The sequence below is a fragment of the Hugenholtzia roseola DSM 9546 genome (assembly GCF_000422585.1).
Taxonomy (GTDB): domain Bacteria; phylum Bacteroidota; class Bacteroidia; order Cytophagales; family Bernardetiaceae; genus Hugenholtzia; species Hugenholtzia roseola.
This window is the reverse complement of record NZ_KE383879.1, coordinates 94,660-210,002: the sequence shown is the minus strand read 5'-3', so window position 1 is coordinate 210,002 and position 115,343 is coordinate 94,660. Positions and strand designations below refer to the sequence as shown.

General features: G+C 42.4%; 83 protein-coding genes. 50 read left to right on the top strand and 33 right to left on the bottom strand.

The window, feature by feature from the left end:
• Positions 1 to 121 precede the first annotated feature (121 nt).
• The 5 genes from G500_RS0111280 to G500_RS26575 all read left to right on the top strand — a co-directional run bounded on the left by G500_RS0111280 (position 122) and on the right by G500_RS26575 (position 5,435).
• Positions 122 to 994 carry an inositol monophosphatase family protein gene (locus G500_RS0111280; RefSeq protein ID WP_051203533.1) on the top strand — a complete coding sequence of 291 codons (873 nt, stop codon included), beginning with the start codon at positions 122 to 124 and terminating at the stop codon, positions 992 to 994.
• Between the two features lie 77 nt (positions 995 to 1,071).
• Positions 1,072 to 1,578, top strand: a complete 507-nt coding sequence (locus tag G500_RS0111275) for a DUF2452 domain-containing protein (protein ID WP_027002630.1) — start codon at positions 1,072 to 1,074, stop codon at positions 1,576 to 1,578.
• 160 nt (positions 1,579 to 1,738) lie between these two features.
• Positions 1,739 to 3,850, top strand: a complete 2,112-nt coding sequence (locus tag G500_RS25075) for a response regulator (RefSeq protein ID WP_051203478.1) — start codon at positions 1,739 to 1,741, stop codon at positions 3,848 to 3,850.
• A gap of 416 nt (positions 3,851 to 4,266) precedes the next feature.
• Positions 4,267 to 5,283 (top strand): hypothetical protein, encoded by a 1,017-nt coding sequence (locus G500_RS0111265; RefSeq protein ID WP_027002629.1) that lies wholly within the window; start codon positions 4,267 to 4,269, stop codon positions 5,281 to 5,283.
• A gap of 50 nt (positions 5,284 to 5,333) precedes the next feature.
• Positions 5,334 to 5,435 (top strand): type II 3-dehydroquinate dehydratase, encoded by a 102-nt coding sequence (locus tag G500_RS26575; RefSeq protein WP_154657143.1) that lies wholly within the window; start codon positions 5,334 to 5,336, stop codon positions 5,433 to 5,435.
• Between the two features lie 350 nt (positions 5,436 to 5,785).
• Here the strand turns inward: G500_RS26575 and G500_RS0111260 are convergent, their stop codons facing one another.
• The 8 genes from G500_RS0111260 to G500_RS0111225 form a co-directional block, all read right to left on the bottom strand.
• Positions 5,786 to 6,028 (bottom strand): hypothetical protein, encoded by a 243-nt coding sequence (locus G500_RS0111260; protein ID WP_035757160.1) that lies wholly within the window; start codon positions 6,026 to 6,028, stop codon positions 5,786 to 5,788.
• Positions 6,029 to 6,032: 4 nt separating this feature from the next.
• A complete protein-coding gene (locus tag G500_RS0111255; protein WP_027002627.1) occupies positions 6,033 to 6,935 on the bottom strand; it encodes an RpnC/YadD family protein in 903 nt (300 codons plus the stop codon).
• 31 nt (positions 6,936 to 6,966) lie between these two features.
• A complete protein-coding gene (locus tag G500_RS23285; protein ID WP_035757157.1) occupies positions 6,967 to 7,467 on the bottom strand; it encodes a KdsC family phosphatase in 501 nt (166 codons plus the stop codon).
• 94 nt (positions 7,468 to 7,561) lie between these two features.
• Positions 7,562 to 8,848 (bottom strand): tyrosine--tRNA ligase, encoded by a 1,287-nt coding sequence (gene tyrS / locus G500_RS0111245; protein ID WP_027002626.1) that lies wholly within the window; start codon positions 8,846 to 8,848, stop codon positions 7,562 to 7,564.
• Between the two features lie 109 nt (positions 8,849 to 8,957).
• Positions 8,958 to 10,304 (bottom strand): acetyl-CoA carboxylase biotin carboxylase subunit, encoded by a 1,347-nt coding sequence (accC, locus tag G500_RS0111240; protein ID WP_027002625.1) that lies wholly within the window; start codon positions 10,302 to 10,304, stop codon positions 8,958 to 8,960.
• A gap of 101 nt (positions 10,305 to 10,405) precedes the next feature.
• A complete protein-coding gene (gene accB / locus G500_RS0111235) occupies positions 10,406 to 10,897 on the bottom strand; it encodes an acetyl-CoA carboxylase biotin carboxyl carrier protein (RefSeq protein WP_027002624.1) in 492 nt (163 codons plus the stop codon).
• A gap of 210 nt (positions 10,898 to 11,107) precedes the next feature.
• On the bottom strand, positions 11,108 to 11,674 hold the full coding sequence (gene efp, locus G500_RS0111230; RefSeq protein ID WP_027002623.1) for an elongation factor P: 567 nt from the start codon (positions 11,672 to 11,674) through the stop codon (positions 11,108 to 11,110).
• Between the two features lie 285 nt (positions 11,675 to 11,959).
• Positions 11,960 to 12,952, bottom strand: coding sequence for a beta-ketoacyl-ACP synthase III (locus G500_RS0111225; RefSeq protein WP_027002622.1), 993 nt, complete (start codon positions 12,950 to 12,952; stop codon positions 11,960 to 11,962).
• A gap of 321 nt (positions 12,953 to 13,273) precedes the next feature.
• Between G500_RS0111225 and G500_RS0111210 the strand changes: the two genes are divergently transcribed.
• On the top strand, positions 13,274 to 13,909 hold the full coding sequence (locus tag G500_RS0111210) for a bifunctional nuclease family protein (protein ID WP_027002621.1): 636 nt from the start codon (positions 13,274 to 13,276) through the stop codon (positions 13,907 to 13,909).
• Positions 13,910 to 13,990: 81 nt separating this feature from the next.
• Positions 13,991 to 15,037 (top strand): hypothetical protein, encoded by a 1,047-nt coding sequence (locus G500_RS0111205; RefSeq protein ID WP_027002620.1) that lies wholly within the window; start codon positions 13,991 to 13,993, stop codon positions 15,035 to 15,037.
• Between the two features lie 265 nt (positions 15,038 to 15,302).
• Here G500_RS0111205 and rfaD read toward each other — a convergent pair whose 3' ends face one another.
• Positions 15,303 to 16,280, bottom strand: coding sequence for an ADP-glyceromanno-heptose 6-epimerase (gene rfaD, locus G500_RS0111200; RefSeq protein ID WP_027002619.1), 978 nt, complete (start codon positions 16,278 to 16,280; stop codon positions 15,303 to 15,305).
• Between the two features lie 367 nt (positions 16,281 to 16,647).
• Between rfaD and G500_RS0111190 the strand changes: the two genes are divergently transcribed.
• Together G500_RS0111190 and G500_RS23280 are read left to right on the top strand one after the other, a co-directional pair.
• Complete coding sequence (locus G500_RS0111190; protein ID WP_027002617.1) at positions 16,648 to 17,295, top strand: hypothetical protein; 648 nt, start codon at positions 16,648 to 16,650, stop codon at positions 17,293 to 17,295.
• Positions 17,296 to 17,342: 47 nt separating this feature from the next.
• Positions 17,343 to 17,942, top strand: a complete 600-nt coding sequence (locus tag G500_RS23280; RefSeq protein WP_086047888.1) for a thioredoxin family protein — start codon at positions 17,343 to 17,345, stop codon at positions 17,940 to 17,942.
• Positions 17,943 to 18,114: 172 nt separating this feature from the next.
• Here G500_RS23280 and G500_RS0111180 read toward each other — a convergent pair whose 3' ends face one another.
• Together G500_RS0111180 and G500_RS0111175 are read right to left on the bottom strand one after the other, a co-directional pair.
• A complete protein-coding gene (locus G500_RS0111180; RefSeq protein ID WP_035757152.1) occupies positions 18,115 to 19,038 on the bottom strand; it encodes an alpha/beta fold hydrolase in 924 nt (307 codons plus the stop codon).
• 160 nt (positions 19,039 to 19,198) lie between these two features.
• Positions 19,199 to 19,876 carry a TetR/AcrR family transcriptional regulator gene (locus G500_RS0111175; RefSeq protein WP_027002615.1) on the bottom strand — a complete coding sequence of 226 codons (678 nt, stop codon included), beginning with the start codon at positions 19,874 to 19,876 and terminating at the stop codon, positions 19,199 to 19,201.
• Between the two features lie 529 nt (positions 19,877 to 20,405).
• Here G500_RS0111175 and G500_RS0111165 point away from each other — a divergent pair.
• The gene (locus G500_RS0111165; RefSeq protein ID WP_027002614.1) at positions 20,406 to 21,947 is read left to right on the top strand and encodes a SulP family inorganic anion transporter; all 1,542 of its coding nucleotides are present in this window, start codon (positions 20,406 to 20,408) and stop codon (positions 21,945 to 21,947) included.
• Positions 21,948 to 22,030: 83 nt separating this feature from the next.
• On the opposite strand, the gene G500_RS0111160 is transcribed toward G500_RS0111165, so the two are convergent.
• Positions 22,031 to 23,251, bottom strand: a complete 1,221-nt coding sequence (locus G500_RS0111160; RefSeq protein ID WP_051203529.1) for an acyl-CoA dehydrogenase family protein — start codon at positions 23,249 to 23,251, stop codon at positions 22,031 to 22,033.
• Between the two features lie 707 nt (positions 23,252 to 23,958).
• Between G500_RS0111160 and recR the strand changes: the two genes are divergently transcribed.
• Positions 23,959 to 24,561, top strand: a complete 603-nt coding sequence (gene recR, locus G500_RS0111145; protein WP_027002612.1) for a recombination mediator RecR — start codon at positions 23,959 to 23,961, stop codon at positions 24,559 to 24,561.
• A 321-nt stretch (positions 24,562 to 24,882) separates the two neighbouring features.
• Complete coding sequence (gene guaB / locus G500_RS0111130; protein WP_027002611.1) at positions 24,883 to 26,427, top strand: IMP dehydrogenase; 1,545 nt, start codon at positions 24,883 to 24,885, stop codon at positions 26,425 to 26,427.
• Positions 26,428 to 26,501: 74 nt separating this feature from the next.
• Here the strand turns inward: guaB and G500_RS23275 are convergent, their stop codons facing one another.
• Entirely contained in the window at positions 26,502 to 27,536 is a 1,035-nt protein-coding gene (locus G500_RS23275; protein WP_035757149.1) for a peptidoglycan-binding domain-containing protein, read from the bottom strand.
• A 1,067-nt stretch (positions 27,537 to 28,603) separates the two neighbouring features.
• Here G500_RS23275 and G500_RS25070 point away from each other — a divergent pair.
• Positions 28,604 to 31,078, top strand: coding sequence for a GEVED domain-containing protein (locus G500_RS25070; protein ID WP_051203476.1), 2,475 nt, complete (start codon positions 28,604 to 28,606; stop codon positions 31,076 to 31,078).
• 266 nt (positions 31,079 to 31,344) lie between these two features.
• A complete protein-coding gene (locus G500_RS0111090; protein ID WP_154657129.1) occupies positions 31,345 to 32,859 on the top strand; it encodes a TolC family protein in 1,515 nt (504 codons plus the stop codon).
• A gap of 217 nt (positions 32,860 to 33,076) precedes the next feature.
• Here the strand turns inward: G500_RS0111090 and G500_RS0111085 are convergent, their stop codons facing one another.
• Together G500_RS0111085 and G500_RS0111080 are read right to left on the bottom strand one after the other, a co-directional pair.
• On the bottom strand, positions 33,077 to 35,482 hold the full coding sequence (locus G500_RS0111085) for a M28 family peptidase (protein ID WP_027002609.1): 2,406 nt from the start codon (positions 35,480 to 35,482) through the stop codon (positions 33,077 to 33,079).
• A 35-nt stretch (positions 35,483 to 35,517) separates the two neighbouring features.
• Positions 35,518 to 38,292, bottom strand: coding sequence for a 7TM diverse intracellular signaling domain-containing protein (locus G500_RS0111080; RefSeq protein ID WP_027002608.1), 2,775 nt, complete (start codon positions 38,290 to 38,292; stop codon positions 35,518 to 35,520).
• A gap of 19 nt (positions 38,293 to 38,311) precedes the next feature.
• Here G500_RS0111080 and G500_RS26005 point away from each other — a divergent pair, with 19 nt between their 5' ends.
• The 9 genes from G500_RS26005 to G500_RS23255 all read left to right on the top strand — a co-directional run bounded on the left by G500_RS26005 (position 38,312) and on the right by G500_RS23255 (position 53,542).
• Positions 38,312 to 38,539: a hypothetical protein gene (locus G500_RS26005; RefSeq protein ID WP_027002607.1), complete on the top strand. Its 228-nt coding sequence runs from the start codon at positions 38,312 to 38,314 to the stop codon at positions 38,537 to 38,539.
• Positions 38,540 to 38,935: 396 nt separating this feature from the next.
• Entirely contained in the window at positions 38,936 to 42,457 is a 3,522-nt protein-coding gene (locus tag G500_RS0111070; RefSeq protein ID WP_027002606.1) for a triple tyrosine motif-containing protein, read from the top strand.
• A gap of 459 nt (positions 42,458 to 42,916) precedes the next feature.
• A complete protein-coding gene (locus G500_RS0111055) occupies positions 42,917 to 46,066 on the top strand; it encodes a SusC/RagA family TonB-linked outer membrane protein (RefSeq protein WP_027002604.1) in 3,150 nt (1,049 codons plus the stop codon).
• Positions 46,067 to 46,100: 34 nt separating this feature from the next.
• A complete protein-coding gene (locus G500_RS0111050; RefSeq protein ID WP_027002603.1) occupies positions 46,101 to 47,567 on the top strand; it encodes a SusD/RagB family nutrient-binding outer membrane lipoprotein in 1,467 nt (488 codons plus the stop codon).
• Positions 47,568 to 47,669: 102 nt separating this feature from the next.
• Positions 47,670 to 48,527 (top strand): hypothetical protein, encoded by an 858-nt coding sequence (locus G500_RS0111045; RefSeq protein ID WP_027002602.1) that lies wholly within the window; start codon positions 47,670 to 47,672, stop codon positions 48,525 to 48,527.
• Between the two features lie 54 nt (positions 48,528 to 48,581).
• A complete protein-coding gene (locus G500_RS0111040; protein ID WP_086047886.1) occupies positions 48,582 to 49,418 on the top strand; it encodes a metallophosphoesterase family protein in 837 nt (278 codons plus the stop codon).
• 66 nt (positions 49,419 to 49,484) lie between these two features.
• The gene (locus G500_RS23260; protein WP_035757146.1) at positions 49,485 to 49,970 is read left to right on the top strand and encodes a hypothetical protein; all 486 of its coding nucleotides are present in this window, start codon (positions 49,485 to 49,487) and stop codon (positions 49,968 to 49,970) included.
• 112 nt (positions 49,971 to 50,082) lie between these two features.
• On the top strand, positions 50,083 to 51,216 hold the full coding sequence (gene tgt, locus G500_RS0111030) for a tRNA guanosine(34) transglycosylase Tgt (protein WP_027002600.1): 1,134 nt from the start codon (positions 50,083 to 50,085) through the stop codon (positions 51,214 to 51,216).
• Positions 51,217 to 51,418: 202 nt separating this feature from the next.
• Positions 51,419 to 53,542, top strand: a complete 2,124-nt coding sequence (locus G500_RS23255) for a M13 family metallopeptidase (RefSeq protein WP_051203472.1) — start codon at positions 51,419 to 51,421, stop codon at positions 53,540 to 53,542.
• A 225-nt stretch (positions 53,543 to 53,767) separates the two neighbouring features.
• On the opposite strand, the gene der is transcribed toward G500_RS23255, so the two are convergent.
• Positions 53,768 to 55,078 (bottom strand): ribosome biogenesis GTPase Der, encoded by a 1,311-nt coding sequence (der, locus tag G500_RS0111015; RefSeq protein ID WP_027002599.1) that lies wholly within the window; start codon positions 55,076 to 55,078, stop codon positions 53,768 to 53,770.
• A 525-nt stretch (positions 55,079 to 55,603) separates the two neighbouring features.
• Between der and G500_RS0111005 the strand changes: the two genes are divergently transcribed.
• From G500_RS0111005 to G500_RS0110985, 6 genes are all read left to right on the top strand, one after another.
• Positions 55,604 to 56,386 (top strand): cytochrome c oxidase subunit 3, encoded by a 783-nt coding sequence (locus tag G500_RS0111005; RefSeq protein WP_027002597.1) that lies wholly within the window; start codon positions 55,604 to 55,606, stop codon positions 56,384 to 56,386.
• A 52-nt stretch (positions 56,387 to 56,438) separates the two neighbouring features.
• Positions 56,439 to 56,762, top strand: coding sequence for a cytochrome C oxidase subunit IV family protein (locus G500_RS0111000; RefSeq protein ID WP_027002596.1), 324 nt, complete (start codon positions 56,439 to 56,441; stop codon positions 56,760 to 56,762).
• Positions 56,763 to 56,900: 138 nt separating this feature from the next.
• Entirely contained in the window at positions 56,901 to 57,884 is a 984-nt protein-coding gene (locus G500_RS0110995; protein ID WP_027002595.1) for an isopenicillin N synthase family dioxygenase, read from the top strand.
• Between the two features lie 130 nt (positions 57,885 to 58,014).
• Positions 58,015 to 58,596, top strand: a complete 582-nt coding sequence (locus G500_RS26550) for a chromate transporter (protein WP_342664603.1) — start codon at positions 58,015 to 58,017, stop codon at positions 58,594 to 58,596.
• Positions 58,597 to 58,609: 13 nt separating this feature from the next.
• Complete coding sequence (locus tag G500_RS26545; RefSeq protein ID WP_342664602.1) at positions 58,610 to 59,209, top strand: chromate transporter; 600 nt, start codon at positions 58,610 to 58,612, stop codon at positions 59,207 to 59,209.
• 20 nt (positions 59,210 to 59,229) lie between these two features.
• Positions 59,230 to 59,892, top strand: a complete 663-nt coding sequence (locus G500_RS0110985; RefSeq protein ID WP_027002594.1) for an oxidoreductase — start codon at positions 59,230 to 59,232, stop codon at positions 59,890 to 59,892.
• Positions 59,893 to 59,970: 78 nt separating this feature from the next.
• On the opposite strand, the gene G500_RS0110980 is transcribed toward G500_RS0110985, so the two are convergent.
• Complete coding sequence (locus G500_RS0110980; protein ID WP_027002593.1) at positions 59,971 to 60,357, bottom strand: DUF1573 domain-containing protein; 387 nt, start codon at positions 60,355 to 60,357, stop codon at positions 59,971 to 59,973.
• Positions 60,358 to 60,545: 188 nt separating this feature from the next.
• Between G500_RS0110980 and G500_RS0110970 the strand changes: the two genes are divergently transcribed.
• The 5 genes from G500_RS0110970 to G500_RS0110945 all read left to right on the top strand — a co-directional run bounded on the left by G500_RS0110970 (position 60,546) and on the right by G500_RS0110945 (position 65,032).
• Positions 60,546 to 61,829: a sensor histidine kinase gene (locus G500_RS0110970; protein WP_027002592.1), complete on the top strand. Its 1,284-nt coding sequence runs from the start codon at positions 60,546 to 60,548 to the stop codon at positions 61,827 to 61,829.
• A 3-nt stretch (positions 61,830 to 61,832) separates the two neighbouring features.
• Entirely contained in the window at positions 61,833 to 62,528 is a 696-nt protein-coding gene (locus G500_RS0110965; RefSeq protein ID WP_027002591.1) for a response regulator transcription factor, read from the top strand.
• A 378-nt stretch (positions 62,529 to 62,906) separates the two neighbouring features.
• On the top strand, positions 62,907 to 63,299 hold the full coding sequence (locus G500_RS0110960) for a hypothetical protein (RefSeq protein ID WP_027002590.1): 393 nt from the start codon (positions 62,907 to 62,909) through the stop codon (positions 63,297 to 63,299).
• A 369-nt stretch (positions 63,300 to 63,668) separates the two neighbouring features.
• Positions 63,669 to 64,217, top strand: coding sequence for a hypothetical protein (locus G500_RS0110950; protein ID WP_154657127.1), 549 nt, complete (start codon positions 63,669 to 63,671; stop codon positions 64,215 to 64,217).
• A 287-nt stretch (positions 64,218 to 64,504) separates the two neighbouring features.
• On the top strand, positions 64,505 to 65,032 hold the full coding sequence (locus G500_RS0110945) for a hypothetical protein (protein ID WP_027002588.1): 528 nt from the start codon (positions 64,505 to 64,507) through the stop codon (positions 65,030 to 65,032).
• A 144-nt stretch (positions 65,033 to 65,176) separates the two neighbouring features.
• On the opposite strand, the gene hemH is transcribed toward G500_RS0110945, so the two are convergent.
• Positions 65,177 to 66,232, bottom strand: coding sequence for a ferrochelatase (hemH, locus tag G500_RS0110940; RefSeq protein WP_027002587.1), 1,056 nt, complete (start codon positions 66,230 to 66,232; stop codon positions 65,177 to 65,179).
• A 317-nt stretch (positions 66,233 to 66,549) separates the two neighbouring features.
• Here hemH and G500_RS0110930 point away from each other — a divergent pair, with 317 nt between their 5' ends.
• Positions 66,550 to 67,461: a hypothetical protein gene (locus G500_RS0110930; RefSeq protein ID WP_027002586.1), complete on the top strand. Its 912-nt coding sequence runs from the start codon at positions 66,550 to 66,552 to the stop codon at positions 67,459 to 67,461.
• A 323-nt stretch (positions 67,462 to 67,784) separates the two neighbouring features.
• On the opposite strand, the gene G500_RS0110925 is transcribed toward G500_RS0110930, so the two are convergent.
• The 4 genes from G500_RS0110925 to G500_RS0110910 all read right to left on the bottom strand — a co-directional run bounded on the left by G500_RS0110925 (position 67,785) and on the right by G500_RS0110910 (position 73,659).
• Positions 67,785 to 68,345 (bottom strand): RNA polymerase sigma factor, encoded by a 561-nt coding sequence (locus G500_RS0110925; protein ID WP_027002585.1) that lies wholly within the window; start codon positions 68,343 to 68,345, stop codon positions 67,785 to 67,787.
• 92 nt (positions 68,346 to 68,437) lie between these two features.
• Positions 68,438 to 70,426, bottom strand: coding sequence for a DNA topoisomerase (ATP-hydrolyzing) subunit B (gyrB, locus tag G500_RS0110920; protein WP_086047885.1), 1,989 nt, complete (start codon positions 70,424 to 70,426; stop codon positions 68,438 to 68,440).
• A gap of 283 nt (positions 70,427 to 70,709) precedes the next feature.
• Positions 70,710 to 72,131, bottom strand: coding sequence for a TlpA disulfide reductase family protein (locus G500_RS25065; protein WP_051203470.1), 1,422 nt, complete (start codon positions 72,129 to 72,131; stop codon positions 70,710 to 70,712).
• A gap of 100 nt (positions 72,132 to 72,231) precedes the next feature.
• On the bottom strand, positions 72,232 to 73,659 hold the full coding sequence (locus G500_RS0110910; protein ID WP_027002583.1) for a TlpA family protein disulfide reductase: 1,428 nt from the start codon (positions 73,657 to 73,659) through the stop codon (positions 72,232 to 72,234).
• A gap of 253 nt (positions 73,660 to 73,912) precedes the next feature.
• Here G500_RS0110910 and G500_RS0110900 point away from each other — a divergent pair, with 253 nt between their 5' ends.
• From G500_RS0110900 to G500_RS25060, 6 genes are all read left to right on the top strand, one after another.
• Positions 73,913 to 76,147 carry a hypothetical protein gene (locus G500_RS0110900; RefSeq protein ID WP_027002582.1) on the top strand — a complete coding sequence of 745 codons (2,235 nt, stop codon included), beginning with the start codon at positions 73,913 to 73,915 and terminating at the stop codon, positions 76,145 to 76,147.
• 370 nt (positions 76,148 to 76,517) lie between these two features.
• The gene (locus G500_RS0110890) at positions 76,518 to 77,003 is read left to right on the top strand and encodes a DUF937 domain-containing protein (RefSeq protein ID WP_027002580.1); all 486 of its coding nucleotides are present in this window, start codon (positions 76,518 to 76,520) and stop codon (positions 77,001 to 77,003) included.
• A 171-nt stretch (positions 77,004 to 77,174) separates the two neighbouring features.
• Complete coding sequence (gene crtD, locus G500_RS0110885) at positions 77,175 to 78,665, top strand: 1-hydroxycarotenoid 3,4-desaturase CrtD (RefSeq protein WP_027002579.1); 1,491 nt, start codon at positions 77,175 to 77,177, stop codon at positions 78,663 to 78,665.
• Positions 78,666 to 78,888: 223 nt separating this feature from the next.
• Entirely contained in the window at positions 78,889 to 79,011 is a 123-nt protein-coding gene (locus G500_RS26460) for a hypothetical protein (protein WP_281169324.1), read from the top strand.
• A gap of 139 nt (positions 79,012 to 79,150) precedes the next feature.
• Positions 79,151 to 79,615: a hypothetical protein gene (locus tag G500_RS0110870; RefSeq protein ID WP_154657126.1), complete on the top strand. Its 465-nt coding sequence runs from the start codon at positions 79,151 to 79,153 to the stop codon at positions 79,613 to 79,615.
• Between the two features lie 76 nt (positions 79,616 to 79,691).
• Entirely contained in the window at positions 79,692 to 80,306 is a 615-nt protein-coding gene (locus tag G500_RS25060; RefSeq protein WP_051203467.1) for a 4'-phosphopantetheinyl transferase family protein, read from the top strand.
• Positions 80,307 to 80,440: 134 nt separating this feature from the next.
• On the opposite strand, the gene G500_RS0110860 is transcribed toward G500_RS25060, so the two are convergent.
• From G500_RS0110860 to G500_RS0110840, 4 genes are all read right to left on the bottom strand, one after another.
• Positions 80,441 to 81,394 carry a DUF4412 domain-containing protein gene (locus G500_RS0110860; protein ID WP_027002577.1) on the bottom strand — a complete coding sequence of 318 codons (954 nt, stop codon included), beginning with the start codon at positions 81,392 to 81,394 and terminating at the stop codon, positions 80,441 to 80,443.
• Between the two features lie 460 nt (positions 81,395 to 81,854).
• Positions 81,855 to 87,053, bottom strand: coding sequence for a hypothetical protein (locus G500_RS0110850; protein ID WP_027002575.1), 5,199 nt, complete (start codon positions 87,051 to 87,053; stop codon positions 81,855 to 81,857).
• 318 nt (positions 87,054 to 87,371) lie between these two features.
• Positions 87,372 to 88,133 carry a DUF3592 domain-containing protein gene (locus G500_RS0110845; protein WP_027002574.1) on the bottom strand — a complete coding sequence of 254 codons (762 nt, stop codon included), beginning with the start codon at positions 88,131 to 88,133 and terminating at the stop codon, positions 87,372 to 87,374.
• A gap of 120 nt (positions 88,134 to 88,253) precedes the next feature.
• Entirely contained in the window at positions 88,254 to 89,432 is a 1,179-nt protein-coding gene (locus tag G500_RS0110840; protein ID WP_027002573.1) for an NAD(P)/FAD-dependent oxidoreductase, read from the bottom strand.
• Between the two features lie 194 nt (positions 89,433 to 89,626).
• Here G500_RS0110840 and G500_RS0110835 point away from each other — a divergent pair, with 194 nt between their 5' ends.
• Both G500_RS0110835 and G500_RS0110830 read left to right on the top strand, forming a co-directional pair.
• Positions 89,627 to 90,178, top strand: coding sequence for a hypothetical protein (locus G500_RS0110835; RefSeq protein WP_161626123.1), 552 nt, complete (start codon positions 89,627 to 89,629; stop codon positions 90,176 to 90,178).
• A gap of 68 nt (positions 90,179 to 90,246) precedes the next feature.
• Positions 90,247 to 90,702: a hypothetical protein gene (locus G500_RS0110830; protein WP_027002571.1), complete on the top strand. Its 456-nt coding sequence runs from the start codon at positions 90,247 to 90,249 to the stop codon at positions 90,700 to 90,702.
• 214 nt (positions 90,703 to 90,916) lie between these two features.
• On the opposite strand, the gene hflX is transcribed toward G500_RS0110830, so the two are convergent.
• Both hflX and G500_RS0110820 read right to left on the bottom strand, forming a co-directional pair.
• Positions 90,917 to 92,152 carry a GTPase HflX gene (gene hflX, locus G500_RS0110825; RefSeq protein ID WP_027002570.1) on the bottom strand — a complete coding sequence of 412 codons (1,236 nt, stop codon included), beginning with the start codon at positions 92,150 to 92,152 and terminating at the stop codon, positions 90,917 to 90,919.
• Positions 92,153 to 92,345: 193 nt separating this feature from the next.
• A complete protein-coding gene (locus G500_RS0110820) occupies positions 92,346 to 96,065 on the bottom strand; it encodes an ATP-binding protein (RefSeq protein ID WP_027002569.1) in 3,720 nt (1,239 codons plus the stop codon).
• 390 nt (positions 96,066 to 96,455) lie between these two features.
• On the opposite strand from G500_RS0110820, the gene G500_RS0110810 reads away from it, so the two are divergent.
• Positions 96,456 to 98,621 carry a 7TM diverse intracellular signaling domain-containing protein gene (locus tag G500_RS0110810; RefSeq protein ID WP_027002567.1) on the top strand — a complete coding sequence of 722 codons (2,166 nt, stop codon included), beginning with the start codon at positions 96,456 to 96,458 and terminating at the stop codon, positions 98,619 to 98,621.
• A gap of 106 nt (positions 98,622 to 98,727) precedes the next feature.
• Here the strand turns inward: G500_RS0110810 and nspC are convergent, their stop codons facing one another.
• A complete protein-coding gene (gene nspC, locus G500_RS0110800; protein ID WP_051203524.1) occupies positions 98,728 to 99,954 on the bottom strand; it encodes a carboxynorspermidine decarboxylase in 1,227 nt (408 codons plus the stop codon).
• Between the two features lie 280 nt (positions 99,955 to 100,234).
• On the opposite strand from nspC, the gene G500_RS0110795 reads away from it, so the two are divergent.
• The 3 genes from G500_RS0110795 to G500_RS0110785 all read left to right on the top strand — a co-directional run bounded on the left by G500_RS0110795 (position 100,235) and on the right by G500_RS0110785 (position 103,457).
• Positions 100,235 to 101,128, top strand: coding sequence for a carbon-nitrogen hydrolase (locus tag G500_RS0110795; RefSeq protein WP_027002565.1), 894 nt, complete (start codon positions 100,235 to 100,237; stop codon positions 101,126 to 101,128).
• Positions 101,129 to 101,252: 124 nt separating this feature from the next.
• Complete coding sequence (gene cdaA, locus G500_RS23235; RefSeq protein ID WP_035757139.1) at positions 101,253 to 102,068, top strand: diadenylate cyclase CdaA; 816 nt, start codon at positions 101,253 to 101,255, stop codon at positions 102,066 to 102,068.
• 429 nt (positions 102,069 to 102,497) lie between these two features.
• Positions 102,498 to 103,457 carry an NAD-dependent epimerase/dehydratase family protein gene (locus tag G500_RS0110785; protein ID WP_027002564.1) on the top strand — a complete coding sequence of 320 codons (960 nt, stop codon included), beginning with the start codon at positions 102,498 to 102,500 and terminating at the stop codon, positions 103,455 to 103,457.
• A 76-nt stretch (positions 103,458 to 103,533) separates the two neighbouring features.
• Here the strand turns inward: G500_RS0110785 and G500_RS0110780 are convergent, their stop codons facing one another.
• From G500_RS0110780 to G500_RS23230, 3 genes are all read right to left on the bottom strand, one after another.
• Positions 103,534 to 103,944 (bottom strand): hypothetical protein, encoded by a 411-nt coding sequence (locus G500_RS0110780; RefSeq protein ID WP_154657125.1) that lies wholly within the window; start codon positions 103,942 to 103,944, stop codon positions 103,534 to 103,536.
• 62 nt (positions 103,945 to 104,006) lie between these two features.
• On the bottom strand, positions 104,007 to 105,518 hold the full coding sequence (locus tag G500_RS0110775) for an avidin/streptavidin family protein (RefSeq protein ID WP_086047884.1): 1,512 nt from the start codon (positions 105,516 to 105,518) through the stop codon (positions 104,007 to 104,009).
• A gap of 20 nt (positions 105,519 to 105,538) precedes the next feature.
• Entirely contained in the window at positions 105,539 to 107,899 is a 2,361-nt protein-coding gene (locus tag G500_RS23230; RefSeq protein ID WP_051203465.1) for a TonB-dependent receptor, read from the bottom strand.
• 519 nt (positions 107,900 to 108,418) lie between these two features.
• Between G500_RS23230 and G500_RS0110755 the strand changes: the two genes are divergently transcribed.
• The 3 genes from G500_RS0110755 to G500_RS0110745 all read left to right on the top strand — a co-directional run bounded on the left by G500_RS0110755 (position 108,419) and on the right by G500_RS0110745 (position 113,814).
• Positions 108,419 to 111,919 carry a pyruvate carboxylase gene (locus G500_RS0110755; RefSeq protein ID WP_027002561.1) on the top strand — a complete coding sequence of 1,167 codons (3,501 nt, stop codon included), beginning with the start codon at positions 108,419 to 108,421 and terminating at the stop codon, positions 111,917 to 111,919.
• A gap of 157 nt (positions 111,920 to 112,076) precedes the next feature.
• On the top strand, positions 112,077 to 113,318 hold the full coding sequence (locus G500_RS0110750; RefSeq protein ID WP_027002560.1) for an AAA family ATPase: 1,242 nt from the start codon (positions 112,077 to 112,079) through the stop codon (positions 113,316 to 113,318).
• Entirely contained in the window at positions 113,308 to 113,814 is a 507-nt protein-coding gene (locus G500_RS0110745) for a hypothetical protein (protein ID WP_027002559.1), read from the top strand. The genes G500_RS0110750 and G500_RS0110745 overlap by 11 nt, the downstream gene beginning before the upstream one ends.
• Positions 113,815 to 113,827: 13 nt before the next feature.
• Here the strand turns inward: G500_RS0110745 and G500_RS23225 are convergent.
• The coding region (locus G500_RS23225) for a hypothetical protein (RefSeq protein ID WP_035757136.1) at positions 113,828 to 115,343 on the bottom strand (1,516 nt) is incomplete at its 5' end.

Here is a 115,343-nt window from a genome sequence, read left to right as displayed (position 1 = left end):
TTTGTTCCTTAGTCGGGGGCGCAAGGTATTTGGCTTTTGGGCTTCTCTTGGTCTTCTTTTGGGCTTTCTTTTCGTACCTTTGCCTCTGTTTTTTTATCCAACCCCTTATTTTTCTTTCAAGATGGCAATTCCAACTCCCCCTTCTGCTCATGCCGAGCTAAACCTCCCTACCCTAACTGCCTCTGTTTGCGATTTGGTGCGAAAGGTGGGCGATTTTATCCGCCTCGAAGCCCTTGCTTTTGGCAAGCATTTGGTAGAGGAAAAGAGTTTTAATAGTCTTGTGTCTTATGTAGATAAAGAAGCCGAGCGACTTTTGGTAGAAGGCTTGCAGGTCTTGTTGCCACAGGCGGGTTTGATAGCCGAAGAAGGCACAGGGGAGCGCAAAGAGGAGAGCTATAATTGGATTATTGACCCCCTCGATGGCACTACAAATTTTATCCATGGGATTCCTATTTATAGCATCAGCATTGCCTTAGCGAAGGTTACGGCGGCGCAGTCTGATAATGCGCCACAACTTTTAAAACAAGAACTGCTTTTAGGAGTTGTCTTAGAGATTGGGCGCAATGAATGTTTTTATGCCTATCAAAATGGGGGAGCTTGGCTCGATGGTAGCCCCTTGCGTGTATCCGACGACAAAATCTTAGCAAAAGCCTTAGTAGCGACGGGCTTCCCTTATGAAAATTTTGTCAAGATAGAGGCTTATATGAACCTGCTGGCGCATTTTATGAAAAACTGTCATGGATTGCGACGTTTAGGGTCGGCAGCCGTAGATTTGGCATATGTGGCGGCAGGGCGTTTCGAGGGCTTTTTTGAGTACAATCTCAACCCTTGGGACGTGGCGGCAGGGTCGCTCTTGGTCAAGGAGGCAGGCGGTATTGTTACCGACTTTGAAGGGGGGCAGGACTTCGTCTTCGGGCGTGCAATTTTGGCTGCCAATGCCCACCTCCATGCGCAGATGCAACGGCTCATTGCCGATAGTTTTTTGCCCCTCTAATCGAAACAAAGTTCGAAACAAAGTTCGAAACAAAGTCAGAGCCTTCCAATCATAAAAATCAAAATCATACCTTACAAATGGACAAACCGAAGCCTTCTTTTTCTCTTTCCGACCTACAAAATCCTGATTTTGAAAATCCCATCGATAAAGATAAAATTGCAGAAAATCCTGCCTTTTTGCCCTACGCCCATCAGGTGGGAAGTGCTGTTATCAAGCCTACTAAAAGGGGTGTGATAAAGGCACGCGCCCTTAGTGCTATGGAGGAGCAAACGCAGATGCAGCTCGACCAAATCAAAGCACAAATAGATTTGCTTGCACAGCAGGCACGCGGTTTGCAGGAGCGTGCCTTGATTTCACAACTTATTTATGAGGCTGAAATGAGTTTTGAACCCCTCATTTCGCATACATATAGCCTCTATCAGCGCAAAAATGGCGTGTATGTTCTCTCTATGATTGCCCCCGAACAGTGGAATAAACTTCCTTTTACCTTTATTGCCAAAGTGAAGCTATTGGCAGACCACACATGGCAGGTAGTAGAAAAAGGCGATTTTGAGCAGTTTTGGGCGCAAGCACAAGCGCAATAGCGAGGCAAGGCAATCGAGAAATACAAAAAAGCGAGGTGTTTTTCGCCCAAATGCACTTTTTGATAGATAAAAAACGATAAAAAATTAGAAAAGTGCAAAAAGTGCCTCGATTTTTGCTTATCTTTGTGTGAAAGCACCATATTATTGATGGCATAAACGCATGGAAACTCACGACAAGCCCCTATACAACCTTTTGTACGTAGATGACGAGGAGAGCAATTTGCGCATTTTTCGTAGCTCCTTCAAGCGTCATTACAATATTTTTACGGCAGCCTCTGCCGAAGAAGGGATTAGAATTTTAGCCGAGCAGCCGATTCATCTTATCATCACCGACCAAAAGATGCCAGAGATGACAGGTGTTGAGTTTTTGGAGCGCATCTTGCCCGACTACCCAGAGGCGATTCGTATTATCCTGACAGGATATAGCGATGTAGATGACATCACACGTGCCATCAATCGCTGTGGCATTTATCGCTACTTGGTCAAGCCTTGGAACAAAGAGGAGATGGTACTTACCCTTGATAAAGCCTTAGAAACTTACCAACTGCGCCAAGACAACAAGGAACTCTTGCAGGCTCTCAAACTTGCCAACGAAGATTTGGAAGAAAAGGTACGCCTGCGCACCCAAAATCTTATCGCCGCCAACGACGAACTCAAACGCGCCAAAGAGAAAGCCGAAGAAGCCTCCAAAGCCAAAGAGCAGTTTCTTTCTATGATGAGCCACGAAATTAGAACGCCCCTTAATGCCATTATTGGCGTTACTAATTTGCTTTCACAGATGGAACTGACGGCAGACCAGCGCGAAAACACCGAAATACTTTCTTTTTCTGCTAAAAATTTGCTTAATCTTATCAATGATGTCTTAGACCTCTCTAAAATCGAGGCAGGAAAGATGGAGTTGGAAGAATTAGAATTTGACCTAAAAGCACTACTGACCAATCTGACCGAAAGTTTCAAACATAAGGCAAAGGAAAAAGATTTGCAGATAAAACTTCATATTGATAAAAATATTCCTGCTTTTTTGATAGGCGATTCGGTGCGTTTGAGTCAGATTGTGAACAATCTGATGAGCAACGCGCTCAAATTTACCGAAGAAGGTTATGTTCAACTTACGGTTCGCCTTGCTAAAAACTTCGACGAGTCGGTAGAAATTCTTTTTGCCGTCAGCGATACGGGAATTGGGATAGAAAATGATAGATTGCAAAGTATTTTCGAAAACTTTTCGCAGGCAGGCAAAGACATTTCGCGCAAATATGGCGGCACAGGGTTGGGATTAGCCATCACCAAGCAGTTGGTAGAATTGCAGGGGGGCAGCATTTCGGCGATGAGTACGCCTATGGTCGGCTCTACTTTTAGCTTTCAAATTCCCCTGAAAAAGGTCTTGATGCGAGAGGAAAAAAACACCAACTTACTTAGAAAGGAACAAACGCCAAATCCTATCGAAATGCCTCTTCGTTTGGAAGGCGTACAGGTTTTGGTAGTGGAAGATAACCGTGTCAATCAGACTTTGGCACGCAAGTTCCTAACTAATTGGGGGGCAGAGGTTACTTTGGCTGAAAATGGCAAGCGTGCCTTAGAAAAAATGGCGCAGATGCGCTTCGATATTATTTTAATGGACTTGCAGATGCCCGAAATGGACGGCTATGAAGCCGCTATTCACATCAGGCGCAATGAAAGCCCTTTGGCTCAAATTCCAATTATTGCACTAACGGCTTCTACCCTCACCAAAGAGCGCGAAAGGGCTTTTCAGGTAGGCATGAACGACTATATCACCAAGCCTTTTGACCCTGCCGAACTCTACAAAAAAATCGTACAATATACGATACAAAAAGCCGCCCCAGAGCCGACAGAGCAAGCCGAACAGGAGTTAGATGTGAGTTATTACCAAAATTTGGCAGGAAAAGACCGCGATTTTTACTTAGAACTCTTAGACCTAACAAGCAAAGAAATTGCACTTTTTCGACAGGAACTACAAGAAGCCTTTGATAGCGCACAAGTAGAGATGCTTCGCTTGGCGTATCATAAGATAAAGGCTACCCTGCGCTGCCTGAAATTAGACTGGGAAGAGCCAATTCAAAACCTTAGGCTTCTGCTTCAAACCCAAATAGAAGACCCTAACAATCCCGAAAATGCACAAAAAGCAAAAACGGCTTTCGAGCAGCACAACCGCGATTTGGTGCAGATTCTACAAAGTTTGGAAGCCGAACAGCGTCAAATTATTATCAAGATGGATAATTCTCAAATAGACAACCGCTTTTTGAGAAGGGTATAAACCTTGTTATCAGACACAAAAGAAATAGTATTGAAAAGATGCTATTTCTTCTTTTGTTTCAATTTTTCTACTTCTTTGATGGATAAGATTGAGAAGATAAGAAGTGCTTTGGGTAAAAAAACTTGAAGTCAAATTTTCCTATTAGTCGTCTTCTGCTGCTATTTCTTATTCATTGAGCGAATTTTAGCCTTGCGAGGGGGGATTTGTGTGTGCAGAATAGTCGGCGGAAAAAGCGATTTTTTCGCTTGAAAAGTAGCGTTTTTTTGCTATTTTTGTAGTATCTTACCCTGCAAATCCAAGATTTGCCCTACTGATAGGGCAAGGGGAGCGTTTTTGCTTTATAGGAGAAGGCTTGCAAACTGAAAGCCTTCCGCGGTCTTTCTAAACTCAAAATTTTGAAATTTTTTCACAAAAAAATGAATAAATTACTGTTAAATATAGTTTTTCTTATGATAATAAATAGTATTTATTCACAAGAAGTAAAATATAGACTAATTGTTAAAGATACTTGTAATAATACCTATGATGTACATTATTTTTACTGGATATACAAAGATACAATTGAATTGCAGAACTCTATTCAACCAAGTGTAGATATTATTACTGGTTTTTCAACCTTAAAAGATACAGGTACATATTACTTATCTGAGGGATACTATTATGGTGCTGCTGATAAAAATCCTTTTCATAAAATAAAAATAACTAATTTTGGTTTAATAAATGATACAATAATACTAAATAATCTTCAAGAAGTAACTCTTTTTAGCAATCCTCCATTTACAGAATATCTATGTTGTGGTAAGAGGTGTAACGGATTTGAATCTACCTACTATCAGAACGGGAAATTAAAAATGCAAGGGAAATTTAGTAATGGTCAGCCAATCGGTGATTTGACTAAATACTACTATTCTGGAAAATTAAAGGAGAGGCACACGTTTAAAAAAAAACATCGTATTTATAGATACTATGATTTAGATAATGAGGAAGTTAACACTATTTTAGATGTAAAAATTAACAAATACCCGTTTTGGGTTTTCAAGAAGAAGATGAAGCACGACTCAAGCGGCAACAAGTTATATGAAGTATCAAGGAACAGACGAATTGAATATTTTATAGACGGACGTGTAAAAAGTAAGCTAAAATGGCACAAAAAATTTATTCAATCAGATTCTTTTTGGAATTACTTGTTTTTTTGGAAAAATAATCATGTACATAAAAGTAAAAACAAAAGTGATTATATAATTAAATACAAAGAATTTAATAAAGAAAATGAGTTGATTTTAAAAACAAAATCACATGCTTATTATAAAGATAAGCATTACTGTTTTGAAACATACTTAGATTCATCTTGGATTATTTACTATATAGAATATGATAAAAATAAAGTTGCTAAAAAAATAGAAAATGTAAATATAAACATATTAAAAAAATAACATGAAAATAAAAATACACATAATTAAAAAAATATAAAAGTTATAAAAAAATACATATTATCAATGGAGCAAATCTCAACCTCTTAGGGCGCAGAGAATCACGTCTATACGGCATTCTTGTTGGGCGTAGCGTCCTAATAACCAAAAAATAAACCAAATGTTCGTCTGCTACTAAGCCTCATTAATCCAATTTCTTAGCTTTGCGGGGCTGCTGCCATTAAAACGTCGACAAAATAGCATTTTGCATCTGTTTGTTGCTATTTTTGTAGTATATTAAGTGCTAACGTAAAATTAGTCGATATTTTACGACAAAGGATTTATCTTTCTAAAAGATTGCTATACAGGTACTTATACTAAAAACGGACTAAAAGTCCGTTCTACAGTAATTCTGTCCTACTGCTCACAACGCAAATCTTAGATTTGCTATTGATAGGTCGCAATCGCAGACTACGCCCAGCAGGGGAAGTCATTTTGATAGTCAATTTGAATCGTTCCCATGTTGTTAAAAATTGTCTTTTTCTTGTTTCAATTTTTCTACTTCTTTGATGGATAATCCTGTGAGTTTGGCTACCTTTTCGATAGAAAAGCCCTCTTCCAGGCAAGCCAAAGCTATTTTAATGCTTGTTTTTATCTCCCCTTTTTTTTCTCCTTTCTCTAAACCTTTTTGTAGCCCTTCCTCTAACCCTTTTTCCTCTCCTTTTTTAAAGAGGAAGTCATTTTGGTAGTCAATTTGAATCGTTCCCATGTTGTTAAAAATTGTCTTTTTCTTGTTTCAGTTTTTCTACTTCTTTGATGGATAATCCTGTGAGCTTGGCTACCTTTTCGATAGAGAAGCCCTCTTCCAGACAAGCCAAAGCTATTTTAATGCTTGTTTTTATCTCCCCTTTTTTTTCTCCTTTCTCTAACCCTTCCTCTAACCCTTTTTCCTCTCCTTTTTTAAAGAGGAAGTCATTTTGGTAGTCAATTTGAATCGTTCCCATGTTTGTTTTTTGAATTTGGTGGTTAATGATTTCAACTAAGCCTGCATTAAGGCGTAGGCGTGCCAGCGTGATGAGTTGGCGGACGTACTTATTTAACGCAGTTTTGTGGTGTTTTAGTTGCGCAAGGCGCGTTAAAATTTTATTAATGACCGCTTCTGCTTTCTCTTGTCCAAAGTCAGCCAAAATAGCCATAACGACTTCTTCGGCGTATTGGGAGGCTATCAATTCTTGATAGGAATACTTGTAAAAGGATTTGAGTTCGAAACCCCTATAAATTTCTTGTGGCTCTAAGCGGTTGCGCATTTTGCTTTCGGTGTCGCCTAAAAAATAAACGACTTGTTTAATCGGAATTTTGTATTTTTTATGTAAAATTGCATGATATTCTTGCATACGCAGTACCATGTCGGGTTCGTCTTGGCTCTGAAATTCTAATTGCAGGATAAAATCTTCGCCTGCTCGCGTCCTGATTTTGAGAATGTAATCTGCCTCTCGCTCTAAGGTAGTTTGTAATTTATCCTTTATTTCTTCATAAGAATCTATTACAAAACCTAACTCTCTTTGTGCAAAATTAAGAACGTAAGATTTGATGTTCTCTTTCAAGATTTTATCATAGGCGCGACTTTCCGTTTTTTCATTGTCGGAAGTGGGTGAAAGCGGTTTCTTTTTGGTCATCTTTGAGCCAATATTTCATAAAAGAATAAATTTATGCCAAGTACAAATTGAGGGCGGCTTCTAACAAACCTTGCTTTTTCAAAATAAGTTGGGCGGCTTCTCGAAAAGCTCCCTCGCCGCCTGCGGATTTGAGAACCACTTTGACCTCTTGTAAGACCTGCTCGTTTGCGTCGGCAGGGGCAAAACTTAGCCCTACGCGCCTTAGTAGTGGCAAATCGTTCCAATCATCACCAATATAAGCAATTTGCGTGTCATCGAGTTGGGTAGTTTTTTTAATTTGTTCATAAATTTCTAATTTATTTTTGATGCCATGAAAATGAAAATCAAAATTTAATTCCTCACACCTTTTGCGCACTACTTCCGAATTTCTGCCCGTTATTACCCCTACGCGAATCCCCATTTTTTGTAACGGGCGCACTATCAACCCATCTTTTACATTAAAACGCTTGTATTCTTGAAAATTGTTGTCGTAAATGATGCCACCGTCGGTCAGAACGCCATCTACGTCTGTGAGGATAAGTTGAATATTCATATTAAAATTTGAAAATTTTTTATAGAATTTTTACAAAAATAAATAAAAAGAACCTATAAGGTTTTAAGTCTTATAGGTTCTTTTCGGTAGGAATTTAGGCTATTATTTTCAAAAGGTAATAATTTTTCTTGCCTTTTTGTATCAAAATATACTTGCCTTGTAGCAAGTTTAGGTCGAGGGCTTGATTGGGGTCGGTGATTTTGTTTTGATTCAAACTCACGCCGCCGCCCAGAATCATTTTTCGCGCTTCTCCTTTGGAAGGGAAAATTTGCTTTTCTAATTGGGTAGCCAAAAGTTCCAATACGTTGGGGGCAGCCTCGAAATCCTGCTTACTTACTTCCAAGTTGGGTACATCTTTGAAGACTTCCAAAAGCGTATTTTCATCTAATTTTTCCAAAATTTCGGTAGTTGCCTTGCCAAATAAAATTTCGGAGGCTTCGATGGCTTTTGCTAAGGCATCTTCCCCATGCACCATTTTTGTAACTTGGGCAGCCAATTCTTTTTGCAATAAGCGCAAGTGAGGCGTGGCTTTGTGTTCGGCTTCCAAATTTTCTATCGTTTTTTGGTCTAAAAGTGTAAAGACGCGAATCATACGTGGTGCATCTTCGTCTGCTACATTGAGCCAAAATTGGTAGAATTGATAAGGCGAAGTTTTTTGTGCATCGAGCCAGATATTACCGCCTTCTGATTTGCCAAATTTTGTTCCGTCGGCTTTTGTAACCAAAGGACAGGTGAGGGCAAAAGCCGAGCCGCCGCCAATGCGACGGATAAATTCCGTTCCAGAGGTAATGTTGCCCCATTGGTCGGAGCCGCCCATTTGCAACTTCACGCCTTTATTTTCATACAACCAGTAAAAATCGTAAGCCTGCAAGAGTTGGTAAGAAAATTCAGTAAAAGAAAGTCCTGTTTCAAGCCTTTTCTTAACCGAATCTTTCGCCATCATATAATTGACGGTCAGGTGCTTGCCTGCTTCGCGCAAAAATTGTAGAAAAGAAATATTTTTAAACCAGTCGTAATTATTAACTACTTCGGCGGCATTTTCACCTTCAAAAGAAAGAAATTGGCGCAACTGTTTGGTGATACAGGCTTGGTTGTGTGCAAGTGTGGCTTCGTCTAAAAGGTTGCGCTCGGCAGATTTGCCCGAAGGGTCGCCAATCATACCCGTTGCGCCACCTACTAAGGCGATAGGCTTGTGTCCTGCTCGTTGCAATTGCACCAAAAGCATGAGCGTTGCCAAATTGCCGATATGAAGCGAATCTGCCGTAGGGTCGAAGCCGATATATCCTATTGTAATTTCTTTTTGCAACTGCTCCTCTGTTTCAGGGGTCAGGTCTTGCAACATGCCGCGCCAACGCAGTTCCTCAATGAGATTGTGTTTCATGAAATTTTCTATCTTTATGTTTTCAAAGTTTAGATATGAACCAAAACCCTAAGTGCCTTCCAGACGCTTAGGGTTTAAAATTACGCGCTCCCTGATAGCTTTCACAACCTTATTTAAGGTCTGAAAAGTCGAAGGTTTCGAGGAACTTGGTCGTGAAATTCCCTGCCTTAAATTGTGGGTCGTCCATCAATTTGAGGTGGAACGGAATCGTGGTTTTGATGCCTTCAATGACAAACTCCTCTAAGGCGCGTTTCATTCTGACGATAGTTTCCTCGCGCGTCTGCCCTACGGAAATGAGTTTGGCAATCATAGAATCGTAGTGGGGTGGAATGACATAGCCCGCATAGACGTGCGAATCTACACGGATACCGTGTCCGCCCGGAATGTGTAGATTTGTAATTTTGCCCGGCGAGGGTCTGAAACCATTAGCGGGGTCTTCGGCATTGATTCTACATTCGAGGCTAAACCTTTTGGGATAGTAATTTCGCCCCGACATGGGTAGCCCTGCGGCTAATTTGATTTGCTCTTTTACTAAGTCAAAATCCGTAACTTCTTCGGTTACGGGGTGTTCCACTTGGATACGGGTATTCATTTCCATAAAATAGAAATTATTATACTTATCCACTAAAAACTCCACTGTTCCTGCACCTTCGTAATTGATAGCCTTTGCGACTGAAACAGCGGCTGCGCCCATTTTGTCGCGCAATTCGGGGGTCATGATAGGCGAAGGCGTTTCTTCTACTAATTTTTGGTGGCGGCGTTGGATAGAACAATCTCTTTCAGAAAGGTGGCAGGCTTCTCCCTTTCCGTCGCCGAAGACCTGAATTTCTACGTGTCGTGGTTCTTCCACGAATTTTTCTAAATACAGACCGCCATTTCCGAAGGCTGCGGTCGCTTCTTGGGTAGCGTCGTCCCAAGCTTTTTTAAATTCGGCTTCTTCTTTGATAAGGCGCATGCCTCTGCCGCCGCCGCCTGCTGTGGCTTTAATCATGACGGGGTAGCCAATTTCTTTGGCAAGTTGCATGCCTTCTTCTGCCGACTTTAAAAGTCCTTCCGAACCGGGTACGGTAGGCACGCCTGCCGCTTTTACAGTGGCTTTGGCAGTAGATTTATCGCCCATCTTTTCAATCATTTCGGGCGAAGCACCAATAAATTTGATGCCATGCTCCTGACAGATAGCCGAAAATTGCGCATTTTCCGAAAGAAAGCCATAGCCTGGGTGAATGGCATCGGCGTTGGTGATTTCTGCCGCTGCAATCAGGTGGGGCATATTGAGGTAAGATAGGCGGCTGGCGGGTGCGCCAATACAGACCGCTTCGTCGGCAAAGCGGACGTGTAGGCTCTCTTTGTCGGCGGTGGAATAGACGGCGACGGTCTTGATGCCCATTTCCTTGCAGGTGCGAATGATACGAAGGGCAATTTCGCCGCGATTGGCAATGAGTATTTTTTGAAACATGGGACGGTTCGGTCGTTGGGTCGTGCAATGAATCGGGGTGCGAAAAAGCACCAAAGAAAAAAGAGGGCAAAGGGTCGCTTTGCAAAGGGCGCGAAAGGGGCTTAGGCGGGGTCGACTAAGAACAAGACTTGGTCGTATTCCACAGGCGAGGCATTTTCTACCAACACCTTGACCACTGTTCCGCTTACATCTGACTCAATTTCATTAAAGAGTTTCATTGCCTCGATGATGCAAATGGGCTTTCCTTTTTCAATCTTGCTGCCCACTTTGGCAAAAGGCTCGGCTTCGGGGCTTGAAGCGCGATAAAAAGTACCTATCATCGGCGACTTGACCGCAATGTAGCGGCTTTCGTCTGTGGTGGCGGCTTTTTCGGCAGCAGCAGGGGCAGCCGTTTGGGTAGCAGCCACAGGTGCAGGTGCTACGGGAGCAGCCGCAAGGGGAGCAGCCATCTGCATGGGCGCACTCGTCATCACCACGTCGGCGTTGCGCTTGATGCTAAGTTTGAATTTTTCCGTTTCGATATTGACTTCTGCCAGCCCTGTACCAGCGATAAAGTCTATTAAATCTTGGATTTCTTTGGGTTGTAAATTCATGGCGTTGGGAAGATTAGTGTCAAGACTATGATTTTCAAGACTATGTTTTTGGGGTGCTTTCTTTTTGATAGACATAGCAAAAGAGATTAAAAGTAAGCCATCAAGCGAACCCATCTGAAAGGTATCATTGCTACGTTTCGAACCTTCAAAAAGACCTTGCAGATAGGCTCGCGCCTTTATGTCAATGGTTGCGCTATAAAGGCGTGCTTATTACTTGCGCACACGCTCTACATACGAACGTTTTTCGGTGTCAATTTTGATGACATCGCCTTCGTTGATAAAGAGTGGCACTTGAATTTCTGCTCCCGTTTCTAAGGTCGCTTTTTTGGTAGCATTGGTCGCTGTATCACCTTTTACGCCCGGCTCGCTATACGTAATGGCAAGCTCTACGTGTGAGGGCAATTCACAGGTGAGGACTTCTTCATTTTCGGCATTGACCATCATTTCTACAATTTGCCCCTCTTTCATAAATTCCGAACGCTCTACCATGTGTTCAGGCACATAGACCTGCTCGAAGGTTTCGTTGTGCATAAAATTAAAGCCCTCGCCCTCGCGATAGAGGAACTGATAGGGGCGGCGTTCTACGCGCACAGTCGTAATTTTATGACCTGCCGAAAAGGTATTGTCAATGACGCGCCCTGTCTTGACATTGCGAAGTTTGGTGCGCACAAAAGCAGGTCCTTTGCCCGGTTTTACGTGCAAAAATTCTGTAATGATAAAGAGGTCGTTGTTATGTACGATGCAAAGTCCGTTTCTGATATCTGCCGTCGTTGCCATAAGATATGGAGTATAAAGGGAATAAGGCTTTTGTAAAGAAAGAAAGGATATTTGAGATTTGAAAAAACAAAGTAGTATGGCTAAGTCTTTTAAATCTGACAAATAAAAAGCAGCGACAAGAACCGAAAACAACCAGCGACATTGCCCCTTTTAAAAGGTGAGAAAAGGCGCGTGTGGCTCTCGATTTGCCTTTGCTTGATAGATTGAGGGGCAAAGCTACAAACTTTTTTCGAGATTTTATTTAAAATCAGCGAATTGCACTTTTACGACAAAAAACTGCAAAAATTAGTATGCCCATTTGAGATAAGCTGCACCCCAAGTGAAGCCGCCACCGAAAGCGGCTAAAACTAAGTTGTCGCCTTTTTTAAACTGTGATTCAAAATCCCAGAGGCAGAGGGGAATAGTGCCGTTGGTGGTATTGCCGTAACGTTGGATATTGATAAGTACCTTATTCGGATTAAGCCCCAAACGCTCCGCTGTGGCATCTATGATGCGCAAATTGGCTTGATGAGGTACTAAATAGGCTATTTCGTCTGCACTAAGTCCGTTGCGCTGCACCAGTTCATACGAGGTATCTGCCATGTTTTTTACGGCGTGTTTGAAGACTACCGAGCCATGCTGCGTGACGTAATGTTCTTTATTGGCTACCGTTTGGGTAGAAGCGGGGTAGCGGCTGCCGCCTGCTTTCATGTAGAGAAATTCCGAACCTGCGCCGTCGCTACGCAAGATATGGTCTATAAGTCCGTTGCCTTCGGTGTTGGCTTCTAAAAGGACTGCTCCTGCGCCGTCGCCGAAGATGACGCAAGTTTGGCGGTCGGTATAATCGATGATAGAGGACATTTTATCTGTGCCTACGACGATAATTTTTTTGAAAACGCCTGTTTCTATAAATTTGGAGGCTGTTGTCAGGGCAAAAAGGAAGCCCGAACAAGCAGCCATGATGTCGTAACTCAAACAGTCTGCTGTGCAGCCGATTCCTTGCGCAATCAGATTGGCTGTGGCGGGAAATACCATATCGGGGGTAGCCGTTGCGCAGATAAGCATATCGATTTCTTTGGCATCGGTTTGTGTTTTTTCCAAAAGCCCCTTGGCAGCTTGAATACCCATGTAAGACGCGCCTAAGCCTTCGCCTTTGAGCAGACGGCGTTCTTTGATGCCTGTGCGGGAGGTTATCCACTCGTCTGTGGTGTCGACCATTTTTTCTAATTCGGCATTGCTAAGTACGTACTCAGGGACATAGCCCTGCACACCTGTAATGGCGGCTTGAATTGGTTTCATATATCGTTTGTGGGTCTTGCTTGCGAGATGCGTTGAGAAAATGAGCAGACGCTCGTCTTGAAGGGGCAATTTAGGAAAGACTGCCTCAATTCACAAATTTAGCACAAAAACAAGTCCCCAAAGGGGCTAAGTTTTTTTACATCTAAAAAATATTGTTTAACTTTGTAGCGTACCCCAAAGGCTGTGTCTTTGTGCTTGTTTTGCCTGCTCAAAAGTGTTGGTAGGCGTTCAAAACAAAGCCTTTTTCACAATCAATGCCTCTGTATGGCACTCCTTTTCTATTTTTTCTAATATGTTTCAATCAAATGCTTTTCTAAGACAGTGAATAAGATAAAACTCGAAATTTTTGCCCTCTCGTCCAGCCAATCGCAGCAGGATAGCTTTGCGTTGGTCTTAGGTGAAATTAGCGGAAAAGAGCGTCGCTTACCTATTATTATCGGCAGGTTCGAGGCGCAGGCAATCGCCATGGAGTTGGAAAAGATAGAGCCGAAACGCCCCATGACCCATGACCTTTTCGCTGCCTTGGGGAAAACTTTTCATTTCACTATCGAGGAGATTGTCATTACGGGAATGGAAGAAGGTATCTTTACCGCGCTCATCTTCTTGAAAGATTTTCGCAACGGCGAACAGTACCAGCTCGATGCGCGTCCCTCCGACGCTGTCGCTTTGGCTTTGCGCTTCGATGCCCCCATTTATGCCGAAGATAGCGTCTTAGAAGAAGCGGGCATTGTACCCACCGAAATTAGCCGCGACGACGATGATGATGACGAAGAGGACGGCGAGGAGGAAGAAATGGCATTGATAGGCTCGAAAGAAGAAGCAAAAGAAGAGATTTCTACCAATCAACTTTCCAATTTGAGCAAGGAAATGTTGGAGCAACTTCTACAAAAAGCCCTTGAAGAAGAAGACTACGAAAAGGCGGCTAAAATCAGAGATGAAATGCAGCGCAGGGCTTAGGCTACTCACGCCACTTTCCTGCTTGCGTGCTGAAAAGAGCCAACTATGTGCTATCCAAATCGGCAAACTTTACAAAAAGGCATGGACGAAACCCCTATCCCCCAACCTGCACACAATTTTTCCGCCCCCAGCGAAATTCAGCAGCATTTAAGCCAGATTAAACGCTTAAAAGAAAAAATACAGACCACACAACGCGATTTAGACCAGACCAATCAGTTAGTCAAGACGCAACTTTTACCCATCATAGAGCGTGTGGCAGAACAGAAAGAAGCCCTCCTCGATATCTTGATACAAATGGCGGAAAGCAAAAGGCTACCTACTTCTGAACGCCAGTATCTGCATAATATCATCTGTGCCAAAGCCGAAGAACTCATTTTTAGATACGGTAGAGTCGAGGCTGTGCCGATATACCGCAAGTATCAGAGCCAGATAAAGCCTAAAAATAAAAAAGAAGCGACCCTTTTTGAGAAATTAAACCAAAAATTTGAAGAAACAATAAGCCAACTTTTTGAAGACGACGCGCCAAAACGGGCGCAGCAGGAAGCCTTTTCAGAAAGAAAACAGAGCCGCCGCCCTACCCAAGAAACAGACCCAGAAACAGACAAGGAAACAGACAAGGAGGCAGACCAAGCGGGCTACAAAATAGGCGAAAAAGTAGGCGACCAAGCCCAAGCAGCCCAACAACTGATGCGTAAGATTTATACACAACTTGCCAAATCTTTGCACCCCGACAAAGAACTTGATGCCGAGCGCAAAAAGGAAAAAAACGACCTGATGCACGCCCTTACACAAGCCTATCAAAAGCAAGATTTGTTCGTGCTTTTAGAGATGCAGCAAAAATATGGCGATTGGGCGCAGCAAAACACAACCCCCGACGCAGCAGAACGCGACCCCCAAAAAGAGATGGACTTGCTTCTTCAACTTCTCAAAACGCAGCGCAAAAACCTCGAAGGCGAACTTCTCAACCTTACCCAAGAGGGGGCTTCGGGCGCATTGTATCAAGAATTTGGCACCAACCCCAAAGAGGTAAAACGCAATATCCGTCAGAAAAAGGAGGAATTAGTTGCCGAACTTTTGAAGATGAAAGAAGAAATTATGGCGGCTTCGGAATATCACCAGCTTTTGTAAGAAACTTTGTAGGAAATTTTTGTGGCAATTTTTGCAGTGCAGTAGCATCGAGTTCTAAAAGTCAGTAGCAAATGTAGGGACAAGGCAGTGCCTTGTCCGAAGTATGGTTGAAATAAAACAGCATTTTAAGACCCGAAACAAGGTTGATTCCAAATCTTATTTCGTTCCAAATTTGAAACGGCAACGCGCTTTGTAGCACCAAATTTGACTCTCTGACTGCTTTTGTGGAGTTTTAAAATCCGCCTAAAATCTACCTAAAATTCGCTTAAAATCCTTTATTGGCAAGCAAATATGCCTTTACGTAGTCGCTTACGCCCTCTTCGAGGCTATGAAAGGGGCGATTGTAGCCTTGCGCGATAATTTTTTGCATAGTCGCTTGGGTAAAATATTGATACGTGTCGCGAATATCGATTGGGGTATCGATAAAGTCTATTTTTGGCTCTTTGTCTAAGGCTGCAAAAACAGCCTTGGTGAGGTCTAAAAAGCTCCGCGCCTTGCCGCTGCCCAAATTGTAGATGCCACTTTTGGGTTGCTGCTGCCGCAAAAAGTCAAGTACCGAAATCACATCTTTGATATAGACAAAATCGCGCAACTGCTGCCCGTCTGCAAAATCAGGGTGATGCGAGCGAAAGAGGCTCATGCTGCCCTTTTTTTGTATCTGCTGGAAGGCATGAAAAACTACCGAAGCCATGCGCCCTTTGTGGTATTCATTTGCACCATAGACATTAAAAAATTTCAGTCCTGCCCAAAAAGGAGGCGTTTGGCTTTGAGAAAGCACCCAGAGGTCGAAGAGTTGCTTCGAATTGCCGTAAGGATTAAGGGGCTTCAATTTGGGAATCAGACTTTCGTCGTCTTGATAGCCTTGCTCGCCTGCGCCGTAGGTAGCAGCGGAAGAGGCATAGATAAAGGGAATTTGCTTTTTTACCGCCCAATTCCAAAGATTTTGGCTATACACAACGTTGAGTTTTTCGAAAAGGGCAACATCAAATTCCGTCGTATCGGTACGTGCGCCAATATGCAGAATAGCCGTTAAGGGCGGATTTTCGGCTTCTAACCATTGAAAGAGAACCTCCCTTTCCACTTTTTGCACGTTAGGAAGAGGGAGGAGTGGTGCGTAGTTGCGCTGTTTTTCTTTTTTAGAAAAATCATCGACCAGCACCAAAGGCAGCGAAGGCTCACTTCTTTTGAGGTGAGCTGCCCATGCACTTGCAATAAAACCCGCAGCACCAGTAAGCAGAATCATAAGGGAAGGGAATTTTCAGACCCCAATGCGTCTGAAGGTTAAAAAAAACTAATCAGAAAGGCGAAATTATAGGCAAAAGCATAGCTCTCAATGCCAAAAATGCGTATTTTTGCATTACAAGTTGCAAAGAAACGAAAAAGCCTGCAAAAAAGTATCGCCTCCCAACTTTTGAGGCGGTAAAACTCTGCTTCGAAGACGCAGGGGGGCTGATTTGGATAAAAATAGCGTATGTAGCACTTTTTTTGCCCCTCTGTTTGCCCAACTTGCTTGCTTTCGCTGCCTTGTATCTTGTTATTTGTTATTTTGGCTAAAAATTTGTCTATTTGAAAGCCACTACAACTCACCCTTTTGTCAAAAAAGAAACCCGATGAAAATACGTACTTTTTACTCTTTTTGCTGTTATAGCCTTCTTTTTTTTGCTTTTTTTAGCTTTTCGCAAGTCTTTGCCCAAAAGGTGCAATTTAAGGTTACGGCACGTAGTATCCCCAGCAACTGCTCGGCTGGCGGCACTTCCTACGATATGGGCTATGTTTCTACTGCAAACAATCAAGATTGGGTTGTCGTCGCCTTCTTTGTCCAGCGCAAGGGCGGCTATTGGGAAAAAAAGGAATACACGCGGCAGGGGGCAGGCTATCTCAAATTAGATTTGAGCAGTTGCGACTACACAGGCAATTACTACGCCTTTGCGTGCTTGGCAGAAGACAAAGAGTGTTCCTTTCCCGATGTCTATCAAATCGAAACCAAACACAACGCCCAAGACCAAGCTCCTAAATTTAGAATCGTAAAGGTAGATAAAATCCCCTGCGACGGGGGCGAGGGGGCAAAAGTAGAATCGGGCTATGTCTATGCACCCACAGGTGGGCAAGTGGAAATTACGCTTTTTATGGAGAAAAAAGACGGCACGTGGCGCAAAAAGACATACCTCTACTTCGGTACAGGCAAATTAGATTTAGACATGGAGGGCTGCGACCTAACGGGAAACCACAAGGCTACGATTCGCTATCTGGACAACTAAATCCTTTATCTTTCGGTTATGCTTCTCACTTCTAAATTCTCTTTCTGATGCGAAAAGTCAATTTTATTTCTAAAAAAGCGCACCCTCTGGCGATAATTTGCGCTCTACTCTTTTTTTTCGGCGTAGGAAGCGCAGCTATTTCGCCCACTGAAAAAAAACAAGAGCTACTAAACGAGCCGATTAAATGGTACTCTTTCCAAGAGGCGATGGAAATGCAAAAGAAAGCACCACGCAAAATATTTGTAGATGTTTATACCGATTGGTGCGGCTGGTGCAAAAAAATGGACAAAAATACCTTTCAAAATCCGATTATTGCCAAACAACTCAATCAAGATTACTACGCCGTCAAGTTTAATGCTGAAACAGAGCGCGAACCTATTACGGTAGGCGGACACACTTTCAAGTACGTCGAGCAGAACGGACGAGGTTATCACGAGTTAGCCGTTGCGCTTTTGTCGGGCAAGATGAGCTACCCTACTGTCGCTTTCCTCGACGAAGAGATGCGCCTTATCCAAGCCGTACCCGGGTATCAAGAACCCAAACCCTTCGACCAAATGCTCAACTTTTTTACCCAAGATGCCTACAAAACAACCCCTTGGGAGCAGTTTGTGGAAGGCTATCAATCGCCTTTTGAAGATAAAAAATAGCCGCCTTAACTTCTAAAATCAGGCACAAATGTAGGGACAAGGCATTGCCTTGTCCTAATTTTTTTTAATAAGCGCGTCTTTTTCAGACCCAAAAAACGCCTAAGCCAAATTTTGTTTTGTTTCGAATTTGAAAATATAGATTTTTTCAAAAAAGCGAAGACAAGATAAAATCCTATTTCTGACCCAACCACTGTTGAATTTGGGTAGCCATTTGTTCGTATTGCGCTAAGGCAGGTACGTGTTTGGCATCTTTCAAGATGTGGTAGCCTTTGAAATGGGGGAAAAGTGCTGCCAAGCGTTTGAGCGTTTGGGGGGTAGGGAAAAAAACATCATCTTCTGCCAAGAGCGCATAAACGGGAGCTTCTAATTTTTTGCCCTCCGCTAAGGTCAGTTCGGGCGGACGGCGATAGTCCATCTTGACCCCCAATAGCAGCGTTTTGTGCAGTTCGAGCGATTCTGCCTCGATTTCAGTGTAGAAAGCACCCATAAAACGCTTCAAATCTGACTCTTTTTTGCTAAGGCGAAAGCGCAGCAGTGGCAAGAGAAGTTGGCGAAAATAGGCACTAAAAGAGCTATTTGCCAAGCCCGAAGGCACGACAAAAATTGCCTTTTCTATCCTTTTAGGCGCGAAGGCGATAAGTTTTTGTAACACAAATGCCCCATAAGAAATGGACACAAAGGGCGCACTTTCTATTTTCAAACCCAATAAGATTTCCTCTAACCAGCGTCCATAACTGCCGTCGGCTACCGAAAGTCGCTCCTTTGCCTGACTGTAATTTGCCTGCCCAATCGTGTCAATGCCGATAAGTTGGTACTGACCACTCAATTTTTCTAAGGCTTCTAAGGCAGAGGGCGCACTTGCATTGAGTCCGTGCAAAACGAGCAGGGGCGGCAAATCCTGATTGCCACTTATCAAGACGTGAGTTTTTCCAAAAGAAGTTTCTAAAAACAACGACCGAAGCGGCAGGCGCAACTTTTGCAGCGTCTGATGATAAAGGCGCGTGAGCGTTTTGGCGGCTTCGGGGTTTTGATAGAGCCAAGTTTGATACGGAAACGGCGTAGAGGCAGAAACGAGCGTGTCTTGTAGCATATTCATAAAAAGTGCGCGTAAGAAGGTGAAAAAAAGTACAAAAGAAGATAAAAACAGAACCCAAAAACGGCGAAAGTGAGAACAGACTTTCCGACAACAAATTTAGGTCATTTGACCTAAATTGCAAAATAAAAACGCCCAATTTTTCTTTTTTTTGTTTTTTGGCTCAAAAAGTAGTCGTTTCTTGTCTTTGTGCTTCGAAGGTTTGAACGTTGAAAGCCTCAAAATCGCTTCTTCCTTTTGGGGTCAGATAGGGAAAAAGCACCTGATTGACAGTGTTTAGATAGCTTTCGCGCGTTTTTTCGAGGTGCGGACTTTGCAGGGCTTGGATAGGCAGGGCGATAAAAAAAAATGTCCGCACCATGCCACTTATTTCCATTAGATTTTCCAGATGGGCTGCGCTAAAATTGTTTTCTATGATTCCTTCTTTTTGTAAAATTTGGAAAAAGGGCAGGTAGCTTTCTTTTCTTTTCTGATGGCTTTCGTTCAGATATTGGGCAATGGCAGGATAAGTACGAATGATTTGTGCATATTCTTTAAATAGAAAAATATATTTGATAGAAATATCAAAAGTATAAAGCGGAGCGGCAAGTAAGGCAGGAAGCGAAATGGCGACTCCTTTCTTTTGGATAGCGGCTAAAATTTCTTTCTGTTCGAGGATAAGGTCTTGAAAAAGAGCCAAAATAAGGCTATCCTTTGTGGGGAAGTGGTAGGTCAGATTGCCAAACCTGATGCCCATAAATTTGGCTACTTCGCGAAAGGAAACGCCCTCAAAGCCCTTTTCATTGAACAAAAGACGCGCTTGGTCTTTGATAAACTGTTTTGTATTTCCTTTGTTTTTCATATAATATTTTAATTTTTAACATTAAAATAAAGTTATTTTTTTAGTTTTTTATATTAACTACTCCTAAAACCAATAAACACAGAAGTTCCCAGTACCAATCTGACCTCTTTTTTAAACTTGTCATCAAAAAAACAATAAAGATGCGTAAAATTATCATTTTTCAAAATAAAAAGTGGTATTTGGCAAAAAAAAAGAGGTTGAGTTTCTTTTTGGGGTTTTAGACAGAATGTTATACGGCGATTTTCTTCTTAAATGCGAAGCCTGTTTTTATTGCCTCATAAATTTCACCTAACTTTGTGTCGTTATGAAGCAATCAAAATTACACGACGAGTACGAATTATTCTGCTTTTTGTTATTTGTTTTACAGACTCCACCTTAGTTCCTCCATTTTTAAAGAAGAGCCTTTGAGTCTGTCGTAATTTATTTGTTTTTACTTGATGAGAGTTCGAAACAAGTGTTTTGAGCTTTTATTTTGTTTATTACCAATCTTATGCTATTTTTATAGCATAGTATAAACTTTGTTTTTTTAATGAAAAAGTATTTTAATTTATTTGATTTTAGTCAGAAAGTAGACTACAAAATAGAAATTCTATCAGGACTTACTGTCGCCTTAGCTTTAGTACCTGAAGCGGTTGCGTTTTCCTTGATAGCAGGCTTATCACCACTAACAGGCTTATATGCAGCTTTTACTATTGGCTTGATAACCTCTATTTTAGGCGGTCGTCCAGGTATGATTTCTGGTGCGACAGGCGCGATAGCAGTCGTAATCGTCGCCTTAGCCAAATCGCATGGGGTAGAGTATGTCTTTGCTACTGTGGTTTTAGCGGGTTTGTTACAAATAATAGCAGGGCTTTTGCGTTTGGGCAAGTTCATTCGCTTAGTGCCTCATCCTGTGATGTTTGGTTTTGTGAATGGTTTGGCGGTTGTTATTTTCTTGTCACAATTAGACCAATTTAAAGTGAAAGATGGGGCAGGTGCTTTGCAGTGGATGGAGGGAAGTGCGCTTTACTTGATGTTAGGTTTGGTATTGCTAACTATGCTAATCATTTGGGGTCTGCCCAAACTTACTAAGGCAGTTCCTGCCTCCCTAACTGCCATTTTAGCGGTTTTTGGTATTGTTTCCTTTTTTGGCTTGGATACGGTTACGGTGGGCGATATTGCTTCTATCGAGGGCGGTTTCCCACCTTTTCACTTGCCCGAAGTGCCATTTACGATGGAAACCTTAGTGATTATTTTTCCTTATGCACTTATTGTAGCAGGGGTAGGGTTGATAGAAAGTTTGTTAACGCTTAACCTGATAGATGAAATTACCGAAACGCGCGGTTGGGGCAATAAAGAAGCCGTAGCACAAGGCATTGCCAACTTTGTTACAGGGATCTTTTCAGGCATGGGAGGCTGTGCTATGATTGGTCAAAGTCTTATCAACATTTCAGCAGGGGCGAGAGCGCGTCTTTCGGGCATTGTAGCTTCTGTTATGCTTTTGATTTTTGTGATGTACGGCTCGGCATTGATAGAAAAAGTGCCGATGGCTGCCCTCACAGGATTGATGATTATGGTTGCGATAGGAACTTTTGAATGGGTGAGTGTCAAGGCTTTTAATAAGATGCCTAAACACGACATTTTGGTTATGGTGCTGGTGATGCTCGTTACCATTTTCCTACACAACTTAGCCTTAGCCGTACTTATCGGAGTGATTATCTCTGCTTTGGTATTTGCTTGGGAAAGTGCAAAACGCATTAGAGCAAGAAAAAGAGTTGATGAGCAAGGGGTCAAACATTATGAAATTTACGGACCTTTGTTTTTTGGCTCTACCACTGCTTTTGCTGAAAAGTTTGATGTCTTAAACGACCCTGACGAAGTTATCATTGACTTTAAAGAGAGCCGTATTGCAGATATGAGTGCCATCGAAGCGGTCAATAAAATCACGGAGCGTTATGCCAAAGTAGGAAAAAAAGTGCATTTGCGTCATCTTAGTGGTGATTGCAGGCGTTTATTAAAAAACGCAGATTCGCTCATTGATGTGAATATTGTAGAAGACCCTACTTACAAAGTTTTGGTGGATAGCGAATAAAACCGTTTAACTTATGAAAAAAGCGACTTGAATCATATCAAGTCGCTTTTTTATTGGTGGGAAAAATTCTCGCTTGTCTTTTTTTATGAAAAAGCAGGAATACCCGTAATTTCTTTACCCAAGATGAGCAAGTGGATGTCGTGTGTGCCTTCGTAGGTAACGACTGATTCCAAGTTCATCATGTGGCGCATGATAGAATACTCGCCTGTGATGCCCATGCCGCCCAAAATTTGGCGTGCTTCGCGTGCAATGTTCATCGCAATTTCGATGTTGTTGCGTTTTGCCATCGAAATTTGGGCAGTTGTGGCTTTTCCTTCGTTCATGAGCGTACCCAAGCGCCAGCTAAGAAGTTGGGCTTGTGTAATGGCGGTAAGCATTTCGGCTAATTTCTTTTGGATAAGTTGGAAACTCGCGATAGGTTTGTCAAACTGAATACGCTCCATTGCATAGCGGCGTGCCGTATCATAACAATCCATAGCCGCCCCAATCGCACCCCAAGAGATGCCATAACGGGCTGAATCTAAGCACATCATCGGTGCGCCTAAACCGTCTTTATTAGGCAGTACGTTGGCTTTGGGAACTTTGACGTTATCGAAAACCAATTCGCCTGTGATGCTGGCACGCAAAGACCACTTGTTGTGAATCGTAGGCGTAGAAAAACCTGCCATGCCGCGCTCTACAATTAGCCCTTTGATGCGTCCGCTTTCGTCTTTTGCCCATACAACGGCAAGGTCGGCTTCGGGTGAGTTGGTTATCCACATCTTAGCACCGTTGAGCAAATAGTAGTCGCCCATGTCCTTGATATTGGTGAGCATGCCCGAAGGGTTTGAGCCAAAATTGGGTTCGGTAAGTCCGAAACAGCCCAAAAGTTCGCCTGTGGCAAGTTTGGGCAGGTATTTTTTGCGCTGCTCCTCGTTGCCAAATTTATAGATAGGGTACATTACCAAAGAAGATTGTACCGAAGTCATGGAACGCATGCCCGAATCGCCGCGCTCTACTTCTTGCATCATCAGACCGTAAGAAATGTAGTCTAAGCCGCCGCCGCCGTATTCTTCGGGAATAGAGGGACCAAACGCGCCCAATTCGCCAAATTTAGGCACTAACCACTTGGGAAAAATATTCTTGTCGGCACATTCTTCTATGATAGGCGAAACTTCTTTTTTGATGAACTCGCGCGTAGATTGGCGTACTAATTTTTGCTCTTCGGTCAGAAGGTCGTCTATTTGATAAAAATCGGGCGATTCGAAAGCATCTTGTACGTTGCGAGGACTAATGTGGGTGGGATTCTCTAATACAACTGCCATATAAAGTTGAGATTTGGGAGGTAAGAAAAGTGTTTGCGTGTGTTTTTTTTGCAAAATTACAAAAAAAACACACGCCTAATAGAATTTAGAAGCCTATTTTTCAAGACCTTCTGTAAAATCTAAATGTTTCTGAAAAAAAAACGCTTATCAGCCAAAAAGCCGATAAGCGTAGTATCCTGTTCCAACAATATCGCTGTAGGGGAAGGGTTCGAACCTTCACGAAGCGGTTAGACCTTTGAAAAGACAAAGGCTTTTTTCCGTTTATCTTCACCCCCGAGACCAGAGGGCATGGCTGCCTAAATTTCATCACCCTACATTTTGCATACAAAAGCGATACATTTTTGCATCAAAAGAAAAGCGGCTTGCTTTTCAAAATTTTACGCGCCTTTGTTATCGTTTTGTTGATGCAAAGTAAGTGCGAAAAAATGGACTTTGCAAATTTGGCAAAGAAATATCTTGATTTTTAGATAGAATTTAAAAAAAGCGAATTTCGCTGTCGTTATTTTTAATAAAGCCTTTCTTTTTTGAAAATATCGCAATTTGGAAAATGCTGCTTTTTGTTGTCTTTGGAAAAAATGGAAACCTTTTTCAGTCAAAAAAATTTATGTATATTTGCCAAAGTGTGGCTTTTGCCGCCCTGTGTTGGCAGCCCGTTCCTTTTAGCCGTTTTTTCCTATGCCCTTTCCTACTTCTGAAACTTTTTCTCTATGAACTACCCTTCGAAATTGATAGAAACCGCAGTGAACGAAATTTCGCGCCTTCCCAGCATAGGCAGAAAGAGTGCCTTGCGTTTGGCTCTGCACTTACTCAAACAAGACCCTATGGAGGTCAGACGCTTGACACAGGCGATAGAAGATTTGGTAGAAAAGACGCAATATTGTACCCAATGCCATGCCATTTCGGATACGCCAATTTGTCAGGTTTGCAGCAGTCCCAAACGCGATAGAAGCGTAATTTGTGTGGTGGAAAGCATTTCCGACTTAATGGCGATAGAAAATACTGCCCAATACAATGGACTTTATCACATCTTAGGAGGCGTAATTTCCCCCATCGAAGGGGTAGATGCTGCCGATTTAAACATTCAAAGTTTGGTAGAACGCGCTGCACAGCCCGAAACACAGGAAATTATTTTGGCTCTGAACGCCTCTATGGAAGGCGAAACGACGGCTTTTTATCTGACCAAATTGCTCAAAGAAAAGCAGGTGCGCATTAGCACCATTGCACGTGGCGTACCCATTGGGGGCGAATTGGAATATACAGACGAGATTACTTTGGCGCGAAGCATTGCCAAACGGATACGGTATGAATAGCCTCGAAAATGAGTTTTCAAAGGCTAAAATTTCTAAATACTACCAAAAAAATAGCATCTCTTGTGTTTTTTTGTGATAAAGTTAGATTTTTCTATTTTTGAAAAACAGACTTTTTGTATAAAATATCGCTGGTCTTTATTTTTTCGGTATAAAAATTTTTTTTCACCCTTGCTGCCCTTTATTTCTTTGCTTGTGGGCTTCGGAAGCGGTAGAAAGTTGTTATTTTCCTAAAAACGGCGAAAAATAAGGCGGAGGCGGCTTTGGTATTGAAAAAATGCCTAATTTTGTTTGGCAAATAGTAGCACCTAATTATTTGCCGATATGTCCTCATTTATCTCTGCGCCTAATGTAGCCCTCGAAGGCACACAAGAGCCTTTCGCTTCCACTGCCCATCAGCAAGCCGCTTATCAGGAGAAATTTCTTTTTCAGGCACTTACCTACGACGACGTACTGCTCGTTCCTGCCTACTCCGAAGTGTTGCCACGCGATACCCAAACCCAGACCCCGCTCACGCGCAAAATCACCCTCAATGTGCCTATTGTTTCTGCCGCTATGGATACCGTTACGGAGGCAGAGATGGCGATTGCGATAGCGCAAGAAGGGGGCATTGGCTTTATCCACAAAAATATGTCGATTGAAAGGCAAGCCGAACAGGTGCGCAAAGTGAAGCGTTCTGAAAGCGGTATGATTCTCGACCCCATTACCCTTCAACCCCATCAGACCCTAAAAGAAGCCAATGCGCTGATGCAGGAATTTAAAATTGGCGGTATTCCTGTCGTAGATGCCGAAGGTATCTTAGTTGGGATTCTGACCAATCGCGACTTGCGCTTTCAGAAAGATATGAGTGTTGCGGTTTCCGAAATTATGACGCGCCAAGACCTGATTACTGCGCCCGAAGGCGTGGATTTGGCACTTGCCGAAGATATTTTACAAAAATATAAAATAGAAAAACTACCTATCGTCAATGCACACTATAAATTAGTGGGGCTGATAACCTACAAGGACATTTTGAAGCGGCGCGACCGCCCTAATGCCTGCAAGGATAGCTTCGGACGCTTGCGTGTAGGAGCTGCCATAGGCGTTACTGCCGATACAATGCAGCGCGTAGAAGCCTTAGTAAAGGCAGGAGTAGATGTCGTAACGCTCGATACAGCGCATGGACATTCGAAGGGCGTGATTGAGATGCTCAAAAAGATAAAAGGCAAATTTCCAGAATTGCAGGTGGTGGTAGGAAATATTGCCACAGGCGAAGCCGCCAAAGCCTTAGCAGAGGCAGGTGCTGATGCCGTAAAAGTAGGCGTAGGACCGGGCAGCATTTGTACCACGCGCGTAGTGGCAGGTATTGGCATGCCCCAACTTTCAGCCGTCTTCGAGGCAGCGCAAGCACTCAAAGGCACAGGCGTACCCGTTATCGCTGATGGGGGGATTCGCTTTTCGGGCGATTTGGTCAAGGCTATCGCCGCAGGTGCGTCTTCTATTATGATAGGTTCGCTTTTGGCAGGAACGGACGAAGCACCGGGCGAAATGATAATTTATGAAGGGCGCAAGTTTAAATATTATCGCGGCATGGGTTCGTTGGAAGCGATGGAAGATGGCTCGAAAGACCGTTATTTTCAAGATACCGAAGACGACATCAAAAAACTCGTACCCGAAGGCATTACAGGGCGCGTTCCCTACAAGGGCAAATCTTACGAAGTCTTGTACCAATTAGTAGGCGGCTTGCGTGCAGGCATGGGTTATTGCGGTGCTGCCGATATTGCAGCCCTACAAAAGGCAAAGTTTGTCGTCATTACAGCCGCTGGCGTGCGCGAAAGCCACCCCCATGATGTAGTCATTACGCGCGAAGCACCGAATTATAGTAGGTAGTCAATTTTTTTTTAGTTTAGATTTAAAACCCCATAAAAGCCAAACTTTTATGGGGTTTTTCGTTAGCTTTAAAATTATTTCAACAAATTCCCATATTCAGCGATAAAGGCTTTGAGTGCCGTTTTGAGGGCATTTTTGAGCGAAAAGTCTGCCTCTTCGGTGTGGGTATGATTCTTTACGCCATGTTGGGCATCTGCCTGCGTTTTGAGCATATTCGAGGGGGCAAGGCTCACCTGCGTCGCGCCTTTGGTTAGGCTCACACTAAGGATTTCGCTGCTCGAAATGTTCCACTTGTAGCTTTCGCGCACGCCACGCGGGAGTGAAATTTGGGCTTTGTCGGCGACAAGGGTTGCTTTGGCGCGTGTGTTCATCACCAAATTAGATTGATTATTGAAGACGCGATAAATTTTAATATCAAAAGTATCGTCATTGAGGCGTGTTGCGGTGTAGCCGTAATAAATGCCCTTGCGCATAACGCCACCTTTGAAATAGTTGGGGCTATCGGTGATATAATATAAGTATAAATCCTCGCCTTCGGGTTTGAGCCAAGCCTGCCCATAGACCAACTCTTTCAGCTGGTTGATTTGTGCCACCGTCGGCGCATTGCCATACACTTCCAAAATAGCTCGCTTGCGAAAAGCTCCCAACGCTGCGGCACTTGCCCCTGCCTTTACTAAGGCTTGATACTGCCCCTGCGCTTCGGAAAGAGAGGTGATTTTCTTTTCTGCCACTGCCGTTTCTACTTTTTTCTCCTCGCTGGCATCTAAGGGCTTTTCCTCCGTTACCAAGCCTGCATCAAATTCGTCGTCGTCGTCTTCGGGTTCGGGTATCAAATCGGGTTCGGAATGAGTCGTTTGTAAAGGCGCAACGCTTTCGCCACGCCTTTTGGCACGCCGCATCTTTCGGCGCAGGCGTTTCATCGTGATTTTGGTCTGTCTATCCACAATGCCGTCAGGCTCGATTTCTTTGTTGGTCTGAAAATCGCGCACTGCCTCTAAAAGGGCTTGGCTAAAAACACCATCTGTGGGCAAATCGTATCCTAATTCGTTGAGGATTTTTTGCAATTTCACTACGGCGCGTCCTTTGTCGCCTAACTGTAATGCTCCCATGTAAGCTATCGGATTAAAAGGTGAATAAAAAAGAAGCGAATTTCAAAAATAAGAAAGCACAGGTATTGCCTTAGTGGGGGGAGGCAACGATAAAAGTCTTAAATGCACCCCACCCCAAACCCCGCCCCCATAGGGCGGGGCTTTGATTCGGAATCATTTTTTTTGCATTTATGCAAAAAAAATGATTTGGTTTTCGAACCATCTCCTATAGGCAGTGATGTTAAATTCTAAAAATTAGATTCAAATGTAGGGACAAGGCACTGCCTTGTCCGCAGCAAGATTGAAATAAAAAAGGGCTTTCAGACCTAAAAAAAGGTTCTGCCCAAATTTTATTTTGTGTCAAATTTGACAAAACAAGGTTTTTTACAGAACTTAACATTAATACCCCATAGGGCGGGGCTTTGATTCGGAATCATTTTTTTGCATTTATGCAAAAAAAATGATTTGGTTTTCGAACCCTCCCCTATGGGGGGAGGGCAGGGTGGGGGTTCAGGAGGCTTGTGCGAAGCACAAAACCCCGTTTGTCGACCTTCTGACCGTTGCAACAACGCCCCAAAAGACGAAAAGATAGTATAAAAAAAGCAATTTTCACAATATTTACAACTTTTTATTTTTTGACTACCCACGCCCTCGCGCTTTTGTTTGGTTTCAGATTGTAAGATTTTTGGCGAAATATATTTTTCTTATTCCTATAATGCAACCTTGTTGCAAAAAGTAGCTTCTTTGCTTTTTCTTACCTTAGAAAAAATAAGATTTGGCTTTTTTGGTGGGTATTTTTGAAAAAAAACGAAAAACCCTTAAAAAAGCTATAATCTTCGGTTTGAAGCGTTTTGAAAAAAGGCTATCCGAATATTGCCACTGCTAAAAAGGCAGTTGGCAGAATTTTATTCTGAAAAAAAAGCCTTTCCTATCCTAAAAAAGTGGCTTTTTGAAGGCTGATACGCATAAAAGATTTTTAAGTTTCAAAAAAGCGTTTTATGTTTGCACTCGTTCTTACAGATGTAAGAAAAAGCCCTTTTGAGAATTTAAGTATATCCAAACCCCTGTATCCAAACCAAACATCGACAATGAATATCCGTACAATTACCGTTTCTCTGTTCTTTTTAGCCCTACTTTTGGTAGGAAATTTGGCAAATGCTCAACAAAACCGCAACTGCCACTCGATGGAACACTTAGAAGCCCTGAAAGCAAGCCACCCCGAAAGCGAAACGCGCATGCGCCAAATAGAGAGCTTCACGCAAGAATATATCCGAAATCAGAGAAATAGCAGAGAACAAAATAACGTCTATACCATTCCCGTAGTTGTGCATGTGATTTATCGCACTTCTACCGAAAATATCAGCGAGGCACAAATCAATTCTCAAATTGCGGTTTTGAATCAGGACTTCCGCAAGACCAACGCCGACGCAAACAACGCACCTTCTGAATTTGCACCTTTGGCAGCCGACACCGAAATACAGTTTGTATTAGCCACTACCGACCCAAGCGGCAATCCTACCACAGGTATCACGCGCACTTCCACTACCGTAAGTTCTTTTAGCACCAACGATGCCATGAAATACACCGCACAAGGCGGACGCAACGCTTGGGATACCCAACGCTACCTCAATATTTGGGTCTGCAACTTAGGCGGCGGCATTTTAGGCTATGCGCAGTTTCCGGGAAGCGGCTCGGCAGCAACCGACGGCGTAGTAGTAGGACACAACTATTTTGGCACCACAGGCACAGCGCAAGCACCTTTCAATAGAGGTCGTACTACCACACACGAAGTAGGACATTGGCTCAATTTGCGCCACATCTGGGGCGATGGCAACTGTAATGCAGACGACTTTGTAACAGACACGCCTACGGCAGGCGCACCCAACTATGGCTGCCCTTCTTATCCTTCAAAATCTTGCAATAGCAATGGCGGTTTCACAAGCGATATGTTTATGAACTATATGGACTATGTAGATGACGCTTGTATGTATATGTTCACCACAGGTCAGAAAAATCGTATGCGTGCAGTATTGGCTTCGGGCGGATTCCGCGCTACTTTGGTAGCTGGAAGCGGCGGCGGTACTACGCCTCCTGCCGACCCACAATATTGTGCCTCAAAAGGCAATAGTGTAGCCGACGAGTGGATTCAGAGCGTCAATATTGGTGGAAACACACAGACCACAGGCAGCAACGGCGGTTATTCAGACCGTACCGCTACGGTTATCAATCTAAGCAAAGGCGTTTCTACCAGCGTATCGCTCACGCCCGGTTTTGCAGGAACGGCTTACAATGAATATTGGAGAATTTGGATTGATTTAAACAATGATAAAGATTTTGATGATGCAGGCGAACTTGTCTTTGATGCAGGTGCAGTGAGCAATACGACGGTAAATGGTGCTTTCACCGTTCCTACTTCGGCAATTACGGGCAATACACGTATGCGCGTTTCGATGAAATACAACGGTGCGCCTACGGCTTGCGAAACTTTTTCTTACGGCGAGGTAGAAGATTATACTGTCAATTTGGGCGGCGCAACTGCCTCTTGTAATGCACCTACGGGCGTAAACGTTTCAGCCGTAACTGCTTCTTCTTTCACCGTTTCATGGAATGCCGTTTCAGGCGCAACGGCTTACAGTGTGGAAGTTCGTCCTGTGGGCGGCACTTGGACAGCCCTAAGCGCAAGCTCTACTTCTCTTAATTTGACAGGTGCAAGTGCTTCTACCACTTACGAAGTGCGCGTCCGTACCGTATGCGGAAGTACCAACAGCAACTACTCTTCAACCGTTACGGTTACGACTGCTGCGCCCCCTGCCGTTTCTTACTGCGCTTCAAGAGGCAATAGTGTAGCCGACGAGTGGATTCAGCGCGTACAGTTTGGCTCTATCAATAACAATTCGGGTGCAAATGGTGGTTATGGCAATTTTACAAACCTTTCCACTACCCTAAATCGCGGCACAAGCTACACCCTGACCATCACCCCTGCTTGGAGCGGCACAGTGTATAGAGAAGGCTATGCCGTTTGGATTGACTGGAATCAAGATGGCGACTTTGCAGATGCAGGCGAGCAAGTAGTTACGGTAGCACGCACCAACGCCACGCCTATCAGCCGCACCATTAGCGTACCCACTACTGCCCTTGCTGGCGCAACCCGTATGCGTATCTCTATGAAATACAACGCCACACCTACGGCTTGTGAAACGTTCTCTTATGGCGAAGTAGAAGACTACACCGTTGTCATTGCCACAGCAAGCAGCAATGTAAATCCTGCCGACGACCATGTAGCTTCACAGCAGCGCGAAACACAAGGCGGCGATTTGAAAGAAGGCGACATTGCGTTCTCTTTGTATCCTAATCCTGCCCAAACAGTTTTGAACGTCCGCTTAGGTTTTGTAGGCGAAGGGGCAAAAGTGAGCATCATCAGCGTAACAGGTGCAGAAGTGTATCAGACAACGCTTCAAAATCAAGAAAATGAACTGACCATCAGCCACTTAAAAAGCGGTATGTATATCCTTTCCGTAACCGACGGCAGAGAGGTATTCACCCAAAAGTTCATCAAAGAGTAAAAAGGCAAATTGTAGTAGTTTTTCTATAATGGAAGGTAGAAAAAGTGCGATTCTTTTAGAATCGCGCTTTTTTTTATGTCTGATTCGCAAGTTTTGAAAGAATTGCACGCCACCTGCTACTTATTAGTGCGATACCCAAGGCGGCAGAAAAAAGGTGATACGGTCTAAAACCTTTCGGTTTTGCTTTGCCACAAGTTTTTTGCCCTATTTTGGCAAAACAAGCTGCCCTTTCTTTCTTCTTTCTTTTTTATTTGATACTTCCCTTTATGCAAAAAAAATCTGCTTCTCTCTCTCCTGCCCCTGCGTCTATGGGCGTGCTGCTGGGTAAGACGCTTCTCCTTTTGGTCTTGGTAGGATTTTCTAATCTGCTCTCTGCCCAAAACGAAACTACCCTACCCAAAACTTGGACGCTACAAGCCTGCCTCGACTATGCCTTAGAAAATAATTTGCAGGTACAACAAAACAACCTCACCATTGAAAGCAATCGTTCTACCCTCAAACAAGCCCAACTCGATAGATTGCCCTCGCTTAATGCCAATATTTCGCATTTCTACAACTTCGGACGCTCGCTAAACCCTTTTACCAACCAATTCATCAACCAACAAATTCAGACCAATAACCTTTCCCTTTCGGGTGATGTAACCATTTTTAGCGGCTTTTCCATCAATAATACCATCAAACAAAACAAACTCAATGTAGAAAGCAGCGAATTTTCTTTGGAAGAAGCCAAAAACAACCTCAAACTCAATCTCATCAATGCCTACTTGCAGGTAGTTTTGAATCAGCAAATTTTAGAAAATGCCCAAAAACAGAGCGAATCTACAAAGGCACAAATAGAGCAAACCCGCCGCTTGGTAACCGCTGGAACGCTCCCCGAAGTCAATCTATACCAATTAGAAGCCCAATTCGCTACCGACAAAGTGCAGATTGTGCAGGCGCAAAATAGCATCAACCTCGCCAAACTAACCCTCAAACAACTGATGCAACTCCCTGCCCAAACGCAAATGGAACTTGTCGTTCCGCAAATGGTAGCTCCTTCGGAATCGTTGGAAGAACGGCAATTAGAAGCGATTTTTAGCGCGGCAGAAAACAGTCAGCCACAGGTAAAGGCGGCGCGTTTGGGTACGCAAAGTTCGCTCTTGGGTATTGAAATTTCTAAGGCACGCCTACTGCCTACTCTAAGTTTCGGCTTTCAAGCCAATACCAACTATTCGAGTGCCAACAAGACGCTGCCCGACTTAACCAAAGAGCCTATTTTTAGCGGCATAGACACCTTGGGCTACATTCCCGATGCCAGCGGATTGCCGCAAGACTATGTAGTGCGCCCCCGTTTTAGCCTGCAAGAAAAGGAATTTGGCTTCTTTTCCCAGATACGCGAAGCCTTCCGACAAGGCTTTGGTTTTAGCCTACAAATTCCAATTTTCAACCGTTTCCAAACGCGAAATGCTATCCAACAAGCCACCATTCGCGCCAAGCAAAGTGAAGTCAATGAAAAAATTGTCATCAACCAGTTGCGCCAGACCATCGAGCAAGCCTATTTAGACGCGCGTGCGTCAGAGGCAAGCTATCGCGCCAATCTCGAACGTGTGAAAGCCTTGCAAGAAGCCTTCCGCGCCAGCGAAAAACGCTATGAATTGGGGGCTGCCAATCTTACCGATTATACGCTTGCTAAAAATAATTTGGCGGCGGCTGAAAATGATTTGCTTCGCGCCCAATATGATTTCATTTTCAAGGTCAAGGTCTTAGATTTTTATCAGGGCAAGCCTTTGGAGATAGAATAACGGATAACTTTTGCGACTTATTTGTAAAATAGGCTGCTCTCTTTTGTGTTGTGTAATAGAAAAGACACAGAAATAGGACACAGAAATAAAAAAATCAGCCTACTAAAACGGCATTTAAAGGGCGTTTTACACATCAAATGTCCCTTTAAGTGCCGTTTTTTACCTATGAAAAGCCCATTACAAGGCTATGATGATAGCAAAGTTTTTGCCGCGCCTGTTATTTTTCTTTGGGTTTCATAAGGGTATATTGATTTTTGAGCCAAACGGCATCAGAAAAAAAGCTAATTCCGCGCATGAAGTTTTTACCACGCTTGGCAGGGGCAAGGCTATCGAGTTCGGCAAAATCGCGTTTGGCTTCAATTAGGGAAAAAATTAAGGTATCTTTTTGCGATTGTGCGTAAAAGACTGCACCCGAATCGGGCAGGGCAAAGAGGTTCAGATGCGCATATCCTTTCAGGGGTTTAGAAGTGGCTTGTTTTTCTTTAAGGCTGTCTTTTTCACTGTGTAGAGGCTGCTGCGGATAAACCCAAAGGCTATCAGTTGTGCTTAGGCGTATAAAATGCCCCTTTCGCTGCGAAACGATTTTTAGTTTCCAAAGGTCGCCTTTGCGTTCTATCAACTCAATTTCGGGGGCAGGCAGGGTAAAACAAGTGTCCAAAGGGTTGAGTGTAAAGCGATTGGCGTACTTTTTTTCGTAAAAGTAAAGCGTTGTATCCTTTTGTTGGGTGCTGTTAAAATAAGGGGTTAGGTATTCATCTAAGATTTTAGTTTCCGTACCCCAAAAACTGCGGTTTTCTACCAAATCGCTCACAAAAAAGAGGCTATTGGGGCGCGGTTGATGCGGCTGAAAGCCCACTTGCAAACTGCACCACATTAAAAGCAAAATACCCGACATCATACCCAACAAACCCAAAACCCATCGCCACGTATGCGAGAAAATTTCGTATAAGGGCAGCAATAAGCCCGAAATAAGCAGGATAAGCATAACCGAAACTGTCCGCCCTTGCAAGGCTACCCCTTCGGCAAGCGTCAGGCTTGGAAGGGCTTGTGGAAACATCTGAATTGGAAACCACCAAATATAGACCACCAAAGAAGCACCAGCACCCAATATTAGCACATCAAGCAGGTGATATTTGGCTTTTTTTCCGCGCAAAAGCAGATAGAGCCAACTTAGAAAGCCAATCCCTAAGGGAATGGAAACCAGATAGCTACTTTGTACGAGGAGTTTTTCATTCGAGGAAAGCACAAAATAAGCCCCCAAAATCCACCAAAATAGCGTGCCTGTAAAGACTTCTAATAAATTTATCCTTTTTTCAGAAGTATCGCCGCGCAAAAGGGCATAGAGAATGAGTATCAGACCAAAAGCCAAGAGAACAAAGGCAGTAAAGTAGAGCGTATCAAAATAGGTTAGTTCGTAGGGAAAAACCGAAAAATTGGGTTCATGCACCTTCACTATCCAACGCCAAAGTCCATGAAAAAGCACCCCAAAAAGCAAAATTAGCAGCGGATACAAGACAAGACTTAGCAAAATTGCCCACCAACGAAGACTGCGAAGCGAGGTAGCAGCCACTACTACAAAGGCAATCGCTACACCTATCCAAATTTGGAAAAAGAGTGGCGAGGGGGCAAAGTGGAAAATTCCGCCCAGCGGGTCGCTAAAAAAAATAAGGCTGCGCCCCCCTTTTGCCTCTGCCAAATCGAGGTTGCCGAAGTGCCGAATGAGAGCCAAAAGATAGTCGCCATGTTGTTGCAAAGAGCCTAAGTTTAGGTTTTGAGGCGCATCTAAGGGAGTGTGGTATTTTTCTACATTGCCAATAAAGGCAAAATTTAGCAAAGGCAGGCTATCCCGTAAAAAGATAGTGCCATCGGTATCGTTTGGCATTTGTTCATAAATACCGACAGCAACCGAAGAGGTCAGGGCGCGAAAACGGTGTTCTTTTGTGGCGGCAGCAAATTGGCGGATAAGCCATTCGTTGTTCGGACTTGTTTGAAACATCATAGACGCACCCGAAGTGCCGCGTGCTTCAAAATTGATGACCAAGCCCACTTCTTTTGCCCAAGGGTGTTGTTCTAAAAAGGCAGTTGCGCCAAAAAGCCCTGTTTCTTCGCCATCGGAAAAGAGAAAAATAAGGTCGTTTTCCAAAGGGTTCGTTAGGTCGGTTTGTTTCAAAATTTGCAAGACTTCCAAGATAGCACCACAGGCGGCACCGTCGTCTGCCGCACCGTTTGCGCCTTCGGCAGAGTCGTAATGGGCTACTACCAAAATGGCTTTTCGCCCTATTTTCGAGCTTGCCCTGCCTTTGATGCGCACCAGAATATTTTTGACAAAACCTATTCTTAAATCTTTGCGCAAGGAATCAAAGACGATAGCAGACTGCACAGTGGGTTCGTAGCCTATTTTTTTCACCGTAGCCGTTAGGAAAAGCCGCACACTATCGAGGGCAGCCGAACCCGCAGGGTGAGGCGTGGCAGCTATTTTCTTGACAAAATCCATAGCTCTTATCGCTGAAAATTCGGTAATGCTATCTTCCGATTTTAGACCCGAAGGCGAAACCGAGCGTATAGACCAATAAAAAGCGAAAGCCATCATCAAGATGGCGACAAAACCTGCTAATCCGCGCATATAAAAAATGTTTAAGGCTGTTTAAATAGGGTTGGTTACAATTTGATACCGATAAGGGTAATGTCGTCGCGCTGTTCGGCATCTAATTGATGTTGGGCTAATTTTTCTAATAAAAATTCCTCTTGGTCTTCGATATCTTGTGGGGCTATCTGTTCGAGCCAACTTAAAAATTGAGTAGTACCGATTTTTTGATGTTTGGGTGAGGCTTGGTCTACATAGCCGTCGGTAGTCAGATAGACACAATCGCCTTTTTCTAATTTCAGGGTGCTATATTCAAAAGCCACATCTTGCTTGCGAACTACGCCGCCTACGCTTTTGCGTGTGCCTTTGATTTGCGCCAAATTGCCTTTCGAAAAATAGTAAAGCGGACGCTTTGCTCCTGCAAAAGTGAGGATAACTTCTTGATTATCAGGATTTTCTTCTATCACACAAAGACAGATGTCCATGCCGTCGTTATTCGAGTTGCTCTCCTGTTTGAGGGCGCGTCTTACGCCGCGATTGAGGCTTTCTAAGATGGCGGCAGGGTCTTGGTAGCGCATAACAGACTGATTCAGTTGCATCGAGCCAATCATGGACATAAAGGCACCAGGTACGCCATGCCCTGTGCAGTCGGCAACGGCAATGTATTTTCTATTTTCCACCTGCTCTGCCCAATAGAAATCGCCCGAAACGTAGTCTTTTGGCTTGTAGATAACAAAATATTGGTTGAAAAGGCGCGTCAGGCGGCGCGTGCTGGGCAGAATCATGGCTTGAATATCACGCGCATAACGAAGGCTATCGGTGATTTGCAGGTTTTTGCGCGAAATTTCCTCTTTGGCACTTTGTATCGTTTCGTAGGCTTCATTATTTGTCAGGGCAATGATGATATAAGAAGCCATTGTTTGTAAGATGCGATAATCTTGGCGTGTATAGGCATCTTTGCGCGTACTCTGAATGGTGAGAACGCCTAATAAGTGGTTGTCTTTTTCGAGTGGATAATAGATGATAGAATTGCGGTCTTGCAGGAGTTTGCCTTGCGTCTTATTCTGCATAAAATAAGCATATTCTACCTCAAAATCGTTGATAAAAATCACCTGCCTATTGCGGGCGCACCAAGTAGAAAGTTGTTCTGAATCGAGTGGAATTTCGCGATAGGGCTGCCGTATCCCATCTTTTAGGAAGTGCAAAAATTCGAGCGCATCTTTTTGCGCGTCGTAAGTGGCAATACCAAAGACGGAAGCGTCCATCATCTCTTTGATGTGGCTATAAACGGTATCGATGATGATACCCAAATCGAGCGAAGCGATAATGTCTTTGCCAATTTCGGAAAGGTGGGCAATGTCTTGATAGGCTTTCTGGATTGCGTCTTGTTGTTCTTTTAGCTCAAAATTGACGATTTCGAGCTGCTCACTTTGTTTCAAGACCTCATCTTGTTGGGCGCGAAGTTCTTGGTTGATGTCTGAAATTTCGCGTGTGCGAGCGGCTACTTCCAATTCCAAACGTTCATTTTGTTCGCGAATGAGTTTTTGGTTTTCTGCATTTTTCGAATCCACTTCCTTGCGCAGGGTATTGATTCTATCTATCAAACCTACCGAAACGATAAGCCCTAAGAGCAAATCGCCCACCTGTGAGGCATGGGCAGTGAAATAAGTGCGCTCCACCCATTCTAATTGGGCGGCTATGAAAATCAAAATTCCTGCAAAATAGACCACATTTGCCACCAAAAGAAAACGCGCAGGGCTATATTGAAGGCGAAACACAAAGTAGAGATTGGCTACCAAAGCGATAACAATCGTAACCAAAAGCGTTACCATCACCAAAAACAAATGGTGAATCCCAAAAAGACTCAATACAAACCAAAAGAGCGAAATCAGACCCAAAACTATAAAAACGTAGTCCCAAGTGCGCTGATTTTCACGCATGTTTAAAAAGCGGCGGAAAAAGAGCGTATAAAAAAACCAAAGCATCGAGAGCGAAGGCACTACCAAACGCCAATTGAGGCTTGGGTTGCGGCGGAAGAAAAATTCCACCAAATACTCCTCTATTACCAAATTGAAAAAAAGAGCCGAAAGCAGCAGTCCAGTGTAATAAAGGTAGCGGCGGTCTTTGAAAAGAAACGTAACTGAAAAATTGTAAAGTGCCAGAAGCAACATTGCACCCAAATAAAAGCCCTGATAGTAGCGTCGTTCTTTGGAAAGTTCGAGCGCGAGTGGCAGGTGCTGCACGCTCAATTGGGTGAGATTTTTTAAAATGCTCTTGTTTTGTTTCGAAAAGCTGGTTTTGTTTTCTATGCGTACAAAAAAGGTCTTGCTTTCATAGGGCGCAAACATCAGAGCAAACCCTGCCGAGCGGTCTATGGTCAGATTGCGGCTCAAATAAGGGTGCGTAATGCCGTCTTCTTGTTTGGTGTAGCGCACGCCAACGGGCGAATAGAGTTGGGCATGGTCGGCATCTTTGATGAGAAGCAGGAAGTTTTCTGCCGTCGCAAAGTTGTTTTTGAGTGTAAAGCGCAGCCAATAGACCTGTGTGGGGGCTTGATAGAGTTGGTCTTGTTGGCTTTCGGTTAGAATTTGAAAATGCGACAAGCCTTCTAAGGTCTGAAAGTCCTCTATCGTGAATTTATTTTCTAAATCGGCACAGCCCTTCAAGTAAGGTTGAAGGCTATAAACTTCCGTTGTATCGCTTAAAAGTAGCACATCGCCTGCCTTTGTCGGTGCAAAGGGCAAAAAGAAAGAAGCAAAAAATAGAAGAAAGGCTGCCTTTTTCTGCCATCTCACTTGCATCAATGATTGTGTCAATATTTCTAACAAACGCACAAAAGAACCTTTCATCTTACCCTTTTTCGAAAAAATGCTCGAAAGGATAAGACTAAAAGCAGTAAAGCCAAAAGATGCCATCAAAAAGCGCGTCGTTCGTGATATGTGTGCAAGCGTTGGCAAAGGCAGTCGTTTAAAGGTAGAGAAAGACTACGGAGGCAAAGATAGGCTTTTCTTATCCAAAATCCAAATCTTTGTGGAGGCAGTCGGGTTTAAATTTGAGGTAAGATTTGGCAGAGAAATAAAAAAAGAGAAAAAATGACAAAGCGCATGAGCAACAGAGCCTGAACAACAGAAACGGCAGAGGCACACTGTTCCCCAGCGGTGTTAAATCCTCAAAATTAAGTGCAAATGTAGGGACAAGGCAATGCCTTGTCCGCATTGAGATTGAAACAAAAAATAGTTTTCAGACCCAAAAATAGGGTTGAGTCTAAATTTCATTTCTAATTTGAAAGAACAAGTCTTCTTACAGAACCTAACGTTACTATGCTGCTCCCCTCAAACATAGCACCAAAAACGAAGCAAGCCGCGAAAGGGTTTTACAAAAGGCGTTTGTCTTTTTCCTAACAAAACAAAAAATAAATCGCCGCTTGTGGGTAGAATATACGGCAAAGTTCTCTAAAATGCCTATCTTGCAGGCGTTTCGGTTTTTGCTCCTATGAATATTTCCAAGACCCCTACTTTTTTTAAAATTTGGTTTAATTTTTTTCTGACTTGCTTTTCTTTTCTTGTGTTGAATAGCGTTTCAGCACAAGGGCGTTTCTTTGTGCGCAATTTTTCCCCCAAAGAGTACAAGGCTTATGCCCAAAATTGGGAAGTTACACAAGACGAGCGCGGAATTATTTATGTAGCCAATTTTGACGGCGTTTTAGAATACGACGGCGTTCGTTGGAATTTGATACCTGTCGGCGAAGAACTTTCTGTCAATGCCCTACAAGGCGATAAAAATGGACGCATTTACGTAGGTGCGTCAGGCGATTTTGGCTTTCTTGCCCCCAATGCGCAGGGAAAGATGCAGTATCATTCCCTTTCGCCTTTACTTTCCGAAAAAGACCTTGACTTTCAAGAAGTTTTTGAGGTTAGGGTAGTAGAAGACGGCGTAATTTTCAACGCTTATAGCCACCTTTTTTTCTATCAACCCGAAAAACAAGCGATTCAGGTCTGGAAAGAAGAAGATTTTTATTTCTATGAACCCATTGCGATTGATTCCCAAATCTATGTCGTGCATTTGCAAAAAGGTTTGGGCAAAATAAGTCAAGCGAAAGGCTTTGAACTGCTCCCCAAAGGCGATTTTTGTGCTTCCCAAGCGGCTATCGCGCTTTTGCCTATTCAAAAACAAAACAACAAACAAATCACGCAAATTTTAGTCGTTACGGCAAAAGGCGGCTTCTGGACATATAATTTAAAAAGCCATCAAGTAGAGCCTTTTCCGATAAGTGTGGCACTGCAAAAGTGGTTAGAAAGCTATGATTTGAGCGATTTTAAGCCTATTTCTGTGCCACAAATCGCGCCCAAAGAGCCAGAAATTCATTACTTGCTTACCAGCCACAATGGAGGCGCAATTTTGATAGATGCACAAGGCAATATCCTGCGCCGCATCGATGAAAACAGCGGTTTGCAGACCAATATGGCGTTCAAACTTGCCCCCGATAATTTTGGTGGCATTTGGTTTGGCATGAATCAGGGAATTAGTCGTGCCGAACTGCTTTCGCCTTTCGAACAGTGGTCGGAACAAGACGGCTTGAAGGATATGGTGCTTTCTGTGGTGCGTTATGGCGGCAAAATTTATGCAGGCACATTTGCAGGTCTTTTTGTCTTGGAGGGCAACCGCTTTGAGCCATTGGGCGATATAAAGCGTGCCTGTTGGGATTTGCGCGTTTTGAAAGAGGGCAACACAGAATCGCTTTTGATAGCGTCTTCGGGCGGACTTTTCCTATTAGAATCCATTGACAATCAAGCGATTGAGGCTAAAAAACAGACTTCTTTCCGCTTAGAATTGATACGTGAAAAATCTTCTTATGCCTTATGGCTTTCGCCCAAAAAAGATTACTTCTATGTCTCGGGTAGGAAAGGCGTTTTGCGGTATGATAAAATAAAAGAAGCAAAGGCGGAAACTTCGGCGGCTCAAAGGTGGAAACTTACGCGCCTTGCTGATGATTTGGAAGCCGACGTGCGCTCTTTATACGAAATGCCCAACGGCGAAATTTGGGTTGCTTCTGCCTACAATGGCTTTCTGAAAATTACTTTTGCCGCGCCAAATCCTGCTTCGGATACTATCCAAACGCAATTTCGAGTGCAATATTACGACACAAAAAAAGGCTTGCCTTCTAATAATTGGGTCAATGTCTATCCTTTTTTAGACAAAAAAACAAACCAAGTGCGCCCGATTTTCACCACAGGCAAAGGTATCTATCAATACAATGCAGAAAAAGACCGCTTTGAACCCGATTTTGCCTTCGATTTGCCTGCCCAAGATGTCTTTCGTTTGGTACAAACCCCAAAAGGCGAACTTTTTTTGGGCGGACTGACCACTAAAAAGGGACTTATCAGAAAGGGGACATCGCAGGGGCAAAAGTGGGAATGGCAAGACAAAATCTTTCGCCGTCTGCCCGAAATGGGCTTGGAGGCTATCTATGCTGATGGCGACAGCCTGCTTTGGCTTGGCGGTTCGGAAGGGCTTTTCAAGTACGATTTGAGGCGCAAGGGCTTTGAATGGCAGCCCTTCGAGGCGCAGATTCGAAAAATTGTACTTTCCGAAAAAGATTCTACTATTTTTTATGGCGCATTTTTCCAAAAAGGACAAAACGACACAACTTTTCGTTTTATCAAGGCGCAGCCGCAAGATTTTGTGCCTATTTTAGAATATGCACACAATTCGCTTCTTTTTTATTGTGCTTCAAGCTATTTGGAAGAGCCACAGACTACACTTTATAGCTACTTTTTAGAAGGTTTTGATGAGCATTGGTCGGCTTGGACACCGCTTAGTCAGAAAGAATACACCAATTTGCCCGAAGGCAGTTATCTTTTTCAGGTAAGAGCCAGAAATTTGTATCAGACCGAAAGTCAAGTGGCTACTTTTGCCTTCGAAGTCTTGCCGCCTTGGTATCGTACCTTCTGGGCGTATGCTGCCTATTTCTTGTTTGGGGTCGGATTTTTTTATACCATCTTGAAAATCAATGGATTGAGGCTTAAAAAGCAAAACCAATATTTGGAGCAAAAAGTCCAAATCCGAACACAAGAAATCCAGAAAAAAAATGAGCAAATCCAACAAAAAAATACAGAATTAGAGCAGCAGCAAGAGGAAATTCGCGTGCAGGCTGAAAATTTAATCGAGCTAAACGAAGAATTGCGACAGCAGCATAAATTCTTGCAAGATTCCCTCGCCGATATTGCCGATAAAAACAAGGACATTACCGCCAGCATCAACTACGCACGAAGGATTCAGCAGGCACTTTTGCCCTCTATCGAGGTCTTCAAACAGCATCTGCCACAGTCTTTCGTCTTTTTCCAACCCAAAGACATTGTGTCGGGCGATTTTTATTGGTTGCAGGAGCGGCACAATCAACTCATTTTGGTAGTAGCCGACTGCACAGGACATGGCGTACCCGGTGCTTTTATGAGTTTGATAGGTATGAATCTTTTGCATGAAATTGCGATTTTATACCAGCAGCCACACCTTATATTAGATGAGCTACACGAGCGGCTGACCTTGCTTTTGAACAAGAAAAACAACGCCGAAAGTCGTGATGGTATGGATATGGGTGTTTGTGTGTGGGATAGAGATTTGCAGCGGCTTTCTTTTGCAGGCGCAAAATTTTCTTTGGTAATGGTGGCAGAGGGCGAACTAAGCGAAATAAAGGGCGATATTATGCCTATCGGACACCTTTTGCATCGTGAAAATTATCATTATACGTGCAAAGTCATAGATTTAGCCGCTCAAAATCAGCAAGATACGGCTTTTTATCTCTTTTCTGACGGCTTTCAAGACCAATTTGGGGGCGAGGAAAACAAAAAGTTTATGAAGAAAAGATTTAAAGAGTTGCTTTTGAAAATGAACCAAAATGGTATCGCGATTGAGGAACAGCAGCAGGCATTGAGCCAAATTTTTAATAATTGGCGTGGCGAGCAGCCGCAAATAGACGATGTCTTGGTCGTAGGTTTCAAACCTTTTAGAAAATAGAGCCGCCTTTGTAAAAGAAAAAACGAAGCCTTTATGAAGGCTTTTTTGGGCATCAAACAGCGTTTTTAGTAAAAATTTTGCCCTTTTAGGGGGTGATAGAGAACTTTTTTCGCCTTTCTTCACAATTTTTTAACATTGGCGTTTGTTTTTTTAGAAAAAATGCTTATTTTTGCCTTTACCCTTCCAACATTCTCTTGCACTCGCTAAAAATAGAATAAACGCCGCCACTTTTGCATTACGGCACAAAGTTCTGAAAAGTGCAAAAAAACAATAAGAAATTTTGTGATTGATAAGACCCTCATAACAAGGCAATTATGGGCAATTCTCGCCTTTTGCCTTAGAGAAATCACGAAATCTTCACTTGTTTTTTTTGATTTATTCATTTTTGGACTAACTTAGCGCAGAGAAAACGAAAATAAGTTTCGGAGCTTTTTATCACTAACCAATTCTAAACTAACTATGCAGAAAAAATTACTGCTCACTTGGACGTTCATGATGCTGCTATGCAGCGTCGCATGGGCGCAAGGTCGCAAGGTTTCAGGTCGCGTTTTAGATGCGACTGGCGGCGGCTTGCCCGGGGTTAATATCTTGGTCAAAGGAACTCAAACGGGTACGACTACCGACATCGAAGGGAAGTACGCCATAGAAGTACCTGCTGAAAACAATACCCTTGTTTATAGCTTTGCAGGCTATGCCACACAAGAAATCGCCATCGATAACCGTACAGTTATTGATATTACTTTGGTGGAAAGCGAAGTGCTTTTGAATGAAACCGTTGTTACGGGTGTAGCCATCGAGCGCGAGCGCAAAGAGTTGGGCTACTCTATTTCTACGGTGAAAGGTGCAGAGATTACTAAAGCGCGTGAAGTAAACTTAGTAAATGCCTTAGCTGCAAAAGTGCCGGGCGTACAAATTACTTCGCAGTCGGGTTCAATCGGTGCTTCTTCGCGTATCATCATTCGCGGTGCAGCCTCTTTGAACGGCGACAATCAGCCGCTTTTCGTTATCGACGGGGTGCCAATCTTCAACTCTAATATCGGTTCTGACCCTGGTGGCAACCGTATTTCGGGTTCAATCGATACAGGTAACCGTGCGCAGGACATCAGCCCTGACGACATTGCAGAGATTAGCGTTTTGAAAGGTGCAGCTGCTTCGGCTCTTTACGGTATGCGTGCCAAAAACGGCGTTATTATGATTACAACCAAGCGCGGTAAGTCTGGCAAGACCAAAGGCAATGTAGAGTTCAACTCTTCTGTTCGTTTCGACTCGCCTTTGCGCCTGCCTGATTTCCAAAACGAATTTGGTCCTGGTCAGTTTGGTAAATTCTTCTGGCCTACAGTCAATAACCCACAGCCACTTCTAAACGGTTGGGGACCTCGCGTTTCTGAAGTACAGGGACAAAACTTCCCTAACTGGCAGAATGTAGAAGGACCGATGCGCATATACGAAAACAACGTAAGAGATTTCTATCGCCCTGCACAACTTTACATCAACAGCCTTTCTTTTGGTGGTGGTGATGAAAAAGGCGACTTCCGCTTGGGTGTTAATCAGTTGAACCAAATCGGTATGGTGCCTAATTCAAAATTAGACCGTACTTCTATCTCTTTCAATGGCGGACGCAAGGTTACGGATAAAATTTCGGCGCGTGTAGGTGTGAATTACATTCGCTCTACCGACATAGGACGTGCTACACAAGGTGGTAACAACCCCAACGTATTGGGCGACATCGTGAATGGCTTGGCACGTACCATCGACATCAACGACGTGAAAAACTACCTCAATCCTGACGGCAGCCAGCGTGGTCTTAGCAATTTCACTAACAACCCTTATTGGACTGCTAACGAAAACGTAACGAATATCTCGGTAGACCGCCTTATCGCTAACGGACAAATCAACTACAAGCCTGTGGATTGGATTGAAGTTACGGGTCGTGTAGGTACGGATAACTATACTGAATACCGCCGTACCGTTAACCGTAAGGGAACTATTGGTAGAGAAAATGGTCTTTTCTTCACCGACCTTATCGAGGCACGTCAGTTTAACACAGACTTCTTGGTTTCGGCTACACGCGACTTGACCGAAGATTTGAACTTGCGCGTTATCGTAGGACACAACTTAAACCTACAAATGCAACGCCGCAACTCTAACTCGGCAGCAGAGCTTACCGTAGATGGTCTTTACAACACAGGTAACGCAGCGGTAAATAACCCTACTAACGATTACGCTGAAACCCGTCTTTTGGGTATCTATGGTGACGTTACTTTGGGCTATAAAAAATACCTTTTCTTGAACTTGACAGGTCGTAACGACTGGTCTTCAGCTCTTCCTAAGGCAAACCGCTCATTCTTCTATCCTTCTGCTAACCTTAGCTTCGTCTTTACAGATGCTTTCGAGATTGCAAACGACATTCTTAGCTATGGTAAATTGCGTGCGAACGTAGCGCAGGTAGGTAGTAGCGAAGGACCTTACTTGACTAACTTCCGCTTCTTCCCTATCACAAGCGTATTTGGTCAGTTTGGTACAAGCAATCGGTTTCCTTTCTTAGGTCAGACAGGTTTTGCAGCTACCGCTACATTCCCTAACACAAACCTAAGACCACAGAACCAAAATTCTTTTGAGATTGGTACAGAGTTGAAGTTTTTAAATGGTAGATTGGGCTTAGACCTCACTTACTATAGCATCAATACCAGCGACCAAATCATCAACATCTTGATTCCTGCTTCTACAGGTTTCCGCCGTCGTACTTTGAACGCTGCCACTGTTTCAAACAAAGGTATCGAGTTTGTATTGAATGGTTCGCCTATCCAAACTGATGATTTCAGTTGGGACGTGGTCTTGAACTTTGCGCGTAACGTCAATAAAGTTGAATCTTTGTATGAAGGCGCACCTGAAGATTTCGCTTTGGGCATCGAATCTGCTTTCAACGGCTTAGAAGTACGTGCCGTTGCAGGTGAAACTATCGGTTTGTATGGTTCAGGTTGGCTTCGCGACGAAACTACAGGTCAGATTGTAATCAACCCGCTCACAGGCTTGCGTCGCGTAGGCGGTTCTGGTCAGCGTTTGGGTAACCTTTATCCTGACTTCCTTTTGGGCTTCCAAAACAATTTCTCTTACAAGAACTTCTCTTTAAGCGTTCTTTTGGACTGGAGAAAAGGTGGCGTGGTGTATTCTAATACTGTTGAAACCTTGCGCAGCAACGGTTTAGTAGTAGAAACAGCTGAAAACCGCGACGGTACTTTCATTGATAACGGTGTTATCGTTAATGCGGACGGCACAACACGTCCTAATGACGTACCTGTGGAAACAATGGAGCAATTCTGGAACAACTACACCAACGTGCAAGAATCTTCAGTTTTTGATGCTTCTTACATCAAGTTGCGTGAAATTCGTATCTCTTATAGCGTTCCTGCTAAACTCTTAGAAAAGACTCCTTTTGGTGCTGCATCGGTGGGTATTGAGGGTAGAAACCTCTTTATCTTGCATAGCAATACGCCACACATCGACCCTGAAACTAACCTCTTCGGTTCTGCTTCTAATGGCGTGGGTATTGAATGGGGTGGCATTCCTTCTGTAAGAAGCTTGGGTGCAAACCTTCGCCTTACTTTCTAAACCTTACCGTTTCAACCTAAAAGCATAGAACATTATGAAGAAAAAATGGATATACGCTGCTCTCTTGGGAGCAGCCCTTACTTTCGGAACTTCTTCTTGCGACAAGTTCCTCGACATCAACACTGACCCTAACGCTGCCACTACGGTAGACCCTTCGTTCCTTATCACGCCTATTCAGGTGCGCATGAGTTCGAATCGTACCATAGAAACAGGACCCGTTTTCCAGTTTTACGCGCAGCAGTGGGCTTCAGGCGGTTCGGCAGGGGTTTTCTTTGACCCTGAAAGATACAATATCGGTGTTTTCGGTCCCCGAAACACTTGGAATACCTACTATAACTCTTGCTTAAATAACGTTGCCTTGATGGAGTTACAAGCAAGAGAAGCAGGCAATCCAAACGTAGAAGCGCAGGCAAAAATCATGAAAGCGATTCTTTTTTATGACATTACTTGTATCTTCGGTGAAGCTCCTTATTCAGAGGCTCTAAATGTAGAAATTCAAGGTCCTAAGTTTGACTCGCAAGAGGAAGTATTACGTGGTGTTGTCACGCTTTGTGAAGAAGCGGTAGCTTTGGCAGACCCTTCTAACCCAATACCCGGTGCCTTCAGTGGCGACCTTTTCTACGGACCTTCAGGCTGGAGTCCTTCTTCTGCACCTGCCCAGCAGATGGAGCGTTGGATTAAAGCAGCTAATTCTTTGAAATTTAAAGCCTTAATGCTTTTGCACAATGGCGGCGCGAATGTGTCGGCGGAAATTGCAGCCGTTTTCAATCAGCCTATGATTGAAACTTTGGGTGAAGATTTGGCAGTGCCTTATGCAGAGGAAGTAAACAATGCAAACCCTGTGTGGAAACTCTTGAATTTGTATTCTGGTGGTGAAAACGTTTGGTTTGAGGCGTGCGACCCTCTTATGGATTTGATGAAAGAATCTAACGACCCTCGTTTGGCTACTTATTTTGACCAAGATGGAAATGGAGCATTTACCTCTCGTCAGTCGGGTACAAACACAGGTTCTGTGTCGCCGCTTTCTTTGAACATCTTGCGTCGTGCTTTTCCTGATAGAATCATTACCGCTTCTGAAATTGCTTTGCTTAGAGCAGAGGCAATGGTTTTAGGATTGGCTCCCGGCGGTCAGGCAGGTGCGCAAGAAGAGATGCGTCGTGGTATTAGCTTGAGCTTGGATTTCTTTGATGGCAAACCCGGACAGATTGGCGCGGCTGCAAAGCAGACTTACATCAATCAGTTCAATATTGCTAATCAAAGCCAAGCAGGTGCATTGCGTACCTTGCACGTACAACAGTACATCGACTTAGCAAGTTTGCGCGGTTTGGAGGCTTGGACACAGTGGAGAAGAACCAAAGTGCCAGACCTTACTGTGCCAGCGGGCGCACTTTTGGGCGACATCATCCGTCGTTTCCCTTATGCAGACGAAGAAATTAGCTCTAACCCCAACAATATCGGACAGCCTGCACTGGACTTGCCGATGTGGTTTGAAGGCAACTAATTTTCCAATGCTATCAGGTAAGTCGACCCTAAAAGGCGGCTTATCTGATACCTACTGCATTTTGTCCCATTCTTCTATCAATTCACGCAAAATACTTTGAAGATGATTTACAAAATTAAAAATATAACCTTAGCATTTTTGGCTTCGTGTGCCTTGTTCCTTACAGGCTGCGACCAAACTTTCGAAGACGACAAATACGACATCGGAGCAACGGCACAACCTGCTTTTGTGCGCCTGACCAATCCCAATTCAAGCAACAACATCTACACTCGCAACGAGGGTGATAAACTTGTCTTGGAGGCTTATGCAAACTACGGTGTAGCAGAAGACATTATCGTTACCTACACTTTTAGTGGCAGCGCAGTTTATGGCACCGACTTTATCATAGAAGGTGCGTCTGCTTCAGGTGGCTCTTTCACTATTCCCTACAACGGAGGCGTTACGGTACGCGGAAGTGCAGAGTTTGAAATAGACCTGCTAAGAGATAACACAACCGACGGTGATAAAGAACTTGTAGTGCGCCTCGCTTCTGCTACTACTGCAAGCGGCAAGCAACTTGGTGTAGGACAAGGCTCTGCCTTTGTGGAAAGCAAAATCACCATCAAAGACACTGACTGCCCAAGCAACATGGCTGGCAACTTCGTGATGACTAACGATTTTTGCGAACCTGCACCTATTAATGCGACCATTACGCGCGTAGCAGGTACAAATAATCAGTACATCATCAGCGATATGAGTGGAAACTTTGTCAATGGCTGTACTTCTAATGAAGGTCTTTTCATTGAATTTACCTTGACAGAGGCTTGTGGCACTATTCAGCCTACAAAACAAACTGTATTTGGAGTAGAATTTGAGGTATTGAGTGGTACTTGGAATGAAAACACAGGTGTTCTAACGCTTCGTTGGACAGATGCACTCTTCGGTTTGCCCCCTCGCGTTTCTACTTTCACAAGAAGATAACAGACTCTCGTTTCTTTTTTCAGACAAAACTAAGTCCGCAAGGGCTTAGTTTTTTTGTTTTCAATAGAAAGGGTAGTTTTGGGTTCAAATTGGCTCGAATATGAATTTTTGGTGAATAGGGCTTTTAGAAAGAAAATATTTCAGACCTTTGCAGCCTTAAAAGTTTTTCCTTTGGCTCTCTTTCTGAAAATTATGTATCTTTCCAAAACGCTTACAGAAGGGCGTAGGTTCGCCATTACTGATATTCATGGCTGTGCCAATAGTTTTGAGGCACTTTTAGAAAAAATAGGGCTAAACCGTCAGGATACGCTTTTTCTTTTGGGCGACTACATCAGCAAAGGGCGCGATAGCAAAGCCGTTTTAGACCTCATTTTAAAACTACAACAAGAAGGCTATGATTTGCGTCTGCTGCGCGGCAATCATGAAGAAATGCTTTTGCACGTGGCAGGGCAGGCGAAAAAGTATCTCAAATGGTTTGTCAGGGTGCATAAATGCCGCAATTTATTGAACAAAGAGGAGGAATTGCCTAAAAAATATTGGCGGCTTTTGGAGTCGTTGCCTTACTACATAGAAACGGAAGATTTCTTTTTGGTGCATGCGGGGCTGAATTTTGAGTCTGAAAATCCGCTGCTCGATAAGCAAGCCATGATTTGGACGCGCAAAAGAATGTGCGATAAGCAAGATTTTCTAAAAGGAAAAACCTTAGTACATGGACACAAGCCCACGCCGTTGCGTCAAATTAAAGAAAGCATTGAGGCTGCACAAAAGATAATTTGCTTGGACAATGGCTGTGTGCAGGGTGGCAAACAAAGCGAAAAGGGAAAGTTTGGAAAACTACTTTGTCTTAATTTGGACACGCGCCAGCTTATCACACAGAAAAACATAGGATAGCCCAACTTTGAGGGAACTTTTTTAACTTTGCAATCCTTTTTCTTTACACCATCAAAAAAATCCGATATGGGCAAAAAAGAACGCAAAAGCAAGCACAAAAAGACGCGAAAAGCACGAAAAGAAGCGAAAAAGAACGCTATTTCTGCCGACCAAGATGCTGTCGCCCAAAAAAAATCAGACCAAAAGAAGGCAGAGCAAGAGAGGCGAGAAAAGATGGCAAAAGTGGCTAAAAAAATGGACAAGTTCATCGAAAAGGCGTTTGAAGATGTCCTCCTTCGCGTAGATACACGTTTTTCCAACGTCGCCTTAGAAGTAGCCGAGCAAGATTATTTGCGCGATAAGATTGTCTTTGTCTATTTCTGCACCTCTATCATCAATCGCGAAAAGCTACTTAGCCACTTAGCAGCAGTCTATCCCGAACATCGCGAACTCATGCACCGCGACATGTTGCGCATGGCACAACGCCTCAAAAAAGAGATTACAGACATAGAAGATATTATCTTTGAGGATATGAAGGGGAAAAGCTACGACAACGACGACCTGCCTTTTTAGGATAAGAACCCCGTAAAGAAAAAGGTTTCAAAAAAGACGCAAACCCTAAGAGGCTTCAAAAGAGGCACTAACATTCTTAGGGTTTCAATTCAACACCTAACCCGCCTTAGAGATGCAATTCGAGCTTCTTTCCACCGACCCCAAGAGCAAAGCCCGCGCAGGCACTATCACAACCGCACATGGGAGCATTGAAACGCCTATTTTTATGCCCGTAGGCACAGCCGCCACAGTCAAGGGCGTGCATCAGCGCGAATTGAAGGACGATATCCAAGCCCAGATTATTTTGGGCAATACGTATCACCTTTATTTACGACCCACTACTGAAATTTTAGAAAAGGCAGGAGGGCTGCACCGTTTCAATGGTTGGGATAGACCTATTCTCACCGATAGCGGCGGCTATCAGGTCTATTCTTTGGGTCAGATTCGCAAAATAACCGAAGAGGGGGTAGTGTTCAACTCTCACATCGATGGCTCGAAGCACCACTTTACCCCCGAAGGCGTGATGGACATTCAGCGCAGTATTGGGGCTGATATTATCATGGCTTTTGACGAATGTACGCCTTATCCTTGTGAGTATGGCTATGCCAAGAAGTCGATGGAAATGACTCACCGTTGGCTCAAACGTTGCATCAAGCGTTTTGATGAAACGCCGCCCAAGTATGGCTACGACCAAACACTTTTTCCTATCGTGCAGGGTAGTGTGTATCAAGATTTGCGCCGCGCTTCGGCAGAATTTATCGCCGAGCAGGGTAGGGAAGGAAATGCTATCGGCGGACTTTCGGTAGGCGAACCTGCCGAGATGATGTATGAACATACACAAGCCGTTTGCGACATTTTGCCACAAGATAAGCCGCGCTATTTGATGGGCGTAGGCACGCCTGCTAATATTTTGGAGGGTATCGCCTTAGGTGTGGATATGTTTGATTGCGTCATGCCCACGCGCAATGCGCGAAACGGCATGCTTTTTACCACCGAAGGCATCATCAACATTCGCAATAAGAAGTGGGAAGACGATTTTTCGCCCCTTGATGCAGGCTTGCCCAATAGCTACGCCAGCAGCTTTTATACCAAAGCCTACCTGCGCCACCTGCACCGTTGTAATGAACTTTTGGGAGCGCAAATTGCCTCTGTGCATAACCTTACTTTTTATCTGCACTTGGTAAAAGAAGCGCGAAAGCACATCTTGGCAGGCGATTTTTATGATTGGAAAGAAAAGCAGGTTAAAATTTTGATGCAAAGACTTTAAAGATTCAAACCTCAAAAAGGTAGGGACAAGGCACTGCCTTGTCCGATGTTGTTTTGAAATAAAATGGCATTTTTATAAAGCTCAATCTGATTCAAGCCCTAAGCCTTTCGAGAGGCTTAGGGTTTTTGATTTTTTTGTAAGAAAAAACGCCCTTTGCAAACTAATCTTACGGATATATTTCTCACTCAAATCCTATTCCTCTATGTTTGATAGTTTTCCCAAATACAATTTCGCTGCCCCCTACACTGCGGCACGAAAGTACCTTACGCTTTCGGCTTTTGCTTGTTTAGGGCTTTCGCTTTTCGCCTGCGACAATAAAAGCAGCCAAACGACAGAAAAGACCGATACCACACAGGTAGCCGAAACACAAAATCAAGCTCCTGCCGATTACAAAGCCATCGACTTGGCAAACTTTGATACTTCAATACGTCCGCAAGACGATTTTTTTCAATTTGTCAATGGCAGTTGGCTTTCCAAAACAGAAATTCCCGATTCGGAAGCCCGTTGGGGTAGTTTCAACGAATTGCGCGATAAAAATAAGAGCCTTCTCAAAAACGTAGTGGAAGAAGCCCTAACCGCCAACGCCGCAGCAGGTTCGCCCCAGCAACTTGTCGCTGATTTCTATAAAAGCGGCATGGATACGACTACCATCAACCAAAAGGGCATCGAGCCTTTGCAGGCGCAAATGGCGGCTATCGAGGCGGCTACCAGCGTAGAAGAGCTTTTGGTAGTGGCGGCAGAGCAGAAAAAAATGGGGGTTTCGTCTTTCTTTTCGCTTTGGGTAGATGCCGACGAAAAAAATAGCACGCAGAACATTCTTTCTCTTTATCAGGGTGGCATGTCGCTTCCTACCAAAAACTACTACCTCCAAAAAGCCTTTGATGCGCAACTTGCTGCCTTTGAAAAATATGTCGCTACAATGCTCGAAAAGGCAGGTACGCCCAATGCAGCGGCAGTGGCTAAAAATATCATAGCCTTAGAAAAGAAGTTGGCACAGGTAGCGAAAGAGCCGAAAGAATTGCGCGACCCCGAAGCAAATTACAACAAAATGGCATTTGCAGATTTTGCCAAAAAATATCCCAACTTGAAGGCAGAGCGTTATTTCAATGCTTTGGGTGCAAATGGGCTTACTGATATTGTCGTGGGGCAGCCTGCCTTTTTTGTAGGTCTGGATAATTTGCTCAAAACGGCGAAGTTGGACGATTTAAAGCACTATCAGAAGTGGCGTTTGCTCAATACCGCCGCGCCTTTCCTAAGTAGCAATTTTGCCGACGAGCATTTCAACTTTTTCCAAAAAACTTTAAGCGGCAAGAAATCACAACAAGAGCGTTGGAAGACCGTCATCGAAACCGTAGATGGCAAGGTAGGACACGCCGTAGGACAACTTTATGTGGCGAAGGCTTTTAGCCCGAAGGCAAAAGAAAAAGCCGCCGCCATGATTGAAAACATACGCACTGCCTTTGGCGAAAGCATCGATGGTCTGGCTTGGATGAGCGAGGCTACCAAAGTAAAAGCCAAAGAAAAGCTCAATGCCATTGTCTATAAAATTGGCTACCCCGACAAGTGGAAAAGCTATGAAGGTTTGGTTATCAAAGCCGATGATTATTTGGGCAATATCCAACGCGCCTATGCTTTGGAATTTGGCGAGGATATGCAGAAAATCGGAAAGCCCGTAGATAGAGGCGAATGGCACATGACCCCTGCAACCGTCAATGCCTATTACAATCCCGTACAAAACGAAATTGTGTTCCCTGCCGCTATTTTGCAGCCGCCCTTTTTTAGCGAATTTGCCGATGATGCTGTCAATTACGGAGGCATTGGTGCAGTTATCGGACACGAACTCTCACATGGCTTTGACGACCAAGGCAGTCAATACGGCGCAGACGGCAACATGGAAAACTGGTGGACAGAGCAAGACAGGCAGTCTTTTGAGGCACTCACCAAAAAATTAGTGCAGCAATACGACGAATACACCGTCTTAGATGGCTTGCACGTAAAAGGCGAACTTACTTTGGGTGAAAATATTGCCGACTTAGGGGGCGTTACGATGGCGTATGCAGGGCTGAAACGCGCCTTAGCCGCTGGTAGCAGCCAAGAAAAAATTGACGGCTACACACCCGAACAGCGATTTTTTATCAGTTGGGCGCAAATCTGGCGTACCAAACACCGCGACGCAGAATTGCAGCGTCTGATAGAAATAGACCCCCATTCGCCCGGACAATTCCGCGCCAATGGTCCGCTTTCCAATTTTGAACCGTTCTTTGAAGCCTTCGAAGTAAAACAAGGCGATAAAATGCGCCGCGACGACCTTATCAAAATTTGGTAGGGCGGCTCGATAAAATGTTAAATAACCGTTTTTTGTAAGGACAAGGTATTGATTGCCTTGTCCTTATTTTTTTGTAGGGACAACGCACCGCGTTGTCCGAACTATGCACGAATGAACCCACACAGTTTTTCAATTTTTCCCTGCGGACAAGGCAGGCATTGTCCCTACATTTGCATCAGATTTTTTGTATGCTCAAAAATAGCAAAACGGTTGTTTTGGATTGATTTATTTTTCTTTAAAAACCAAACTCATTGGCACGCCTTCGAGTCCGAAATGTTCGCGAATTTTGTTTTCTACAAAACGGCGATAGGATTCTTTGATGTGTTTGGAATGATTTGAAAAAAGTGCAAAAATGGGATAATTGCCATTTAGTTGTGTAATGTATTTGATATTGATGTGGTGTCCGCGATGGGAGGGCGGCGGATTGCGTTCTATTTCGGGTAGAATCTTGGCATTGAGGGCAGAGGTAGCAAAGCGGGTCTTGCGTTTTTCTGCAATTTCTACGGCGCGTTCCATTACTTGAAAGACGCGCTGCTTTTCTATAACGGACGTAAAAACGACGGGGATATAGTCGGCGGGAGCGAGGCGTTCTTTCAAAATTTCGGTGTAGCGGTGGGCGGTATTGCTATCTTTTTCGAGCATGTCCCATTTATTGACCATCAGGATAAGCCCTTTTTTGCGCGAAATTGCCAATCGTATCAAACTCATATCCTGCGCTTCCAAGCCTTGTGTGGCATCAATCATCATAATACAGACATCGGCATCTTCTAAGGCTTTGATAGAGCGCATGACAGAATAAAATTCTATGTTTTCCTTGACCCTTGCCTTGCGTCTGATACCTGCCGTATCGGTGATGATAAAGTTTTTTCCAAAAAAGTTGTATTCGGTATCGATAGAGTCGCGTGTTGTGCCTGCGATGTCGGAAACGATAGCGCGCTCTCTGCCCAAAAGCACATTGAGGAAAGACGATTTGCCTACATTGGGTCGTCCTAAGATGGTAATGCGTGGCAATCCTTCGTGTGGATTCTCGATGCCATTGTCTTCAAAATAAGTAATGACCTTATCGAGCAGTTCGCCCGTACCAGAGCCACTTTGCGAGGAGATGGCGAAGATTTCGGCGGCAAAGCCTAAGTTGTAAAACTCATGGGCAGCCTGCAATAAGTGGTGATTATCTGCCTTATTTGCGACAAGCAAGACGGGTTTGGCAGAGCGGCGCAAAACATTGGCAAACTCTTCGTCTAAGGGGGTGATGCCTGCCTGACAATCTACCATAAAAAGGACGACAGAAGCCTCTTCGAGGGCGATTTCCACCTGTTCGCGAATGGCTTTTTCGAAGACATCTTCCGAGCCTACTACATAGCCGCCCGTATCGATGACCGAGAAAAAATGGTTCTGCCATTCGCCTTGTCCGTAGTGCCTATCGCGTGTTACGCCGCTTTCGTCGTGCATAATAGCCTGACGCGACTCCACTAAACGATTAAAAAGGGTAGATTTGCCCACATTGGGTCTGCCCACGATTGCTACAATATTTGCCATGAAATTTTCTGAATGTTTCTGAATGTTGCGCGAAGAATCCGCTATTTTCAACCTTCAAAACCCTAAGAACGCCTCTTGTTCTTAGGGTTTTGGGGCAAGCCTGCCGATTGAAAGCACAAAGGTAGCGTTTTTTTTCAAAAGTGAAGCAAAAAAGCCGCAAACAGAGAGCCGTTCGGCGCGTAAGGCGGTAGCCTTTGTAGGGAAACGGTATTGCCTTTTCCGAAGTTGGATTAAAACACAAAGAGAACGCCTTTCAGACTGCCCTTTTCTTTTTGGGTGCGATTGGGGTGCTATGATTGCGTAGTAAGTTGGCGGTGTTGTATTTTTTCTTTAAATTGTGTTTCAAATAGGGTACTTTGCAGCCAAAAGGAGAGCCGCACACGCTATTTTTTTGTTCTTGTTGTATTTTTTTCGAAAAAAAAGCGGCAAAGACAAGGAAATTTGCGCAAAACTCTATAATTTTACGTGCAATAACAGATAAACAAACCCTCACTCAACCTCCATTCAGTTGTAAATCAATACGATATGGCAAATCAAACCCTTGCGCCTGAACAAGAATCAGGACTACAACAGAAAAATCCTTGGGGAGGTGGTATCGAACCACTGAAAGCGAGCTACGGAAAACTGATGATGTGGTTTTTCCTGCTCTCTGATGCCTTTACCTTCTCTGCCTTTCTGATTGCCTATGGGGTAGCGCGTTTCGCCTTCCCTGCTTTCGAGGGCAGCCCCCAAGATTTTGTGTTTTCACAAAGCTACTGGCCTATCCCCGAAAAAGTTTTCAACGCTGTGCCTTTGATGCACGACCTCGACGCGCCGCTGGTCTTTGTAGGTATCATGACCTTTATTCTTATCCTTAGCAGCGTAACGATGGTCTTGGCGGTAGAAGCAGGACACAGCAACGCATTAACACCCGAAGAGAAACAAGCCGAAGTAGAAAAATGGATGCTTTGGACGGTATTAGGAGGCGTAGCCTTCCTTAGCTGTCAGGCTTGGGAATGGGCGCACTTTATTGCAGGTACAGAGCAATTTATGAAGCAACCCATCGAAGTTGGAACTTATTTCGGCGCAAGCCTCACACAAAATCAGTACGGTCCGCCGCTATTTGCTGATTTCTTCTTCTTCATTACAGGTTTTCACGGCTTCCACGTATTTAGCGGAGTGGTGATGAATGTTATCATCTTCTACAATACCGTTATGGGCGTGTATAGAAGACGCGGACACTATGAGATGGTTGAAAAAGTAGGTTTGTATTGGCACTTTGTAGATTTGGTTTGGGTCTTTGTCTTTACTTTCTTCTACTTAGTCTAAGTCGCCGTTTCCCTTCTTTATTCCTACCTTCTTTCTCTAACGAACTATCTTTATGGCACATCACGATTCTACTCTTTCTCCGCGCGAACAGCGTGCAAAAAATATCAAGAGAATCTGGACGGTAGCGGGCATCTTAGCCTTAGTAACGGCGATAGAGTTTGTCTTTGCCTTTACGATGGAAGCTGGCTCACTCCGCAATTTCATCTTTATCTTCCTTACTTTGGTGAAAGCGGCTTATATTGTAGCCGAATTTATGCACTTGCGCCATGAAACCAAAGTCTTGATATTTGCTATCTTGCTTCCTTCTATCTTTATCTTTTGGCTCATCGGCTCGATGCTTTGGGAGGGTTCAGACCTTTTCCAAATGCGTTTCTAAGCCTTTTTGCCTTTTCGGATAAGTCGGATATGAAAAAAGCCGATTTTCTGGCAGATACAAAAAGCCCTATTTGGTTGGAAAACCGATAGGGCTTTTTTTGAGAACCCTTTTTTTCACACCTTCTCCCATTCTACCGATATGAACACGATTTTATACGACCAAATCCCCTCGCTGGATTTAGCCGACTTCCGCGCAGGCGGCGAGCGCAAGGCGCAATTTGTCAAAGCCTTAGGCAATGCCTTCGAAAACATAGGTTTTGTCGCCATCAAAGGACACGGACTCGACGACACCAACCAAGCGAATTTGTACCAAGCCATTCAAAAGTTTTTCGCCTTAGATGAGCCTACCAAAAAAAAATATGAAAAGATAGAATTGGCAGGGCAGAGAGGCTACGTGAGCAAAGGGCGCGAAACTGCCAAAGGGCATGCCGTACCCGATTTAAAGGAATTTTACCACATCGGGCAAGAATTTACACCCCAAGAGGCAGCGGAAAACCCCGTCTTGCAGGAATACACCCCTAATATTTTCCCCGACGAAGTGCCTGAATTTGAGAAAATGACCGTTTATGCCTTTCGTACCTTAGAAAATGCAGGCTTAGAACTCCTACGTGCAGTAGCTCTGCATTTGGGATTAGATGAAACCTATTTCGACGACAAAGCAAAATACGGAAATAGCATCTTGCGTCCGCTGCATTATTTTCCCATCGAAAATCCCGACGCGCTACCTGCCGACTCGGTGCGGGCGGCAGCACATGGCGACATCAACCTCATCACCCTGCTCATGGGTGCAAGTGCAGACGGCTTAGAAGTCTTGCGCCTCGACGGAAAATGGATTCCCATTACGGCTCTGCCCGAACAAGTGGTCGTCAATGTAGGCGATATGCTTTCACGCCATACCAACAACCGTCTCAAATCTACCATTCATAGGGTCGTCAATCCGCCACGCGAACTGATGCACACCTCGCGCTACTCGATTCCGTTTTTTATGCACCCACGTTCAAGCATGGACTTGTCTTGTCTTTCTAATTGTATAGATGAACAAAATCCAAAACTTTACGAAGACACCACAGCGGGGGAATTTCTGACTGAACGCCTCATAGAATTAGGCTTGCTCAAAAAATAGGCTCAAAATAATAGATTTGATTTATTTTCGGCTATCTTTCCTCCCTGCTTTCTCAAATCGCATCGAGCTGCACTTGCTTAGGCAGAGTCGGTTTGGTGCGGTTTGATAAGTGTATAAATTTGCGGTCGATATGAAAAAAATTCGCCATTATATCTTTCTCAAAGACATCTTACTGCTCACCCTGACCGCCTTCGGAGGACCGCAAGCGCATATTGCCCTTTTTTTAGATATTTTGGTGAAAAAACGCGCCTATTTGAGCGAGGAAGAGCTAATGGAACTCTATGCCTTGTGCCAAATCCTGCCCGGTCCTACCTCCACACAAACCCTAACGGCTATCGGCTACAAAAGAGGCGGCACTTCTTTGGCTTTGCTTACCCTTTTGGTGTGGCTGCTCCCCTCCACGCTTGCCCTTACTTTTATCGCTATTTTTTTTTCAAGTTTGAAGGAATTTAATATTTCTTTGCACTTTACCCGCTTTATACAACCTATTGCAGTGGGTTTTATGGTGTATGCTGCCCTAAAAATTGCCCTTCGCGTCATCAAAACCAAAACGGCACTTGTGCTGATGACCCTTTCCGCACTGCTTTCCTATTGGGTAGGAAGCCCTTGGCTTTTTCCGCTGATTTTGGTCGCTTCGGGCGGCATCTCGGCTTTCAAATTTAAAAAACAAGAAAAAGAGGAAAAGGAAAAAATACAAAATTCAGTGGCGTAGCCTTTTTCTATACTTGGGAATTTTCGCTTTTGCTGCTATTTTTGGAAATGCGACAAATTCAGTAGCAATCCTTCTTTTCGAAAATTTTTATAGAAATGGCAGCCTTATTTTTGGGGGGGGGCAGGTTTTGATACCCGTTTTATTTACCGAATTTGTAGAATTTAAAAAATACCTAACCGCAGAGGAGTTTTTATCGGGCTATGCGGTGGCGCAGGCTCTGCCCGGTCCTTCTTTTGCCTTTGTTGCTTTTATCGGCTCGGTGAGCATGATGAAACGAAGCACCCTGCTCAATCCTTTCCTTAGCGGCTCGATAGGCGGCTTGGTTTCCTCTTTTGGCGTATTTTTACCGGGTGCGCTCCTGATTTTTTTTGTGATAAAATTTTGGGAACAGCTCAAAAGATACCGCCCTGTGCGTGCTTCCTTAGAGGGCATCAATGCGGCAAGCAGCGGTATGGTAGTGGCTGGCTCGATTTTGCTTTTTCAATCGCTGCCCTTTTCGTATCTCAATAGTGCGATTGTGGTGCTTACTTTTCTTATCTTACAATTCACAAAAATTCCCGCGCCTTTTCTAATTTTGTTGGGATTGGGATTGGGTATTGTTTTAGAATTTTAAATACAAAAACATCAAATACTATGCGAACTTCTCAAAAAACAGCACTTATCGCAGGTGCGACAGGTCTGGTAGGAGAGATGCTATTGCAGCAACTGCTTGCAGACGAAAGATATGCGAAAATCAAACTTTTGTTGCGCCGTCCGCTTGCACAGACGCATGACAAATTGGAGCAGCGTGTCATAGACTTCGATGCCCTTCAAACCACCGACCTAAAAAGTTTTCTCGCCGATACCGACGAATTTTATTGCGCCTTAGGCACTACACGCAAAAAGGCAGGCAGCAAGGAGGCTTTTAGAAAGGTAGATTACGACTATGTCGTCAATTTGGCACGCAAGGCGGCACAGGCAGGCATACCGAAAGTGGCTTTGGTTTCGGCAATGGGAGCAGACAAAAAGTCATTTTTTTTCTACAATCAGGTAAAAGGTGAAGTAGAATATGAAATTTCGCACCTTGATTTTGAGCTTGTTTATATCGCGCGTCCTTCTTTGCTTTTGGGAGCGCGTCAGGAAGAGCGCACAGGCGAGGATTTGGCAAAAGTTTTTGATAGCCTTTTAAATCCGATTATTCCCCAAAAGTATAAAGGCATAGAAGCCAAAAAAGTTGCCGCCTCTATGGTTTCGGTGTTGAATAGTTCGAAAGAGGGGCTTATCATCATAGAATCCGACGATTTACAAACTTATTAGAGTAGCAATAATTTTTTGTTTTTATTTGGTAAAAGTATTCCTATCTTTTTAAAAAATAGGAATACTTTTATTAAAACCTTACTTCTGTGCCACTACTTCGCCCTGAAAAGATAAGGTAACGCTGGGCTGCTCAGGGCTATTGGTGCGAATGGTAATGGTTTTATGAAACTGCCCTATGCTGGCGGCATTGAAGGTAGCTTTGATAAGTCCTTTTTCGCCTGCCTTCAAAGGCGTTTTGGGGTACTCTATCTGCGTACAGCCGCAAGAGCCTTTGGCATCTTGTATCAATAGGGCGGCTTGTCCCTGATTTTCAAAATGGTAGTTGAGGGTAATGGGCTGATGCTGCGCAATTTTACCAAGTGCCAGATTGGTACTTTCCCATCTGATTTCAGGGCTTGGCATAAGGGCTGCGCAAGTGCCAGCGACTAAGAAAAACACGAGGAATAAGAATTTTACTTTGCTCATAATAAAGAAGATTAGAGATTGAAAAAAATAATTGTGCCTGCGATTGAAGCACTCCAACAAAGGTAGGGCATAGTGAGCAAGCCCTTTCACATGCCTTTTCAAATACTTGTTAAGGGCTTGTTAAACCGCCCTAAGAAAGCAGAAAAGGGCGCGAAAACCTTTATTTTTGCCTATCATACTTCAATTTTATGAGCAATACTACCCTTCGCAATTTGGTTGTGGGCGCAGCCTTAGCACTATTGAGCCTTACTTTGGTGCAGTTTTATTGGCTTAGTCGGGCTTTCGACATCAAAAGCACACAAATAGAACAACGCTTGCAGGTCATACTTTGGCACACTGCCCAAGAGTTGGCACGAAGTCAATCTTGTATGTTGGCTTCCGAAAATCCTATCTATAAGGTGTCTAATAACTACTATTTAGTCAGTTTTAATTGTGAAATCAATCCTGATATATTAGAATACGCGCTTGGCAAGGCTTTTCAGCAGGAGGGCTTGCCACTCGATTTCGAGTATGGCATTTATGATTGTGATACCGACCAGATGCAGTATGGCAAGTACGTCCGACAAGGCTCACAGACAGAGTTGCCTCAAAATAAGCCCTTTGACGCATATTTGGAAGGGCATAGCTATTATTTTGGGGTGCGCTTTCCTACCTTAGAAACCGAACTGATTGCCGAAATGGAAGTTTGGTATTATTCCGTTTTTTTGTTTTTTATCGTCATCTCTTTTTTTGCGTACTCTTTCTATCTTTTGCTTAGGCAAAGGCGTTTTTCTTTGGCGCAAAAGCAATTTCTCGATAACATGCTGCACGAATTTAAAACTCCCGTTTCTATTTTACACCTAACTGCGCAGGTGCTATCCAAAGAGGTTACAACGGCACGCGCCAATACTTACGTCCGAATTGTGGGCGAACAAAGTGCAAAGCTCGAACATCACATGAACTACCTACTCGAACATTTGATGCTGGAAAATAAGATAGAAAAGGCACTTCAAAAAGAAGTGCTTGATGTCGGTCTTTTTCTAAAAGAATTAGTGGCACGTTATCAGGTCTTGTTACGACTGATGCCCATGCAGGGCGAAGCAACGCTCGATTTACACCTTTGTCCGCAGGTCTGTTTGGTAGAGGCAGACCGCCTGCATTTGGAAAATGCCTTGACTAATTTATTAGACAATGCCTACAAATATCAGCAGCAAGAGCAAGGCTGGGTAGCAGTGAGGCTCGAAGCAGGGGCGAAATTTGTGCAGCTTTCGGTGCAAGACAGAGGGCAGGGCATACCGCAAAAGGCACTTGCCTATATCTTTCAGCCCTTTTTTCGCGTACAAAAGGCAGACTGCCATGAAAGAAAGGGGTTTGGATTGGGGCTAAGTTATGTAAAGCAGGTAGTTAGGGCGCATCGCTGGCAAATAAAAGTGCAAAGTAGCTTAGAAAATGGCACTACTTTTTTTATCAAAATTCCACTTTATACGAAATAAACCATGCAAAAAAGGATACTATTGGTAGAAGATGATACCACTTTGGGTTTTATTGTGGAGGAGCATTTGGTCTTGGCAGGGTATCAGGTCTGTTGGTGTCAGACGGGTGATATGGCTTTGAGCCACTTCGAGGCAGAGAATTTCGACCTTTGTATTTTTGATGTGATGTTGCCCAAAATAGATGGTTTCGAGCTTCTAACTACCATTCGCAAGCAAAATACGCATGTCCCGATTCTCTTTCTAACGGCAAAAGCATTGAGCCAAGATAAAATCAAGGGTTTGAAGTTGGGGGCAGACGATTACATTACCAAGCCTTTTAGTTTGGAGGAGCTAATTTTGAAGGTAGAGATTTTTTTGAAACGGACGCGCCTACCTGATACCCCTCTTCAAATGACTGCCCAATATTTTATCCTGCATAGTTACCGCTTCGAAGTCGACAATCTTTTACTTATCCACCTTCCTACACAGCAGCGGCGTTCTCTAACGCTAAGGGAGGGAAATTTGTTAGCCTTATTTTGTAAAAATGCCAATCAACTTTTAAAAAGGGAAGCGATTTTGGTAGCAATCTGGGGCGAAGACGACTATTTTGCAGGCAGGAGTTTAGATGTTTTTATTTCGCGCCTAAGAAAATATTTGAGCCAAGAAAGCCTGATTCGCCTCGAAAACGTGCCAAGGGTAGGGTTTAGGTTAGTGGTCTAATTTTTTTGTAAAATGTTGATTTTCAGTTGTTTATACGAAAAAGCTATTTCCCTGTAGCGCGAAGCTCTAGCTTCGCAAGTCTAGCACAATCTCACGACAGTATTTCGGACAAGGCAGTGCCTTATCCCTATATGCGAACCTAATTTTTAGAATTTAACATCATTGCTGTTAGGTTTAGCCTGCGACTAAGCCTTATCCCTTCCCCAAATCTTAGCTTTTCGGGGCTGCTGCTATTAAAACATCTACAAAATAGCATTTTGTATTTGTTTTTTGCTATTTTTGCAGTATCTTACAACGCGAATCACAGATTTGCCGCATTGATAGGTGTAGTCGGAAACTACGCCCAATGGGGGGTATCACCTTAATTTTTACAATAAAATGAAAATAATAACTAAAATTGTTTATTTTACTATTTTAATTTATTTATTATATACACTTCTTTATAATGAAGTTATAATAAATACATACATAACATTACATGTACATAAAAACAATGAAATAATAAAGTTTCCACTTGTAGTACTAAACCCTATAAAAAAAAATAAAATAAAAAATGATATAACAAAATATTTTTCAAAAAATAAAAAAACACGATATGAACATGCGTCTTTGTATAAAAAAATTGCAAATAATAACTATGATATAGAATCTATTTTTTACAAAAATAAAACAAAATATATTCTAATTACATATTACAGTATATATGAAGAAAAAATATATGCTGCTATACTATCAGATAATGATATAGAATATTTTATCTTAGAAAGATAAATTATTAAAGTATTGAAACCAAACGTCGAAATCAGCTACCAATACGATGGCATAGGGCATCGGGTACTGAAAAAAGTTGTTAAAAATGAGGAAATTGAGAGGCAAATCGCTCCTTGTTAGGTTTAGCCTGCGACTACGCCTTATCCCTTCCGCAAATCTTAGCTTTTCGGGGCTGCTACTATTAAAACATAGACAAAATAGCATTTTGTATTTGTTTTTTGCTATTTTTGCAGTATCTTACAACGCAAATCGAAGATTTGCCGCAACTGATAGGTCGTAGTCAGAAACTACGCCCAACGGGGGTGCAATTAAAGCAAATACAAGAAGTAATGCAAATATTAAAAACAACATAAATTATATCATAAGAAAATGAAAATAAATTGTATAATAGTTTGTGTTTTATTGTTTTTTTTGGTAAATTCTTGCGTAAGTGTAAAGCTAACGAGAGAAGATGTTTTAAAAAATACAAATATTTCTACAAAAATGTATTTTTTATACAAAGGCGTAAAATATAACAATTTATATGATTTAAAATTAAAACATAGTAACGATAAAAATAAAGAAGATGCTACTTTAATTTGTTATTATAAGGCTACAAATACATATAATGAGTCAATTCACCCTGCCATAATATTAGCATCACTGTTTATAGATAGTGGCACAAGACAAAATATGGCGGAACTAATTACAAAAAGTGGTGAGTACGATTTCAAAAATAACACAGAAATCATATCTTATATGCTTCCTTCTTTTTTTATAGATTGGGTGCCTAATAATGAAAAATATAATATATATATAAAAATTGATTTTATAATAAGAAGTAATAATAAAAAAATAGATAAAAAATACAAAAATATGGATAGAATTATAAGAATAATAGAATGGACTCCGCCTCCTGTCAAAACAACGGATACCTAATACGACGGCTTTGAGCATCGGGTCTTCAAAAAAGTTGTTAAAAATGAGGAAATTTAGGGGTAAATCGCTCCTTGTTAGGTTTAGTCTGCGACTAAGCCTTATCCCTTCCGCAAATCTTAGCTTTTCGGGGCTGCTGCTATTAAAACATCTACAAAATAGCATTTTGTATTTGTTTTTTGCTATTTTTGCAGTATCTTACAGCGCAAATCAAAGATTTGCCGCACTGATAGGTCGTAGTCGGAGACTACGCCCAACGGGAGTCATTAACCCTTAATCACTCATCATCAATGAATTTCACAGAACGCCGTACTTATGTATTAAAAATTGATGCTACAAAAGCAGATATAGAAGATATTAAAGAATTTTTAATAGAAATAAAAAGTAGCTCAGGCAAGAATAGAGAAAAAATAAGAAAAGAGCATATTGAGTATCAAGCTCAATACCTGAAAAAAGATATTTGTATATTTAATTTAAGTAACTTTTTAAATAACAAAATAAATATACAAAAAAGTAACGTGCATAAAAACATTATATTTAATGATATTTCAGATGAAATGCTTAACTTAGTATCAGATAAGGTATCGCACTTATGGACAGAAAAGATAAACGATTTTTTCTTAAAAAGGTATAAAATTTATGACAAAATTTATGATGTAACATTTTTTTATTACGATATTTTTTATAAGAAAAATAACACTTTAATATATGATGATGAAAAATATCATTTTTTTACAGAAAATAAATTTGATGTTGAATATGCTCCTCTTATTCACCAGAAAATGATAGACAATGGTGTTGAAATTAGAGAGGCGTAACCCCCTGTTGTCCGTAGTGTTTCTCCTCGTTGTCCGTAGTGTTCCCATAACCCAAAAAATAGCCCAAAAGTTAGGCGTAGTTTCCAAATACGACCTATCAGTAGGGAATAACGGGGGGTTAGTGGTTGTTAGATTTTAGAAAAATTAGGCTTCCAAAATCATATCGCGCACCGCCTCTACCCAAAGGGCTTCGGTATTGAGGCTCTCTACAAGTTGCCAATGTTCGCCGCCTGCTTCCTCGAAATTTTCTTTGTAGGTTTCGCCTACTTCGAGCGTTGTTTCCAAACAGTCGGCTACAAAGGCGGGCGAAAATGCCAAGACGCGCTTGATGCCGCGTTTTGCCAAATCTATCACGACATCTTCGGTGTAGGGTTGTATCCAAGGGTCTTTGCCCAAGCGCGATTGGAAGCAAACGCTGTATTGGTGCGATTCCAGACCCAAACCCTGCGCTAAGGCACGCGAGGTTTCGAAGCATTGGGCGCGATAACAAAGGCGATTTTCGGCACAAAGACTATCGCAACAATTTCCCAGACGGCAGTAACTGCTTGCCTTGCGAAGTTGCCTTTCGGGAAGCCCATGATAGCTAAAAACAAAATGCTCATACTGCTCTTGTGCTAAAAGTTTTTGCGCATTTTGTACAAAAGTCTGAATCATTTTGGGGTGAGTGGGATAGCTATCTACAAGCGTCATTTGGGGGATAAGCTGCCATTTAGACACAATTTCCATCACGCGCTGATGCACAGAACCCGTTGTAGCGGAGGCATATTGTGGGAAAAGTGGAAAAACGATAATGCGTTCTACCTGCGCTTTTTGTAAAAAATCTAAGCCTTCTTGTATGCTTGGGCGTTGATAGCGCATAGCCAAACGCACCAAATATTCTTTGGGAAGCAGAGCTTGTAACTTTTCGGCTAATTCTACCCCATAAAACATCAGGGGCGAACCCTTTTCTGTCCATAACTTGCGATACTCTTTTGCCGACTTGGGGGCGCGAAAGGGTGCAATGATACCATTGACTAAAAGAAAACGTGCCACAGGGTTGATATCGATAACACGTCCATCTAAGAGAAATTCGCGCAAATATTTGCGCACATCAGCCACAGAAGGAGAGTTAGGTGTGCCTAAATTGACCAAAAGCACGCCTACTTTCGCACTCGAAACAGAAACGGGCGAAGAAGAAGCGGAAACAGACGAAGTGTGCATACAAAAGATAGAATTGCCAGAATGAGAAGCCCACAAAGGTAGGCGTTTCTACTCAAAATTACTCGAAAAAGAAAACTCTTGCATAGAACCCTAAAACGCGCCCTTTGTTTTAAAATACCGATTTTATGCCTCAAAATCAGCATTTTATCTTTTTAAAGTGCAATTTTGAAAAGATAAAATACCATCTTTTCTTATTTGGCTCAAATATTGCAGCACACAAAAAAGACCTGACTTTTTCTAATGCCGCGCCTTTTGAGAGGGCAAAATTAGGAGTCAGTCTTTGTTTTTCTAAAAACTAACTAAAAAATCTAAGCACTATGCTGAAAAAAATTCATGCTTTCCAATTATTCGCGCTTTTGATGCTCGCTACTTTCGGACTTTCAAGTTGCGGCGACACAACAGAAGACATCGTTCCTGCTCCTATTATCATTCTAAACCCTGAAAGTGTAACGGTAGATGTAGGACAAACTGCCTCTGCCAATTATAGCGTAACGACACAAGGCACGCTTAATCAAATTCAAATCCAAAAAGAAGGCGTAACCCTTCAAACCATCTCCTCTTTTACCTCGACGGGCAGCCATGAAGGTCGTCTTGATTACCTCACTACCAACGATGATGCGGGCAAAACAATCGTCTTTACCCTTATCGCAACCGACACAGAGGGTACTTCGGGTCGTGCCGACTTTACCGTTGTGGTCAATGAAGCCCCTACGCCTACTTTGGTGCGCACTTACACCTTAGGAGCGCAAGGCAGCGCACAGGGTAGCTTTGCCAGCGCAGGTTCAGACCAAGTTTTCTCTATTGCACAAGCCAAACAAAATGCAGCCAACATCGATTTTGCCTACCTTTTCGGTACAATTCAAGGCGCAGTAGTAGGCTCGCCACGCGACAATTCGGTAGATTTTATCTATGGTACAAATAGCAACTTTACCGAAAATGGCGTACACACTTGGTCGCAAAGAAACGACACGCGCTTCAAACTTACTGCCCTGACTACCAACGATTTCAACGGCATTACCAACGGCAGACAGCTCGAAACTTCTTACAACGCGGGTACGCAGCCCGATAATGACGGCGCAAGCGAAGGCAGCAGCTCACGCACAGCCTTAGAAGTCAATAAAGTTTATGCCTTCCGCACACAGGCAGGCAAATTTGGTCTTATTTTGGTCAATCGTATCCAAGAAGGTGCAAACGGACAAGCCGCCCTCACTATCAAAGTGCAGGAATAAGCCCAATTTTAGAAGTCGTTTTGTTGTAGCGACGTTGTTACAACGGTCAGAAGGTCAAAAAAGGGGATTTTGTGCCTAACGCAAACCTGCTGAACCCCCACCCTGCCCTCCCCCCATAGGGGAGGGTTCGAAAACCAAATCATTTTTTTATGCTCGCATAAAAAAATGATGCCAAATCAAAGCCCCGCCCTATGGGGGCGGGGTTTGGGGTGGGGTGCATTTAAGGATTTTATCGTTGTAACGACAACGTTCTAAAAGACATCTTACCCCCAAAACCTCTCCCTTTGTGGAGAGGTTTTTTGTTGTATTGTATTTTTTTGTTTTTACAATTCATCATAATCTTTTTCTTTTACCTTTCTAACCTGTTCCAAACACTTATATTTTTGGTTTTGGGCATTGTGGCGTGTGCTATAATTAAATTCCTTTTGCACCTCTTCTATGCTTTTGTTGTGAAAAAAAATGGCATTGAGCAAGTTTTGACAGTGGTTTGACACTTTTTGCATGTAAGATTGTACTCTTTCCCAATAGCCCCTTTCATCATCTATCCAATTCTGCACCAAACTGTTTTCTTGCTCGGATAAAGAAAGTGAATTGCTTTCTATAAATCGCAGTCTATTTTTTTGCTCTCTTAGCCTTTTGAGCCATAAATTTTTGGCAATCGCCATCAAGTAGGTTTTCAGAGAAGCGGAAAGTACAAAGTCATCTTGTTTGAGCTTCTTCAAAACTACCAAAATGGTATCCTGAAATAAGTCTTGTGCGTCTTCATAGCTACCACTATTTTTTTGGACATAGCGTACTACCATCTGAAAATACTGCTCGTAAATCTTTTCATAAGAAAGATTGTTTTCAGAAAGCAAGCAAGATAAGTTTTTAGTAGATTCCATCTAGCGAGGAGTATTTTTCAAAACGAACAGCTTTGGAGAAAACTGTTCGTTTTGAGAAGTAAGAAAAGCGAGTAAAAAAGTATCGTATTTGTTTAAATATCTACTTTGGCATAACGCGCATTTCGCTCGATAAATTCGCGTCGGGGAGCTACTTCGTCGCCCATGAGCATAGAAAAAAGCGCGTCGGCAGCGGCGGCAGACTCAATATCAACCCTTTTGAGGCTTCTACTTTCGGGGTTCATGGTCGTTTCCCAAAGTTGTTCGGGGTTCATCTCACCCAGACCCTTGTAGCGTTGGATATGCAAACTTCCACTTTCGCCTCCCAAGTCTTGTACGGTTTTTTCGCGTTGGCTTTCATTCCAACAGTAAATCTGCTGCTTGCCTTTTTTGATAAGATAAAGCGGCGGCTGTGCGATATAGATATAGCCTTTTTCTATCAAATCGCGCATATAGCGGAAAAAGAGCGTCAGAATAAGGGTTCTGATGTGGCTACCATCTACGTCGGCATCTGTCATGATGATAATTTTATGATAGCGCAATTTTTCCAAATTGAGGATTTTCTGTCCGTTTTCGTCTTCGCCAAAGCGTATGCCTAAGGCGGTGATGATGTTTTTGATTTCTTCGTTGTCGTAGATGCGGTGTTCCTGTGCCTTTTCTACATTGAGGATTTTACCGCGCAAAGGCAGAATGGCTTGGGTTTTTCTGTCGCGCCCTTGTTTGGCAGAGCCACCTGCCGAATCCCCTTCCACTAAGTAAAGTTCGCAAAAGGCGGCATCTTTTTCCGAGCAGTCGGCTAATTTACCGGGCAGCCCAACGCCGCCCAACGCCGTTTTGCGCTGCACCATCTCACGTGCCTTGCGTGCGGCATGACGCGCTTGCGCTGCCAAGACTACTTTTTGAATGAGTTGCTTTGCCTCGCGCGGATTTTCTTCTAAATAAACCGAAAGGGTTTCGAAAACGCAGGTTTCCACCGCGCCCGCCACGTCCGAATTATTGAGTTTGGTCTTGGTCTGCCCTTCAAATTGCGGTTCGGCTACTTTCACAGAAATTACTGCCGTCATGCCCTCGCGAAAGTCGTTGCCCGAAAGTTCGAGCTTTTTATCGACCAAATTATTTTTATCGGCATAGCCTTTTAAAGCGCGTGTCAGGGCGCGATAGAAGCCTGTAATGTGCGTTCCGCCCTCAATGGTGTTGATGTTATTGACATACGAAACTACATTTTCGGCATAAGAGGTATTGTAAAGAATGGCTACCTGTACGGGAACTTCATTTTTTTCGCCTTCCACATAAATCGGGTTGGGTATCAAAAGCGTTTTGCCTCTATCTAAATAGCTCACAAATTCGCGCAAGCCCCCTTCGGAAAAAAATACATCAGAGGCAGGATTGCCGTCTGCGTCTATATCGCGCAAATCTTGTAGCGTAATTTTGATACCTGCATTCAGATAAGAGAGTTCGCGCAAGCGATTAGCTATCGTTTCGTATTTGAAGGTAGTAACGGGGAAGATTTCGCCATCAGGGATAAAAGTAAGTTTTGTACCTGTACTATCTGTCGTCCCAATTTCACGAACCGAATAGAGAGGTGCGCCACAGCTATAGGCTTGTTCGTACAATTTGCCGCCACGTCTTACCTCCACGTGCAGGTGCTTCGAAAGAGCATTCACACAAGAAACCCCTACCCCATGCAAACCGCCTGAAACTTTGTAGTTGCTCTTGTCAAACTTGCCCCCTGCGTGCAAAACGGTCAAGACCACTTCTAAGGCAGAGCGTCCCTCCTTGGGGTGCATATCGACGGGAATCCCGCGCCCATTGTCATTCACCGTCAGCGAGCCATCTGTATTGACGCTCACATTGATTTCGGTACAATGTCCCGCTAAGGCTTCGTCTATGGAGTTATCCACTACTTCCCAAATGAGGTGGTGCAAGCCCTTGATTCCTGTATCGCCGATATACATAGCGGGGCGTTTGCGCACAGCTTCCAAGCCTTCCAAGACCTGAATGTTACTGGCAGAATAGTCGCCACTATTTGCGGCAGCCGTTTTCTCTATTTCTTGTGCCTGTTCTGTTGAATTTTCTATGCTCATTTCTATGCGTTTTTCGTCTTTTTACAATAGACAAAGATACGAAAAAAAACTCGAAAATTCCACACTCCGACAAGTTTTTTATTAGCTTTTCGCACCTTTCGGCGCAACGTAGGAAATGCCGCTACTGCTCTAAATTTTCAAACTAAATTCTCTTTCAAACCTGCACGCTTTGCAGGAAGGCGCGTAATTTTTTAGGGCGGTTTTGATGAGTCCAAATTCTAAAAATCAGGCGCAAGTATAGGGACAAGGCACTGCCTTGTCCGTAGTGAGATTGAAAAAGTTTTTATTCCAACGCCTTTTCTATCAATTCGGCAGCATTTTCACTGGGGCTGACGTTTTTGGTAATGATGTTGCCTTCTTTGTCGAGCAGATAATAGGTCGGTACGCCTTGAATTTGATAGCGCGTCCTTAAATCTTCTACTTCATTTTCAGGTATAAAAAAGTGAAGTCCTTTTAAACCATGCTTTTCAATCGCTTGCAACCACGTTTCTTTTTCGCTCCAAATGCAAATATAAACAAACTCGACAGGCTCGTTTGCAAACTTTTCTTTCAATTTCCTACTTTCGGGAAATTCCGACACACAAGGACCGCACCAAGTAGCCCAAAAATCTACCAAGACCAATTTCCCCTTCAAACTTTCTAAGGTTACCATTTTTCCGTCTTTATCTAAAAAAGAAAAATCGGGGAAAGGCTTGCCTGCGGCTAAAAGACGGCTGGCAGCCACTTTTTCTGTTAAGCGTTTTTTTTCTTCGTCTGAAACATCAAGATTGGGAATGTAGCTAAAAAGGTCATTTCTGACCTGATTCCCATAGTCGTCATTCCATTCGTAGCTCATTGCCTCGCGACATAAATATTCTAATAAAACTAAATTTCTAATTTTTTTATTTTCTATTTTTTTAAACGTTTCAAAATAGCACTGCGCTAAGTCTGCCATTTGTTTTTTGTCATTGGTGTCTAAATAGTTTGCTTTGCAATGCTTATAGGGATATACGTATGTGATATAATGCAAATATAAATCACTTAATATTATATTTTCATTGTTTGGAATTTCAAAATTTGGAATATTTGCATAGTAGGAAGCAGGCAGCGGTGTAGGGTTTTCCATTTTTTGAAGATAAACGCGAATTTGTGGATAACGATACAAACACTCTAAATAAGTAGCCTGCATAGAAGCGCGTACAAAGTCATTGACATTGTGATAGGTGCGTTCCGATTGCGTTTCTTTTTCAAAGACATCAAGCAGAGAATCGTAATAGTTTTTTAAGTTTTTTGTGAAATCATCTGCATTTTGTAGTGCCAGCTCCGACCAGACTTTCGAATTTATCGAATCGGTAAAATTAAAACATTCGGTATGATTTTTTAGTTTTCCTTTTTGTAAAATTATCTGATTTTTTTCTATTAAAAATTCCATATCATCGTCGGCGGCGCAGAAAAAGGGCTGCCACATTTCTTCTGCTTTCAGATACCAAAATTGCTCTACTTTTTCGTTGGGAACTCGTGCCTGCCAAAGGGTTTTATCCGCCGAAAGGGGCTTAAAGCTAATGCTATCCATTCCACTAACACTTGTCAGGTGGGTAGTGTGGGCAGCTACATGCAAGTTTGGCATCTCGTCAGGATTGCTAACTTTTACGGTAATGGTAGCCGTTTGCGCCTTTACAAAGAAAGTGCTAATAAGCAGGGCGAAAAGAAAGGTTGTTTTTTTCATTGCGATTTTTTGAGTTTAATAAAAAACGAAAAAGATTGATAAAAATTTTCTACTTGAATAAAAGCCAACAGTTTTTTCTACCGTTGGCTTTTTTCTTTTTTTATTCCAACGCCTTTTCTATCAATTCGGCGGCATTTTGGCTGGGTCTGATGGTTTTATTTTTTAAAATGATTCCGTTTTTGTCGAGCAGAAAATAGTGTGGAATCCCTGAAATTTGATAGTTTTTTCTCAATAGCAGGCTTTCTTCGGGGCTGACAAAAACCTGTACTCCGCCTAATTGATGTGCCGTAAGCATCTTTTCCCAATCGGCTTGGTTGCTATCTATGCAAATATTTAAAAATACAACCTCTTGATTTTCAAACGTTTGCATCAATTTTTTGCTATGTGGAAATTCTGCCACACAAGGGGCGCACCAAGTAGCCCAAAAATCTACCAAGACCACCTTTCCCTTCAAACTTTCTAAGGTTACCCTTTTTTCGTCTTTATCTAAAAAAGAAAAATCGGGGAAGGGTTTGCCTGCCGAAAGGCTTTGGTAGTTTGCAAATTTTACCTTAAAAAAAGTGGCTTCTTTTTCGGTGATGCCTAATTTTTTTAGCTCCTCGAGCGTAAGTTGTGCAAGGGCGACAAATCGCTCATCTTGCCACTCCCACATTCTAAGGCTCGACGCAAGAAAATTTTGCAAACAGAGTTTGCGCAACTTTTCAGATGTAATTTGATTTAGATTTTGATAATTACACAAAAAATAGTTGTATTTTTTATCACTATCAAGAACCGTAATGGGCTTATTTTTCAAAGTATGCTGCTTGCAATCGCGAGTATAAGAGCTTCTAAGTTCAGAAATAATAACTGAATAAGGATAAAAATCATACTTAGAAGGCTTTACCAATGGAAAGGTATCCAAATAAGCGTCGGGCATTTCGCGCACCATCTCTACTTTTCCTGTGCTGCGATTGTGAAAAAAAGGATACGCCCCTAAACTCTGATTTGTTTCTACTTGGAAATAAATTTGCATAAAATCGTCAAAAAGAGAGTCGGGTTTGGGAAAGGTTGTGTGGTAGTTTTCTAACCTTTTTGCTTGTAGTTGATACAAATTTTTTACAAAATCTTTGGGTTCTTTTGGATATAAGTCGGAAAGTGTGGCTTGCAAAATGTCGTTTTGTTTGTGAAAGTATTGATTTTGCGCCTGCCATTTACCACTTTCAAAACTTACTACGCCATCTTCCCCTACACGAATTGAAATTTTTTCGTCGGCTTGGACAAAGAAATAAAACATCACTTTTTCCCCGTTCAAATACCAAGTTTGTGGCATTTTTTCGCCCTCGAAAGTGGCTTCCCAAAGGTTGTTCCCTCTTTTTTCAAAGAAAACAGTATCGCTAAGTTCGGGAATGGCGGGGTGATAATGTAGCGCGTGCGGAGCGCGTGAAAGTTGCCACTTTTCCGTTTCAGGCAGCGAAAACGAAACGGTAGTTTTTTGTGCCTTCGCTACCGAAATCAGACTTAAAAGGCAAATGAACCATAATTTTTTCATAAGGCATTTTTTAGTATGAAGAAAAACAAAGATAGATTTTTAAACGATTTGAAATAGTTAATAAGTGTTAAAATTGTGGCTTGCGCTTAAAAAATACGAATAAGGAGAAGCCCTTAGAAGGTTTTATTTTTTTTAGTGAAAGTTTGCGTTGTTTTGTATTATTTTTAGTAACTTGCTCTTTCTTAAAAAAGGCTAAAATTGCCTGCTCGCTTGTTCTTTTTTTCCTTCCAAAAGTCTATAAATGCTTTGCATTATGAAAAAAAAGTTTAATACAATCGCTACTTTGAAAACAAAAAAAAGAGGCATTCTTGCTTTCTTTACCTTGTTTTTTTTCCTGACCGCAGCTAAGGCGCAAGATATTAACCTCAATGGCATCACCAAAGTCAAAGAAAAAGAGTACCATTGGACGCTGCAAAATAGCCCTGTGCAGGCAGATAGGCTGGCTCTCAACGTGCGTGTGATGCAAATGTCGGAAGATGGCACGTATGAAGGCTTGGCTTTGTTACACAATGGTTCGCTTATTTTTAAAGATTTAAGAGAAAAAGAAAATCTTTTGGAAATTAAAATTTTACATGCGACCAAAGGCGAAGGCTATCATTGGAAAATAGACCCTCAAAATTGGCTTTTAGCAAAAATAAAATATGAAGAAAAAAAGATTATCTATGAAAAAGGTGGCGATTTGATGAAAAAACATGAAGCCAAGCCACTTTCCGAAGTGCCTTTTGAGGAGGATTACCTATCAGCAGAAAAAGCCCTTAGTACCTGTGTAGAAACTTATTTGCTGCACTATGCCGCTATTTTCGACCCTACCCAAGCCAAGCAAGCCCCCCTTACTTACTGGAAAAATGCCTTAGAGGAGCTAAATAACATTGCCGACGAAGAATTGCAGTTGGAAATAGGAATCGCGTGTCCCGAAAAAATTACAGAGTCGGAGGTTTTTTTAAATGGGCTGCCTGTGGATAGAGCCTATTTTGAGTTTTTCCAAGACCAAACTCACCTCAATCAATTTATGTTAAAAGGGAAAGTTTATTGCGTTTTAGGAGAAAATAGAGTAGAAATTGTATTAAAAGATGCAGACGGTGAAGTTTTACGCGAAAGCCGTCTTTTTTTGTATCAGCCCCAAACGCAGGCTACACCTGCCCAGATGCGTTGGGTAGAGCCTTTTGTGGCACAAATCAAATGGAGCAAGACTTTTTTCAACATACAAACCTGTTTGAAAAGCGACACCGAAATTCAAAAAGTAGATGTTTTTATCAATGATATTTTTGCTAAAAGCAGCACAAATATCATAAAACAAAGTTCGCAAAATTGCCCTTTTCTTTTCAAAGATGCCCTACAACTGGTAGAAGGTGAAAATAAAATCGTCTTGAAAGTCTATAATCAGGCAGGCGAAGCCCTTTCTGAACCGCGTGTCATTACAGTAGAATTTCCAAAAAGTGATAGTTTAGTTTCAATTTCAGTAGAAAAACCTACTTTTAATTGGCTTACACCCACCGAAAAACGAAGTACGCTATCCGCTGCCACTTCGGAGGCGAATTGCGAAATTTGCATTGCTTCGCAAGCCAACTTAGAAAATGTGGAAGTTTGGGTCAATAATCGTGCTTTGTCTAAATCAGACTACCAATTGAGCGAGTATAATCCTGCACAATGTCCGTATCTTCTCAAAATAAAATTTGTACCGCAAAGTGTTGAAAATCAAGTAGAAGTACGTGCAAAAAATAGCGCAGGTGAGAGCAGAAGTGAGCCGCGTATCCTGCTTGCTTCTATGCCGCTTGAAAATGCAGCCGAAAATGCACCTTTTTTATTGAGTTGGAAAGAAAACTATGCAAATCCTTTGCTACTTGATGCGCAAATTTTTCGTTTGGAAACTTGTTTGAAGGCTACACAAGAGCCTGCAAGTTTTGAGGTCTTGCGAAATGGGGTTTTACAAACAGCCAAAACGGGCTTGGAAAAGCAAAATGAGGCGGATTGTCCCTACCGTTTGTTTGCAGATGTGCATTTAGAAGCAGGCGAAAATCGCATTGTTTTGTTGGCTAAAAATGCGCAGGGCAAAGAATCGCAATTAGAAATTTTGATACAAACGCCACAAAAAGAAATCCCACAAAATGCTGATTTTCAAGAAAATAACCCTACAAATTCAGACCCAAAAATAGAAACCGATAGCCCTATTCAGCAGGTTTTAAAAACAGAAACTTCGCCTTCTCAAACTTCTACTTTCGAGTGGCTCGATTTTGTAGAAAGTCAGAAAGAAATTTCAGAAAATAGTTATCTGATAAGGGTAAAAATTCATACATCAGACCCTATCCTCTCTCTTTTGTTGATGCGCGACGGCAAATTAGTGGGCAATCTCAATTATACGGCACAAGAAGATGGCTCTTTCTTAGCAGAACAACAACAAATCTTAGAATCAGGCGAACATAGTTATAGTTTGATTTTAATTACAAAAGAAGGGCAGCGGCAATCCGAAGAAAAAATAATCCTGCATTGAGAAAAAAGAAAGCAAATTTTTAGAATTGCTTTCGAGCATCTTTGCCGTTCGCGCCCCTACTTTCCTATGCAGTGAGGTTAAATTCCAAAAGTTAGATTCAAACGTAGGGACAAGACAATGCCTTGTCCGTAGTGAGATTGAAATAAAAAAAGGTTTCCATACCCAAAAACAGGGTTTCAAAACCAAATTTTATTTTGCCTCTCATTTGATAGGACAAGGCTTTTCGCAGCACTTAACATTACTACTTTTCTATGCCTTTGGTTTGGTAAAATCTCTTAAAATGATTACCTTTGAGAGTGGGATTTCTTTGTAAAGCGCGTTTGTTTTCTAAAAATCTTGCTTATTTTACATACTTTCTAATATTTTTACCATGATAGACCAAATCATTAGTTTAGCACAAAAAGAATTGGGCGCAACGCTACAATCGCAGGCGGGACTCAACGCAACGCAGGCTGAAAAGTCGATTGAAGTAGCGCAAGATTCACTCACCGAAACGGTGAAAGAGGAAGCCATCAATGGCAATTTGGGCGACCTTTTGAGCCTTTTCAATGGCAATGCGCCTCTGAATATGCAAAATCCAACAATCCAACGGCTGACCAAAAATTTTTCTCATACCGTAGCCGAAAAAGTAGGCGTAGAGCCGCAGACAGCGGAGAAAGTGGCGCATATTGTCGTGCCTTTCCTGATGCAAAAGTTTGCTTCTAAGGAAACAGGGACGGCTGAAAATGAAAAATCCTTGCTCGATATGATGGGTATGGATAGCGGCAGCCTGCTCTCGAATGTGGGCAATATCTTGGGTTCGTTTTTAGGTGGCGATAAAAAAGATGGCGGCGGTTTGTCGGGCTTTTTCAAATAGCCTATCTTTTTTTAGATTTATTTTTGCAACCAAAGCGCGTTTTTTTCTTTTCTGATAACCCTCTGCTCTGTTTTCGAGTTTTGGGAAAATGCGGTGATAGCTCTCACCCTGCCTGCAAGCGAATTGGGTAGGGTGTTTTGTTTTTAATAAAACTATAATTTTGTTTTTTTTATGAACCAAGAGAAAAAAAAAGCCCTTGTCATAGGGGCTGGTATCGGTGGAATTGCGGTTTCGGTGCGTTTGGCACTCAAAGGTTTCGAGGTGGAAGTCTTTGAAGCAAATGCCTATGCAGGGGGCAAATTGTCCGAATTTTGGCTTGAAGGGTATCGCTATGATGCGGGTCCTTCGCTTTTTACGTTGCCCGAAAATGTGGAAGAAATTTTCCTTTTGGCAGGGCGCAAGCCGTCGGATTATTTTCGCTACCAAGCCTTAGACCCCGTTACGAAATATTTTTGGGACGATGGCACTCGCCTCTATGCACACGCACAAAAAGAGAAATTTGCAGACGAAGTAGCACAAAAATTAGGCGAAAAAAAAGATACAATTTTAAAGTTTTTAGCGGAAAGCAAAATAAAAAATGATTTGGTAGGCGAACTTTTTTTAAAGCGTTCTTTGCATAAAAGTAGCACTTTTTTAAATAGAAAGGCACTCAAAGCCATTCTCAAAATTCACAAATTAGATGCTTTTCGCACCATGCACCAAGCTAATTTTGCTACCTTTGAAAAGCCTAAAACCGTACAGATTTTTAATCGTTATGCTACCTATAATGGCTCTTCGCCCTATTTAGCACCTGCTACGCTCAATATCATTCCCGACCTCGAATTTGGAAAAGGAGCATATTTGCCCGAAGGCGGACTTTTTAGCATTACCAAAAGCCTGTTGCAGTTGGGTGAGGAATTGGGGGTAAAATACCATTTCGGTTCGCCCGTAACTCAAATTTTATTAGAAAATAATGCTAAAAATAAAAATCGTATCAAAGGCATAAAAGTTGGAGAGAAAACGATAGCGGCAGAGGTAGTGGTATCGAATATGGATATTGTGCAAACGTATCGAAAACTGCTACCCCATTTCCCTGCGCCCGAAGCACTTTTGGAGCAACCAAAATCCAGCTCGGCTCTTATTTTTTATTGGAATATGAATAAAAAATTTCCCGAATTAGATGTTCACAACATATTTTTCTCAAATGATTATGAAAAAGAATTTAGAGAAATTTTTAAAAATAAAACTATCATAGACGACCCAACAGTTTATATTTTTATCTCTTCTAAAAAAATCCCGACAGACGCACCTGCCGAAGGTGAAAATTGGTTTGTGATGATAAATGTACCTCATAACGACGGCAGTCAAGATTGGGACACACTCATTGCAAAAGCAAGGGAAAATATCTTACAAAAATTAGAAAAAAATATGATAGAGGCTGTTCGTCCGCACCTGATTGCCGAGCGAATTTTAGACCCGCGCAGCATAGAAGCGCGTACTTCTTCTTTTGGCGGTGCTTTGTATGGCAATAGCAGCAACAACCGCTATGCCGCTTTTTTAAGGCATGCCAACTTTTCACAAACGGTTCAAAATCTCTACTTTTGTGGAGGAAGCGTACACCCTGGCGGCGGTATTCCCCTTGTCCTTTCTTCGGCTAAGATTGTAGCCGATTTGGTGAATTAGGCTGCTTAGGGTTTTGTTGAAGAAAAGTAGGGAATAAGGGGCGAAAAGGCTACCTTATTCTTTTTTTTGTTGAATTTTCTTACATCATACCTATCACAAGGCAAATGGCAGAAAAATATAGACCGTAAAAATATAAAAAATAGTAAAATATAAAGTTTTTTTTCTGACCTTACAAAATTGAAAAAAGCATGATTTTGTGTAGCTTTTGGAAAAAAATAACCTTTTGAGCCTAAAAAAAGAAGGTACGCTTTCACAAAGCGAGGATAAAAACCCTTATTACGATATAAAAGGCTTTTACTATAAAAAAATAGATAAAAATAAAATAAAAAATAAAGTAAAAAGCTAATCTAAAATGTTTTTTTTCGCTAAAAATGACTTTTTAAACACTATTCTAACCTCAAAGGGCGAAACTGAAAGTAACACTATCTTTGCTTTTTGCGTCTGTGTCTTAAAATTCTTTAAACTTTCTTATTTCCTTAATTCCGATGAAATCTTTAATGAGCGTACCCATTTTTGACAGACGCAATTTGCATATTGCGCTTTTAGGCGATTCTATTGTCCAGGCTACTTGGCAGGGCGTTGTAGATGTTGCGACCAATCAACTTGCGTATAAGTTTTTGGCAGAATATGCGCGTAAAAACAATAAATTCTGTTGGCTTTTAAATCAAAAAAAGATGATGATACACCCTGATGCCTGCACTTGGGCGACTCAAACTTTTTTGCCCCAACAGAAAGAACTCTTAGAAAAAGGTATTTGTGCCGTTGTGATTGCTGATAGCTTTTTTGTAGAACAGAATATTCGTCAGTCTATTCAGTCGCTTTTTCCACAGGGCAGTTTGCAGTGCGCCATTTTTAAGGAAGAAGCAGTCGCGCTCAAATGGGTGAAAGAGCAAATTGTACAAAAAGACAATGCAAATTTTGATTTAGGTTTAGACCTTGATAATTTTTAGGGCTAAAATCTTACTTTGTCAAACAATATATTGCACAAGTTGTTAAGATGCTATTACCGTCTTAAAAAGCCGTACCATGCCCATTTTTTTACACAAAAAGTTTCCACATTACGATTTAGTCTTGTGGAAAATAGACGAAAACGAGGCGCAACTTCATAGCCTTGCCCAAGAAGAGGAAGCTTTTGCTACCTACAAAAATCCGACGATACGCTTAGAAAAAATGGCGGCAGCCTTGCTTCTAAGCCACTTTTTCCCTTCTCACAAGGTAGAAAAAGCGCATACAGGAAAGCCTTTTTTAAAGCCGCATACGGCGCACATTTCTATTTCGCATAGCTACCCTTGGGTGGCGTTGGCGTTTTCGCGCACCCATGCCTTGGGTTTAGATGTGGAAGCGGTAGGTTTGAAAGTGGAAACAGTTGCGCCGCGTGTCTTACATGAGTCGGAATTGGCGTTTTGCAGAGGAAACCGAAGGATTGCGACGCGCTTTTGGTCAGCAAAAGAAGCCCTCTACAAGTGTTTAGATGCAAAGGGCGCGACATGGCGCAAGGACATTCGCGTGCTACTAAACGAGCGGGGGCAGTCTTTGGCGAGTTTTATTCCTACAAATGAGTATCTGAACATAGATTTTCTCACAGAATTAGAACCACATTTCGTCTTGGCGATTGCTACCAAAAAGGAAGCGTTGGGATAGTTTTTTAAAATACCCAAATTTGTGCTTATCAAAGGCAGTGATGTTAAATTCTAAGAATCAGATGCAGGTGTAGGAATAAGGCATTGCCTTTGACTTTTAGAATTTAACATCACTGGGGCGGCTCTATCGGCTATCTATTTGCCGCCTACTATCTGATAGTTAGACATTTGGAAAGATTTGGCATCTTCAAGTTTGACTTCTTTTACCAAGATAAAACTCTTGTCGCCTGTCTTTTTGTCGGTATTCTCCATTTCTAAAACAAAACCCTCCTCTATCTGCGTCATCGGATTTTGTTCCTGCTTTTTGTTTGCCATCACGAAAGCACGCATGGCTTTGAATTGCTCGATTTTTATATCTTGTGTAATCCAGGCATTTGAAACAAAATCGTCTGATTCGATGATGTATTTAGCGCAAGGATAGCCTAAGATGCTTTTCTTTTCATTGGTCTTGGTTACTTTGACGGGCTTTTCGTTAGCGGCTTGCTCTTGGGTTTGCATCTCTTTGGGAAAGGCAGAAACGACAGCCATATTTGCGCCTTCGTTTTCCATCAAAATCACCATTGCCTGATTTTGAAAATCGAGGACAGACTGACTCTGCGGCTTTGAAGTTTCCGTTTTGCCCAATACCTCCATTCCGATAATTTCCTGATTTTGAGAGCTTTGGCGATAGCGCACCCACATAGGGTCTTGCTTTTTCCCTTTCGCCTTTTGGCTTGTCATTTCTATCAAAAAGCTGCTATTAAATTGGTACGCTTCCGCAACTTGTGCCGCGCCGCCGCCGCCCAACATGCCGCCTAATAGCCCTGTAACGGCATCAGCCTCTTGTTCTGAACCGTCTGCATTTTGTTTGTCTTTTTTGCCTGTTTTCAAAGATTCTTCGGTCTTGTCCAGACTCTTATCTACGGCTTTATCGATTTTATTATCGACTCTATTTTTTACCTTGTTTTTGGTGCGCTCCAAAGCCCTATCCAAAATTCCCTGCGCCTTTGTTTCTGAAAAAGGCATCAGAACCAAGAAAAAAGCCACGCCCAAGAGTGAGAACAAAGAAGATTTTGTGAGTGTGTAAGGTTGTGTTTGAAAAGTTTTCATGAAAATAAACAGGTTTGAAAGTGTTAGAAAAAATAAAAAAGAAAGATAGAAAAGACAGTAACTTTTGGCAAACCCAAAAAACGGTCTTCTTCTATTCTGCTTTGTTTCTACTTTCGAAACGAGTAAGAGATACTAAAATTGTTTCGGAAGCACGTTGTTATTCAAAAAAAATAACGCAAAGGGCAAAAATAGTCAATATAAAAAACTAAAATATCGTTAAACTCTAAAAAAGCGTCGTGTTTTCAAATTTGAAACGAAATAAAATTTGGCTTCACCTTCTTTTTGGTTTCGTCGGAAGCAAGTTTGCATGGCGAAGTTGGAGCTTTGTGCTATAAGTCTTTGTTTCAATCTCATTTCGGATAAGGCAATGCCTTTTCCCTACTTTTGCACAAAAAAGTCCCTCCTTTTTGGGGAGGGACTTTGGGGGATAATTTACTTTTTTGAAACTACAACCTGATTTTTAGTCAAGTGCAATGGCAGGTGTGGTATCGTAGGTGCTTCTAAAACGGCTCTGGAAGGCATCTACTTCGGCGCGAGTGGCTTTCTCAAACTTATCCTTCGACTTAGGATTTTCCAATTCGGCATTGAAGGCTTCATTTGAGGAGAGCATCTTCAAATCTCTGCCTTTCATGGCGATATAATACCAAGTGTCGGCATCGAGTTCGAGATAAAGGGTAAAGTCGCCTGCTTCGGCTTGTCGCGGAATTTCTACCATGCCTTCGCATTTGGCATCAATTTCCTTTTTCAGAATCGCTCCCAAAGGCAAATCGCCAACACTATAAAAGGTATTTCTATCTACCGACCAGTTCATCGTTACGGCAGGGAAGATAAGGGTCTTATCTGAAAGAGCGTCAGAAACGCCATAATCGCCTACCGAAAAACGGCGCAAGAAGCTTTCACCCGCCTTATCGCCTCCTATTTCGGCAACCTTATTGACCGTAGTGGGGTTCTTTTTCACGACACGCTCGATTTTGTTTTTGGTGCGATTTTCAGAAACATAAGTAGCCAAATGGTCGCGCATGAGGTTGAACGCCTCGCCTTTTGAATCGATAAAGAAAGCCAACATCAAATCAAAAGTATAGAGATTTTCGGCATAGTTGGCACGCGCTCTGCCTGCGGTAGCCAAATTGACCTTCGCCGAATTTTCATACAGGGTAAAAGTCCCTTCGGCGCGAACCTCGTTTTTGGTCTTGCTAAAATCAAAAACATTGCCTTTGGCAGGTTCAGACGCAGGCTTGCCATCTTTATTGGTAGAAATGACAGCAAATTCTAAGACCTTACTCTTTTTGATAGCCCCTTCTGCTAAAAAGATGGGAATATCTCTGCCGATGGCTTTGTCCTCTTCCATGATAGGCGCGTAGAGTCCTTTTTCTTTGCTCAAATACAGCCCCACAAAAGAAGGCTGCCCATTGACGCTCTGATTGACGACAAAGAGGTCTGTACCCGAACCTGTCCCTTTTTTGCCTTTGGCATCTGCACCTGCGGCAGTGGAAACGAGCGGAAACCAACCACTTTGTGGGCTATTGCCCGAAACCAAACGCGCCTGTCCGTTAAATTCGAGCTGACGAAGCCACGCCTTCATCGTAACTTGGTCTTTAAACTGCTTGCCATCAGCATAGCGGAAAAATTCTTCCTCTTTGATGGTCGCGGTGGAAATTGTGCCTTCTGTGCCTACCAATTTTTTGCCCAAATCGGTCTTGCGCAAGCTATCGGGTAGGTCTAATTCGGTGATGACCTGCTTTCCGAAATTGTCGATGTTGATGTCAAATTCTTCGCCTGCGTCGTTGGTATATTTGTAGGTAGCCTCGCCCTTGTATTCGTTTTTCGATACAATATTGATGCTGCCCTCTACCAAACGGTGATAGCGGCTTAGGTAATTAACGGTAAGTTCGGCATTTTTAAGCGGCTCGATTCTGCCGCCTTTCTTGACTACAACCTGACTGCCATAGGGCGCAATTTCGGTATCGACAACCAAGATATAAGGCACACCCTCGATATTGAGCTGCTGCTCGCGCATGTCGTAAATGGCGTTGGTGGCGGCATATTTCAGCCCTAATTGTGCAGGGTCGGTAGATTCGAAAATCTGCTCGCCGCTGACATCTTTGTCGTCTTGTCGGAAAACTACATTTTGGGCATCGATGCTCCAAACGGCTTTTGCCAAAGAGGTCGTGTATTGTAAGAAGGGAAAGGTAAAGACCTTTTCGCCTACGTTTTCGGCTTCGATGGTGGCAGTGCGCGGATTTTCGATGATGTTGTAATCAAATTTGACGTTGTTGGCAGCAATGGCGGCAGGCTTTACGCCATTTTCAGATTTGATTTGAAAAAGCGCGTGATTGCCATGAAAGCGCGTCGTTTCGAAGGCAAATTCCTGCGAATTTATCAGGGCTTCGTCGGTTTCGAAAGCACCGTATCCTTTCAGACCGCTGGGCGTGACGGCTAACGTTCCTGTGTGAGTGGCTACTTTTACGTCGCCTTCGTCGCGTTTATACATCTCGAAGGGTTTTTCTAAGCTGGTGAGCAGCATGCTATCTTGGGCGTGTAGCCATTGGATATGAAAATCCTCCATAAAGGTACTCGGAAAACCTACTCCGCCTACTTCTTTGGCATGGATACGCCCCTTGTTGTAGGCGGCTTTTGCTTTAAAAGTTCCCAAAGAAACCATCGAGTCGGGGAAAAAGATAAAGTCGTTGGACTCTATATCAGCGGCTAAATAGGTCATTCTTGCAGGACTATTAGGGTATAAGGCTTTTTCCTTGTCCATGAGTTTCTTCTTCTTCGGATTGGCTTCGGCTACGCTATCGGTCATGTCGTAATATTTTTCCGCGCCTGCCCTAACGCCGTCGTTGGTGAGAAAGACCAAGCCCTTTTCAAGCCTACCTTTTCCGCCATACAAGCCCAAACCGCTGGGGTGTTGTGGGTCATTTACGCTATGCACAAAGCCCAAAGATTTATCTTCCATTACGCGAATGGAATCTTTAAACTGTTCTACAAAAATATTACTATTGAAAGTACCTGCAAATTTGAGGTCTTCGGGCTGCCTACCTACTAAACTATCGAGCCTGAAATTATCTACATCAAATTTGACCCTTGCCGTATCGTAATAAGAACCCATCAAGATTTCTTTGCCCTGAAACTTCACCTGTCCGCCCGAAGTGGATTCGAAGATAGGGTAGTTTCGGAAAGAAAGTTTTTCAACGCCCTCTTGCTTGTCGTAATAGGTGCGCTCACCCGAACGGTTCGAGGGGTTGTTGATAAAAAATGTGCCTGATACGTCTTTGAAATTATTGGGCAGGGTATCGCCTTCTACATAAAACTGCATCGAGTCGATTTTGGGCATGACGATTTTAAAATCTTCGTAATTAAATTCGAAGTCTTTGCCGTTGAAGACAAAGTTTTTTGCTCCTACCTGTCCGCTAAAACCCATGCTTCTATTTTCTTTAATCTTGACAATGCCATCAGAGGGCAGAGCGGCTACATTGAAAAAGGCGGTGTCTTGTTCCAAGCTGGTTCGAATTTGGGCAAAACGGACGGCTTTCACCCCTCGCACGTGCATTTCATTGTCTTTGAAGTAGTAGGTAATGTTGTCCAAAGCATTGGACTGCCCTGCGAAGATGATTTTATCGTAATCCACTTTCATAGGATTATTGGGCGGCAAATTGGCACGTGCATAAAGTTGCCCTTTGCGCGTGAGGCGCGTCCAGTCGGTGGCTTCGTCGTACTCTACAAAACCTTTTCCTGCCAAAAAGCGCATGGCTTGTTTTACGTGCAGAGGGTTTTGTTTGAAATCGCGAGCCATGTCTGCACTAAAAAAAGAAGGCGAAAATGGTTTTTTATTGGAAATATAACCCCAAATCATCACCAAAGGATTGAAGGAATACATGCCTTGCAAGTCGGTTAGGATAGGCTTGTAGAAGTGGTCGTTGGAGGTTATCACGACAGGGGTTTCTGTTCTGCCCTGCAAAATGGCAATGTTCATCGTATCTGCACCCAAATCCCAAGTAATCAAATCTGCCAAGACCGAAACGCGGTGGTAGGAATCTTCTATGGGCGCATCTTTGAAGACCTTGTTATCTTTTCGTGCCAAAAGATAGGCTTCTTTGCTTTTGCCGTTGCCTTCGGGCGAAAAGCGCAACATCATGCCAGGGTGCATGAGCGAATCTTTGTCGGAAGTGTAAATGATAAGCCTTGCCTGCGGATTATTGACACTATTGGTGTTGAAGATAAAAGGCTTGATAGAAGTAGCTTTAAATTTGGGCTTGCCGCCTTTTTCTACTACAATAGAAGATTCTGCGCCTTCGGTCATGCTTTGGCTTGTGATGCGATTGCCTTTGAGTCCGAAGCCGCCGATATAGGTTAGGTCTTTTGCCAAACCTTTGACTTTTATGTCATTTCTATACGAAATGAAAATAGGATAAGGCGGATTTTCGGTCTTGTTTTGTTTCAATGCCTTATATGCGAAATTGCCCAAGACGGCAGAATCGAGGCGGTTAGGGTGTATCAAACTGACGCTTTTTGCCGAAATTTGGGCTTTCGTTACGGGCAACACATATTTGGAAAACTCACAATAAACGCCTGCTTCCACACCTGCGGCTTTCCATTCGAAACGCCCTTTTTCGCCCACAAATTCGCCTGTGGAAAGCAAAACAAAGCCGTCTGTGTTTTGTATCGTAAATTCGTCTTCTCTATTTTTTACATTCAAATTGACATTTTTGAAGCGGATATAAGGTCCTGCCAAAAGGCGTGTTTCAGGCTCTTCGGGTGCAGCCTGCGACAACTTTGGACGCTCTATGGGAGCGGCTGCCACTACGGGCTTTTTTTCTTCTTTTTTCTTGTCTGATTCGCTGCCCCAGCCCCAATCGCCGTCGCTGCCCCAATCGTCGGAGGGTGTCCCCCATTCGTCGGCAGTTCCCCAAACGTCGGGGTCGGGTGTGGCACTATCGCTGCCTGTATCGCTACCACTGCTGCCCCAATCGCTACCCCAATCGTCCCAACCGCCTGCGTCGGTTTCTTCGGTTTTGGGGTCTTTTTTATCTTCGGTAGCCTTTTCGCCTATTTCTATAATTTCTTCGATGGGGTCGACGATAGGTGCTTCCACTACGGCAGGTGCGCCTTCGCGCCCGTATCCAAACTCAAAATCGCGATTGCCTAAGATGGCAAAAGCGGTGTGGTCTTGGTATTTATAGAGGAGGTGGTCAGTGATAAAGGTGCGCGTGATGCGGAAAAAATTAGCAACGCCATTTTTGCCTACTTCGCGAACAGTGGTATCGGCTACTTGCAAAAATCTTAGCCTATCTTGGGCTTTAAATTTGCCTGTTTTTTGTCCGAAGTGCAGGCAGGCATAGAAGTCCTCGAAGATGGGGTTAGGCTGATAGCCTTTTTCGTACATATTTTTAGAAATGTTATGCAAGAGTTTCTGCTCTTCGGGGCTTAGTGTCCCCCAAAGGTTTGAAATCGAGCTAACGACTTCTACCGTTGTGGGGTCGGTCTTTCGCTCAATGACGCGCTGGACATCTTGAACAAAATTGTCGGGGTTTGAAAAGGGCTTTTGCGCTTGCAAGGGCAGCCAAAGCAAATAACAAAACCCCAAAAAGAGGAGTTGTATCGGCTTCTGCCCTATTCGCGGAGGTAGCAAAAGTGAGGAAAAAACGAAATGTTGCATAAGAGAAAAAGTTTGAGGTAAGAAATCAAGACGAGAAGCAGGCAGGATAGGATATGATAGTATAGGATATGATGTAATAGGATAGTTGCGCCTTTGCCCTTTTGTAGCCTATCACGTTTTTTACAATTTTTCCCAAGAGGCGAGGCGCAGTCAGGTTAAGTTCTATGAAAAGCCTTGTTTTATTACATTTTTTTCAAATTTGGCACGAAATAAAATTTGGACTTAAACCCTAAGGGTCTTCAAGACCCTTAGGGTTTGGGGCATAGGACAAGGCATTGCCCTATCCCTACATTCGAACCTAATTTTTAGCAATTAACATCACTGGGGCGAGGCGGCATACATTTTTTTCAACTCTGCCACTTCTATATAATAGCTTTCAGGCTCTTTGGGGTCTATCAGTACGGTCATTTTGTTGTGAGTAGGTAGGAAAGGCGTAGGGTCGAAGGGTAGCGGTTCGCTTCGAAAAGCATAGGCTAAATCTTCGCTTGGGCTGCTCCATTCACAATAGAGGACATAAGCAGGCGTGCCATTGAGCCGCACCTGCAAATCGCGGGCGACGGATTTGATGTCGGCTTGTAGCGTTTGCCCATATTTGAGGAGGCGATGCCACCTGCGGTACTTTCGCCACGCCAAGAAAGCGAGCCAACTTCCTACCAAAAGCAAACAGGTTGCGGAAATACTATAAAAAATAGAACCAAACCATTCGTTTTTGATGATATGCAAATCGTCAGGATTGATAATATCGTAATAGACTTCAAAGACATTGCCTACCTCAAAATCTTGTAGCGTTCCCACTTCATGCTTTGCCGAAATAAGCACCTTTTGACTATCAAGGGTATAAAAGCCCAAGATGGGATAGTAGTTGCCGCTTTCATGCCACTTTACCTCTATGACACGCGCAAACGTGCGCTCATATTTTTGTGCCTTGTTCTTTTTTTCCTCATACGCCTGATACGCCAAGTAGAATAGGCTCAAACTGCCCAAAAGCAACACAAGGGCTAAAAGCATTTCGAGTCGCGCTCGCAACTCTTCCCACAAACGCGACAAAAAATTGAACAAAAAATCAAGAATAGCCTTCATACCAAGATGCAATAAATTGAGAATGTGGAGAGGAGATAAAAGCACAAAAAAAGACCATTTGTAGCCCTTACGATTTTAGAAAGTTCTTTGGGCTTGCCATAAATCATCATTCGCGCCTTTTTAGGTATCTTCTGATAGACGGCTGACCAAATCCAAAGCCACTTTGCTGCTCAAAGCTACTCCCATGCCCGAAAGCCGCACGCCTGCCGCTACGTTGGGGTGAAGCGAAACCAAAAGCGGCGATTTTTCCCTTCCAAAAGCCATAATACCCGACCAGAAGTAATCTATTTCAGGTTGGAATTGGGGCAAAATAAGGGTTTTGAGTTTGTTTTCCAAATCTTGCGCGATAAGCGGATTGATGCCCAGTTGTGTTGTCTTTTCGGCTTCGAAGTCCAGATTGCGTCCGCCGCCAAAGATAACGCGATTTTCGAGGTTGCGAAAATAGTAGAAGCCTGCCTCTAAATGGAAAGTCCCTTTGAAGGGCAAAGAGGAAATTGGCTTTGTTATCAGCACTAAGCCCCGTCCTGCCTGAATGTCTGCCGTAGGGAGGGCTTCTTTGGCAAAGGCATTGGTGCAGATGGCGATTTTTTTTGCCTGTATTGAAAAGCGCGTGTGCGGTTTGGGTTCGGAAAGGCTTGTCGGTTGTAGGTGAAGTTCTACGTTGCTGCCGATGGCTTGCCAATCTATCGCCTGCACCCCTGTCCAGACCAGTGCGCCTCTTTTGGCTACATACTGCCAAAGGTTGCGGATAGCCATTCCGCTATTGATTTGCCCTTCAAAAGGGGTATAGACCATGGCGCGTACTTTTTGGGCATTAAATTTAAAACTCGCGATTGTGCCATCTTTGCGCCTAAATACCCTGCCTTCAAAGTTGGTATGATATTTTTCGAAGATGGGTTTTAAAAAATCATTGACCTTATCTAATTCCGCCAAAGCAGGCATTTGGGCTTCGGTGAGCAATTCATAGCCTCCGTATTGTTTCAAATCTAAGGCGGAATCGCCAAGCCGCTGGCGCAGTAATTGTAAGCCTTCATAACGACTTTGCACCAAATTGAAGACCGTTTCGGCGTTCATCATTTGAAGGTCGGCTAAAATTTCGGTCAGGCTGCCAAAACAGGCAAAGCCCGCATTTTTGGTAGAAGCTCCCGTAGGTAAAAAATTGCGCTCAACGACGGCTACACGCGCCTTGGGGTAGCGTTCAAGCCAAGCGGCTGCCGTAGAAAGCCCCACAAAACCTGCGCCCACTACTACCAAATCGTAAGTAGTAAAGGCTTCTTTTTCCCATACACTATATGCCATCTTTGCCTTTTGAGTAGTTTGTTAAGAAAGAACGCTAAGATAGGGCTTTTTTGTAAAAAAACAAAACTAAAAAGGGGAAAACGCCTTATCATAAAGACGATTGCCAAACAAAAAAGAAAACCCACTTTGGCTAAATTTGACTAACTTTGCCCGACGCTTATTCCATTTTTTCAGACCCTCTTTCCATCTTTATTATGTTTAAAACACTTGCCTTTTTTCTGTTGTTCCTTTTGTTTTTCTTAGGAAATATTGCCTCTCTTTCTGCCCAAGAAGATTCTACCGAACAAAAACTTTTTCGCACCAAAGACGACTATTACGCACATCAGGCAGAGGTGCAACTTGCTATGCAAAATTGGCTACAACTTTCGCCCTTTGATGTCTTGCAAAAAGAAACGCGCCAAATGACGGCAGCCTACGCCTTCGCTTGGATTTCGGGTGCGCCACACGTAAAGATTGTCTTGGGAAGTTCGCCCGAAATGGACGTTTTGAAAGAAAAAAGCTACCCTTTTCAGCCCGACCTACTCCTCGCCTTTGTCTTTGGGCAGACCCTTCACCTACTCGAATTTCCCGAACAGAACACCCACCAAGCCGAAAGCATAGAAGCAGGCATCAAGGGCATGCTCACTTTTTATGACACCATTTTAGCAGAAAAATCTAACAAAAAGTACCGCCACAAGGTATTAGATAGGTACAAAAAGATGGCACACAAAAAGACCCTTTTAGCCTATATCAATAGCAAAATTTAGGCTTTTGCTTAAAAAAATTAGCTTTTTTTATTACTAAAATTATATTTCCCCTACTTTTTTCTTTTCAAATGCAAGACACTACCAAAACGATACTTTTTGAAAATCAAGCCCAAACCGTTTTGATTGAACGCTACCAAACGGCAGATTTTGCTTATCTGATGCTTCATTTGATAGGGCGCATCAGCGTAGCCGACCACCGCGAAGGCTTCGAAAACTTTTTGGAATTTGGCAAGCAAGACCTAAGCATCAAGGGGGCTATTCTCAATTATTTGAAACTTGAATATGATGCGCCCGAATCGCGTGCTTGGTTGGTTTCGCGCTATGCGCCGCGCTACCGTACTGAAATGCAGGGGCGTTATACATACGTTGCCGTAGTAGAGCCTCAAAATATGTTTCAAAACATTGCCGCCAAAGTCATTGTTCAGACTATCAAGATGATGAAAATGAGCCTTAGCATGGAATTTTTTGAAGAAGTGGAGAATGCCCAAAAATGGCTTGACGCAAATTTGGCGGCTAAAAGTTAGTAATGTTAAGTTTTGTGAAAAGTCTTGTTTTATTATAGTTTTTTCAAATTTGACATGAAATGAAATTTGGACTTAAACCCTAAGGGTCTTCAAGACCCTTAGGGTTTGGGACATAGGACAAGGCAATGCCTTGTCCCTACATTTGCATCTGATTTTTAGCATTTAACATCATTAGACTAAAAGGGAGGGCAAAGTTCGCACCTCAAAGGGTTTCTTACTCCCAATCGGCGGTTTCCTCTTTGGGCATATCGCCCCAGCCAGTGGGACGTTTGTAGTTCGGATAGATTTGAAAATGGCGTTTGGCAATGAGTTCCAAAAGTTTGGTGCGCAGTTCGTCTATGTTTTCGTTTTGCGCTGCCGAAATAAAGACCGTATTTTGTTCGTCTTTCGCCAAATAACTTTCTTTGAGTTCGTCCAAAGAAGGGGGATAGATGATGTAGTTTTGTCCGATTTGCAAATCTGCCTTGTGTTGGTCTATCTTATTGAAAACCAACAAAGTAGGCTTATTGGCAGCCTTAATTTCTAATAAAGTCTGATTCACTACCCGAATATGCTCTTCGAAGGCAGGGTGCGAAATATCTACGACATGCACCAGCACGTCGGCATCTACTACTTCCTGCAAAGTAGATTTGAAACTTTCTATCAGGGTAGTGGGCAATTTTCGGATAAAACCTACCGTATCGGTGAGCAGAAAGGGAATCCCCTCCCATTTTACCTTTCGGACAGTGGCATCTACTGTGGCAAAGAGTTTGTTTTCGGCAAAGACATCGGCTTTTGTGAGCAATCGCATTAAAGTCGACTTTCCGACGTTGGTATAGCCTACTAAGGCTACGCGGACGATTTTATCGCGCTCCTTGCGGCGTGTTTGGTCTTGCTGCTCTATTTTTTTGAGCTTTTCTTTGAGAAGCGAGATTCTATCGCGCACCAAACGGCGGTCGGTTTCGATTTCCTTTTCCCCTGCTCCGCGCTGCCCAATACCCCCTCTTTGTCGGGAAAGGTGTGTCCACATGCGGGTCAGGCGTGGTAGTAGGTATTGATAGCGTGCCAGTTCTACCTGTGTCTTGGCTTGTGCAGTTTGGGCGCGATACTTAAAAATTTCTAAGATAAGGGTGCTTCTATCAAAAATCGCGATGCCTTCTTTTTCACATTCGAGGTCGCGCTCTAAGTTTCGGACATGACGGGGCGAGAGTTCGTCGTCAAAGATGATGGTATCTACTTGGTGGGCTTTTGCATAGGCTTTGATTTCGGCTAATTTTCCACTGCCTACAAAGGTGTTGGTGTCGGGATTTTCTAATTTTTGGTAAAAACTTTTTTTGGTTTCGATGCCTAAGGTTTCAGCTAAAAAGGCGAGTTCGCTTAGGTATTCTTCCGCCTTATGCAAGGGCTGATTCTGATTGACAAGCGTAACAAGTACGGCGGTTTCCGATTTTATCGTATTGTGTTCTATCATAAAAGCATAAAAAGAGAGTAAAAGGTTTGGCAAAGGTAGCGAAAATCTATCAGGCGGCTCTAAGGTAGTAGGGCGGTGCGTCTGTTTTGTGCTTTTCTCTGTGCCAAATTAGAAAACAAACCCCAAAAAAGAGAGAAAAGTTGCAGAGGGGCGAAATTAGGATAAAGGCACTCTAACCTTCCCAAATCTGCCCCTAAACATTTTCCCAAGGCAATTCTATAAAAAAGGTCGTCCCCTCGCCTAATTGGGTTTCAAACCAAATGCGCCCTCCTGCATGCTCGATGCCTCTTTTTGCCACTGCCAAACCGATACCCGAACCCGAACTTTTGGTAGAAAAATTAGGAATAAAAATCTTTTTAGCAACTTCTTCGGATATGCCGCTGCCATTATCAGTAATGCTAATGCAGACTTTTTGCGCCTGCTCAAATGCCTCCAAGCGGATATTCAGATGCGCGTCTTCTTCGGCAGGAACGGCTTGCACACCATTGAGAATGAGGTTTGTGAAGATGCGCCCCATCAGTTGTTTATCGCCCCTAACCCAAAATTCGCCCTGTGGTAGGATAGCGTCAAAGGTCAGTCGTTGGTCATTTTTAAATAAAATTAGAATATCCAAAAGCAAAGCCGCAATATCAAAATTCTCATTTTTGGGGATTGGCATTTTGGCAAAAGCGGCAAAAGAATTGGCAATATCGGTGAGCGTATCTACCTGATTAACAAGTAGTTTGATAGAGCGAACCGCTTGTTCGTTTTCTTTGGCAAAGACGCGCTCCAAATGTTGTAGTGTGAGTTTCATCGGCGTAAGCGGATTTTTAATCTCATGAGCTACCTGCTTTGCCATCTCTCGCCACGCCGATTCCTTTTCAGAAATTGCCAATGCGTTTTTACTTTCTTCTAATTTTACCAACATAGTATTGTACTCTTTTACCAAAAGTCCAATTTCATCTTCTGATTGATAAACTAAGGGTTTGTTTTCATCACTCAAAGAAGTTTGCTGGATTTTTTCTGTCAAAAGTTTCAAAGGCTTTGTAAGCAAGCGCGAAACCAAAGAAGACACCGCAATAAGCAAGACCAAGACCCCCGTAAAAGTGTTCATTATCAGCGAAAAAACATGGGTTATCTGCTTTTCTGCCTGCTTCTGCGACTCAAAAAAGGGAAGCCCCACCACTCCCATCAGTTGGCGCGTGCTGGGTGAAAAGATGCGAATATAAACGGTATTATATTCTAATTTTCCAATCGACTCGCTCAAAATAAGATGCGGCTGCTGCCCTTCTACCAAAGCCGACATCGTCTGCGGATTGAGGCGGCGTGCCAAAATACCGTTATCAAAAATTGCCGTCTGGCTTGTCGCAAGCAATGCGCCCTCTTTGTTGAAAAGGTTGATTTCTGTTTGGGTATGACGGGCTATATCGAAAAGAGATTCTGAAATTCTATCATTAGAAAATTCGTCTTTTTCCTGTTTCTGTAAAATGTCGGTTAGATTTTGGGCTACAAGCTCGGCTTTTTTGAAGTAAGTGGCAATAATTTCATTTTTATTTTCCCTATTTAAAATGCTCAAAATCAAGATACTAAGAAAGAGCGTTGGTAGGAAAAAAGCCAAATTGAGGTAAATTTGAATTTTGGCAGTCAGATTAAAAGCAAACTTATTTTTTTTGATGATAAAATAGTAAAAAAACAGAAAAATAACAAGAACAAATAAATTAGTTAGAAAAATAAAAGAAACATTGCTAATAAAATGCGCAAAGGAGTAGGTAGGCGAAGAAATCACCACCCTTTTGAGACTCTTGTCTTGGTTTTGCGAAAAAGCCGAAAAATGGCGCAAGTGGTCTAAGACAATTTCTTCGTAATCGCTTTCATTTTCAAACTTATTTAGTAAAGCGTTAGAATAGTTGAAATTACCAAAAGAATAGATAAGTTCATTATCTATAAAGATTCCATAGCTAAACTGATTCAAAGTAAAAAAGGGCATAAATTGCTTATCGAGCAGCAGATAAGGATACAAACTATTGGCAATTACTTTTCGCGGTTTTAGCTCCACAATAATTTTTCCTACTAAAATATTGCCCCTAAAAACTTCAATAAAAGCAATATAATGATGTTCATTCATTTTATTGTCGCGAATGAGATAGAGGAAATCATGTTCGGTCATATAAGCAGGAATGGCGTATTTTTCTATCCAATCTTGATAAGGAGCTATTTCGCTATTGTAAGGTTCGCCACTGCCATTGAAGATAAAAATACCTACATCATATTTATCAAAATACGTCCCTAAGTGCATTTTTCTAATTTTTTTGGTAATGACTTCCTTAGAAGAAAAAGCCGAAAGTAGGCGATTGATGATGATATTGTCTTGCTTGATTTGCCCGATAGCTTGGTTGAGCAAATATTCACCTAATAAATCAGATTCTAATAAAAGCTGACGTGAAATTTTCTGTTTTTGATTAAATTCCCTTACTTTTTCAAACTTCAAAACTACCACAGCTTGTATCAAAGCGATTATCAAAGCTCCTATAAAAATTTGCACAAAAATTTTATAGTTTATGAAATAGTCTTCTTTGATGATGTCGACTAAAATATTAAAAACAAAGTACAAAAAATGAATTGAAAAGACCCAAAAAAGAGCCGTCCTTACTTCCTTTTCAGCCTCCATTATCCAGAAACAAAAAGAGATGGCAAGCAGATAGCTAACAGTTAAATAAACTATTTTGTATATTTTTGGTAAATTTATTTTTTTCACAAATCGCAAAAGAAGATAATTTAAAATAAAATAACTTCCCCCAGAAAGCAACGCCACCAAAAGCGAAACCAACTGCAAAACATCGAGATTGAATTGCCTATTGATGTCTAAACCCAAGTTTTCGGAATCGCGATATAAACTACTTAGTGTATCAAAATGAAAATAAATATTGAGCAATGACACAACTAAAAGTAGCGAATAGAAAAGGGCGCACTGTGTAGAAGTAGGCGTAAGGTGTGAAAATTGGGAGGTAATATTTCTTGAATAATAGAAGAGAAAAAAGAGCAGTGCAAAGCTAAAAAGTAGGTTGAGAAGCAAATCCCCCAAAGAAGGCGCAAGCCAACTTGAAGCATAAATCTGCGGATTGAAAAGGTCGGAAGCGAGCCACTCTTTGGGCAAGTTGGAAAAAAGTAGGACAAGCCTGAAAATGGTAAGCGCGACTAAAAGCAAGCCAAAAGCCTGTAAGGGCTGCTGCTTTTGAAGCAAATATAAAAGAATTTGATGAAGCTGTAAGAAAAAGAATAAAATAGAAAGTGAAATAAAAAAAACGACAACATAGTTTGAATCGTCGTTGAAGTTGTAATTTGGCGGAATTTGAAGCGAAAAAAGCGGCTCGCCTTCGCTACCCACAATAGAAAATAGGCTATAATTTTGCAGCGTAACGCCTACTTCCTGATTGGGAAAGATGTCAGAATTATTGTTTTTTTGCAGAAACTCATTGTTTATCTTATAGTTGGATTGAATAGGTAATAACATAACGATATTTCGCATCTCACCTCTATAATCTAATAGCTCACTTTTGACAAGCACAATACCGCGCACCGTTTCGAGCATGTATTCGCTGGGCGGAGGCTTGATTTGGTCGTATGTAAGATTATAGCTATTTTCTGACCAAAATAGAAGCTCTTGGTCTTTAAAAATAAAGGTAGGATAGCGACATAGCGGCAATAAGGTTTCAAAATTAGGCGCGATTTGACGCTGCTGCCATTCGAGCCATTTTTGTTGTATTTGTGCTATATTTTGTTCTAAAAGTGAAATTTGTAGGATAGTCTTTTGCTGTACCTGCAAGCGATAAGTTTCGTAATCATTAAAACTAACGATAAAATAGCGAAAAGCAAGCGCAATCGTTAGGAAAATAAGCGAAAAAATAAGAAAATAATATTTTTTAAAAATATTCATGGATAGAGAAGAATAAGATTTTATTTTAGACTACTGTGTTTTATTTTCGTCTTGCGCCTCTGTACAGTCGCAAAAATAGTGCAAAGAACGTTTTGGACTTGTTTTTGACTTACTTTTTTGAGAGGGAAGCCGCTTTGGGTTGTTGGAAAAAGGGAGGCGAAGGGTTATGCGCCCGACAGAATACCCCTGATGTCTTATCCTTTTTGTTTTTTTTAGATTTGTCCCCAAAACGAGGGGCAAAATTCTGAAAAATTCCGTAATTTTGTCCCTATTCATACTTCACTATGCCTTCACAGCACTATTAGCAACAGAAAAAATCGGTCTTGGTCATCAAAAGCGAAACAAAAGTAAAAAAAACATTTCTATTTTATATAGTATTGCATACTTTATATGTCTGATTGGATTTATTGGCTACAAAAATCCCTTTATTTTGGGCTGCTGCTTTTTATAGGACTTTGTGTAACGCCACTTTCGGCGCAGCAAAACACCTTTCCTCCCCCTATCAAGGCTTGGGAAGTGGAAAGTACGGCTGCCATTGGCTTGCAAACGCTCATTTATGAAGACCCTACCGCTCAAAAAACAGTGGAAGAGGTCTTGCAAAATCCTGATTTTTTCAAGCAAAATGAAGTAGAAAATCCTAATTTTGGCTATACAGATAGCAATATTTGGTTTAAATTTTCGGTACAAAACGAAAATATTGCCCCCATAGAGCGTTGGTTAGAAGTTAGTTACGCCCTTTTAGATAGCATTACTTTATATGAAATTGTAGAAAACAAAGTAGTTTCCGAATTAGCATTGGGCGATGGCATTAAATTTTCCCTTCGCCCCATCGACCACCCCAACGTCGTTTATCCGCTTCAACTGCCTGCCAAAAGCCAAAAATACTACCTGATGCGCGTCCGCTCACAGGGTACATTGGCAATTCCGCTACAACTTTGGGCAATAGAACCATTTTTTTCTACCTATGGCAAGTTTCAGATAGGTTTTGGTATTTACTACGGCACTATGTTGGTGATGCTATTGTATAATCTCTTTATCTTTTTTTCTCTAAAAGATAGGACGTATTTACTTTATGTTGCCAATATTACAGTGATAGCCTTGTTTCAGCTCTCCTTTAATGGTATCGGTTTCCAATACCTTTGGAGTGAAACTCCTGCTTGGCAGGATTTGAGTATCGCAATTTTTGTGGCTTGTATGTCTATTTTTTCGTTGAGTTTTTCTGTTAATTTTTTAAATACACGCCTTTACGCACCTACTCTGCACAAAATTATCTTGGCACTTATCGCGATTGCTTTTGTAGAATTAGCCCTTACTTTCTTTGTACCGTACAAATATTCTGTTCGGTTTGTAACCATTTTTGGATTTTTAGGCTCTCTTATTCTAATTATTACAGGGTTTCGCACTTATCTAAAAGGCTACAAAGCCTCGCGCTTTTTCCTTTTGGCATGGATAGTCTATTTGATAGGCGTTTTACTAACTGCCTTGCGTGCCTTTGGCATCTTGCCTACAAATTTTGTAACCCTCTACTCGGTGCAAATAGGCTCTGCCTTAGAAGTAGTATTGCTATCTTTGGGTTTAGCCGATAGAATCAACATGCTGCGCAAGGAATTGGCAGACAAAGCCATCGAAGAAGAACGCCTTAAACGCGAGCATGAGGAATTACAACGCCGCCAAATTGTAGCACAAAAACAAGAATTAGAGCGTTTGGTAGCCGAAAGAACGGCAGATTTGGCACAAAAAACACAAGAATTAGAAGTTCAAAATCAGAATATTACCGACAGTATTCAGTACGCCAAACGGATTCAACAAGCCATTTTGCCCACTTCCGAACAACTTAGTCGCGCCTTAGGAGATGGTTTTATCTATTTCCGCCCACGCGATTTGGTCAGTGGCGATTTCTACTGGTTTTCGCAAAAAGAAGATAAAATGTTTTTGGCGGTCGCCGATTGCACTGGACATGGCGTGCCGGGTGCTTTGATGTCTATGATAGGAAATACACTTTTGAATCAAATTGTGAATGAAAAAGGTGTTTCAAAACCTGCTAAAATTCTGGAATTGCTACACAAAGAAGTGCAGTATTTATTAAAACAAGATAATCACGACAACAATCCCTTTCAAGCACGTGATGGCATGGACATTGCCCTTTGTGCCTACACACCCGAAACGCACTGCCTTGAATTTGCAGGAGCAAACCGCCCCATTTGGCTCGTGCAGCAGGGGACATGGCAGGAAGTAAGAGGCGACAAACGCTCAATAGGAGGGTGGCAAAAGGAAAAACACAGAACTTTCACCAATCATATCATTGATTTGAAAGAAGGCGAAACTACTTTTTACCTTTCCTCAGATGGTTATTACGACCAATTTGGGGGAGCGCAAAACCGAAAATTTATGCGTGCCAAATTTCGCAGCCTATTAATGGATTTGCAGGGGCAAGATTTTAAGGCGCAAAAGCAAAAATTAGAAGAAGTGATGCAGGCTTGGAAAGGCAATAATCCGCAGATAGATGATATTTTAGTTGTAGGCTTTAAAATTCAAAGCCTTGCTTCCACAAAATAATACTTTTAAGAGTTTTTGTGATAGCCTCTTATCCAAAAAAGAAGATGCCCAATTTAAACCAAAAAACACGCAAGCAGTCGTGTTTTTTGGTTTTTTTCTACAATCGCTAAGAAAGTTTATATTTAAACATTTCGTACCCAATATGGCGCACCAATTTGAGTTGGTTTTCTTCCGTCCAAAGCGCGATAGAAGGATGACGCACACCATTAAAAGTGGTCGTCTTGACCATAGTGTAGTGAATCATATCGTCGAAAACAATTTTATCGCCATATTTTAAAGGACTTTCAAAAGCAAAGTCGTTCATGCCGATATAGTCGCCTGAAAGACAGGTAGAGCCGCCAAAACGATAGACGTATTTCGAATTAGGGGTAGGCTCACTTGCGTTCCAAACTTTGGGCTTATAGGGCATTTCCAAACAGTCGGGCAAATGGGCGGTAAAGGAAATATCCAAGATGGCGACCTTGATGCCTTCGCTATCGAGAATGTCTTGTACCGAAGCTACCAAATAGCCTGTCTGCCAGCCGACGGCTTCGCCGGGTTCTAAGATTACCTGCACCTTGTAGGTCTTTTGGATACGGTTGAGCAGTTCGATAAGCAGTTCTATATCATAGCCTTCGCGTGTGATATGGTGTCCGCCGCCCATGTTGAGCCATTTTACCTGATGCAAAAGGTGTCCGAATTTTTTTTCTACCTCCTCTAAGGTTCGGGCTAAGGTTTCCGACCCCTGTTCGCAAAGGGTATGAAAATGCAGTCCCTCGATGCCTTCGGGCAGGGTTTCGAGCTTATCGGCGGTGATGCCAAATCGCGTACCAGGCAGGCAGGGATTATACAAATCTACTTCTACTTCTGAATATTGCGGATTGATGCGCAAACCTGCTGAAACGTGCTTGCCGTGCTTTTTTTCGTACTTTTCTAAATGCGGTTTGAAGCGTTCCCATTGCGAAAGGGAATTGAAAGTAAGATGGTTGCAATATTGCATCATTTCCTCTATTTCATCTTCGTAATAGGCAGGGGCATAGGCATGGATGTCGCCTTTGTGGAGGTTGCCTTGTGCGTCTTGGTGCGCAAATTCTTCATACGCCAAACGCGCTTCGTAGAGCGAGCTGGCAGTACAGCCTTTCAGATATTGGCTCACAAGCGGAAAGGTGCTAAACATAGAAAAGCCCTTTAAGGCGCAAATGATATGCGCCCCTGTCGCTTTCTGTACGCGGTCTAAAATTTCTAAATTCCGACGCAAAAGACGCTCTTCTAACACAAAACAAGGCGAGGGAACAAGTGAAATATCTATCGGCTGTGGATTTGGGGCAGTTGGGGTAGGCACTGATACGGGCATGGGAACAGAATCGGGTAGGTAAGAATTTGGAAAAAAACTACTGCCTTTCGAGGAATTGAAAAGAGAAGGAAAAACCCTTTGAAGGACGTTTTTCAAAGGTTGTGCGCTATTTTCAACGACTTCTAAAAGCGAGTAGCCTAAGATTTCGACTTTAAAAATAGGCAAAAAATCTTACATCTGACCTAAAAAACGCCCCACTTGTGTATCTTTGTGTGGTTGAGTGCCTTTTGCCAAAAAATCAATCTTCCTTTTTTTCTCATTTCTTTCTTCTTTTTCCGATATGAAAAAATCTCCCTTGCTCAAAGTAGGTTTGGTACAACAAAGTTGTACGCAGGATAAAAATGCGAACATAGAAAAAAGTATCGCTGCCATTCGCGACTGTGCGGCACAGGGTGCTGTGTTGGTAGTTTTACAGGAATTGCACAATAATATTTACTTTTGTCAGTCTGAAAATGTAGATTATTTTGACTTAGCCGAACCTATCGAGGGTGAAACCACGCAGCGCATTGCCGCCGTTGCCAAAGAATGTGGCGTGGTAGTGGTGAGTTCTATTTTCGAAAAACGCGCCGCAGGTTTGTATCACAATACGGCTGTGGTCTTGGAAAAAGACGGCTCTTATGCAGGTGTGTATCGCAAGATGCACATTCCCGACGACCCCGCCTATTACGAAAAGTTCTATTTCACGCCCGGCGATTTGGGCTTTCGTCCCATCGAAACCTCGATAGGGAAGTTGGGCGTTTTGGTCTGTTGGGACCAGTGGTATCCCGAAGGAGCGCGTCTGATGGCAATGGCAGGGGCAGATTTGCTTATCTATCCTACCGCCATCGGTTGGGACATGCGCGATAGTGAAGCCGAGCGCAAGCGGCAGCAGCAGGCTTGGGTCATTTCGCAGCGCGGACATGCGGTAGCGAACGGACTGCCTGTCATTGCAGTAAATCGCGTAGGCTTTGAAAAAGACCTTTCGGGCGTAACAGAGGGCATTACCTTTTGGGGGCATAGCTTTGTAGCAGGAGCGCAGGGCGAATTTTTAGGCTTGGCAGCAGAGGAAAAGGAGCAAAATCTAATCGTAGAAATTGATATGAAGCGAAGCGAAGATGTGCGCCGCATCTGGCCTTTTTTCCGCGATAGGCGCATCGAGGCGTATGGCGACATAACGAAGCGTTTTTTGGTCTAATTTAGCGTATCTGGGCAGTTTGTCGGTGTTTCTTTTCAAACTGCCCTTTTCTAAGTTGGAATGTTTTGCAAAGTCGGCTACAAATGTATATCTTTGTTTCCCAAATTCTTAGCCCATTCTTGCGTTGCAACTGCTCTTTTCTATCGGTTTTCTTGAAATTCATTGGGTAGATATCATCGATATTTTGCTCGTGAGTGCGCTTTTGTATAATTTCTATAATTTGGTCAAAAATACGCTTGCTTTGCGCGTATTTATCGGCTTTCTTTCTATTTATTTTTTGTACTTAGTCATTCAAGCTACCGAAATGGAGCTAATGACTGCCATTTTGGGGCAATTTATGGGCGTAGGCGTGATTGCAGCCGTTATTTTATTCCAACAAGAATTGCGACGCTTTTTGATGATGATAGGCAAAACCACAAGCCTCAATCAGGATTTTTTTCAGTTTCTGTTCAAAAAAAATAAAAACCCGCAAAATTGGAACATCGAGCCTATCTTGAAGGCACTCAAAACCCTAAGCGGTCTGAACATGGGAGCTTTGATGGTGCTTTCTGCCAACGAAGACCTTAAAAACTACATCAATACAGGCGATATTTTAGATGCCGAACTTTCCGAGCGGCTCTTGGTTTCGGTGTTTTTCAAAAATAGCCCCCTTCACGACGGAGCGGCTATCCTGACAGAGGGCAAAATCAAGGCGGCACGTTGTATCTTACCCGTTTCGGAAAATGAAAAAATCCCTGCTAATTTAGGATTGCGACATAGGGCGGCGATTGGCATTTCCGAAGTAACCAACGCGCTGGTTTTGGTCGTATCCGAAGAAGCGGGGCAGATGTCGGCGGTGCATCGTGGTCAAATCAAGCACAATTTAGCCCTACCCCAACTTCGGGAGGAGCTAAATGAATACTTTGCCCATGCCGACGACGAGGTGGAAACTGTGAAATAGGTTCTTATTTAAAAACTTGCAAACTTGAAAAATTGAGGCTACAAAATGCCCTTTTGGGGCAGTGGTGTGAAATTCTAAAAATCAGATACAAAAATGTAGGGACAAGGCAATGACTTGTCCGAAGTGAGATTGAAATAAAATAGGGTTTTCAGACCCAAAAATGGGTTCAGTCCAAATTTTATTTTGTTTCTAATTTGACAAAACAAGGCTTTTCGCAGAACTTAACATTACTGCCCCAAAGGGAGGGTTTCAAAACCAAATTTTATTTCGTTTCTAATTAGACAAAATTTTGACAAAACAAGGCTTTTTACAGAACTTAACCTGACAGTCTTTTTAGATGGTCTTTTTGGGGATATTAAAAAAATCCGAACCAATCAGACCCAAAAAATCAGACCCAAAAAACATCAAATCAAAACCAATCAAACACACATGAAAGAAGAAAAAATTTTAGTTATCGGTGCAAACGGGCAGTTAGGCACAGAACTCACCAAAGCCCTGCAAACGGCTTACAAGCCTTCACAGGTGATTGCCACCGATATTCGCCCCCAAAGCAATCCTGATGCCGATACTTGTTTCGAAGTCTTAGATGTTTTAGACAAAGAAGCCCTCACACAAACAGTTCGCAAGCATAAGATTACACAAATCTATCATCTGGCAGCGATTCTTTCTGCAAAAGGCGAAGAAAATCCGATTCTCACTTGGGACATCAATATGAAAAGCCTACTGCACGTCTTGGAATTGGCAAGAGAAAGGCAGCTCGATAAGGTCTATTACCCAAGCTCGATAGCCGTTTATGGTACAAAAACGCCTATTCCCGCGCCTCAATGGACGGTTCTAAACCCCTCTACGGTCTATGGCATCAGCAAATTGGCGGGTGAAAAATGGTGCGACTACTACTTTCAGAAATATGGCTTAGATGTGCGCTCACTACGCTATCCAGGGCTAATTAGCCATAGCGCACCCCCAGGGGGCGGCACTACCGACTACGCCGTTGATATTTTCCACAAGGCTGTCCGCCAAGAGCCTTTTGCCTGTTTTCTTTCAGAAAATACGCGCCTGCCGATGATGTACATGCCTGATGCCATTCGCGCCACTTTGGAACTCATGCATGCACCTGCGGAAAAAATCACGATTCATAGCAGCTATAATTTAGGGGCAATAGATTTTACGCCTGCCGAAATTGCACAAGCGGTCAAGGCACTTATTCCCGAATTTGAGATGCACTATCAAGTCAATCCGCTCAAACAAGCCATCGCCGATTCTTGGGCAGATGCCATAGACGACCAAGTGGCGCGTCAGGATTGGGGTTGGAAGCCAGAATACGACCTCAAAAGCATGGTAGCCGATATGATTGCCAACTTAAAAGCCAAAATAGCCCTGCAAGCCTAACAAGCATAAGTAGGGCGAAAACCTAACATTTTCATTTTTTTTCGAAATGTTAGGTTTTTTGTGTGCTAAAAGTGCTTTAGGTTGTCTTTAAAAGCCAAGCTTCGGCTTCTTCCAAACTTGTAAAAGCATTGGTTTGTAGATAAGCCTCCTTGTCTATTTCTTTGCGTATGGAGGTGAGGGTGAAGTTAGCAAAAATGCTCTCGCCTACTATGTAGGCTATTTTTTTGAGTTTGGTTTTATGATAGAGTTTAGGCATTACTACCTCTGTTGTGTATTTTTGGGCAGCAGGAGTAGTGCCTTTAAAACCACGAATATCTACAATAATATATTCACTGCCAGACTCTTGAACCGCTTTCAGTTCCATATCGATGGCGAGTTTGTATTGCTCTTCATTTGCCCAAGCCTTCCAAATGGCGTAGGTAAAATGTTTATCATTATCATGATAAATATGGATGAATTTATCATCCATGTAGGTTGTATGATTCATGATTTTTTTATTTTAGTAAAAGCACCAATATAAATTTGTTATTACATTGGTGCTGTTTTTTGTTAAGATAAAAGACGCGCTAATCCAATAGAGGGATTTTGAAAATCGAAGATTGAGTATACAGTATCCAAAAATACGGAGCCTACTAATAGCATGCCTTCGGGCATACCATCTAAAACTTGAATACCAAGTTCCCAATATTGAGGACTCAATTGTAGGAAATAATCTTGTGGCTGCAAATAATAGGTCTGGCTCCCTATTTGTAAACCGATAGTGGGGTACTGACTTAATGCACTTTCAGAGGTTACGTATGTAGGCAACTCTCCATTATAGGTAACAGCGTTTATCAATATTTGTATTAGGTCTTGTGGTCCTTTAAAGTAAGAAGAGCCTGTGTCTAATACAAAATCCGTAATACCTGCTTGTACAGGGAAGCCATTAACTAAAAAATTTGTTAGTTGAATATCCCATAAATACTCCAAGCCCACCGTTTGTACTTGCTTAAGGGAAAGCCACTGTAAAGTGTTGATATTAAACTTGTCAATATCTATTCCGCCAAACAGACATTCACCTAATTGCTCTGCTTTGTTTGTATAAAAACTGGCGCATAGATAGCTAATTTTGGCATCTTTATACAATTGAATCATAAGGGCTTCTGTTCGTCCATCACTTTTCCAATAAGGTGATGGAATTGCTATACCTCCGTCACAGGCTAATTGTTGAAATTGATAACCATTATAAAAAGTTGTTACTTCAAAGTTCATTTGCTCGTTTGTGGTAACAATATTTCTGCCCAAATAGGTGTCAATTTGCTCTAGCGTGAATATGTCTTCCCCTATGATTACGGTCATTGTGCCCCAAGGTCCGAAACTCTTTTGAGTAGGGTTTGGGTCTATGACTTTAAATGTAGAGGAGGCTTGAGGATTGTATCGGTTATGTGCTAAACAAGCGGCTGTGGTGCAAGCTGTCGAGGTTATCCAAGTATTGTCTGTTCCTGTATCCAACATAAATTTGAGGTCTTGGGCAGGAGTCCCCAAGCCAATTTGTGCATACCAAGGCGTTGCCCCATTGTCCGATAGACTTCCCATTTGCAGTCCAAATGCAATTTTTTGCATCTGCGCGAGGTCTTTTACATCAGCATATTTTTTATTACGAGACCAACTTGCTTCCAATGAAACTTCGTCAGAAATTTTACGAAAAGTAGATGGGGCGACAATAGTGGAACTCCAATTATCGGCAGGGTTTGTGTTCTCTTGCAACAGATAAGTTGTAGCGATAGCCAAAGAACCATCTGCTTGTACCTGTACTTGCCCTGCAAATGCAGAAACCCAATTTGCTCCTGATTCTGTAGGACCGACGGTATTTCGCCAAGAAACAGAAAAAGCTACTGTTTGACTATTTACATTTGGGTCTGGTGCAATGTCAGTGATGCCTATAACATAATAGACACCTGTAGCCCCCGTATGCGAACTATAAGTCCCTATAATGTAACCACTATCAGGGTTTTGATAGGTGATGGTCATTAAAGACCCAAATTCATTTTGCCATGTTCCAACAAGACTTGTGTATTGCATGAGAATAAAGTGGTTAAAGGTTAAAAATTGACTTTTAAAGATAGCCCAATAGATAGAGGTTGTGCCTGCCAGCGAATGTCGGCTCCGCCACCTGAAAATTCCTTAGCAAAAAACTCGGTGTTGTAAGCGGTATTGAGCAGATTATTTCCAAAAAATGAAAGCGTCCATTTGGGTTGTATCCAATTCAAACGCGCATTTAATAAAAGTATCGGCTCTTGAAAATCACTATTGTCCAAGTGCCAATAAAGCTTGCCACGTCTCTCTAAGTCCAAACGAGGCACAAGGAGGCTTTTTTCGCCTATTTTTTGCTGATATTGTAAGGCGAGATTGAAAGTAGTACGGGCTGTAAGTGGTGAAAAGTTGCCCTCCCAACTTGAATTTTCTGTGTACTTTGTGATTTTTGCATCAGTCAGACCAAAGGCAGTGCCTACTTCAAAATTTGGCAGAAGTTTCCACCTTAGCTCGCTTTCAAAACCTTGTGCAATGGTTTGGTCTATGTTGATGATGCCTTGCGAAACGGTGTTGATATCTACAATAAAGGCTTGTTGGTTTCTGAAATCTATCCTAAAAAAGCTACTGTTCCAGATAAGACGGTTTTTAGCCCATGAAGTCTTAATGCCCGCTTCAAAATTATGAGTGAGTTCTTTTTCAAAAAGGGCAGGGAAAGCTGCTATACCTGGGGCGTTAAAGCCCCCACTCCTAAATCCTTGTGCGTAGGCAGCAAAGAGTGTTACTTGCTCTTTCGGACGATAAGCCAAAGAAAATTTGGGTTGAAATTGCGAAAAATTAGCTTCTCTTGTGTTCTGATTTAAAATATCTGTTTGTTGGCGCAGGTCGTAGTCGTAGCGTAGCGCAATTGAAAATTCGAGGTTTTTTACCAAATCATAGTTGATTTGCCCGAAACCTGCTAAAGTGGTGTTTTGGTTGGCTTCGTTTCTTTGTAAAAAAGGTGCAAATCCTACACTCGGCTCAAAGCCAAAAAGAGGTGCTAAATCGCTTGCCAAATCAACCGTGCCAGTTGTAATCAAATCGCGTTTATTGTACATCAAAAATGCACCTATTATCCAACGCAACTTTTGATTGCTTTCCGAAGTAAGACGCAATTCTTCAATAATGCCTCTATTGGTAAGCTCTTGCTCCTGCCTTAAAAGCGAAGCTGCTGTAAAGTCTAAATCGCCTCTAAAAATTTCTTCAACGCCACTATAAGCTGAAATCCATTCTAAATTCATTTCTTTTAAATCGTAATTTACTTTCAAATAGGCATCTAACAAGTTTCTGTCTCCTCTGCCTAAAAAGTCTGACTGGGGACTCACCTCAAAATTGCGCGATTGTCCATCTTGTACAAGCGGTGCGTAATAAATCGCGCCCGCCTCCGTTCGGTTATAGGAAAGGCTAAGGTCAAGGCTCAATTTCTCAGTAGGTGCGGCTAAAATTTGACCACGCAAGCCAAATTGTTGCATAAAATCTACCTTTTCTTGTAGGGTTTCATTCTCGATGAGTCCGTTACGATTTTGGAAAAAGCCACTAACGCGATACAATAGTTTGTCTTTTACAACTTTTCCACTACTTCCTGCTTGTAGTTTTAAGTTGTTACCATTTCCATAACTGGTCTTGACAAAATGTTCATATTCATTCGTCGGTTTTTTAGTCAGGATGTTAATCGCGCCTCCTATTGCATTGCGTCCATAAAGTGCGCCTTGTGGTCCTTTTGTAACTTCAATTAGCTCAATATCATATAACTCCTGATTGATGGAATTGGGAGAAGGTAGCGTTACGCCATCTACCACAAAAGCCACAGGTGCATCACCGTTGCGCACTTGACTAATGCCACGAATAGTAAGGGCTACATTGCCTACATTTTGGCTATTGATGAAGGTCGCGTTGGGAGTAAGAGCAATAAAGTCTGTTGTGTTTTCTATGCCACTTTGCTCTATCTGCTGGGAAGAAAATGCCGTAACAGACTCAGGTATCTTTTGCAAGTCCTCTTGGCGGCGGCGGGAATAAACATTGACTTTTTCAAACCCAACTACTACTTCTTTCAAAACTTCATTGTCTTCTTGAAGCAAAATCTCAAAATTAGTAGTATTGAGATTAAAATTTTTTTCTACGCTTTTATAGCCCAAAAAACTGAACACAAGTTCCCCTTCCTCTTTTTCCGTCTGGAGGCTAAAATTACCCTGTGCGTCGGTGGTTGTGCCGTTGTTTTCGCCTTTGAGTAGTACTGTTGCGCCTATAATTGGGTTGTTTTGTTCATCATAGATGCGTCCTTTCAAAACAAGTGTTTGAGCAGATAGCAGAGAAAACTGACTTAATAAAACTAACAGAAAAAGACCTAAAAGTAAGTCTTTTAAATACAAAGTAGGTAAAATTTTTCGTTTCATAAAAGGGGCAAGTTTAGATTTTACAAATAAAAAAGAAATGATACAATATGCAAAAGAAAACCATTAGACTTTTTGCGTAAAAAGACCCGTGGGTTTTTTGTATTACTATGCTATTTTGAAAAAGGCGTATGTTATTTTTTTAGGGGCGCACGTGCAAGAAAAATACGTGTCGAATGAAAAAAGACCGAAGTCGGCTTAAATATATTTGTTAGAAATGGAAAATCCAAATCTTTTTTCTTTTTTTTTGGAAAGGGAAAGGTTCTTATTAAAAAAAGTTAAGTCCAGCTTGCCAAAAGAACAATTTTGTTCCATACGGCTCATATTTAGATTGGCTTGGTTTTGATAATTGAAGTTACTCAAGCCAAGTGTAAAATGTCGAGTGCGTGAAAAAATAGAGGAAGTCGGAAAAGTATCCTGTAGAAACAAAGCCAAAAAAAATTAGGATTTTTGCAAAAAAAGTGCGTTTTTAGAGTTCGCAAACCCGCTTTACTTTTATCATACCCTTACGCAACTTTCTCTATGCAACCCATCGAAGTCAAGAAAATAGAAAAACTTTTAGTAGCCAATCGCGGTGAAATTGCGATTCGCATCTTACGCGCTGCCTCCGAACTCAATATCCGCACCGTTGCCGTTTATACCTACGAAGACCGATATTCGCTGCATCGCTACAAGGCAGATGAAGCCTATATGATTGGGCTGGAAGACGAACCGCTCAAACCCTATCTCGACATCGAGGGCATTATCGCGACGGCTAAAGCCTGTGGCGCAGAGGCGATTCACCCAGGTTATGGTTTTCTTTCCGAAAATGTAGATTTTGCCAGCCGTTGTAGGGAGGAGGGGATTATTTTTGTAGGTCCTTCGCCCGAAGTGATGGCACAATTAGGCGACAAGGTAGCCGCCAAAATCATTGCGCGAAAAGCCTTAGTGCCTGTCATAGAAGATAGCCAAGTGCCTTTAAATCAGGTAGAAAATGCCTTGCAAGAAGCCCAACGAATTGGCTACCCCGTTATCATCAAGGCGGCAGGTGGCGGCGGCGGCAGGGGCATGCGTGTGTGTAGGAACGAAGAGGAACTCACCAAGTTTTTTACCGAAGCCAAAGGCGAAGCCAAAAAAGCCTTCAACAACGACCATATTTTTTTAGAAAAGTATATCGATAGCCCACGCCACATCGAGGTACAAATTATGGCGGATAATTACGGCAGAATGGTGCATCTTTACGAGCGCGACTGTTCAGTACAAAGGCGATTCCAGAAAGTGGTAGAGGTTGCGCCCAGCATGAACCTTTCACAGCCTACCAAATATGCCCTTTATGACTACGCCCTTTCTATTGCAAAAGAAGTACGCTACAATAACGTCGGGACGGTAGAATTTTTGGTAGATAAAGACGAAAATATCTATTTTATCGAAGTCAATCCGCGTGTGCAGGTAGAACACACCATCACCGAAGAGGTTACGGGTATAGACATTGTACGCACCCAAATTCTGATTGCGCAAGGCTACCCCCTTACACACAAGGCGATTTACATTCATAGCCAAGCTGACGTACCCTGCAATGGTTTTGCAATCCAGTGTCGCATCACGACAGAAGACCCCGCCAATCATTTCAAGCCCGACTACGGCACTATCGTCGCCTACCGTTCCGCCGACGGCTACGGTATCCGCTTAGATGCAGGAAATTGCTACACAGGAGCGCATATTTCGCCCTTTTTTGACCCGATGCTCATCAAAGTTTCGGCAAAAGGACGCACCCTTTGGGGAGCTGCCACACGCCTGCATCGTGCTTTGCGCGAATTTAGAATTAGGGGGGTCAAGACCAATATAGACTTTTTGCTCAACGTCATTTCGCACCCTGTCTTTCAGAAAGGCGAGGCTACGGTCAAATTTATCGATACGCACCCCGAACTTTTCCAGATGCCACGCCGCTTGGATAGGGGTACAAAGTCGCTCCGTTTTATTGCCGAAGTAACCGTCAATGGCAATCCCAGCGTCAAGAAAATAGACCCCGATAAAAAATTTCGCAGCCCCAAAATTCCTGATGTGATACAAAAAAATGGCATTTTTGTACCAAAAACAGAAGAAAACAATCCTATCCTTCCTGCACATGGCTTTCCAAAGGGTACAAAGGATTTGCTGCTCGAATTGGGTAGAGAGGGCTTCTGCCAATGGCTCAAAAATGAAAAGGCGATTCATTACACCGATACTACCTTGCGCGACGCACATCAATCGCTTTTGGCTACACGCATGCGCCCCTACGACATGTTGGCGGTAACGGAAAGTTTTGCCAAAAATCACCCCGAAGTCTTTTCTTTGGAAATGTGGGGCGGTGCTACTTTTGATGTTTCGATGCGATTTTTGTACGAATGTCCTTGGGAAAGGCTCAAAAATATCAGAGCCGCCGCGCCTAATATTTTGCTGCAAATGCTATTGCGTGCCTCCAATGCTGTTGGCTACAAAGCCTACCCCGATAATTTGGTCGTTCGTTTTATAGAAAAAGCCGCCGAAAATGGCATCGATATCTTCCGCGTTTTTGATTCTCTAAATTGGGTAGAAGCCATGAAAGTAAGCCTACGAACCATCAGAGAAAACACAAATGCGTTGGCAGAAGCCTGCATCTGTTATACGGGCGATTTTCTAATCAATCCCAACGGAAAATACAATTTGCAGTATTACCTCGATTTGGCAAAACGCTTAGAAGATGAAGGGGCGCATATTTTAGCCATCAAAGACATGGCGGGGCTTTTAAGACCCTATACTGCACAGGTTTTGATACAAAAACTAAAAGAAACCGTACAAATTCCGATTCATTTACATACCCATGATACGGCTTCGATTCAAGCCGCTACTTATTTGAAGGCGATTGAAGCAGGCGTAGATGTTGTAGATGTGGCGTTGGCTTCTATGTCGGGGCTTACTTCGCAGCCCAACTTCAATTCTTTGGTGGCAGCTTTGCAGGGGCAGGAGCGCGAATTGCCGATAGATTTGGAAAAGTTAAACGAATTTTCAAACTATTGGGAAGATGTGCGCGAATATTACTATCCTTTCGAGTCGGATTTGAAAGCAGGTACGGCAGAGGTCTATGACAACGAAATTCCGGGCGGGCAGTATTCTAATTTGCGTCCGCAGGCAGAATCGTTGGGATTAGGCGATAAGTTTCAGGAAATTAAGAAAAACTATGCCCTTGCAAACCAACTCTTAGGCGATTTGGTAAAGGTTACGCCCAGCTCGAAGGTGGTAGGCGATTTGGCTCTTTTTATGACAGCAAATGGTTATACTACCGAATTTATTTTGGAGCAGGGCAAAAATATTTCCTTCCCCGAATCGGTCAAAGAAATGATGCGTGGCGAATTGGGGCAGCCTTTTGGTGGTTTTCCCGCCGAAATTCAGCAAATCATTTTGAAAAGCGAAAAGCCTTTTTCCGATTTGCCTAACGCGCACTTAGCCCCCATCGAATGGGACAAGGAAATGGAGGCTTTTAAGGCAAAGTTTCCCAACGGAAATGATTTAGACCTACTTTCTTATTTGCTTTATCCAAAAGTATTCACAGAATTTTATGATTTTGTGCAGGAATATGGCGTTCCTTCCATGATTCCTACCAAAACTTTCTTCTACGGCATGCAGCCCAACGAAGAAATTATGTTTGACATTGCCAAAGGCAAGACGCTTATTGTCAAATTGCGCTCTATCACACAGGCAGACGAGGAGGGCTTCCGCACCGTTATTTTTGATATGAATGGGCAGGTACGCCGCATCAAAATACGCGACAAGAGCTTGAAAGTCAGCAAAATAAGCAATCAGAAAGCACAAGGCGAACAGGAAATCGGCTCACCCTTACAAGGCAAAATTGCCGACATTTTGGTAGCGGAAGGGAAAAAAGTCAAGATTGGAGAGCCGCTTTTTGTCATTGAGGCGATGAAGATGGAAACCACAGTCAGTGCCACTCAAAATGGAAAAATTAAGCGCGTTGCCCTTGCCAAAGGTGCAATGGTGGAGCAAGATGATTTAGTTATTATTTTTGAATAGAATTTTTTTTAAATTCTATAAAATAAGAGGTTATTACAAAATTTCTACAAACTATCCTTTGTGGGTTTGTTGTGATAGCCTCTTTTTGGTATCTTGCAGGTCGGTGGCAGGATTTTCTTTGTTATTTTTCTAACAAAAATTTTATATACTTTCTAAAATGAGCAAAATAAAAATACAAAACTTTGGGGCAATTCGTCAAGGGTATCAAGAGGACGAGGGGTGGCTCGATATCAAAAAGGTTACGGTTTTCATTGGCAATCAAGGCTCTGGAAAGAGTACGGTGGCAAAGCTAATTTCTACTTTTACTTGGATTGAAAAAGCCTTGGTGAGGGGGGATTACCCCAAAAAATGGTTTGAAAGAAAAAATAAATTGAAAAATCAACTATTAAATTTCCATAGGTTAGAAAATTACTTCCAGTCGCTTGAAAATCAGGACACTAAGATTTATTATCAGGGTGAGGCTTATCATATTAGCTATGAAAAAGAACAACTTTTTATAGAAGAAATTGAACATAAAAATTACGACTTACCACAAATTATGTATGTGCCAGCGGAAAGAAATTTTATCTCTTATGTAAGAACCCCAAAAGAACTTAAACTCTCTTCTGCCTCTTTAAAAGAGTTTTTAACAGAGTTTGACAATGCAAAAGTAGTATTAAAAGGACTTTTAAAATTGCCTATTAATGATACAGAATTAGAGTATGATAAATTAAATGATGTTTTAAAAGTAAAAGGTAGTTCATACAAAATAAAACTAACTGAGGCTTCAAGCGGTTTTCAATCGTTTGTACCGCTATATTTGGTATCTTATCATTTGGCACATTCGGTAAAAAAGCAGAGCAGTGCCAACAAAGAGCCAATGAGTGGAGAGCAGATGCAGCGTTTCAGAAAGGGCGTGGAGGATATTTGGAACAATCATAATTTAACAGATGAGCAGAAAAAAATTGCTTTATCTGCCTTGTCTTCTAAGTTTAATAAAACCTCTTTTGTCAATATTGTAGAGGAGCCAGAACAGAATTTATACCCCACTTCACAACAAAAAATGCTCAACGCACTTTTAGAATTTAATAATCTAAGTAGTAATAATAAATTAATTTTAACTACTCATAGTCCTTATCTTATTAACTATTTGACACTTGCGGCAAAAGGAACACATTTAAAAAATAAAATAAAAGATAGCATTTTATTAAATAAAATATTTAAAATTATACCAGAAAATTCTATGGTTCGCGGTCAGGACATTGCTATTTACCAATTAGAAGAACAAACAGGCATCATCAGAAAATTGCAGGCTTACAACGGCTTGCCCTCGGACTTGCACGAATTGAACCTTTTACTTGATGAAAGTAATGAGTTTTTTGCACAATTATTAGAAATTCAACAAAAATATGAACATTAAATTTTTTACAGAATCCTGCCAAAGTCGTTCCTCGAAAAAGCGTTTTGGACTTTGTGACGACCCTCATCTGTTACAAAACCCTGCCTACTTAGATGAGATAGAAGGGGCTAAGTGGATTGCGGTTGTAGAAAATAAACGGCGATATGAAATTATTTTCACTGCTATCGATAATTGTGTAGAAATCAAACGCACAGATGGGAAAATGGAAAAACGTTGTGATGGCTCTCTAACCTATGAAAAAACTATAATTTTTATTGAACTAAAACAACGTAGAACTGTGGGCAATAGTTGGATAAAAGATGCTGAAATACAGTTAAAATCAACAATTTCTAAGTTTGAAGAAACGGAGCTTTCTGATAACTATACCCAAAAAAAAGCCTACATTTGTAATAGTGAGCGACCTATATTTCGGGCAGGTCAGATGGAGCGCATGGAGCAGTTTTATGAGGAAACGGGTTATGTCTTGCGGATTGAGGCAAGGATACGAATAGAATAAGTAGTATTTATTTCTAATCTTTCAAAAAAACATATTGATACACTTTTGGCTCAATTTTTTTAGACAAAAGATGTAGTTTTTCTTTCAAATTTGAAAGCAATTTTGTATAATGTGCATCTTCGCTTTTGCTATTCATGCGCCCTTTGTCGTTTCTGCCTTGAAAAAAGGCTTTTATTTCATAAAGAGAAGCATTGGGGTTTGCTTTTGGCTGCGCGTGATAGTATCGCCAAAGTGCCAAACCTGCCGCGAAAACGGCTTGCGCTTCGGTAGAAAATTCCAAAGGTGTAGTTCTATTTTTTTCACTTTCTAAAAGATTGCCATTGCCTTCTATCTGCAATTTGCCTTGTATAAATTCGGTCATGAAATTACTTTTGAAACGTTCCTGCGCCTCCACTTCGCGCTCGGTAAAGGGTATCCAATGATTTGTGCCATTGATAGTGCAAATTTTATTTTGGTTATGAAATAATAAAAAAGCTAAACAATCATTTTTAAACTCGCTATCTTTTTCCCATAAACCATTTGGATATAAAAATTGGTCTTGATTATTTATCCAAGTATGTTCTATACATTGTCTTACTGTGAAATAAATAGCTATAACCATAATATTAACTTTTGTAATAGACGCAGTTTTATGTTGTTTTAGGTCGCTTTCAGTAGGTTTTTCGGTGATATAAACGCCATTTTGCTGCTGCATATCTACGCCGGGTAGTATTAGATATGCAAGTGGGTTGTTTTTTTTATCGTAATATTTTCGCAACCAAGCACTAATAAAACCGTCTTTACCAACGGCATGAAAAGACTTTGTCCCTTCTATCCAAGTACGAGTTTGAAGATTATTATTTAGTATAGTATTTGTTGTAATAGTAGAAATATTTACTTTTTCTGATAAGTCCCATATAGAAAAACAAATTGGAAATTTACCTTTTACATTATCAAAAGTATTAGCTCTACAAATAAAACCATTTTTATATTTGGCTTTAAAATATTGACGAAACTTTATAAAATTTTGAGAATTTACTAACTTTAATGTACTAAAAGAGGCTAACTTGGCATCTGGAATTTCTTTATATACACGTAAGAAAAACTGTGCAAACAGTTCGCGCGTAGCCGTTCCCACAATAAGACTAAATTCCTGATGGACTCTACTTTTTGTAGCCACTTCGGACTTATGCTCCCCTTTGGCGATAATCGTAGTGCGATTGCCATGTTCGGCATACGGCGGATTGATATAAATAATTAATTTTTTTCGCTTTTCAGAATCGTTGATGATGTCTTGTAAAGAAGCTGGAAGTTTTGAAAAATCATCATTTAAAAAATCAAATTGAAAAACTTGTTTTTCTAAAAGATTTGCTCCATTTTTGATACGGTCGTGCATCACATCTACGTCTTGTTTATCCAAAGTAGAAGCGTAAATGTTGTATTTATTAGTAAGTCCTGCTAACAAATTTCCCGTTCCTGCGGCACAGTCCCATACGTAATACTCATCTTGCCAATTTTGCCCGAAGGTATCGGCTAAATATTGTTGGGAA

Bases quoted from the DNA above. Each gene is read 5' to 3' on its own strand.
- G500_RS25075 (WP_051203478.1), top strand. From the start codon at position 1,739: ATGGAAACTCACGACAAGCCCCTATACAACCTTTTGTACGTAGATGAC.
- G500_RS23275 (WP_035757149.1), bottom strand. From the start codon at position 27,536: ATGGGAGCATTACAGTTAGGCGACAAAGGACGCGCCGTAGTGAAATTG.
- G500_RS0111090 (WP_154657129.1), top strand. From the start codon at position 31,345: ATGCAAAAAAAATCTGCTTCTCTCTCTCCTGCCCCTGCGTCTATGGGC.
- der (WP_027002599.1), bottom strand. From the start codon at position 55,078: ATGGCAAATATTGTAGCAATCGTGGGCAGACCCAATGTGGGCAAATCT.
- G500_RS0111160 (WP_051203529.1), bottom strand. From the start codon at position 23,251: ATGGCAGTTGTATTAGAGAATCCCACCCACATTAGTCCTCGCAACGTA.
- guaB (WP_027002611.1), top strand. From the start codon at position 24,883: ATGTCCTCATTTATCTCTGCGCCTAATGTAGCCCTCGAAGGCACACAA.
- G500_RS0110860 (WP_027002577.1), bottom strand. From the start codon at position 81,394: ATGAAAACTTTTCAAACACAACCTTACACACTCACAAAATCTTCTTTG.
- G500_RS0111045 (WP_027002602.1), top strand. From the start codon at position 47,670: ATGATTTACAAAATTAAAAATATAACCTTAGCATTTTTGGCTTCGTGT.
- G500_RS0110890 (WP_027002580.1), top strand. From the start codon at position 76,518: ATGATAGACCAAATCATTAGTTTAGCACAAAAAGAATTGGGCGCAACG.
- hflX (WP_027002570.1), bottom strand. From the start codon at position 92,152: ATGATAGAACACAATACGATAAAATCGGAAACCGCCGTACTTGTTACG.
- G500_RS0110960 (WP_027002590.1), top strand. From the start codon at position 62,907: ATGAAAATAATAACTAAAATTGTTTATTTTACTATTTTAATTTATTTA.
- G500_RS0110785 (WP_027002564.1), top strand. From the start codon at position 102,498: ATGAAAGAAGAAAAAATTTTAGTTATCGGTGCAAACGGGCAGTTAGGC.
- G500_RS0111180 (WP_035757152.1), bottom strand. From the start codon at position 19,038: ATGAATATGCTACAAGACACGCTCGTTTCTGCCTCTACGCCGTTTCCG.
- G500_RS0110850 (WP_027002575.1), bottom strand. From the start codon at position 87,053: ATGCAACATTTCGTTTTTTCCTCACTTTTGCTACCTCCGCGAATAGGG.
- G500_RS0110985 (WP_027002594.1), top strand. From the start codon at position 59,230: ATGCGAACTTCTCAAAAAACAGCACTTATCGCAGGTGCGACAGGTCTG.
- G500_RS0110900 (WP_027002582.1), top strand. From the start codon at position 73,913: ATGAAAAAAAAGTTTAATACAATCGCTACTTTGAAAACAAAAAAAAGA.
- accB (WP_027002624.1), bottom strand. From the start codon at position 10,897: ATGAATTTACAACCCAAAGAAATCCAAGATTTAATAGACTTTATCGCT.
- tgt (WP_027002600.1), top strand. From the start codon at position 50,083: ATGCAATTCGAGCTTCTTTCCACCGACCCCAAGAGCAAAGCCCGCGCA.
- G500_RS25065 (WP_051203470.1), bottom strand. From the start codon at position 72,131: ATGAAAAAAACAACCTTTCTTTTCGCCCTGCTTATTAGCACTTTCTTT.
- G500_RS0110745 (WP_027002559.1), top strand. From the start codon at position 113,308: ATGAACATTAAATTTTTTACAGAATCCTGCCAAAGTCGTTCCTCGAAA.
- G500_RS0111260 (WP_035757160.1), bottom strand. From the start codon at position 6,028: ATGGGAACGATTCAAATTGACTACCAAAATGACTTCCTCTTTAAAAAA.
- G500_RS0110810 (WP_027002567.1), top strand. From the start codon at position 96,456: ATGTCTGATTGGATTTATTGGCTACAAAAATCCCTTTATTTTGGGCTG.
- G500_RS0111050 (WP_027002603.1), top strand. From the start codon at position 46,101: ATGAAGAAAAAATGGATATACGCTGCTCTCTTGGGAGCAGCCCTTACT.
- recR (WP_027002612.1), top strand. From the start codon at position 23,959: ATGAACTACCCTTCGAAATTGATAGAAACCGCAGTGAACGAAATTTCG.
- G500_RS0111175 (WP_027002615.1), bottom strand. From the start codon at position 19,876: ATGAAAAACAAAGGAAATACAAAACAGTTTATCAAAGACCAAGCGCGT.
- G500_RS0110970 (WP_027002592.1), top strand. From the start codon at position 60,546: ATGAGCAATACTACCCTTCGCAATTTGGTTGTGGGCGCAGCCTTAGCA.
- crtD (WP_027002579.1), top strand. From the start codon at position 77,175: ATGAACCAAGAGAAAAAAAAAGCCCTTGTCATAGGGGCTGGTATCGGT.
- G500_RS23260 (WP_035757146.1), top strand. From the start codon at position 49,485: ATGGGCAAAAAAGAACGCAAAAGCAAGCACAAAAAGACGCGAAAAGCA.
- G500_RS0110755 (WP_027002561.1), top strand. From the start codon at position 108,419: ATGCAACCCATCGAAGTCAAGAAAATAGAAAAACTTTTAGTAGCCAAT.
- G500_RS0110820 (WP_027002569.1), bottom strand. From the start codon at position 96,065: ATGAATATTTTTAAAAAATATTATTTTCTTATTTTTTCGCTTATTTTC.
- G500_RS0111085 (WP_027002609.1), bottom strand. From the start codon at position 35,482: ATGCGCGGATTAGCAGGTTTTGTCGCCATCTTGATGATGGCTTTCGCT.
- G500_RS0110980 (WP_027002593.1), bottom strand. From the start codon at position 60,357: ATGAGCAAAGTAAAATTCTTATTCCTCGTGTTTTTCTTAGTCGCTGGC.
- G500_RS26550 (WP_342664603.1), top strand. From the start codon at position 58,015: ATGAAAAAAATTCGCCATTATATCTTTCTCAAAGACATCTTACTGCTC.
- G500_RS26005 (WP_027002607.1), top strand. From the start codon at position 38,312: ATGCTCGAAAGGATAAGACTAAAAGCAGTAAAGCCAAAAGATGCCATC.
- G500_RS0110830 (WP_027002571.1), top strand. From the start codon at position 90,247: ATGCAAGACACTACCAAAACGATACTTTTTGAAAATCAAGCCCAAACC.
- G500_RS0110870 (WP_154657126.1), top strand. From the start codon at position 79,151: ATGAAATCTTTAATGAGCGTACCCATTTTTGACAGACGCAATTTGCAT.
- G500_RS0110950 (WP_154657127.1), top strand. From the start codon at position 63,669: ATGAAAATAAATTGTATAATAGTTTGTGTTTTATTGTTTTTTTTGGTA.
- G500_RS0111190 (WP_027002617.1), top strand. From the start codon at position 16,648: ATGAAAATACGTACTTTTTACTCTTTTTGCTGTTATAGCCTTCTTTTT.
- G500_RS0110795 (WP_027002565.1), top strand. From the start codon at position 100,235: ATGAAAAAATCTCCCTTGCTCAAAGTAGGTTTGGTACAACAAAGTTGT.
- tyrS (WP_027002626.1), bottom strand. From the start codon at position 8,848: ATGAAACACAATCTCATTGAGGAACTGCGTTGGCGCGGCATGTTGCAA.
- gyrB (WP_086047885.1), bottom strand. From the start codon at position 70,426: ATGAGCATAGAAAATTCAACAGAACAGGCACAAGAAATAGAGAAAACG.
- G500_RS25070 (WP_051203476.1), top strand. From the start codon at position 28,604: ATGAATATCCGTACAATTACCGTTTCTCTGTTCTTTTTAGCCCTACTT.
- efp (WP_027002623.1), bottom strand. From the start codon at position 11,674: ATGGCAACGACGGCAGATATCAGAAACGGACTTTGCATCGTACATAAC.
- G500_RS0111255 (WP_027002627.1), bottom strand. From the start codon at position 6,935: ATGACCAAAAAGAAACCGCTTTCACCCACTTCCGACAATGAAAAAACG.
- G500_RS0110775 (WP_086047884.1), bottom strand. From the start codon at position 105,518: ATGCAATACACAAGTCTTGTTGGAACATGGCAAAATGAATTTGGGTCT.
- G500_RS0110840 (WP_027002573.1), bottom strand. From the start codon at position 89,432: ATGGCATATAGTGTATGGGAAAAAGAAGCCTTTACTACTTACGATTTG.
- G500_RS0110750 (WP_027002560.1), top strand. From the start codon at position 112,077: ATGAGCAAAATAAAAATACAAAACTTTGGGGCAATTCGTCAAGGGTAT.
- G500_RS0111205 (WP_027002620.1), top strand. From the start codon at position 13,991: ATGGACGAAACCCCTATCCCCCAACCTGCACACAATTTTTCCGCCCCC.
- G500_RS0110930 (WP_027002586.1), top strand. From the start codon at position 66,550: ATGCTGAAAAAAATTCATGCTTTCCAATTATTCGCGCTTTTGATGCTC.
- G500_RS0110925 (WP_027002585.1), bottom strand. From the start codon at position 68,345: ATGGAATCTACTAAAAACTTATCTTGCTTGCTTTCTGAAAACAATCTT.
- G500_RS0110780 (WP_154657125.1), bottom strand. From the start codon at position 103,944: ATGAATCATACAACCTACATGGATGATAAATTCATCCATATTTATCAT.
- nspC (WP_051203524.1), bottom strand. From the start codon at position 99,954: ATGCCCGTATCAGTGCCTACCCCAACTGCCCCAAATCCACAGCCGATA.
- G500_RS23280 (WP_086047888.1), top strand. From the start codon at position 17,343: ATGCGAAAAGTCAATTTTATTTCTAAAAAAGCGCACCCTCTGGCGATA.
- G500_RS0111265 (WP_027002629.1), top strand. From the start codon at position 4,267: ATGAATAAATTACTGTTAAATATAGTTTTTCTTATGATAATAAATAGT.
- G500_RS0111000 (WP_027002596.1), top strand. From the start codon at position 56,439: ATGGCACATCACGATTCTACTCTTTCTCCGCGCGAACAGCGTGCAAAA.
- G500_RS0111055 (WP_027002604.1), top strand. From the start codon at position 42,917: ATGCAGAAAAAATTACTGCTCACTTGGACGTTCATGATGCTGCTATGC.
- G500_RS0110910 (WP_027002583.1), bottom strand. From the start codon at position 73,659: ATGAAAAAATTATGGTTCATTTGCCTTTTAAGTCTGATTTCGGTAGCG.
- G500_RS0110965 (WP_027002591.1), top strand. From the start codon at position 61,833: ATGCAAAAAAGGATACTATTGGTAGAAGATGATACCACTTTGGGTTTT.
- G500_RS0111275 (WP_027002630.1), top strand. From the start codon at position 1,072: ATGGACAAACCGAAGCCTTCTTTTTCTCTTTCCGACCTACAAAATCCT.
- G500_RS0111165 (WP_027002614.1), top strand. From the start codon at position 20,406: ATGAAAAAGTATTTTAATTTATTTGATTTTAGTCAGAAAGTAGACTAC.
- G500_RS25060 (WP_051203467.1), top strand. From the start codon at position 79,692: ATGCCCATTTTTTTACACAAAAAGTTTCCACATTACGATTTAGTCTTG.
- G500_RS23285 (WP_035757157.1), bottom strand. From the start codon at position 7,467: ATGAATATTCAACTTATCCTCACAGACGTAGATGGCGTTCTGACCGAC.
- G500_RS23255 (WP_051203472.1), top strand. From the start codon at position 51,419: ATGTTTGATAGTTTTCCCAAATACAATTTCGCTGCCCCCTACACTGCG.
- rfaD (WP_027002619.1), bottom strand. From the start codon at position 16,280: ATGATTCTGCTTACTGGTGCTGCGGGTTTTATTGCAAGTGCATGGGCA.
- hemH (WP_027002587.1), bottom strand. From the start codon at position 66,232: ATGCACACTTCGTCTGTTTCCGCTTCTTCTTCGCCCGTTTCTGTTTCG.
- G500_RS0111070 (WP_027002606.1), top strand. From the start codon at position 38,936: ATGAATATTTCCAAGACCCCTACTTTTTTTAAAATTTGGTTTAATTTT.
- G500_RS0110835 (WP_161626123.1), top strand. From the start codon at position 89,627: ATGTTTAAAACACTTGCCTTTTTTCTGTTGTTCCTTTTGTTTTTCTTA.
- G500_RS0110945 (WP_027002588.1), top strand. From the start codon at position 64,505: ATGAATTTCACAGAACGCCGTACTTATGTATTAAAAATTGATGCTACA.
- G500_RS0111005 (WP_027002597.1), top strand. From the start codon at position 55,604: ATGGCAAATCAAACCCTTGCGCCTGAACAAGAATCAGGACTACAACAG.
- G500_RS0110995 (WP_027002595.1), top strand. From the start codon at position 56,901: ATGAACACGATTTTATACGACCAAATCCCCTCGCTGGATTTAGCCGAC.
- G500_RS0111280 (WP_051203533.1), top strand. From the start codon at position 122: ATGGCAATTCCAACTCCCCCTTCTGCTCATGCCGAGCTAAACCTCCCT.
- G500_RS0111080 (WP_027002608.1), bottom strand. From the start codon at position 38,292: ATGAAAGGTTCTTTTGTGCGTTTGTTAGAAATATTGACACAATCATTG.
- G500_RS0110845 (WP_027002574.1), bottom strand. From the start codon at position 88,133: ATGAAGGCTATTCTTGATTTTTTGTTCAATTTTTTGTCGCGTTTGTGG.
- G500_RS0111225 (WP_027002622.1), bottom strand. From the start codon at position 12,952: ATGAAACCAATTCAAGCCGCCATTACAGGTGTGCAGGGCTATGTCCCT.
- accC (WP_027002625.1), bottom strand. From the start codon at position 10,304: ATGTTTCAAAAAATACTCATTGCCAATCGCGGCGAAATTGCCCTTCGT.
- G500_RS23230 (WP_051203465.1), bottom strand. From the start codon at position 107,899: ATGAAACGAAAAATTTTACCTACTTTGTATTTAAAAGACTTACTTTTA.